The sequence below is a fragment of the Malikia sp. genome, from assembly GCF_028687635.1.
Taxonomy (GTDB): domain Bacteria; phylum Pseudomonadota; class Gammaproteobacteria; order Burkholderiales; family Burkholderiaceae_C; genus Malikia.
In genome coordinates, this window is the sequence record NZ_JAQTZS010000002.1 from 1 (window position 1) to 115,017 (window position 115,017).

Sequence of the window (115,017 nt, forward strand, 5' to 3'; positions counted from 1 at the left end):
CTGACCCCGAGTGCCGGCACCACGGCGGCCAGCAATGTCCTCACGCTGGACTACAGCGGCCTGGCGGACCTGGCCGGCAACGCGGGCACGGGCACGGCCACCAGCGGCAACTATGCGGTGGACACGGTTGTGCCTTCTGCTCCATCCATACCAGATTTGTCTACCGCCAGCGACACCGGCAGCTCCAGCAGCGACAACCTCACCCGCAACGCCACGCCCACCTTCACTGGCACGGCAGAGGCGAACAGCACGGTCACCCTCTACGACACCGACGGCGGCACGGTGCTGGGCACGGCCACGGCCGATGGTTCGGGCAACTGGAACATCATCGCCTCGCCTGCCCTCAGCGAGGGTGCGCACACGCTGACCGTCAAGGCGACGGACGCTGCGGGCAACGTGTCTGCGGCGTCGTCCAGCCTGTCGGTCACCATCGACACCACGGCTCCGAGCACCTCGGCCGCGCCCGATCTGGCCGCCGTCAGCGACACCGGCAGCTCCAGCAGCGACAACCTCACCCGCCACGCCACGCCCACCTTCACCGGCACGGCCGAAGTGGGTAGCACGGTCCAGCTCTACGACACCGATGGCGGCACGGTGCTGGGCACGGCCACGGCCGATGGTTCGGGCAACTGGAACATCATCGCCTCGCCTGCCCTCAGCGAGGGTGCGCACACGCTGACCGTCAAAGCCACCGATGCTGCGGGCGGTGTCTCTTCTGCTTCGCCTGGCCTGGCAGTCACCATCGACACCTTGGCGCCGACGCTGGCGATCAGCAGCAGCGTGGCGGCGCTCAAGGCGGGCGAGACGGCGAGCATCACCTTCACGTTCAGCGAAGACCCGGGCGGCAGCTTCGGCTGGGACGGCAGCAGCGGCGACCTGGTGGTGAGCGGCGGCACGCTGGGCGCGATTTCGGGCACGGGCCTGACGCGCACGGCGATCTTCACGCCGATGCCCAACCATGAAGGCGTGGCCAGCATCACGGTGGCCTCGGGCAGCTACACCGATGCGGCCGGCAACGGCGGCGGCGCCGGCGGCACGCCGTCGATCACCCTCGACACCTTGGCGCCGACGCTGGCGATTAGCAGCAGCGTGGCGGCGGTCAAGGCGGGCGAGACGGCGACCGTCACCTTCACCTTCAGCGAAGACCCGGGCGGCAGCTTCGGCTGGGACGGCAGCAGCGGCGACCTGGTGGTGAGCGGCGGCACGCTGGGCGCGATTTCGGGCACGGGCCTGACGCGCACGGCGACCTTCACGCCGATGCCCAACCATGAAGGCGCGGCAAGCATCACGGTGGCCTCGGGCGCCTACACCGATGCGGCCGGCAACGGCGGCGGCGCCGGCGGCACGCCGTCGATCAGCATCGACACCTTGGCACCGACGCTGGCGATCTGCGGCAGCGTGGCGGCGGTCAAGGCGGGCGAGACGGCGAGCATCACCTTCACGTTCAGCGAAGACCCGGGCAGCAGCTTCAGCTGGGACGGCAGTGCGGGCGACCTGGTCGTCAGCGGCGGCACGCTGGGCGCGATCAGCGGCAGCGGCCTGACGCGCACGGCGACCTTCACGCCGATGCCCAACCATGAAGGCGTGGCCAGCATCACGGTGGCCTCGGGCGCCTACACCGATGCGGCCGGCAACGGCGGCGGCGCCGGCGGCACGCCGTCGATCACCCTCGACACCTTGGCGCCGACGCTGGCGATCAGCAGCAGCGTGGCGGCGCTCAAGGCGGGCGAGATGGCGACCGTCACCTTCACCTTCAGCGAAGACCCGGGCGGCAGCTTCAGCTGGGACGGCAGTGCGGGCGACCTGGTGGTGAGCGGCGGCACGCTGGGCGCGATTTCGGGCACGGGCCTGACGCGCACGGCGACCTTCACGCCGACGGCCGGCCTGGCCTCGGGCGCGGCCAGCATCACGGTGGCCTCGGGCAGCTACACCGATGCGGCCGGCAACGGCGGCGGTGCCGGCGGCACGCCCAGCCTCAGCATCGACACCCTGGCGCCGACGCTGGCGATCAGCAGCAGCGTGGCGGTGGTCAAGGCGGGCGAGACGGCGACCGTCACCTTCACCTTCAGCGAAGACCCGGGCGGCAGCTTCGGCAGGGACGGCAGTGCAGGCGACCTGGTCGTCAGCGGCGGCACGCTGGGCGCGATTTCGGGCACGGGCCTGACGCGCACGGCGACCTTCACCCCGATGCCCAACCATGAAGGCGCGGCCAGCATCACGGTGGCCTCGGGCAGCTACACCGATGCGGCCGGCAACGGCGGCGGCGCCGGCGGCACGCCGTCGATCACCCTCGACACCTTGGCGCCGACGCTGGCGATTAGCAGCAGCGTGGCGGCGGTCAAGGCGGGCGAGACGGCGACCGTCACCTTCACCTTCAGCGAAGACCCGGGCGGCAGCTTCGGCTGGGACGGCAGCAGCGGCGACCTGGTGGTGAGCGGCGGCACGCTGGGCGCGATTTCGGGCACGGGCCTGACGCGCACGGCGACCTTCACGCCGACGGCCGGCCTGGCCTCGGGCGCGGCCAGCATCACGGTGGCCTCGGGCAGCTACACCGATGCGGCCGGCAACGGCGGCGGTGCCGGCGGCACGCCCAGCCTCAGCATCGACACCCTGGCGCCGACGCTGGCGATCAGCAGCAGCGTGGCGGTGGTCAAGGCGGGCGAGACGGCGACCGTCACCTTCACCTTCAGCGAAGACCCGGGCGGCAGCTTCGGCAGGGACGGCAGTGCAGGCGACCTGGTCGTCAGCGGCGGCACGCTGGGCGCGATTTCGGGCACGGGCCTGACGCGCACGGCGATCTTCACGCCGATGCCCAACCATGAAGGCGTGGCCAGCATCACGGTGGCCTCGGGCGCCTACACCGATGCGGCCGGCAACGGCGGCGGCGCGGGCGGCACGCCGTCGATCACCCTCGACACCTTGGCGCCGACGCTGGCGATTAGCAGCAGCGTGGCGGCGGTCAAGGCGGGCGAGACGGCGACCTTCACCTTCACCTTCAGCGAAGACCCGGGCGGCAGCTTCGCGATCGGTGATGTGACGGTCACGGGTGGCACAGCGGACACGCTGACCAAGGTCGATGCCAAGACCTACACGCTGGCGGTCACGCCGACGGCTGGCCTGGACGCGGGCACGCTCAGCGTGAGCACCAACGCCAAGCAGGTCAGCGACCTCGCGGGCAATGCGGGCATCGATGCCGCGCAAAGCCAGACCCAGGGCTACGATACCCAGGCGCCGACGATCACCTTCAGTGCGCTGACCTTGTCGGTTGACAGCGGTAGCAGCGCGAGCGACTTCGTGACGCAGACGATCAGCGCGACGCTGAGTGCGGCGCCGACGGTGGGCGACCAGATCTACGGCTCGCTCGACGGCGGCGCGAGCTGGACCGATGTGACGGCGCGGGTCAGCGGCACCGCCCTGAGCTGGACGGGCGTCACCCTCACCGGCTCCGGCACGCTCAAGCTCAAGGTCACCGATGTCGCAGGCAATGATGGCGCCGTGGCATCGCAGGCTTACACGCTGGACGCCACGGCGCCAGCGCAGCCCACGATCAGCTCCAGTGCGCTGACCCAGAGCGCCACCCCCACCATTGCGGGCACGGCAGAAGCCAACGCCCGCGTGACGGTGGCGATCGCGGGTGCCACCTACACGGTGCCGGCCGATTCCAGCGGCAACTGGAGTGTGAACACCGCCACGGCCACGCCCAGCAGCGGCACCCTGGCGCTCAACACCAGTGGCAGCAACGCGGTGAGCGTCACCGCCACCGATGCGGCGGGCAACACCAGCGCAGCGGCCAGCCAGTCGCTGGTGATCAGCACCGTTACGGGAGGGTCGGATACGGTGTCATTGCTAGCGAGCTCGGATACCGGTAGCTCCTCTACAGACGGCATCACGTCAGACGCCGCACCAATCGTTCGTGCGAGCTTGTCCGCGGGCAACGTACAAGGGGATGTGCTCCATCTCACTGAAGGTACCGTCGTTCTGGCGAGCCATACCTTGACTCAGCTAGACATTGAGCGTGGTTATGTTGACCTCAAGTCCAGTCTCTTGACGGGCGAAGGGCAGCACATCTTGTTTGCTACTTTGACATCTGGTGGTGCGGTTAATCCGAAGAGTGCCCAGTTGTCACTGAAGCTTGACACCACTGCTCCTGCCCCAGGAGGCGTTGGTTCAGCCATGTTGCCGCCAACAGCGTTGGTGCTCAGCGGGTTTGCCAGTGTTTCCGCTGGTGATGTGGTCAACGTATCCGTCAATGGCGCCACTTACGAAGTAAAAGTTGTCGGCGGAGCTTGGTCGCTGAATCTCAATACGGCTCAACCCGTGAGTGGGGTTCTGGCTCCATGGATCGCTGACCGTTCGTACGATGTCACCATCACAACGACCGATCTGGCTGGAAATAGCAACGCGTATACCAAAACACAGGCACTCACCATACTGGATGATCAGGCCAAGAGCGTAGCCATTACCAGCATGACGCGCGACAGTGGTGATGGCAGCACCGACTTTGTGACCAATGACGGTGGGGCAGGGCGTATTGTTCAAGGGACTGTCAGCGGTTCACTGACCTTGATGGAGAGCTTGCAGGTCACCTTCGATGGCGGTCTTGGCTGGCAATCGGCCAGCGTCAGTGGAACGAACTGGCAGGCTGTGGACAACAGCAGTCATTCCCAAAGTTGGGAAATCCAGGCGCGTTTGGTCAGCTTGACTACAGGGAGTGTCAAGGCACTCGATACCCAGACCGTTTCGCTGGATACCTCGGCACCCCCTTCGCCCATCGCAATTGCACTGGATGCGAATTCCGATACCCTGACCCAGGGAGGAACTCCAAACGATCGTGTCACCGCACAAACCCATCCCGTATTTGTCGTCACCTTGCCCGAAGGATTGCAACTGGGCGACAAGCTGCAAATGATCGCTGAAATTCCAAGATTGGGCACCACCAATCTGGAAGTCGTGTTGAAGGAGGTGGTGGTCGATCAAGCGTTGCTCGACAGCAAGCTCTGGCAAGACACGGTCGGTGCAACCAACTTCCCCGATGGGCAGTGGGTGACCGTCAAAGCGATTGCAAGAGACACCGCAGGCAACATCTCAGGGGCAGCCACGACCACCATCAAGGTCATCACAGATCTCGATGGCATCGGTTCTGGGATTGAGAGCCTTGATGGCAGCGCGCCACTGGATCTGAACGGGGACGGTATCGCCGACTCCTCGCAAGGGGATGTGACAACACTGCCGCTGTCATCGAGTGAGTTGGCCAAAGCATTGGAGGGACAGCAAGTCAGTCAATCGGTCTACGGCTCGATTGTGGCAGGTGATGCCAATGGCGATGGCATACCAGACCAACCCAACAGCATCCAATTCTCTGACGTGTCGCTCCTGCCACTGGCGGATTTGATCAATGCACAAGACCAGGCCACTGTCCTGGGGCCGAATCTGGGCACCGTCATGGATGTGCTCAGCTTTACCGCCACCGCAGACAGTAATAAAGACAGCTTGCCTGACGAGAGCGGATTCGTCGATGCGGATCCAGTGCGTGCCGGTCAGCAGGTTCGGTTCACCATCTTCTTGGGTAATTCAATCGTTAGCCCCACTAAAGTCTTCAAGATGGACGGTCAAGGTGTGTTGCGTGATTTCACCGCCGCCAGCACCGATCAAGACGGGGGAGTACTGGAAGATACCAATGCCGATGGCAGAGTCGATCGCCTTATTCTGACGATTACGGACAATGGCGAGTGGGATCAGGATCCAACTGAAGGTGTCGTCAAAGACCCCGTGTTCTTGGCTGCGCCCAATCTTGCGCCGGTCTTTGCAGAGCCCGCCGTATCTGTCTCCATGCTCGAGGGACAAACCGCAACAGGTGTTACGGTCGCGGCAACCGATGCAGATGGCGATGCCCTGCGCTACAGACTGTCTACACAAGCTGGTGATGACAGTGGCTTGTTCGCGATTGATGCCAGCACCGGAGCATTGAGTTTTGCCGCTCCACCGGACTATCTGAACCCCAACGGCGTAACGGGCACCAACACCTATCAGGCGACAGTACTTGCCGACGACGGTCGGGGTGGACAGGCCAGTGTGGCCATCATGGTCAACGTGAACGCACGCAACGTCGCGCCCATCTTTGCGGTCATGGGTCAAGCCTTGTCAATTCAGGAGGGAACGAAAACGGTAGGGGTATTCACCGCTACGGATGCGAATCAGGATACTTTGACTTACAGCTTGCCGGTCAACCAAGGCGATGATGCGGCACTGTTCAATATCGACCCTCATTCAGGTCAAGTCACTTTCCTGAACGCACCCAGTACTGCGGTTCCACAAGACAGCAACCACGATAACACCTACACCTTCAGTGTGGTGGCGAGCGATGGTGCATTGCAAACCCTGCAGCCTGTCTCGGTACAGGTGCAGGCCACCGGTGGCGGTAGTGGTGGCGGGCTTGACTCCACGCCACCGAGTCTGCTTTCGGCAGCCACCAGCAGTGACGGAACCCAACTGCTGTTGACCTACAGCGAAGTATTGTCAGCCAATGCGGCTACAGCGTCCGCATTCAGTGTCAGCGTCAATGGCAACGGGGTAGGTGTTAAGGACGTCATAGTCAGTGGCACGATAGTGGAGCTGACATTGACCGCCGCGATAGCCTACGGTCAAGGTGTGCAGGTGGCCTATGCCGATCCCACTGATCGCAACGATGACAACGCCATACAAGATGCCGCGGGCAATGATGCCCTGAGTATGGCATCGGTAGCTGTTGTCAATACCGTTGCCAATCAGGCGGGAAGCGGTGGAGGTGGTGGTACTGCTGGCAGTGATGATGACAACGACAATATTCCTTCCCAGATGGAGTCGCTTGCCCCCTCCCTACACGGTGGACTGGGTGATGGCAATGGTGACGGCATCGCCGACTCCTTGCAGGCTGCGGTTTCTTCCGTAGAAGTGCGAAACACCCCTGTCATCAGCCAGCATCCGGACGCTCCAGCGGTCTTTGTGACATTGGTAGCCGACTCTCACGCCGGTCTTGTGAACGAAGGATCTTCTGCCCACATCACCTCCTTTGCTCAAACAGATGCGCCGGCCAATTTGCCCAGTGTGGTGAAGATGCCTCTTGGATTGTTTGAATTCAGTGTTCAAACACAAGCAGGAAGCACTGAATCATTCAGCCTTTTTGTGGATGAAAATTTGAATGTCAATGGCTATTGGAAACAAGATGCATCCGGTACTTGGGTGAACTTGGCCAGTGCCAAGTATGGTGGACAAATGGTTCAAGAAGGCGAAAGGGTTCGTTTGGATTTCAGCCTTACTGATGGTGGTGAATTCGATGGAGACGGTCAAGCCAATGGGGTGATTGCTGATCCTGGTGCTGCTGGCTATGTCGACGTTGGTGTCTTGGGGTGGTCGCCGGTAAACAGTGCAGGCATTTTGGGGTGGACGCCAGAAGCCGTGGGACTGGTTGGGTGGTCACCGGTCAATGATGCGAATTGGTTCTGAGAATATCAGTTTTTATTTAAATGAAGGAGTATGCAAAATGCTTAATCAATGGATGCGTTGGATAGGTCTGGGCGCAGTAGGTGCTGCAGCCAGCCTGGCTGGGTGTGGCAGCGGTGGAAGTTCTGACCCCACAGATAACACAGTGTCAACCAATACATTGACTGCTGAGCAAGTGCAAGGTATCTGGCGCGGCAGTCTGAGTGCAGATGAAGTCAATACAGTGATCCTGCCAGACGGTCAAGCATGGGCAGTTGTGACCCATACGGATGGGTCACGTGAACTGTGGCAGAGCGACAAGTTACAACCTGCAGGTTCTACCTTGCAAGGTGATGGCAAACGTTACACTTTTAGTCTGACCAGTAACAGCGTCGCAGTCAGTAATTTTGGATTGACAGTCACCGCTGCTACACCAAAAACCAGTGTGACGGCCAGTACCAACAGTGGCACACAGAATTGGCCACTGTCACTGACGATCTACGACACACGCTACGACACACCGGCTAATTTCAATGAGTGGATTGGCAACTGGCAAACACAGAACGGTACGGCTAAAGTGACTTGGACCGTTTCCGGTACAGAAGTGGGTCAACGTAGTTTGACGGGTGTAGGCAGTGGTACAGGGCAAGACGATTGCACCTACAACGGGACACTGCGCACTCGCAATGAGAACAAGGCCGTGCTTGATGTCAACCTGACTCAGACTTGCAGCAGTGTCAATATCGTGTTCAAAGGCATTGGCATCATGTCCAGCAGCACCCGTGCAAGTCTGACTTTAGTCACACAGGATGCTCAATCAGCAGCCCTGTTGGCATTGACCAGGTAATAGGGGGCGATGGCGACTTGCGCCGCCCTTTCAGCCGCCCACTTTCAGCGGGCTGCGCCCCTCCAGCTGCTCCAGGTAGGCCCCCATGTGTTCGCCCTCCTGTTCCAGATAGCGCTCGACCGCGTCGGAAAACGCCGGATGCGCCAGCCAGTGCGCGCTCCAGGTGGTCACCGGCAGCAGCGCGCGCGCCATCTTGTGTTCGCCTTGCGCGCCGCCCTCGAATCTTTGCACGCCCTGCGCGATGCACCAGGCCAGCGGCTGGTAGTAGCAGGCCTCGAAATGCAGGCAGTCGACCCGCTCCAGTGCGCCCCAGTAGCGGCCATAGGCGGCCTCGGGGCTGTCGCTGTCGTCGCTCAGCGCGACCAGGCTGGCCGCGATGCGCGCGCCCGCCGCATTGCGCGCGATGAACAGCAGCCATTGCCCGGGCTGCTCGTGCCGCAGGTGCTCGAAGAAGTCGCGGCTCAGGTAGGGCCGGTTGCCGTGTTCGAGGTAGGTGCGCTCGTAGCAGCGGTAGAAGAAGTCCCAGTCCTCGCTTGTGATGTCTTTGCCGCGCCGCCAGTCGAAGCGCACGCCCGCATCCATCACCTTGCGCCGCTCCTGCCGGATCTTCTTGCGCTTGTCCTGCTTGAGCGTGGCCAGGAAATCCTCGAAGTCGGCGTAGCCAGGACCGGGCTGGTTCTGCCAATGGAACTGCACCGTCTGGCGCAGCAGCAGACCGGCCTCGCGGCAGGCGGCGATGTCCTGCGGCGCGCCGAACAGCAGGTGCAGCGAGGACAGCCCGAGTTGCTCGCAGTGCGCGATCAGCGCTTGCAGCAGCGCAGCGCGCGCCGTGGCGTCGAGGGCCAGCAGGCGCGGCCCCGGCACCGGCGTGAACGGCACCGCCACCAGCCCCTTGGGGTAGTAGGGCAGGCCGTTGCGCTCGTAGGCCTCGGCCCAGGCCCAGTCGAAGACATATTCGCCCCTGGAATGGCTTTTCAGGTAGAGCGGGGCGGCCGCCTGCAGCTCGCTGCCGCGCCAGAGCGTGACCCACTGCACGCCCCAGCCGGTCGCGGGCGCCGCGCAGCCGCTCTCATCCAGCGCGGCGAGGTAGTCGTGGCGCATGAAGGGGCCGCCCGCGCCGCCAGGCTGGCGCGCCAGCAGCGCGTTCCAGGCCCCGGCATCGATTTCCGAGGGCTGATCCAGCACCCGGGTGACATAATCCTCGGCAACGTTTTCGCATCCCATATACGGTATCGTCATGACCCTCCAGCTCTGCGTTGCGCAGCTCAATTTCGTCGTCGGCGACCTGGCCGGCAACGCGCAAAAAATCGTCGATGCCGCCCGCCAGGCCCATGCCGCTGGCGCCAGCCTGCTGCTGACGCCCGAGCTCGCCCTGTGCGGCTACGCGGCCGAGGACCTCTACCTGCGCCCGGCCTTCATCGCCGCCTGCGATGATGCCCTGCAAACCGTGGCCCGCGAGACAGCGGGGCTTTGCGGCCTGCATATCGTGGTCGGCCACCCGGCGCCGGCACCGGGCGGCGAGCGTGGCCGCAGCGTCTCGCGCGCGCCCTGCCTGAACGCCGCCAGCGTGCTGTTCGAGGGCCAGGTCACGCAGCGCCACGCCAAGCGCGAGCTGCCCAACTACCAGGTGTTCGACGAGCGGCGCTACTTCGTGCCGGGCGACGCGCCCTGCGTGTTCGAGGTCGCCGGCGCCAACGGCCAGAAGGTCAAGGTCGGCCTGCTGATTTGCGAGGACGCCTGGTTCGAGGCCCCGGCTGCCGATGCCAAGGCCGCCGGCGCCGAGCTGCTGGCGGTGATCAACGCCTCGCCCTTCCACGCCGGCAAGGGCGACGAGCGCGAGCAGGCCATGCGCCTGCGCGTGCTGGCCACCGGCCTGCCGCTGGTCTATGCCCATCTGGTCGGCGGCCAGGACGAGATCGTGTTCGAGGGCCGCAGCTTCGCGCTTGACCGCGATGGCGCGCTGGCCGCGCGCGCGCCGAGTTTCGCCGAGGACCTGTTCGCCGTCACGCTGCAGTCGCCGGCCGAGGCCGCGCTCAGCCCGTCGCGCTTCGGCGTCGTCGGCCCGATCGCGCCCGAGCAATCGCTTGAGGCCGACCTGTGGCACGCGCTGGTGCTCGGCGTGCGCGACTATGTCGGCAAGAACGGCTTTCCCGGCGCGCTGCTGGGGCTGTCGGGCGGCATCGACTCGGCGCTGGTGCTGGCGATCGCGGTCGACGCGCTGGGCGCCGACAAGTTGCGCGCGGTCATGATGCCCTCGCCCTACACGGCCGACATCTCCTGGATCGACGCGCGCGACATGGCCGAACGGCTGGGCGTGCGCTACGACGAGATCGCGATCGCCCCGCAGTTCGATGCCTTCCTGGGCTCGCTCGATCCGCTGTTCGAAGGCCGCCCCTTCGACACCACCGAGGAGAACATCCAGGCCCGCATTCGCGGCACCCTGCTGATGGCGCTGTCCAACAAGTTCGGCTCCATCGTGCTGACCACCGGCAACAAGAGCGAGATGGCGACCGGCTACTGCACGCTCTACGGCGACATGGCCGGCGGCTTCGCGGTGATCAAGGACGTGGTCAAGACCATGGTCTTCAGGCTGGCCTGGTGGCGCAACGCCAACGACCCCTACGGCACCGGCGCCAACCCGATCCCCGAACGCATCATCACGCGCCCGCCCAGCGCCGAGCTGCGCCCGGACCAGAAGGACCAGGACAGCCTGCCGCCCTACGAGGTGCTCGATGCCATCGTCGAACGCTACATGGAGGAGGACCAGTCCCCGGCCGAGATCGTCGCCGCCGGCTATCCCGCCGCGGCGGTCGAGCAGGTGGTGCGCCTGATCCGCTTCAACGAGTACAAGCGCCGTCAGTCGCCGGTCGGCATCCGCGTCACCCACCGCAGCTTCGGCAAGGACTGGCGCTACCCCAACACCAACAAGTACCGCGCCTGAGCTTCAGCCCGGCCGGGAGGCCGACCGGGAGCGTGATACAGTTTTAATCTGAGAATTTTCAATCCCTATTCCGGAGTCTTATCCATGAAGCAAATCACCGCCGTCATCAAACCCTTCAAGCTCGAAGAAGTGCGCGAGGCGCTGGCCGAGCAGGGCGTGACGGGGCTGACCGTGACCGAGGTCAAGGGCTTCGGCCGCCAGAAGGGCCACACCGAGCTCTACCGTGGCGCCGAGTACGTGGTCGACTTCCTGCCCAAGGTGCGCATCGAGCTGGTGGTCAAGAGCGATGATGTCGACCGCTGCGTCGACGCCATCATCCGCGCCGCGCGCACCGGCAAGATCGGCGACGGCAAGATCTTCGTCACCCCGGTCGAGCGCGTGATCCGCATCCGCACCGGCGAGCAGGACGAATCGGCGGTCTGATCAGACCTGTTCGAGACAGGCCGGCGACCCGATCCGGGCCGCCAGTGCCAGCGCGGGCAGCAACTCGCTGGCGCGGTCGCTCACGCGCAGCAGGTCCATCTGCCAGTCGCCCATGAAACCGGCCTGCACGCTCGACCGCAGGAAGGCCAGCAGGCCGTCGTAGTAGCCGCCCGCGTTGAGCAGCCCGATCGGCTTGTCGTGGTAGCCGAGCTGGCGCCAGGTCCAGACCTCGAACAGTTCCTCGAAAGTGCCGATGCCGCCGGGCAGGGCCAGGAAGGCGTCGGCGCGCTCGGCCATCAGGTGCTTGCGCTGGTGCATGTTGGCCACCACATGCAGTTCGGTGCAGCCGCCGTGCGCCGCCTCCAGCTCGACCAGCGCCTGCGGGATCACGCCGGTCACATGCGCGCCGGCTTGCAGCGCCGCGTCCGCGACCACGCCCATCAGGCCGTGGTGGCCGCCGCCGTAGACCAGCCGCGCGCCGCTCTCGCCGATCCAGCGGCCGACCTCGCGCGCCAGCGCCGCGTGCGCCGGGTCCCGGCCGGGGCGCGAGCCGCAGTAGACGCAGAGGGTGAAGGGGACTTTATCCTGGTTCGATCTGGTTTCCATGCCTGACATCATGCCAGCAGTTGGTGACACAGCGCCGCGATCCAGACCCCGGCGCACAGCAGCAGGCTCAGCAGCACGGCGGCGCTGCCCATGTCCTTGGCGCGCTTGGACAGCGCGTGCCACTCCGGGCCGATGCGGTCGATCGCGGTCTCGATGCCGCTGTTGAGCAGCTCGACCACCATGACCAGCACCACGGCGCCGATCAGCAGGCTGGTTTCGACCCAGCCGCGGCCCAGCCAGACCGCCGCCGGCAGCATGAGGAGCGCCGCGATCGCTTCCTGGCGGAAGGCCGTTTCCTGCCAGCCCGCGCGCAGGCCCGCGAGCGAATAGCCCAGCGCATGGCGTAACCGAGCCAGACCGTGGCGCCGCTTTTGCGCCTGCGGTGATTCGCGTCGCTCGGGGGTCGCCTGGGTGTTCATGAGGCGTTAACCTCCCAAGCCTCGGCCTTTAGGCCGGGGTGGTTGACCGTTGCCTTGTCTTGGCTTGCTTGAGCGCCGCGGCCGGATCGACCGGCGCGCAAACCAGCTCGGTGCCAGCCCAGGCATCGTGCCAGAACTGGCGGCGCGGGTGCAGGAAGGACAATGCCGCCCAGAGCGCCACCCAGGCCAGCGCCAGCCCCAGCAGCTCGGCGCCCTGCAGCCGCAGCAGCGCGCCGGCGGCCAGCGGCGGCAGCACCCAGATCCAGCTCAGCAGGTAGCGCAGCAGCGCCCGCCCTGTCGTCGGTGGCCGACCGTCCGGACCCAGCATGCGGATATGCCAGGTCCGCATCGGCAGCGTCTGGCCGTGGCGCCAGCACCACGAGAAGTAGATGCCCAGCACCAGGAAGATGAACCCCTGCTGCTCGGGGCGATTGTGCAGGGCGTGCCGGGTCTGCGTGACGAGGCCGAACAGCAGGCCGGCGACGAAGACGACGCCAAACAGCAGCACGCCCTCGTAGAGCCAGCAGGCCATGCGCCGGCGCAGCGTGGGGGTGGTGGGCAGGGGAGATCCGGGGGAGTGGGGGAGGGCTTGCTTGATCATGGCACGGAGGCGCCTGCTGTGGTCGGCGGTGAGGCTGGCAGGATCTGGATCTCGACGCGGCGGTTGCGCAGCCGGCCCTCGGGATCGGCGTTGCTCGCGACCGGCTGGGTCGCGCCACGGCCGATCGCGACCAGGCGCCGGTCCGCTATGCCCGACTCGACGAACAGCCGCACCACGCTGCTGGCCCGGGCGGCCGACAGCTCCCAGTTCGACGGGTATTGCGCGGAACGGATATCGAGGGTGTCGGTGTGGCCGACGACCTGGATGGTGTGCTGCGGGTAGGCTTGCAGCACGTCGGCGACGGAGCGCAAGGCTTGCAGGACCGATGGACTCAGATTGGCCTCGGCCGGTGGGAACAGGATGCCGGCATCGAAATCGATATGGATGGCCTGGGGCAGGTGCCGCACCTGGGCCGCCCCTTGCTGCAGCGTGATCGCCAGCCGCTTGGCCAGTTGCTCGGCGATCTGCTGCATCTCGTCCGGCGGGGGCGGGGCGTCGGTTGGCGCGACGGCGGCGCTCGACGCCTGGCTGTCCGGCTTGGCTGGGGCCTTTCCCTTGCTGGTGGCCTGGTCGAACGATTCCGACAGGTCCTGGTACTGGCCGCCCTGCAGCGAGAGCGCGTACATCACGACGAAAAAGGCAAACAGCAGCGTGATGAAGTCGGCATAGGACACCAGCCAGCGCTCGGCCGAATCGGTGTCATCGTCCTGGCGTCGATTCCTGCGGCGTCTCGTCATTTCAACGGCCCTGTTGCCAGTGGCTGTTCATGCGCTCCTCGATCACGCTGGAGTTCTCGCCCAGCGCGATGCTGACGAGCGCCTCGGCCAGCATCGTGCGCTTGATCAGCTCCAGCGCCAGTTGTTTCTTGAGCTTGTTGGCGATCGGCAGACAGACCAGGTTGGCCAGCCCCACGCCATAGATCGTGGCGACGAAGGCCACCGCGATCCCGCTGCCGAGCATGGCCGGCTCCCCGAGGTTGTCCATCACCCGCATCAATCCCAGCACGGCGCCCAGGATGCCGATGGTCGGCGCGTAGCCACCGGCGGCCTCCCAGACCCGGATCGACTGCCGCTCCCACTGCTCATAGCTGTCGATGTCGGTCTCCAGGATGGAGCGCAGGGTCTCGGGCGTGACGTTATCGACAATCATGCGCATCCCCTTGGCGATGAAGGGGTCGCGTTGGCCGGTCAGGTAGTTTTCGAGCTGCAGGAAGCCGTCGGCCCGGGCCGTCTTGCTCCAGCCCCGGATGGAGGCGATCAAGGCCTCGTGGAAGGGCGGTTGCGGCGCGAACGCCTTGCCCGCCAGACGCAGGCCGCGCCACATCGTGCCGGTGCCGCTTTGCAGCAGCACGGCGCCCAGCGTGCCGCCCAGCACGATCACCATCGCGGCCGGCTGGACCAGCGCGCTCAACTTGCCACCCTCGACCCATTGGCCGCCCGCGATCGCCACCAACGCCAGCACCAAGCCGGCTAAACTGCCCCAGTCCATTCTTGTTTCCTCAGGTGGTTGCGCAGACGTGCCACCGCCTGGCTGTGTAGTTGCGAGACGCGCGACTCGGTCACACCGAGCACGGCGCCGATTTCCTTCAGATTGAGCTCCTGCTCATAGTACAGCCCCATGAGCAGTTTCTCGCGCTCGGGCAGGGCCGCGATGGCCTCGATCAGCGCCGCGCGAAAGCCGTCCTGCAGCAAGGCCTGCAGCGGGTCTTGCGAGCTGTCCTGGCAATGCCGGTCGAGGAAATGGTCGCTGCTGTCGTCGCCGCCCGACTTGAAGTCGTCGAAATAGACCAGCTGGTGGCCGGCGCCGTCGCTGAGTTTTTGCTGGTAGTCGGCCAGCGTGAGCTGGAGCTTGGCGGCGATCTCGGCTTCGCTGGGCGCCCGCAGCAGCTCCTGTTGCAGCTCGCTCAGCGCCGACTCGATCTGACGCATGTTCTGGCGCGCGCTGCGCGGCAGCCAGTCCTGGCTGCGCAGCTCGTCGAGCATGGCACCACGGATGCGCTGCACCGCATAGGTTTCGAACTGTGCGGTCTGGGTCGCCTCGTAGCGGCTCATGGCATCGAGCAGACCGATCGTGCCGGCCTGGATCAGGTCGTCGACCTCGACGTTGGCGGGTAGCCTGGCCTTGAGCTGGTAGGCCAGCTTCTTGACCAGCGGGATATGCTCCTGCAGCCAGCTGTTGCTGCCTGTCCTGCCTTTGGCGTTGTACACGGCGTCAAGCCCTCCGTGCAGCCGCCATGCCAGCAGACGAAAAATCAGGCATGCCCTGGATGCTGCTCATCAGCTGCGTGGCCATCCTGCGGAAGGCGACCGAGGCCTCCGCCTGCGGCTGGCTGCTCACGAGCGCGCGCCCCATCGACTCGGCCTGCAGCAGCTGCTCGTCGGCCGGGATGCTGCCCAGCGAGGTCAGGGTGATCTCCAGATAGCGGCTGGCGGCCTGCGCCATGTTTTGCTGCACCAGCTCGGCCTGCTGCGTCGTGGCGCCGACCACCAGCAGGTAGCACGGGCGCTTGTCCAGCCTGGCTTGCAGGGCCTTGATCTGGCTGTAGGCCCGCTTGATCGAGGACGCCGCCGTCGAGGTCAGCACGATCACTTCGCTTTGCGCGATCTCAGGCAGCACGAAGGGGTCGTCCTGTTCGAGTTCGATGTCGATCAGCCAGTAATTGGAGTCGGGCTTGAGCGTGCGCAGCAGCAGCGACAGCATGTCGAGCTCATCCGCCTGCAGGCTATCCCTCAATGGCATGCGGCTGAGCTGCGCCAGACGAACGCCTGGCGCCTGCTCGCGCAGCGCCAGCTCATGGTTCAGCCCCTGTTGCGCCACGCTCAGCAAGCAGCTGCCCAGAGCGGGGAAGGCATGGGTGGCGATGCCCGTGCTGGTCTGGCTGGCATCGAGCAGCTGTACCGCGCTGCCGGCATTGACCAGGGCGGCGGCCAGGTTCAGCAGCACGGCATTCTTGTGCGACGCACTGACGGCCGACAGCACCGCCAGGCGGCGTGGTTGCTGCGCGCCCAGTATGCGCCGCAGTCCCTCGGCTTGGTCCAGGCCCCGGTTATCCAGCATGGTGACCTCGGTTCGATGCTTCGGTGCGGACCGCTTCCGCGGCCATCACGGCCGGCAGTTCGCTGTCCTTGTAGCGCGTGGCGCTGGCCGATTTGCGATGCTGGAACGCGCGCGCGACCAGCAGGCTGGCATCGGCCAGTTGCAGGTCTTCGGGCACGCGCTGGCCGGTCGCCATGTAGCACAGCCGCAGCTTGTGGCGCAGCACGACATCGAGCACATTGCTCAGCGTGGCCGCCTCGTCCATCTTGGTGATGATGCAGCCGTCCAGGCCCGAGCCGCGATAGGCTTGCACCACCTCGTTGAGCGTCTCGATCGTGCTGGTGCTGCTCAGGCACAGCAGTCGCTTGACTGGAACCTTCGTGCCCGAGAGCATGGCGATATGCTCGGCCACCATCTGGTCGCGTTGGCTCATGCCCACGGTATCGATCAGGATCATGTGCTTGCTCTTGAGGTCTTCCAGCGCGACTTGCAACGCCTGCTCGTTCTTGACCGAGTGCACCATGACACCCAGGATCTGGCCATAGATGCGCAGCTGCTCGTGCGCGCCGATCCGGTAGCTGTCCGTGGTGATCAGGGCCAGCTTGCCGGGCCCATGCCGCATCACGCAGCGAGCCGCCAGCTTCGCGGTGGTGGTGGTCTTGCCGACCCCGGTGGGGCCAATCAGTGCATAGATGCCACCGTCCTTGAGCAGCTCGTCCTCGTTGCCCAGCACGGACAGCTCGCCTATCAGCATCTCCTTGGCCTTGGCCAGTCCCTGCTCGACGTCCAGCTCGGCCGGGATGTCGTCGGTCAGCTGACGCGCCAGCGTGGCGCTGAAGCCCATGCTGAGCAGTTCCTTGAGGATGCCGGCCTTGTTCGGGCTGCGCTGTCGCTGGCCACTCCACGCCAGCTGCGTTTCCAGCGCGCCGCGCATGGCGCGGATCTCGTCCATCACCACATTGAGGTCTTCGCTGGACTGGGGTTCCGCCAGTTTGGTGTCCGCCAGTCTGGGGTCCGCCGCTGTCTCCGGCGCGCCGTCGATGACCGAGAACAGCTCCTGCTCGCTGCAGGCCAGGATTTCGACGCCATCGTCCACATTGCGGTTGGACATGATCATGGCATCCGGCCCGAGCGCTTCACGCACCAGGCCCAAGGCCTCGCGCGCGGTGGCGCCGTTAAAACGATGGATCTTCAACTTGAGGCTCCAACAAGATTGGTCACTTTAATGGTTCGGGAGTCCGGCAGTTCGGCATGCGACAGCACCTTCAGCTGTGGCAGGTTGCGGCGCAGGAAGCGCGCCAGCATGGTCCGCAGCGGTGCTGGCACCAGCAGCACGGGCGTATAGCCCAGTTGCTCCTGCTGCTGCGCTGCCTGCGCGGTTTGTGTTGCGATGGTATCCGCCAGACCCGGCTCGATGCCGCCGCCGTCCATGCCCTGGGTTTGCAGGGCTTGCAGCAGCATCCGTTCGAGACGGTTGTCCAGCGCCATCACGGGCAGCTCCTGGTTGCCGGGAGCAATCTGCTGCACGATGGCGCGTCCCAGCGCGACGCGCACCACGGTGGTCAGGGCGCCTGCATCCTGGCTTTGTGGAGCATATTCGATCATGGTTTCAATAATGGTTTGCATGTCGCGGATATGCACGCCCTCGACTAGCAGGTTTTGCAACACCTTTTGCAAGGTGGCCAGGGGCAGCAGCTTGGGCACCAGGTCCTCGATCAGTTTCGGCGTGGTTTTTCCCATGTGCTCGATCAGCGCCTGCAGTTCCTGGCGACCCAGCAGCTCGGCTGCATGGAGCGACATCAGGTGGTTCAGGTGGGTCGCCACGACCGTTCCGGCGTCGACCACGGTATAGCCCATGGATTGGGCCTGCTCGCGCAAATGGGCATCGATCCAGACCGCGGGCAAGCCGAACGCCGGATCGGCCACCGGTTCACCGGGCAGCTGGCCTGACACCATCCCCGGATCGATTGCCATGAACTGACCGGGGTGCGACTCGCCCGCGCCGATTTCCACGCCCTTGAGCGTGATTCTATAGTCTGAAGGCCGCAGCTCCAGGTTGTCCCGGATATGGATGGCCGGCGGCAGGAAGCCGACTTCCTGGGCAAATTTCTTGCGTATGCCCTTGATGCGTCGCAGCAGTTCGCCATCCTGGTCCTTGTCGACCAGGCTGACGAGTCGGTAGCCGACCTCCAGCCCCAGGGCCTGGATCGGCGCCACGTCCTGCCAGCTGGCTTCTTCCTGTTCGGAGGCAGGCATCGGCATCGGCTCCGCCTGGGCTTCCTGCTTGCCGAGCGCCGCCCCTCGGGAGAAGTGGTAGCCCACCCCGCCGATCAAGGCCGCCAGCAACCAGAAGGCCAGATGCGGCATGCCGGGGATCAGGCCCAGGCCACCGATGATGGCTGCCGTGATGTAGAGCACCTCGGGCTTCATCACCATCTGGTTCATCAACTGGCTGCCGATGTCCTGATCGTTGGCCACGCGCGACACCACGGCACCGGCGGCGACGGAAATGATCAGCGAGGGCAATTGGGCGACCAGGCCGTCGCCGATCGCCAGCAGGGTATAGGTCTCGATGGCGCGGCCGAATGCCATGTCGTGCTGGAGCATGCCGACCAGCAGTCCTCCCACCATGTTGACGACCGTGATCACGATGCCAGCGACCGCGTCCCCGCGCACGTATTTGCTGGCGCCGTCCATGGCGCCGTAGAACTCCGCTTCCTGCGCGACCTCGGTGCGGCGCTTGCGTGCCTCCGCCTCGCCGATCAGGCCGGCATTGAGGTCGGCATCGATCGCCATTTGCTTGCCCGGCATCGCGTCCAGCGTGAAGCGCGCGCCGACCTCGGCGATCCGCCCCGCGCCCTTGGTCACCACCACGAAGTTGATGATCGTGAGAATGATGAAAACCACCAGACCGACCAGATAGTTGCCGCCGATCAGGAAATGCCCGAACGCCTCGACGACCTTGCCGGCGGCATCGGCGCCCGTGTGGCCGTTGGTCAGCACCACGCGAGTCGATGCGACGTTGAGCGACAGCCGCAGCATCGTGGTCAGCAGCAGCACGGCCGGGAACACCAGGAAATCCAGCGGCCGCACCGTGTAGAGCGCCGTCAGCAGCACGACGATCGAGACCGCGATGTTGAAGCTGAAGAAGATGTCCAGCACGAAGGAGGGCACCGGCAGCATCATCAGCCCGAGCATGATGATCACCAGGCCTGGCGCGGCCAGGGCCCTGCCGTTCAGCTGTGCCAACCAGCTTGGCAGCGGTCTCATGCACCGGCTCCCTGGTCGGCACGGGCTTGTTGCGGATCCAGGCTGGCCGGCACGCTCACCTGCTCGGGTTGCACCGGCTCAATCCCGCCATGAGTCTGGTAGGCGCGCAGCTGGAACACATAGGCCAGCACCTGGGCCACGGCCGTGTAGAGGGGCGCGGGGATTTCCTGATCGATTTCCGCGTGCTGGTAGAGCGCGCGCGCCAGCGGGGGCGCTTCCATCACGACGATCCCATGCTCCTGGGCGATCGCGCGTATCTTGTCGGCGACCTCGTTCAGGCCCTTGGCCACCACCAAGGGGGCGTGGGTGGCGTTTTCCGGGTATTTCAAGGCGACGGCATAGTGGGTCGGGTTGGTCACCACCACGTCGGCGGTCGGTACCTGAGCCATCATGCGTTTGCGTGCCATTTCTCTCTGCTGAGCACGAATCTTGGCCTTGATCTCGGGATTTCCTTCCGATTCCTTGGCTTCGTCGCGAATTTCCTGGCGAGTCATCATCAACTTCTTGGCGTGACTCCACATCTGGTAGGGGGCGTCGATCAGGGCGATCACGGCCAGCGCGCCTACCATCAAGGTCAGGCATCGCAGCAGCAGTCGGGCATGCTGGGCGCTACCGGCCTCGGGGGCTTGTGCGCTCAGTGCCAGCATGTCTTCCAGCTGGGTCGATATGACCATCCAGGCCGTGCAGCCGACCAGCACGGTCTTGGCCAGCGCCTTGAGCAGTTCCATCAGCGAGCGCATGGACAGCATGTTGCCCAGCCCTTGCATCGGATTGAGTTTGCCGAAATCCGGGGCCTGAAAGTTGAACAGCCAGCCACCGATCAACAGTGGCGACGCCAGGGCGGCCAGCAACAACAGACCGGCCAGCGGCCCGAACGCGAAGAGCAGACCCTGGAGTTGAACGCCCCAGTCCATGGCCTGTTGCGCCCAATCCCAGCTGCGCGGGCTTTGTACCTGCAGGCCGTGCCTGAGCAACTGCTTGAGCTGCCGGATCATGGCATCCCCGCTGAGCCAGAAACCTGCAACGGCAGCCATCAGAACCGCAAAAGTGGCAAGCTCGCGCGACCTCGGGATGTTGCCTTCCTCGCGCGCCTTTTCTAGGCGCCGGGGTGATGCTGGTTCTGTTTTTTCGAGATCGCTATCTTCTGCCAAGTGAGAGTTCCTGGGCTGTTTGCGCGCAAGGCAGCAGTTCGCCAACGAACCAGGATTATCGCTGGCTCGCTGGCTAGATCAAGCACGGAGCAATGGCGGAAAACGTCGGTTGCTTGCTGGTTTGTCTGGAATGGGTGAATTCGTCGTCACCGTGGATTGTATCGGACTACAGCTTGAATGCCGATATCCGCTGCACCAGTTCCTGGGCCTGCTCCTGGAGGCCGGCGGCGGCGGCGGCCATTTCCTCGACCAGCGCGCCGTTTTGCTGGGTGGCGCGATCCATCTGCCCCACGGCTTCTCCGATCTGGTTGACGCCCGAGCTCTGCTCGGCGCTCGCCGCGCTGATCTCGCCCACGATGTCCGTCACGCGGCGGATGCTGTTGACCACCTCGTTTATCGTCGCGCCGGCCTGATCGACCTGCTGCGTGCCTTGCTCCACCCGTTCGACGCTGGCGGTGATCAGTCCCTTGATCTCCTTGGCCGCCTCGGCGCTGCGCACGGCCAGGCTCCTGACCTCGGCGGCCACCACCGCGAAACCACGGCCTTGCTCGCCGGCCCGCGCGGCCTCGACCGCGGCATTGAGCGCCAGGATGTTGGTCTGGAAGGCGATGCCGTCGATCACGCCGATGATGTCGCCGATGCGGCGCGAGCTCTCCTGGATGCCCTTCATGGTATCGACCACATGGCTCACGGCCTGGCCGCCCTGGACGGCCACCGCGCTGGCGCTTTGCGCGAGCTGGTTGGCTTGGCGCGCGTTGTCCGAGTTCTGGCGCACGGTCGAACCCAGCTCCTCCATCGAGGCCGAGGTCTGTTCGAGCGCGCTGGCCTGGTTCTCGGTCCGGGACGACAGGTCCATGTTGCCCTGGGCAATCTGTGTGCTGGCCGATGCCAGGCTTTCGGCACCGTTGCGCACCTGCAGCACCAGGGTGGCGAGCTGATCGCGCATGCTCTGCAGTCCGGCTAGCAGGTTTTCCTGTCCGGGGTAGCTGATCTGGATCGGCGTGCTCAGATCACCGGCGGCGATGCGCTTGGTGATCTCGGTGGCATAGCCAGGTTCTCCGCCCAGTTGCCGCAGGATGCTGCGGGCAATCAGCCAGGCCAGCAGCAGCATGGCGGCCATCAGCCCGATGACGCCCGCGGCGAAGATGCTGGCGCGCTTGGCTATCGTGGCATCCACGCTGTCCACATACACGCCCGAGCCTATGCTCCACTCCCAGTTTGGAATGCCCTTGAGAAACGACACCTTGGGTTGCGGGGTGTCGCGGCCGGGCTTGGGCCACTGATAACTGACGAAGCCTTCGCCGTGGCGCTGGACCACGTTGGCCATTTCCTGGAAGAACAGCTTGCCGTCCGGGTCCTTGCTGGCGCTCATGTCCTGGCCGTTGAGCTTGGGCTGGATCGGGTGCATCAGCATCTGGGTCCGCTGCTGGACCCAGAAGTAGTCGTCCTTGTTGTAGCGCAGGCTCTTGATGGCGGCCAGCGCCAGTGCTTGAGCCTGCTCGCGTGGCAGACTGCCCTGGCGCTCAAGCGCCTCGAAATGCGTCGCGATACCGTGGGCGGTTTCGACCGCCTGCCGGACGCTGTTCTTGCGCTCCTCGAGTATCAGCCCATGCTCCGTGAACAGGAAGGCTGCCGTCAGCAGCGCAATGCCGAGCAAGGCGCCGACCGCCAGGAAGGTCAGTCGCGCGGCGACGGATAAGTTTTTTTTCTTGAGCATGATTCAGACCTTCCGATGGAGCCGTGGCTTGAAGACTGCGCCCCACGGGGATGTGGCACGGGTTAACCGACCACCGTGTTGAAGGTGGAGTGAGTGGAGCTTGCGCCTCTGGGGCCGTACAGGTTGACTGAATTGCGCGACTGCAGGGCCTGGAGCGCGGACTGATTGCGCGAGGCGAGCTGGTGTATCAACAGACCGTTGGTGCGGTTGAGCTCCTTGGCAACCGTCAACTGGCTCAGCAACCGCTCCCATGCGGCTTGAGCACTGGTTTCGCCCTGCTGCTGCAGCCACAGCGCCATGCTGCGGTCATCGGCCGGCAGACCCTGCTGCGCCAGGCAGGCCAGCCTGCGTTGGCGCACCTCAAAGAACTGCGTGACCAGCTCGCCCTTGCGCTGGCTGCTCGATTGTAGCGATGCGAGATCACGGTCCAGCAAGGCGGCTTCTTCCTGCCCCAGGGTTGCGAGCAGTTGTCCGGTCAGCCGCAGCTCCTGCTCCAGGCATTGCGTGAGTGTCGCGCTGGCGCTGTTCATGTCAGGCCGTGCGCGTACGGGAGCGGATCAGGTTGGCGGCCGTATCGATCAGGCCGTCGGCCACCTTGCCGACATTGACCTCGAAGCGACCCTCGGCGATCGCGGTCTTGATGGACTGCACTTTCTGGGCGTCGAAACTGCTGCTGGACCTTTGCGCTTCGAGCGCCTGCAGCTGATTGGATACCTGGATCTGGGTGCCCGCGCTGACCGGTTTGCCGCTTTCGGTCTTGCTGATCTTGGCGCTGGCAAAGCTAGGCAGGACTTGGGCGGGCTGACCCACGGGATGGTTGATTTTCACGGTTTTTCCTGGCTAGAAAAGAGCGGGCTTCTGACTTATTGCTGTCGTTAACGGCAGCCCGGGTGCCAACTTTAGGCTGTCGGAGTGGGCAGGACCTCAGGGGGTGACGCTGACCATGCCGCTGGGCAGCGCCACGCCCTGGATGATCTGGCCGGAGCCGTTGCGTACCTGCACGCGCTGTCCGCTCATCGCATTGCCCATGGCGCGCCCCTCCGTGTGGATGCTGAAGCCTGGTCCGCTGGCGATCAGCTTGACCGTCTGCCCCGCTGAAATCACCAGCGTGTCACGTATCAGGACCGCGCGTAGAATGGTTCCTGCTTCCAGGGGCTGTCGCAGCGTGCGCCCGAGCAGTTGTTGCGGGTCGGAGATCGCGCCTGCTGGCAGATCCTCGGAATGGGCCCGGCGTGCTTCGAGATCCTCAAGCTGCAACTGGTGCCCGGCCTGCAGCGGGTCCTTGGTGACATAGTGGGCCTTGGCCTCGCTGACGCTGGCATTGGCGTAAACGGTCCAGGGCTTGGGCGACAGGCAGCGCATGCCCACCCGCATGGAGCCGCTCAGGGCGGGCGCGGGCGCGGGCAGGAAGAATTGGGGTGCCGGGCAGGCGGGCAGGCGTAGCTGAGGATCCAGCGGCTGAACCCGGATGCGGGCGTCGCTTGCCGGACTGAACTGGTTGGCGAGGAACTGACCGGCCTGGGTCATGAGTTGCGCGTGGTCATGCAGCTTGTCCGCGATCTGAGTCCAGCCCAGGGGCGTCATCAGGCAGGCGGCCAGCAGTAGCAACAAGGATTTCATGATGGTGCAGTCTACGTCGATTCGCAGGTCCTGGCGCCTGACTAAACAGGCAAGCTGGCGGCCCTTTTTTGCTGTGCTTGCTTGATCGAATGGCGGGGCTTTCTTTATCATTGGGGATTACCGCACGGTAGTCGATGGTCTGCCGTATGAGTGTATGAGCTCCGTTACTGAAAGAGTGAAGCAATGGCTGGAAGACTCGATGAGGCCCTGGGTTTCTATGAGAACGCGCTGCGTCTGCGCGCGCAGCGCCAGCAGGTGCTGGCCTCCAATATCGCCAACGCCGACACGCCCCACTTCAAGGCGCGCGACTTCGATTTCGCGCAGGCCATGCAGGCGGCCATGGGGGCCAGCAGTCCGGCTTCGCCCGAGCTGGCGCGTACCCATGCCGGACATCTGGCCGCCGAGCCTGCCGCCCTGTCCGCGATCGAACTCAAGCCTCGCCAAAGCCAGCAGAACAGCTTCGATGGCAACACGGTGGAGATGGACCGCGAACGCAGCGCCTTCACCGAGAATGCCCTGCGCTACGAGGCCGGCGCGACCCTGGTCCAGTCCAAGATCAAGGGCATTCTGAGTGTGATTCAAGGGTAAGCATGTCATTGTTGAATATTTTCCAGATCGCCGGTTCGGCCATGACGGCGCAGAGCCAGCGGCTGAACGTGGTGGCCAGCAACCTCGCGAACGCCGAGAGCAGCAGCGGGCCCGACGGCCAGGCTTACCGTGCCAAGCAGGTCCAGTTCATGGTCGCGCCCCTGCCGGATAAAATGACGGCGGGTGTCAAGGTGGAGAAGGTCATCGAGGACCAGGCACCGCCCAAGCTGGTCTACAACCCCAGCCATCCACAGGCCAACGAGCAGGGCTATGTCGCCATGCCCAACGTCAACGTGGTCGATGAAATGGTCAACATGTTGTCGGCTACCCGGTCCTACCAGACCAATGTCGAGACCCTGAACGCCGCCAAGTCCATGTTGCTCAAAACGCTGGCCCTGGGCCAGTAATACCAGGAGTTCACCGATGGCCATCAACAGCTTGACCAGCAACAGCAGCGCGGGCACGGCGACCGCGGCCGCCGCCACATCGCCGGCGCAGACTTCCGTCGATGAGGCGCAATCCCGCTTCATGAAGTTGCTGGTGACCCAGTTGCAGAACCAGGATCCGATGAACCCGATGGACAATGCCCAGTTGACGACTCAGATCGCCCAGCTCAACACCGTCACCGGGATCAACAAGCTCAACGACAGCATGCAGTCGCTGCTGACTGGTCTGCAGACCAGCCAGACGGTGCAGGCCACCAGCCTGATCGGGCGCTCGGTGCTGGTGCCGGGCGCTTCGGTCCAGCTGCCCGAGGGGCAACCGGCGACGATGATGGTCGATCTGGCGCAGGCGGCTGACACCCTGCAGCTGACGATACGCGACAGCGCCGGCAAGCTCGTGCGCGCGCAGACGCTCGGTGCCCAGTCCGCTGGACAGCAAAGCCTGGACTGGGACGGCAAGACCGATGCCGGCACCAGCGCGCCGGCGGGTACTTACCAGTTCGAAGTCAAGGCTTCGAGTGGCGGGCAGTCCGTCACGGCCACCGCGCTGACGTTCGCCCAGGTCGCCAGCGTGTCGCTGTCGGGGGGCAGCGTCAAGCTCGACATCCCCTCGCTGGGCCAGGTGGCCCTGGCCGATGTACGTCAGGTCCGTTGATCGGTTTTTATTACCTTAACCTAGTAAATATATGGCTTTCAATATCGACTCCACCAGTCTGCTCTCCGCCAGCGCACGTCTGGACGTGATAGGCAACAACATCTCCAACTCAAGCACCGTCGGCTTCAAGGGATCCGAGTTCGATAGCGTGCTGGCTTCCTCGATGTCCAATGACCTCGGCTCCAAGAAAGCCGGTTCGCGCCAGTTGTTCACGACGGGCAGCTTCGTCTCGTCGGCCAGCCCGCTGGACATGGCGATCGATGGCAAGGGCTTCTTTCGCGTGATCAGCGACGGCGCCACGGTCTACACCCGCGATGGCCAGTTCAAGACCGATCGCTATGGCAGCGTGGTGAACTCGGCCGGCGACAAGCTGATGGGCTACGCCGCCAATGCCGCCGGCAATCTGGATGCGGGCAAGGTGGTGCCGCTCTCGATCAACCTGGATGCCTTGCCGGCCACGGCCACCAGTGAGCTCAAGATCGACCTGATGCTCGATACGCGCAAGGAAGTCATCGATCAGTCCACGACGCCCTTCGATCCCAAGGACCCGACGACTTACACCGACTCCACGACCGCGGCGGTCTATGACGGGCAGGGCAACTCACACGATGTCCGCACCTTCTACGTCAAGACCGCGGTTGACCAGTGGAAGACCTACGCCACCGTCGATGGTGAGTTCGTCGACACCAGCAAGAGCAGCCTGGGGACCTTGAGTTTTGGCTCCGATGGCCTGTTGAAGCCAGCCAATTATTTCACCCATCAAGCCAGCCCGGGTCAATACATCAACATTGAAGCCAGCCTGGACATGGCCAAGTCGGCCTGGGATGTGAAGCCCGATACCCCCTCTACGGTGACTTTTGATCCGCTAAATCCGCAAAAACCCTATCAGCTCGACAAGCGGGAAGTCTATGACGCGACGGGTGTGGCGCATGCGGTCAACAGCTACTACGTCAACAGCAAGGATGTCAATGACAACCCGATCGTGGATGTCTACGTTGCTGTCGATGGTGGCAAGCTGGGCACCAGCGGCCAGGTCGGTTCTTTCAACCTGAACGCGTCCAACGGCGTGCTGGAGTTCACCTCCAATGGCACGCTCACTGCCGAGGCCAATCCCTTATTCAATGTGCCGGTGGGCATCAAGAATATCAATTACGATGTCAATTCGACGGTGAACCTGGAAGATCTCCGTGGCGTCCTTGATGGCGGGCCGACGGCATTCATCGATTCGACGGCCAATCCGTTCGATCCGGCAACGGCTGCGTCCTACACGAAGCTGTATTCCCACACCTTCACCGACGACGGCCCATCCAAGGCCACTCACCAGGTGGATACCTACTATGTGAGGAAATCCCCGGGCGGCGAGTCCGATGTCTACATGGCCATCGACGGCAAGCTGGTCGGCACCGACGGCAAGGTCGGCACCTACGTGGGTAACGGCCTGGATACTGCAACTAAAAAGTATTCGACTTTTGCCTTCGCCTCGAATGGGGCATTGGCGAACGGACAGAACGGCATCTTCACCGTGCCGGTGGGCGGCGCGACCCAGAGCGTGGCGCTGGACCTGAACAAGGCGATGCAATACGCCAGCAGTTTCGTCGCCCCTGCGGAGCAGAACGGCGGCGCGGGCGCCAACATGGAAAGCTACAAGGTCGATGCGCAAGGCATGATCGTCGCGCGCTACAGCGACGGCCGTTCCAAGTTGATGGGTCAGGTCGTGCTGGCCACGTTCGCCAGCACGGACGGTCTGGCTCAGGTGGGTTCGAACCAGTGGCGCGAGACCTCCGCCTCGGGGGTGGCGCAGAATGCCACGCCCGGTCTGTTGGCAACCGGCTTGATCCAGGGCTCCTCGAAGGAGCAGGCCAACGTGGATATTTCCGCTGAGATGATCAACATGATCACGGCACAGCGCATCTTCCAGGCGGCGGCCGAGATGGTCAAGAAGCAGGACGAGAACATGCAGACCGTGGTCGGTCTGGCGCGTTGAGCGCCCGCTGAGTTCCAGCCATGGATCGCCTGATCTACACCGCGATGACCGGGGCCAACCAGGTCGTCGCGCAGCAAACCACGGTGGCGCACAATCTGGCCAACGTGTCGACCACGGGTTTCCGGGCCCAGATCGATGCGTTTCGCGCCGCTCCGGTCGAGGGCAGTGGCCTGGCCACGCGCACCCAGGTGCAGGACGACACCGTGGCGGCCGACTTCACTCCCGGCGCCATTCAGCAAACCGGACGCGAGCTGGACATGGCCATCCAGGGGCCGGGCTGGTTCGCGGTGCAGGGGGCCGATGGCAGCGAGGCCTACACCCGCAACGGTGCCTTGCGCGTTTCGGAAAACGGACTGTTGCAGACCCAGACCGGTCGGCTGGTGCTGGGGGATGGTGGCCCGATCACGATTCCACCCGACGCCCGCTTGATGGTGGGCGGTGACGGGACCTTGTCCTTTCTGGTTCCCGGTGTCGTGCCGGCGGCTTCCGAGATCATCGGTCGCGTCAAGCTGGTCAACCCCCCGACCGACCAGATGGTGCGTGGCGACGATGGCCTGTTTCGCCTGCGCAATGACGCTCCCGTCGAGGTCGACAATCAGGTGGTGCTGCTCGGCGGGGCGCTCGAAGCCAGCAACGTCAGCGTCGTGGATTCGATGGTGCGCATGATCAGTCTGGGTCGCCAGTTCGACACCCAGATGAGCCTGCTCAAGAACGCGGACAGCAATTCGTCCAAGGCCGATCAAATTCTCGGCCTGAACTGACAGGCGCGCTGAGCGCGCCGCAATGAACACAAGGATACAGACATGATGCGCTCGCTGTGGGTCGCCAAGACCGGGCTGGAAGCCCAGCAGACCCAGATGGACGTGATCAGCAACAACCTGGCCAACGTCGGAACGAATGGTTTCAAGCGCTCGCGCGCCGTCTTCGAGGATCTGCTGTATCAGACCATGCGCCAGCCCGGTGCCCAGTCGTCCCAGCAGACCCAGCTGCCCACCGGCATGCAACTCGGCACCGGCGTGCGCCCGGTCGCGGCCGAGCGCATGCATACCCAGGGCAATCTGCAGGCGACCGGCAACAGCAAGGACGTGGCGATCGATGGCCAGGGCTTCTTCCAGGTGCTGATGCCCGATGGCAACATGGCCTATACGCGCGCCGGCTACTTCAACATCGACAACCAGGGGCAGCTCGTGACGCCGAGCGGCTATCTGGTGCAGCCCGCCATCACGGTGCCCGCGGAAGCCCAGGTGCTGACCATCACCCGTGACGGCCTGGTCAGCGTGACATTGCCCAACGCGGCCGAGAGCACGCCCATCGGCAACTTGCAGCTGGCCAGTTTCATGAATCCGGCAGGTCTGGAATCCAAGGGCGAGAACCTTTATGTCGAAACCGCCGCCTCGGGGGCTCCCGTGGTCAATACACCGGGCACCAATGGCCTGGGCCTGCTGTCCCAGGGCTATGTGGAGACCTCGAACGTGAACGTGGTCGAGGAGATGGTCAACATGATCCAGACCCAGCGCGCCTACGAGATCAACAGCAAGGCGATCACGGCATCGGATCAGATGCTGCAGAAGGTGGCACAGCTTTGATGAAACCCCACAGTCTTGCGCGGCGCGCAGCGTGGCCCCTGCTGGGGGCGCTGCTGGCTGGCTGCAGTGCCGTCGAGCCGACGACCATCCTGTCGTCGCCGACCAGTACGCGCCCGACCGCTGCGCCGGTATCGATCGCTCCCAGCAATGGCGCCATTTTCCAGGTCAGCAGCTTTCGGCCGATGTTCGAGGACCGCCGCGCGCGTGCCGTGGGCGACATCCTGAGCGTGGTCATCAGCGAACGATCCTCTGCCAACCAGGGCAGCAAGGCGGACGCGACCCGCGAAGGCAAGGCCAAGAACACCGTGAATTCCCTTCCCATCATCACCACGGGCCTCAACACGCTGTTGGGCATGGATGTCGAGGGCAAGAGCAAGTTCAGCCTCAACAACAATGGCGGGGCCAAGAACGATTTCAACAGCCGGGTCGCCGTCACGGTGATCGAGGTCTTGTCAAACGGGAACCTGCTGATCAGCGGCGAAAAGCAGATCGGCCTGGATCAGGGCACCGAATTCGTGCGTATCTCGGGCGTGGTCGCGCCCTCGGTCATCGGTCCTGGCAATCTGGTCGAGTCGCAGAACGTGGCGGATGCTCGCATCGAATACCGGACCAACAGCCAGATCGACAAAGCCCAGCTCAACGCCATGATGAACCGCTTCTTCTACAGCGTGCTGCCGCTGTGACCAGGACCAGGGATCGTGTGATGTGGGTTTCCAGATCCAGGCGACTGGCGCTCTGCGGCCTGTGCTGGCTGGCCTGGCTGGTCCCGACGGGAGCCCAGGCCGAGCGACTCAAGGACTTGAGTTCCCTGCAGGGCGTGCGACAGAACCAGCTGCTGGGCTATGGACTGGTGGTGGGCCTCGATGGCACCGGCGACCAGACTCCGTTCACGGTGCAAAGTGCCAGGAGCATGTTGCAGCAGATGGGGGTCAACCTGAGCGAGAAGGACAAGCTTCAGGCCAAGAACGTGGCTGGCGTGGTGATCACCGCGGTGATGCCGGCCTTCGCGCAGCCCGGACAGACGCTGGATGTCACCGTCTCGTCGCTGGGCAGTGCCAAGAGCTTGCGTGGCGGCACCTTGCTGATGACGCCGCTCAAGGGCGCCGACGGTCAGATCTACGCCATCGCGCAGGGCAATTTGCTGGTGGGGGGGGCCGGGGCCTCCGCGGGGGGCAGCTCGGCTCAGGTCAATCACCTGAGCGCGGGGCGCATCGCGGCAGGGGCCACTGTCGAGCGGGGGGTGGCCACGCCACTGGGTCAGGGCGAGTATGTGTCGCTGGAGCTCAAGGACGGTGATTTCAGCACCGCCAGCCGCGTGGTCGAGGCCGTCAATCAGCGCTTTGGCGCTGGCACGGCCATGGCGCAGAACTCCCGTGTCGTGCAGGTGCGCGCGCCGCTGTCCTATGACGAGCGGGTGGCCTTCCTGGGAGCGCTGGAGCAGGTTGATGTCAAGCCGGCTCCGGTACAAGCCAAGGTGGTGCTGAACGCGCGCACCGGCTCCATCGTGATGAACCAGGCGGTCACGGTGGATGCCTGTGCGATCGCGCATGGCAACCTGTCCGTCGTGATCAGCACCACCACCAACGTGAGTCAGCCCGCGCCGCTGTCCGGTGGCCAGACCGTCGTGACCCAGAACAGCCAGGTCGCCATGCAGCAGGATGCCGGCAAGCTCATGCTGGTCGGCCCGGCCGTTCAGCTGTCGGAGGTGGTCAAGGGCCTGAATGCCATTGGCGTCACGCCGCAGGATCTGCTCGCCATCCTGCAGGCCATGAAGGCGGCCGGGGCCTTGCGGGCCGAGCTGGAAATCATTTAAGGAGTGTGTCGATGAGCCTTTCACCGACGGATGCCCGCCAGCAGCTGGCCTTGGATGTGCAGGGACTGGGGGCGCTGCGGGCGTCCGCCAAGCAGAACTCGCCCCAGGCGCTCAAGGAGTCGGCCAAGCAGTTCGAGGCCATGTTCCTCAACATGATGCTCAAGAGCATGAGGCAGGCTACGGTCAGCGACGGCCTGACGGACAGTCAGGACAGCCAGCTTTATACGTCGATGTTCGACCAGCAGATCAGTCAGAGCATGGCCCAGCGCGGCATGGGCCTGGCCGACATGCTGCTGCGCCAGCTCAGCACCCAGCAGCTCGCGCCTCAGGCTCAGGCTCAGGCTCAGGCTCAGGCTCAGGCTCAGGCGGTCACCCCGGCGCTGGTATCGCAGCAGCAGTCGCAGGCACCGTCTCCCGCCGTCGCCGAGCGCTCATTGGCGCCGCGGGCGTCACAGCCCGGCGCGGGCGTGAATCCGGTCAACCCTGACGCGGCTCCCAAGCGGCTGGCCTCCGATCCGGTGCAGCAGTTTCGGGCCACCATGGGCGCTCATGCCGATGAGGCGGCGCGCCTGACGGGGCTGCCCGCGTCCTTCATCCTGGGCCAGGCGGCGCTCGAAAGCGGTTGGGGTCGGCGCCAGATCAGCGCCGCCGACGGCACGCCCAGCTACAACTTGTTCGGCATCAAGGCCAGCGCGGGCTGGAAGGGCCGGGTAGTCGAGGTCGCCACCACCGAATATGTGCAGGGCGTGCCGCAAAAGACGGTGGCCCGTTTTCGCGCCTACGATTCCCATGCCGATGCTTTCCGGGACTACGCGGCCCTGTTGCTCAACAGTCCACGCTATGAGCGCGTGTTGAGCCAGGGACAGACCGTGGCCGGCTTCGCACAGGGCCTGCAAAAAGCCGGCTATGCCACCGACCCCGCCTATGCGGTCAAGCTCGCGCGCGTGATCCAGCGCGCCTCATCGGCCTGACCCAAAGATCGGTGGCTGCCGCCCTCATGTTTTGCGGCGTTTGACCGATATAGATAGAAAGAAAGTCTTCGATCATCATGTCCACCATTTTTTCTATCGGGCAGAGCGCGCTGAGCGCCGCGCAAGTCGGCGTCAACACGGCGGGCAACAATATCGCCAATGTTTCGACGCCCGGCTACAGCCGCCAGCAGGTGGTGCAAACCGTGGCCCCCTCGGGGCAGGGCACCCAGGTGGCCGAGGTCCAGCGCGTCTACAGCGACTATCTGGGCAAGCAGCTGGTTTCCTCCCAGTCGGCCAACAGCCAGCTGCAGACGCAGTACAGCCAGATCCAGCCGATCGACCAGCTGCTGTCGGACTCGACCACGGCGGGCCTGGGCCCGGCGCTGCAGAACTTTTTCGACGGCCTGCAAGATCTCGCGGCGGCTCCCGCCGATCCCGTCGCGCGCCAGGCCGTGCTCGCCAACGCGGAGGCCTTGAGCGCCGGCTTCAACGACCTGAGCGGCCGTCTGGAGGAGGTCGGTCAGAGCCTGAATCAGCAAATCTCCAGCAGCGTGGAGCAGGTCAACAATGCCGCCCAGCGCCTGGCCGAGCTGAACCAGGCGATCCTGTCATCGACCAACCTCAACGACGGCAAGCCCGCCAATGAGCTGGTCGACCAGCGCAACCAGCTGGTCAGCGATCTCAGCCAGCAGATCAAGGTCACCGCGAGCGAGCGGGGAGGGCAGTTCAACCTGTTCATCGGCAACGGCCAGCCCCTGGTGCTGGGCAGCAAGCCTTATTCCCTGCAGGCCGTCGCGTCGAAGACCGATCCGAGACGGACCGAAGCGGCCTATGGCGACGGCACGCCGATGAAGGCCGACGACTTCGCTGGCGGGGCGCTGGGTGGCTTGCTGGAATTCCGCGAGCAGACCCTGGTTCCGACGCAAAACGCCCTCGGGCGCATCGCCATGGGGCTGGCCAGTGGCATGAACGCCCAGCATCGCGAGGGCATCACGCTCGGCAACCAGGCGGGCGGTGATTTCTTCAGCCTGCCCGACACGAGCACCGAGGCCACGGCGGCCGGTGCGATCAGGCTGGCCATCACGGACGTCAAGGACATCGCGGCCGCGGCCAAGGGCTCGGCCGTCGGCGACAACAGCAACCTGCTCAAGATGATCGATCTGCAGTCGGCCAAGGTGCTCGATGGCAACACGCGCAGCTACCAGTCGGCCTATGTGCAGCTGGTCGGCCAGGTCGGCAGCAAGACCCGCGAGCTCGAAGTCACGAGCACGGCCTCGAAGCAGATCCAGGCCCAGGCCGAGCGCTCGCTGCAGGGTGTCGCGGGCGTGAACCTCGATGAGGAGGCGGCCAACCTGATTCGTTACCAGCAGTCCTACCAGGCTGCCGGCAAGGTCATCCAGCTGGCCAAGCAGCTGTTCGACACCGTGCTGTCGATCAGCAACTAAAGGAGAAGCCTGATGCGCATCAGCACCAACACCCTATTCGACAGCAGCAGTGCCCGCCTGAGCGGTCTGCAGTCCAGGCTCGACCGCACGATGCAGCAGCTCGGCTCGGACAGCAAGCTCCTCACGGCCGCCGACGATCCGGTGGCGGCCTCGCGCGCGCTCGAGGTCGGGCTTTCGTCCGCCAACAACGACCAGCATGCCCGCAACCGCACCCAGCTCAGGAATTCGCTGGGTCTGATCGATGGCGCCATGTCCGGCATGAGCGATGCCCTCATGGGCATCAATGATCAAGTCCTGACCGCCGGCAATGCCGCGCTCTCGGATGGAGAGTTCAGCGCGGTGGCGCAGGCGCTGCAAGGGCAGCTCGACCAGCTGATGTCGCTGGCCAACACCCGCGATGGCTCTGGCAACTACCTGTTCGGGGGGCATCAGACGGCCAATCCCCCTTATGTCAAGGATGACGTCAGCGGCGCGGTGGCTTATCAGGGCGACCAGGGACAGCAGCTGCTGCCGCTGGACGGCTCGCGCAAGATGGCCATGAGCGAGGCCGGCAGCGTGCTGTTCGCGAAAGACCAGAGCGGCGCCGATATCTTCAGTCGCCTGAAGGACGCCATCGGGGCGCTGCAGCCCGGCCAGTCGGCCGCCACCCGCAGCGAAAAGCTGGCCGCCCTCGGCGCCAGCTACACCGAGACCTTCAGCAGTGTCACGCGCAGCCAGGCCTCGGTCGGCATCCGGCTCAACGAGCTCGATCAGGCCGATACCCAGGGCAGCGACCGCAAGCTGCAGTACGCCGAGATCACTTCCAGCCTGAAGGATCTCGACTACAACCAGTCCCTCTCCGATCTGGCGCGCCAGCAGCTGACCTTGGAGGCGGCCCAGAAGTCGTTCCAGCAGGTCAGCAACCTGAGCCTGTTCAACTACCTCAACTGAGTCCTGCGTCGCCGCGCCGCCTTTTCGGCGGCGGGAAATTGCCCCTTGGTTCAGTCGGCTTGCGTCAGGGCGGCATCCGTGTCCCGCAGTCGGAACATGCGCATCGAATTGTTCACGACCCGCGACTGGACCCGCAGGGCGTCGGCCGTGGCGGACAGCTCCTCGACCATGCTGGCGTTTTGCTGGGTCACCTGGTCCAGGTGGACGATGACTTCGCCGACTTGCAAGATGCCTTGCCGCTGCTCATGCGAGGCGTGACTGATCTCGTCGAGCACGGTCGCCACGCCGTTGACCGCCGTCAGGGCCTCCCGCATGCGCTCTTGCGCCTCGTTCGTGCGAGCGCTGCCCGTCCTGACCTGGTCGGATGATTCGGCGATCAGCTGCTTGATCTCGCGTGCCGCTTCGGCCGTGCGGTGCGCCAGTGCCCGCACCTCGGCGGCCACGACCGCGAAGCCGCGTCCCGATTCGCCCGCGCGTGCGGCCTCGACGGCCGCGTTGAGCGCGAGGATGTTGGTCTGGAAGGCGACCCCTTCGATCACCAGGGTGATTTCGCTGATCCTGCGCGAGGATTCGGTGATCTCGCTCATGGTGGTGGCCACGGCCTGCACCGCCGAGTGGCTGCGCTCGGCCAGGCTGGCCGTGTGCCGCGACTGGGTGGCGCCGTTCTGTGCGATTTCCGTACTGTGCTGCACGGTGCCGCTGAGCTGTTCCATTGACGCCGCCGTTTCTTCCAGGCTGCTGGCGGCGCTGGTGGTGCGTGTTGCCAGATCATGGTTGCCCGCGACGATCTCCTCGATGCTGTCGTGCAGGTTCAGGCTTTCCTGGCGCACATCCTGGATCACGGTTCGGGTGTTGACGTAGAGCTGGGCCAGGGCCTGCTGCAACTGGCCGATCATGCCCGGGCGGTCGGTCGTGACCTGGCACGACAGGTCGCCCGAGGCCATCCGGGTGATCTCGACCTGCATCAAGCGCAGCGGCGACAGGATCAGCGCTACGTTCTGGCGGTGCATCAGCCAGGCGGCGAGGGGAATCGCCAGCAGCAGCGCCGGCCAGGGCAGCAGCCTGGCCGTGAGCGCGACGAGCAGGAGCAGACCCAGGTCCGCCACGGTGAACTGGATCCGGGTATCCGGGTGTTTCAGGCGCCGCAGCCATTCGCGCAGGCCGGTGCGGCGTATCTGGCCTTGCCGCAGCCGGGTGGAGAGCCGTCCACCCGCCGCCTCGGCGCGCATGCCCGCATAGCGTTGCTCGGCCTGCGCCACCTCGGCGCGCGATGGCAGGGTGCGCACCGACATGAAGCCCAGGATGCGACCCGCGCTGTCGCTGATCGGCGTCACATGGGCCTTGACCCAGTAGTGATCGCCATTCTTGCGCCGGTTCTTGACCAGCGCACTCCAGAGCTTGCCGCTGGCGGTGGTCTCCCACAGGTCGCGAAAGGCTTCCTGCGGCATGTCGGGATGACGCACGATGTTGTGCGGCTGGCCCAGCAGTTCATCGGCGCTGTAGCCGCTGACCGCGATGAACGCGGGGTTGCAATAGGTGATGTGGCCTTTTCGATCGGTGACGGACACCAGATTGAGTTGGCCCGAGAACTGGTACTCCTGCTGGGTGACAGGCTGGTTGTTGCGCATGCTGAGACTGGGAATGATTCAGGTAAGAAGGCATGCACCAGCGGGGCAGGTCTGGCGCTGCCATAGCAGTCGAGCCGAATTATCAATCAAAGATTGATATAAGTCAAAAATATGGGATAAAAATGCGATAAATGGAGAGAAAAGGCCGCATTTTTTACTTCTTGCGATCCACTTCAGTCGGGTACCAGCAACAGAGTGAACTGGCGCACCAATTGCAGGCAATCCTGCAGCAAGCCCAGCAGCGGGGTGCTCCAGTACGGCAACGTCAGGCCCAGCATCAGCAGGCCCACCAGCAGCGTGACCGGAAAGCCGATGCTGAACAGGTTGAGCTGAGGCGCGGCGCGCGTCAGCACGGCCAAGGCCAGGTTGGTGATCAACAGTGCCGTGACGATCGGCAGCGACAGTTGCAGCCCGATGCTGAAGATCCGGCTGCCCCAGTAGACCAGTTGCGACCAGCCGTTGCGGTTGGTCTGGAGCGTGCTGATGGGCAGGCTCTGGAAGCTGTCCACCAGGCTGTCGATCAGCAGCAGGTGCAGGTCGCTCCAGAGAAAGAGCATCAGCGTCAGCTGCATCATGAACTGGCTGACGACCGAGGTGCGCCCCTGCGAATGCGGGTCGAAGAAGGTCGCGAAACCCAGGCCCATGCTCATGCCTATCATCTCGCCGGCCAGCTCCACCCCGGTGAACAACAGCCGCACCACGAAGCCGATGGCCGTGCCGATCAGGAATTGCTGGACCAGGATCAGCAATGCCGTCCAAGACATCGGATCCTGGACCGGGACGGTGGGCAGACCGGGGGCGACCAGGGCCGCGATGGCGATGCCGAGTCCGAGCCGCACGCGCACGGGCAGGCTGCGGTCACTCAGGACGGGGGCGGTGGTGAACAGGCCCAGGATGCGCACCAGTGGCCACATGAAGGCGCTGACCCAGCTCAGCAGCTGGCCGGTGGTGATCTCGACCATGCCGCCGTCAGCTGGCGAAGTTGGGGATGCTCGTGAGCATCAGGCGGAAATAGTCCGTCAGCGTGGCAAGCATCCAGGGGCCGGCAATCACCAGTGTCGCGAAGATGGCGAGCAGCTTGGGGATGAAGGACAGCGTGGCTTCGTTGATCTGCGTGGCGGCCTGGAAGATGCTGATCAGCAAGCCCACCACCAGCGTCACCAGCAGCAGCGGCGCGGCCACCAGCACCATGACCTCGATCGCCTGTCGCGCCAGCGACATGATCATTTCAGGTGTCATGCCGTGTCCTCAGTAAAAGCTTTGCGCCAGCGAGCCCAGCAGCAACTGCCAGCCATCGACCAGGACGAACAGCATCAGCTTCAGGGGCAGCGAGACGATGGAGGGCGAGACCATCATCATGCCCATCGCCATCAGCACGCTGGCGACCACCATGTCGATGATGATGAAGGGGATGAAGATCGCAAAGCCGATCTGGAATGCCGTCTTGAGTTCGCTGGTGACGAAGGCGGGGACCAGCACGCGCAGCGGAATGTCCTTGGCTTCGGCCGGTGCCGGCATGTTCGACAGCTTCACGAACAGCGCGAGGTCGGTCTGGCGTGTCTGCTTGAGCATGAATTCGGTCAGTGGCAGGCTGGCGCGCTTCAAGGCTCGCTCGACCGAGATCCGGTTTTCCGACAGCGGCTTGTAGGCGGTGGCGTAGATCTGGTCGAGCACCGGGCTCATGACGAACAGGCTCAGGAACAGCGACAGTCCGATCAGGACCTGGTTGGGCGGCGACGACTGGGTGCCGATCGCCATGCGCAGCAGGGACAGCACGATGATGATGCGGGTGAAGCTCGTCATCATGAGCAAGACGGCTGGCAGGAAGGTCAGCGAGGTCAGCAGCAGCAGGATCTGCAGGTTCAGGCTGTAGGTGCGGCTGCCGTTGGCGGCGGCCCGCGACACGCTGATGCCGGGCAGGTTCTGGGCTTCTGCCACCAGGGGCAGCAGGCACGAGGCCAGCAGCAGGCCGGCGAACAGGGCCGGCAGACGCAGCCGTGGCGGTAGCAATTTATTGAACATGACGAGAGACGAGGTATTTTTCGAGCCAGGATGCCGCACCGGACTGGCTGGCCGGGTTTTCTTCGAGCAGTGGCGGCTCCGGGAATTCGAGCAGGGTGTTGACCTGCCCGGCGGCCACGCCCACCAGCAACCAGCGGCCACCGACTTCCAGCAGCACCGCGCGTTCGCGCGCACCGAGCGGAACCATGGCTTGCACCTTGATGGCGGCGCGCATGCCACCACGAGGCTTGTACCAGCGCCCGATCAGCCAGGCCAGGGCGGCCAGCAAGCCCAGCACCAGTGCCAGTGCCAGCGTGGTCTGTAGCAGGTTGGTGATCATCGATTCAACTTGCGTATGCGTTCGGCCGGCGTCGTGATGTCGGTCAGCCGGATACCGAACTTGTCGTTGACCACCACGACCTCGCCCTGGGCGATCAGGCAGCCGTTGACCAGCACGTCCATCGGCTCGCCGGCCAGGCCGTTGAGCTCGACGACCGAACCCTGTGCTAGTTGCAGCAGCTGCTTGATCGAGATCTTGGTGCGGCCGAGTTCAACCGTCAGATGGACGGGGATATCCAGGATGAAGTCGATGTCCGGGCCGGTGCTGGAATGGGCCGCCGGTGCCGACAGGTCCTTGAACACGCCGGCTCCTGCTTGCGCACCCGAAGGGGCGGCAGGTGCCGCCGGCGTGGCTTCGGACTGGGCTTGTTCGGACAGTGCCGCCCCCCAGATGTCGTCCGTGACGGTTTGGTCGTCATCATTCGTCATGCGTTGCTCCTTAGGCATTGGCGCCAGAATTGTGGATTAGCTTTTCGACGCGCAGGGCATACTGGTCATTGAGCTTGCCGTAGCTGCACTCCAGAATCGGTACCTCGTCGACCTTCAGTTCCACGGTCTCCGGCATGGTGATCGGGATGATGTCGCCCACCTTGAACTTCAATACCTCGCGCAGGGTGCTCGGGATCGAGCACAGGTTCGCGTAGGCCTCCACCTCGGCGTCCTGGATTTGCTTCTGCATTCGCTTGATCCAGCGCTGATCCAGCGTCTGCAATTCGCTTTTCATCGGGTCGGACAGCACATCCTTGATCGGTTCCAGCATGGCGTATGGCATGCAGATGTACAGGTTGGCTGAGATGGGCCCGACTTCAATGGTGAAGGTGGTCGACACCACCACCTCGTTGGGCGTGGCAATGTTGGCGAACTGGGTGTTCATCTCCGATCGGATGAACTCGTATTCGATCGGATAGACCGATTGCCAGGACTTGTGCTGCGATTCGAAGACGATCTGCAGCACGCGATGGATCGTGCGCTGTTCGGTCTGCGTGAATTCGCGCCCTTCGATCCGGGTCTGGAAGCGCCCGTCGCCACCGAAGAAATTGTCCACCAGCATGAACACCAGATCCGGCGCCAGAATCACCATGGCCGTTCCGCGCAGGGGCTTGATGTGCACCAGGTTCAGGTTGGTCGGCACGACCAGGTTGCGCAGGAACTCGCTGTACTTGGTCACGCGCACCGGACCGCAGGCGATTTCCGCCGTGCGTCGCAGGAAGTTGTACAAGCCAATCCGCAACAGGCCGGCAAAGCGTTCGTTGATCAGTTCCAGTGCCGGCAGGCGGCCGCGCACGATGCGCTCTTCCGTGGCCAGGTTGTAGGGGCGAACCGACGCCTCCACCTGGGGCAAGACCTCCTCTTCGACTTCGCCGTTCATGCCCTGAAGCAGGGCATCGACCTCGTCCTGAGAAAGGAACTTTTCGCTTGACATGACTACTGAATGACGAATGAAGTGATGAAGACATTGGCCACATCCAGCGAGGGCATGCCGGAAGCCAGCGGCTCGTTAACGAGATCCAGGATTTCCTTCGTCAGTTGATTCTTGCCTTCGATCGTCGAGATTTCCTCGGCGGTCTTGCCCGACAGCATCAGCAGCAGGCGGCTGCGGATTTGTGGCAGATAGTTCTTCAGGGTCGCGGCCTCTTCCGCCGTGGCAACCTGCAGATTGAACGTCGCTTGCAGGAATTGCCGGTTGGGTTGCAGGTTGACCGTGAAGGGATCCAGGGCCACGAACACTGGCGGCAGAGCGGGTTCGCCTTTCTTTGGTTTCTTCTTGGCCTTGGAGGCCTCGGCGGCTTCTTCCGTGTCTTGTTCGGCGTGGGCTGATTTCTGCATGAAGAACCAGGCAGCACCACCGCCAACCAGCAGCAAAGCCACCAATGCCACGATCAGCATCAGTTTCTTTTTTGATTTCTTGCCGCCTCCGGCTTCGTCGGTCGGGGTGGAGTTGTCTTTTTTTTCAGCCTGGGAGGACATTGGAAACAGTAAAGGTGGTTGATTGATTCTTGGCGGTTCAGGCGAACAGGTTGATCAGCCCTTGACCTCTCGCCCGCGGCAACGGCAGGGAGGCTTCCTCCGGCGCGACGCCATGGTTGCCCGCGTCGGTGGTCTGGGCGGCTTGCCTGGGCTGGCGCGATCCCTGGTCAGGGGTGTGCGAGCTGACGTCTGTCTGTCCGAGTCCGACGCCGGCCTGGCCGAACATTTCGCGCAGGACCGGAATCGAGTCCTGCAGTGCCTGACGCACCTCGGGCTGGGCCGAAACGAATTGGACCATGGCTTGCTGGTTTTCGATCTGGACGGTCACCTGGATCGGACCCAGGTGTGGCGGATTGAGTGTCAGGCTGGCCTGCTGCAGCTGGTCTTGCGCGAGCCAGAGCACGCGCTGACTGACGGCCTGATCCCAGCCCCGGTTGCCGAATCCCGTCAGGATCTCATGCCTCACGGTCGGAACATTCGCGGCGGTCGATTCGAGCGCTGGATTCCTGGGCGCCATCGGTGCCGCTGGCGCGATGCCCTGTGCCTCGCTGACGTCGTGGCGCGTGCCCGATGTGGTCACTGGCAGTTCCGGGGCGGCGCCCCCTTGCTGGGCGCGAGCGTCGCTGGCCGCATTGGCACTGGCGCTGTCGCCGCGGTTCTCGCCCGTGCTGTCGCCGGTGGCGCGCCGGTCGACCATCGCAGCCGAATCGGCTGCCGTTGCGGGCGTCGCGACTGGCGTTGGCATGGGCGTCGGGGTCGCGACGGGCGTCCCGCGCTCGCTCGCGCCAGGCGGCACACCGTCCGGTCCGGACTCTGCTGCGTTCTGCACCTGCATGGCCATGGCCTGTGCCTGTTCGCCCGCCAGTGCCAGGGTGGCGGCATCCGGTGTCAGGGTCGCTGCGTCTGCTGCCTCGCGTTCAGTCGGCCGCTCCTGCTGGGACTCCTGGCTCGTGCCACCGGCAGACCCGGCTATTTGAGTGGCTGCCAGGGCAGCGCTGGCGGCCGAGTCTGGCGCCAACGCCGCAGCCTCGGCCACCGATTCATCTTCCTGCCGAGCAGCGGATGCCGCCTGCTGGCTGGGCGCGCGGCTGTCGAGACGGGTCAGCGTGACAGGACTGGCCGCCGCCGTTGCCGTTGCCGTTGCCGTTGCCGGATTTTGCGCCTGCGCGGCGACGAAGGCAGTCTGGTCGGATTGGCCAGTCTGCCCCGGGGTCCAAGTCGCAGCTTCCTGATTCGGCACCTGAGCGGGAGCGGGCGCCGCGAGGCTATCGGCCCGAAGTTGCAGCATCAGCGCGAGCATGTCGACGGCGTCCACGGAGGCGCGATCCGGCGCTGCGGGGGTATCCGTCATCCTCGCCTGGGCGGCAGGCATCCCTGCTTCGCCCGGAGCGCCCGGTGGCAGTGCTGGGGCGACCGCGGCTGCGCCTGAAGGCGTGGGCTCGGGCTGGGGATTGCCGCCCGCCATCTGCCCGTTCAGCACCTCGCTGAACGCGCCTGCGGGTTCGCTGCCTGCATAGGTGCCAGCGGCACTGCTGGAGGTCAGCATTGACAGACTGCCCGTGGGCAAGGAGAAAGAGGTCATGCTCATGTGGGCGGGGCTCGGTTCATGGTCTCGGCCGGCGGCGCGCGGCTTGTTCGTCGGTCTGCTTCTGATCCCGCTGGTTTTCCTTGTGCAGCGCCCCTTGCAGGGCCCGACGCGACAGGGTGTCGAAGGACAGCCGCTTGCGCTCGCAAAGCTGCCAGTGGCTGCGCTGGCTTTCCACCCCCAGCCGACTCGCGGCCAGGGCTCGTGTCTGCTGTTCCACTGCCAGGTCAAGGTTCTTGATGAACCCCAGAAAGTTCAGGTGATCGGCGGCTGTCAGCCCCTGGCGCAGCTTGTGCTGCAACTGGGCGACATACTCCTCTCGATAGGATTCCAGCAAGTTTAGCTTCTGCTGGGCCTGTTCGCTGAGCCGAATCGCTTCTCCGAGGCGTTTGGCTGCTTCTTCCGATTGCTTGGTCGACAAGTCGACCAGCGTCTCGATCACGCTGGGGTGTGCCATATGGGATTATGGTTTTCGCGTGGGCGTTCCGTTCATTGGAACAACGTGGAAAGTTCCCGCAAGCTCTGCGCAATGCCGGCCTGCTCGTGTATGCCTTGCTGCAGGAAGCGCTCGATCTGCGGGTGCCTGGCGATCGCCTCGTCGATCAGTGGGTCGCTGCCGGGGCTGTAGGCGCCCACGTTGATCAGGTCGCGGTTGCGCTGGTAGCGCGACATCAGTTGCTTGAGCCGGCGCGTGAGCTTCTGGTGCGACTCGTCGGTGATGTTGTGCATGGCGCGGCTGATCGACTGCTCGACGTCGATCGCCGGGTAGTGGCCGGCTTCGGCCAATGTGCGGTTGAGCACGATATGGCCGTCCAGGATCGCCCGCGCCGAGTCGGCGATTGGGTCCTGCTGGTCGTCGCCCTCGGTCAGCACCGTGTAGAAGGCCGTGATCGAGCCACCGCCGGCCTCGCCGTTGCCGGCGCGCTCCACCAGCGCGGGCAGCTTGGCGAACACCGAGGGCGGATAGCCCTTGGTCGCGGGTGGCTCGCCAATCGCCAGCGCGATCTCGCGCTGCGCCATCGCGTAGCGCGTGAGCGAATCCATGATCAGCAGCACGTTCTTGCCCTGGTCGCGGAAATGTTCGGCGATCAAGGTCGTGTAGGCCGCGCCCTGCAAGCGCAGCAGCGGCGGGTTGTCGGCGGGGGCCGCCACCACCACCGAGCGCGCCAGGCCTTCCTCGCCCAGGATCTGCTCGATGAACTCCTTGACCTCGCGGCCGCGCTCGCCGATCAGTCCGACCACGATCACGTCGGCCGCCGTGTAGCGCGCCATCATGCCCAGCAGCATGCTCTTGCCCACGCCCGAGCCCGCGAACAGACCCATGCGCTGGCCCCGTCCCACCGTGAGCATGCTGTTGATCGCGCGCACGCCGACGTCCAGCGTCTGCGAGATCGGCTCGCGCCGCAGCGGGTTCATCGCCCGCACATAGAGCGGCGCGGTCGCGTGGCTCTTGAGCGGGCCGAGCAGGTCGAGCGGGCGCCCGGTGGCGTCGAGCACACGACCGAGCAGCGCGTCGCCGACCGGCAGATGGCGGCCATCGGCCGTCGGGCGCTGCCGGGTGCGGCGCTCATGCAGCCGTGGCGCGGTCCGGGCGCCCAGGGTCGGGATCACCGGGGCGCCAGGCTGCACCCCTTCGACGTCGCCGAGCGGCATCAGGAACAGGCGCTCGCGCTCGAAGCCCACCACTTCGGCATCGAGCCGGAAGCCGCTCGGCAGCGGGACGTGACAGGGGCTGCCGACGGGCAACTGCAAGCCCACGGCCTCCATCACCAGGCCGGCGACGCGCGTCACGCGGCCGAACGGCCGCAGCGTCTCGCAATGTTCGATCTGCTGTTGGCAGTGTTGCAGGAAGCCGGTCCAGCTGGGCGTCTTGTCCATGGCTCAGTCGGTCTCCGGCAGCAGCCAGTCATCGTCACGGCCCAGCGTTTCCTGCAGCCGGCGCCAGCGCGTCGCGAGCGTGGCATCGATCACATTGGTTCCGGTCTCGATGCGGCAGTCGCCGCGCTCCAGGTGGCTGTCGGCGCGCAAGCGCCAGCCGGCGGCCTGGAGTCCCGAGCCGCGCATGTTTTCCAGCAGTTCCAGATCCTGCGGATGCAGCAGCAAGGTGGCGGGCAATTGCAGCAGCGGCAGGCTGTGCAGCGCCTCGTCGATGGCGGGCAGCAGCAAGGTGGGTTGCACCTTCAGGGCCGCTTTCAGCATCGCCTTGGCGATCTGCAGCGCCAGCGTCAGCAGCTGCTGGGCGACTTCCTCCCGCGCCTGCTGGATCTGCTGCTCGAACACCTGGCACAGCTGGTCCAGCGCCTCGCAGCGTGCCGTCACTTCGCGCTGACCCTCGGTCAATCCCCGGGCGTGACCTTCCTTGAGGCCGGTGGCGCGGCCTTCCTGCCGCCCTTCCTGGTAGCCCGTTTGATAGCCCGCCTGGCGGCCGGCTTCGCGTGCCGCCAGCATCTCCTGCGCCAGCTTGGCCGCCGCGGCCGCATCGGGGTCTTGCCTGGCGTGGGCTTTGGCGTGCGGGGACTTGCGCTCGGCGCGCTCCTCCAGCAGCGAGGCCAGCTCCCAGCGCTGGTAGGCGGTCTGCATGGACGGGGGGGGGCGCTCGCGGTCAGACAAACGCATCTCCTCCGCCCGCCAGCGTGATCTGGCCTTCGTCCGCCAGACGACGCACGATCTGCAGGATTTCCTTTTGCTGCTTTTCCACGTCCGACAGCCGCACCGGCCCCTTGGCCTGCAGGTCCTCGCGCATCATGTCGGCGGCACGCTGCGACATGTTCTTGAAGATCTTGGTCTTGAGCTCGTCGGTCGCACCCTTGAGCGCGACGATCAGCGCCTCGGACGGCACCTCGCGCAGGATGACCTGGATGTCGCGGTCCTGGATGTCGAGGATGTTGTCGAACACGAACATCTTGTCGAGCACCTCCTGCGCCAGGTTCGGGTCGTAATTCTTGAGGTTCTCGATGATCGAGGTTTCGGCATCCCCGTTCATGAAGTTCATGATTTCGGCCATGGTCTGGACGCCGCCCATGGCTTTCTTGCGCAGGTTGTCGTTGCCCGTCAGCAGCTTGTTGAGCACATCGTTGAGCTCGCTGAGCGCGGCTGGCTGCACGCCGTCGAGCGTGGCGATGCGCAGCGTCACCTCGTGGCGGGTGCGCTCGGACAGTTCGTTCAGTACCTCGCTGGCGTGGTAGGGTTCCAGGTGCACGAGGATGGTGGCGATGATCTGCGGGTGTTCGTTGCGGATCAGGTCCGCCACCGCCTTGCCCTCCATCCACTTGAGGCTCTCGAAGCCGCTGGCATCGCGCGTGATCAGGATGCGGTTGATCAGCCAGGAAGCCTTGTCCTCGTCGAGCGCCTTGTTCAGGACGTCGCGGATGTAATCCTCGGGCGGCAGGCCGAACGAGGTCGTCTTGGAGGTTTCTTCGACGAAATCCTGCAGCACCTGATCGACCATCTTGCGGGTCACCCCCTTGATTTCGGCCATCGCCTTGCCAAGCTTCTGGACCTCGCGCGGATCCAGATGCTTGATGATCTCGGCCGCCGCTTCCTGGCCGAGTGACAGCATCAGGACGGCTGCTTTTTGAATGCCATTTTCACTCATCGTTCATCCAGCCCCGCACAATATCGGCCACCATCTTGGGGTCCTTCATGGTCATCGCCTTGGCGGCTTGCAGATTGCTGCGGTAGACCTGTTCCTTTTCCTCTTCTTCCGCTTCGATTTCCTGCCGCGTCTTGCGCGGTATCGCGGGTTCGGCTCTGTTGGCGCTTTCGGTGCTGGCCTCATAGACAGTCGGCTGTTCGGTCGGCGCGGCTGCGATGGGTTCGGGAGGGGGCTCCGGTGGCTTGGGCGGCTCGGGGTTGAGCTGCTTGACCATCGGGCGCAGCAGCTTGAAGTACAGGTAGCCCAGCACCAGCAGCGACAGCAGGTACTGCACGGCTGACTTGGCAAACTCCAGGGTGGCGAATGGCTTCCAGAACGGCTCCTCGGGAACGGCTTCCTGCAGCGTCTCGGCAAAGGCGCTGTTCATCACGTTGAGCGAGTCGCCGCGCTGCTGGTTGTAGCCCATGGCCTCCTTGATCAGATCGGTGATCTGGGTCTTTTCCTGATCCGTCAGCGGTCGGGTGGTGACCTTGCCGTCCGCACCCACCTCGCGCTTGTGGTTGACCACCACCGCCACGTTCAGACGCTTGATGCCGCCCATGGCCTGCTGGGTGTAGCTGATGGTCTTGTCGAGCTCGTAGTTGACCGTGCTTTCCTTTTGTGCGCTGTTGGCGCTGGCCGACGGGGTGGCGGTGCCCCCTGGCTGGTTCGCGGCGGCTCCCGGCACGCCACCCGGCTTGGGTTCGGAGCTGCTCGACTCGTTCGACCGCTGACTGCGGATGGCCGATACCTCGGGCGGGCTGTTGGGCTTGTAGCTCTCCGCGGCTTGCTCGACCCGGGAGAAATCCACCTCGGCCGTGGCCTCGGCCCGCACGTTGCCGTTGCCCACGACCGGCGTCAGGATGGATTCGATGCGCTTGACGATGGCGTCTTGCAGGTCCTGCACATACTTGAGCTGGGACGGGTCGAGCTGGGTGTTGGCGCGGCGGTTCTCGGGCGAGGACAGCAACAAGCCGTTCTGGTCCACCACCGTCACGTTCTTGGCGGTGAGCTCGGGCACGCTGCTAGACACCAGGTGGATGATGGAGCTGACCTGCTGCGCATCCAGCGTGCGACCGGGGTACAGGTTGACCATCACGGCAGCCGTGGGCTGCTGCTTGTCGCGCACGAACACGGAGGGCTTGGGGATGGCCAGGTGGACCCGCGCCGATTGCACCATGGCGATCGAGTTGATCGAGCGCGCCAGTTCCCCCTCCAGGGCACGCTGGAAGTTGACCTGTTCCAGAAACTGCGACACGCCGAGCTTCTGGTTCTCCATCAGCTCGAAGCCCACGTTGCCGCCCTTGGGCAGGCCCTGTGAAGCCAGCTTCAGGCGCGTGTCATGGACCCGCTCGGCTGGCACCAGGATCGCGCCGCCACCCTCCGCGAACTGGTAGGGGATGTTCATCTGCTGCAGCGCGGCAATGATGGCGCCGCCATCGCGGTCAGAGAAGTTGGTCAGCAGCACCTTGTAGGCGGGTTTCTGGTTCCACATCCAGATCGCCGCCATCAGGGCCAGCACCATGGCGATGCCCGCGCCGGCAGCCAGGTTACGGCCGAGGGCGCTCTTGAAAAACTCCATGAAGCCGTTCGTTCGTGCTTCAGATTCAGTGGCCATGTTGGCTTTCTGCTCCAGGGCTCAAGGCTTGTCGGAAAGGAGGGTGGGGCAAGGGGTGGCTGGCGTGAGCCGGGACGCTGCATTGTCCCTGTTCGGCCTTCGGTCAATGGCTCAAACAGAGCCCGAAATCCCATGCTGATCCATCGGTCGGTTGCAATCAAATGTGATAATATTGTACCAATTTATCATCCGCGAATTGCGGTCGAGAACCTGAATGACGATTGCCATCGATACCTCACAGATCGCCGCGATGGCGACACAGATGCGAGAAGCCGTCAGTCGCGTGCAAGCGGCTGTCCCCAAGCCCGTGGCCGCTCCGGAAGCGGACGAGCATGCCGACTTCATGAAAATCTTCCAAGCCCAACTCGAGCAAGTCAGCGGGCTTGACCAGAAGGCCAAGGACCTCGGCGAACGCTTTGCGCTGGGCGACGACAGTGTCCACCTGTCGGACGTCATGATCGCCAGCCAGAAGGCCGGCATCGCCTTGCAGACCACGGTCCAGGTGCGCAACAAGCTGGTGTCCGCCTACCACGAGATCATGAACATGCAGGTCTGATTGCGCTCCAATAGATCTCATTTTAGCCTATATCAGGCTGTAACAAAAACTTCATATTTGACTGGCATGATTTGATCATAAACAGCTGGCAATCTGGCATTTGCTAAGTTGTTGACTGGATGTTTTGATCAAATTACTGGCTCATTTATGAATTTCATCCGGGAAATGAAGATCGGCACCCGTTTGGCGGCGAGTTTCAACTTGCTGCTGGTGCTCATGGCGGGCATCGCCTCGATCGGCATGTACTTCAACGAGCGCATGAGCGAGCGCATCCGGGTCGTATACGAGGACCGGGTGCTGCCGGTGCAGCAGTTGTCCTCGATCGACGACCGCATCCAGCGCAACCGCGTGCTGGTCATGAGCATGCTGATCAGCCCCGACCGCTCGACCGTCGAACGGCAGAGCGCGGAATTTGCCCGCAATCGCGAGTTCATCGACAAGACCTGGAAGGCCTTCCTGGCATTGCCGCAAACGGCGGTCGAGTCCAGCTTGATCCGCACGGTGCAACAACGGCTCGATACCTATTTCGGCGAGGGCCTGAACCCGGTGAACCAGGCCATGGTCGATGACCAGTACGATGAGGCGGCCGATCTCTACTTGCGCAAGCTCGTCCCGCTGGAGCCCCCGGTACGCGAAGTCATGGACCGACTGATCCAGCTCAAGATCGAGCAGTCCCAGCAGGAGTTCAAGGACTCGATGCAGGCCAAGCAGGTCGTGAACGGCATCATGGTCGTGGTGGCCTTGCTGGCGCTGGCCACGGGCGCCCTGCTGTCGTGGGTCATCACCCGCTCCATCACCGCGCCGATCGCTGACGCGGTGCGTGTCGCCAACATGGTCGCTAGCGGCGATCTGAGCGCCGACATCGAGGTGAAGGGGAAGGATGAAACGGCGAACATGCTGGCCGCGCTCAAGACGATGCATGACAACCTGCACGAGATCGTGCTGCAGGTGCGTCATGGCAGCGAGACCATCGCGCTCGGGTCCAAGGAAATCGCCACCGGCAGCGCCGCCCTCGCGCAACGAACCGAGGAGCAGGCGGCCAATCTCGAACAAACCTCGGCTGCCATGGCCGAAATCACCGAGATGGTCAGCCACAACGCGAATACCGCGCTGCAGGCGAGCAAACTGGCCCATGCCGCCAGCGGATCGGCCGTTCAGGGCGGCCAGGTGGTGGCTCAGGTGGTGGAAACCATGGAGCAGATCAGCCAGAGCAGCCGGCAGATTTCCGATATCACCTCGATCATCGACAGCATCGCGTTCCAGACCAATATCCTCGCGCTCAATGCCGCCGTCGAGGCCGCCCGTGCCGGCGAGCAGGGTCGTGGCTTCGCCGTCGTGGCCACCGAGGTGCGCAACCTGGCGCAGCGCAGCGCGGCAGCGGCGCGCGACATCAAGGTGCTGATCGCCGGCAGCGTGCAGCGCGTGGAGGCCGGCTCCCAGCTGGTGGCGCAAGCCGGCGAGAGCGTCACGGGCATCGTGCGCCAGGTCAGTAGCGTCGCCGAGCTGATCGAGCAGATGTCCCGCGCCGGCAGCGAGCAGTCCAGCGGCATTGATCAGGTCAGCCGGTCGGTGGCCGTGCTCGACGGCATGACCCAACACAACGCCGCGCTGGTCGAGGAAAGCGCGGCCGCCGCGGAAAGCCTCAAGCACCAGGCGGCGCACCTCGACGCCATGGTTCAGGTGTTCAAGGTCTCCGCCTAAGCGGTTTTCTGCGCCGGGGGCAGGGCGGCCTCGATCTGGTAGAGCCAGGCCAGCAGCTCGGCCACCACGCGATACAGCTCGGGCGGGATTTGCTGGTCCAGATCCACGTCCATCAGCAGCGCGACCAGTTCGCGCGACTCATGCACGTAGACGCCGTTCTGCCTGGCCAGCTCGATGATGCGTTCGGCCACGGCGCCCTTGCCGGACGCCACCACCTTGGGCGCGGCGCTGCCCGCCGTGTAGGCCAGCGCCACGGCGTTGCGCATGGCCTCAGGCGTGGGCATCGCGTTGCACCATGAAGCCATCCAGTGCCGTGCCAGTGGCCGCCAGCGCATCGTCCAGCCGCTGACGCTCGGCATGCAGCGTGGTGATCGCCACCTCGCGCTCGGCGCGGACCTGGAGTTGCACGCGCTGGCCCTGCAGTCGGATGCGGACATCGACCGGTCCGAGCTCGGGCAGTTCGAGCTTGAGTACCGTGTTCCAGGCCGCCGCCGCGACGCCCGGCTCTGCTGACCCGTTGCCGTTGCCGCGTCCGTCCTTGCTGACTTCCCATTGCAAGGGTTGGCCAGGCCAGAGCTCGCCTTGCCAGGCGAAATGACGTTGCTCCAGCGTGTCCAGTTGCAGCGGCACCTGGGCGCTGGCCTGCAGTCCGCTGGCTTGGGGCGAGTCGGTCTGGTTTTGCGGCTCCTGTCGGATCTGTGCCAGGCTGCGTTCTCCGTTGGCCCACTGGCGCAAATGCGATTCGTAGAACAGCCCGCTGCGCTCCAGCGCCTGTTGCAGCTGATTGGCCAGCTGGGGGGCTACCGGCTCTTGTGTGGCGGCCTGGTCGGGCAGCAGCGCGGCCTGTCCCACCACATGGTGGGGTTGCTGCGCCTGCTCGGCCTGGTGCAGCAACTGGTCGATCAGGCGTGCCGTGGGGCTCAGCGTGGTCGTCGTGGCCGGGTTGGGGTAGCCGATGCCGAAGGTCAGGCGCGGTTCGCGTGCCAGCAGCGTCAATTCGAGCTTGTCGCCCAGCTGGATGCCGGCGGGGAGTTGCATATGCACCTCCACGCCAGTCTGTACCGCCTGGGCGAACGGTGTCGTGGCTGGCTGGGTCACTCGAACCAGCCAGCTGCCGCTGCTCAAGCGGTCCATTACCTGGGCATTCAAGAACTTGCCCACGGCCATCTGTTCCAGCCGCGCCGAGCTGTCCTGGCGCGGATCGGCCACGGCCGCCATGCTGCGCACGGCTTGTGGCGCGGAGATGGGCGGGGCGCTGCTCGGGTTCAGTTGTACCGGCATTCAGCAGCCATGTCGGTTCAGAAGCTGCGGTTGTCGCCGTAAGCCTGCCGCAGCTTGCGCTGGGTCCCGACGTTGTGCATCAGCGCCTGCAGTTCGAGCATCCACGGCTGCGTGATGTTGCGGATGGCGCGGTCGTTGTTCAATATGGCCTGGATCAGCTGGCATCGCTGCTGCCGCTGGGGCTGGCTCAGGGACTGGCCGGCTGGCGTGGTCTTGAGCTGCTCGACTTCGCTCAGGAAGCGCGCGCCCAGAGCATCCAGTCGCTCCCAGTCATGCTCCCGGGCGGCTTCCAGCATCTCGTCGCTGATGTGCGAGACGGCCATGTATTGCGACAGCATTTGATCGGCGGTGTCCATCGGTCAGGTCAGGGCAGGGGTGTCCATCTGGGTTTTCGGGTCGATCGCATCCCAGGCCGACTTCAGGTCGGCCAACAGCCGGTAGACTTCCTGCAGCAGCGCGGGATCGTTTTTCAGGTGCGCCTCGGCCAGACGCTCGCCCATGTAGAGGTAGAGCGCATTGAGATTATCCGCCAGTTCGCCGCCTTCCTTGAGCTTGAGGCTGGCGCGCAGGCCCTGGTTGATGATGTTCATGGCATGGCTGATGGCCTTGCCTTTTTCGGCAATTTCTCCGGCCTTCATGTGCTTTTCGGCCTTCACGATGGCCAGCAGCGCACCATCGAACAGCATGGCAATCAGCTTGTGTGGGCTGGCCGAGATGACGCCCGTTTCGAGGCCCACCTTGGCGTAGGCTTGTGCGGCATTGCGATTTCCAAACATCAGCGGTTCTCTTGTTTTATCAGCCCAGAGCGGCCAGCTGCTGGGTCAGGTAGTTGGCGGTGGAGTTCATCTTCGACATGAGGGAATCGAGCGCGTTGAACTGCTTCTGGTATTGCGCCTGCAGCGTGTCCAAGTGCATCTGCTCGCGCAACTGGGCACTGCTGAGCCTTTTCAGGCTGCTGTTGATGCCCTCGGTGCGCGCGGTCAAGCTACCATTGTTACCGAGGAAGTCTGCCGCCAATTGGTCGAGTTGAGCCGCAAAACCCCGGCTGAAATTGATATTGCCCCTCGGACCCGTGGTGCCGCCCGATACCGTGATCTTGAGTCCGGCCGCGGCATCGCCCGTGGCTGCGGTCAATGTCTGGCCGCTGCCGATCGCCGCCACGCCGTTGATGGTGCCCATCAGCGCCGTTCCCTGGGTGGCCGTGCCGCTGCCGCCCAGCACCGTGCTGGCGGCGTTGCCCGCCAGGTTGACGCTGGAGCTGGCGCTGTAGCGGCTGGAGGTCAGACTGAGCACGCCGTTGCTGTCCGCGCTCACGCTGACGGCCGATCCCACGCTCGTGAAGGCCGTGGTGCCGTTGATGCGGGTTTGGATTTCGGCCGCCAGGGCCGCAGCCGAGGCATAGCTGCCTGGCGTCAGGGTGATGCTGGCGTTGATGTTGTCCAGCGTCACGTTCAGCGTGTCGTTGCTGCCCGCGGCAATGGTCAGCCCGGCCGCGCCTTGGCCGACCAGGCTGCCTTGCGTCGCCAGCTGGCTCACGTCCACGGCGTAATTGCCCGCCAGCGTGCCGCTGGTGCTGCCGGTGTAGCGGATCTGGCTGTCCGAGCTGCTGCCGTTGGCGGCAAACAGGCTGGACAGCTGGCTGAAATTGGTCTCGATCGCCGTTTGCAGCTTGGTTTTTCCCGTGCTGCTGTTGACCTTGGTGTTCAGGGCCAGCGTGCCGTCGGTCTGTGTTTCCACGCCAATCTGATTGAGCAGGGTGAAGCTGCTGGCGCCGCCCGTCAATTGCGCGCTGATGATGCCGCGCAATTGACTGCGCATCACGCGGATGGTCGAGTCACCATGCAGCGCGCCGGCTTTCTTGGTCGCCGGATCGTATTTCGACAGGTCCTGCAGCGACTTGTCGATCTTGTTGTAGGCATCGACAAAACCCGTCACCGCCTTGGTCACCGCCTCCGTGTCATAGGCCACCGCCAGACTGGTCGGGCTGCCGAGATTGGTCTTCTTCAGGTTGAGGGTGACGCCCGGCACCACGTCGCTCACGCTGTTGCTGGCCTTTTTCACAAGGACGCCGTTGACTGTCAGCTCGGCGCTTTGGGCCTCGGAGGTCTGCTCCATGCTTTTGGTGCCGGCCGGGTCGTAGGCCAGCAGGCTGGACAGGGTCGCGTCACCGCTGACACCGATGCGCATGCTGTTGGCTTCGCCCGTGCTGCTGCTGCTGAGCGTCAGGCGATAAGGCTGGTTGCTGCCGTCGTTGACGATGGTGGCGGTCACGCCCATGCCGGCGGCATTGATGGCATCACGAATGCCCGTCAGCGTGTTGTTGCTGGAGTCAATGGTGAGCGTCTTGCCGCCCAGCCCGTTGGGTGTGAAGCTGGTGGTGCCGTTGCTGGTACTTGTGGTGCCAAAGTCGAACGTCAGCGTGCCCGAGCCCACCACGGCACTGGCATTGGTCTGTCCGGCGCCGACCAGGGTCTGCGCTTGCGCCAGTTTTCTTACCTCCACCGAATAGTTGCCCGGCACCGCGCCAACGCCCCCGGTGGCGCTCAGCACGGTGTCATCGACCGGCTTGGCGGTGACGGTCGCCAGCTTGGCCGGATCGGTCAGCGCGGACAGGGCCGTGCGAAACTGCGACAGCCCGCTCGAAATCGTGCCGTAGGCCGATAATTGCGCCTGGTAGGCGGTTTGCTTGGTGGTCAGCGCGTTCATCGGCCCTTGCGAGGCCTTCATCAACTGCGTGACGATGGCGCTCACATCCAGGCCAGAGCCGATACCTGCAGAAACCAGTGTTGCCATGGTGTTGCCTCCTTGGCCCAGATGTCAGGCCCGTTCCAGGCCTTCAAGCCTTGGTGTTGAGAATGATGCCCTGATTCTTGCTCATGGCCTGGCTCCAGGCCAGCGCCTCCTCATTGGGAATCTGCCGGATGACTTGGTCATTCTTGGTGTCCATCACCTTGATCACGACCTGGCCACTGCCGTCATCGACGCTGAAGCGCACCGAGGTGTTCGCGGGGTCCAGCTGCTGGTTGAGTTTTTCAGCGACTTTTTGCGCATCCTGGGCCGTGAGGCTGCCGCTCTCGGGCTTGCCCGCCGCGCTGGCGGGGTGGTCGGACTGGGGCTTGTCTGTCGCGGCGGTAGCGGCCGTGGCGGTAGCGGCCGTGGCCGGCTTGGGTGTGCTCACCGGCGCCAGCTGCTGGGCCGCCGGCGCCGCTGCGGGCAATGAGCTGACGGGGGTAATCGACATGGTTCGACCTTCGGGTCAAAGGGATGAAGAAAAAACCCGCGCCGCGAGCGGTGCCCAGGGCGCGGGAGAGGCCAGTACGGATCAGACGGCCAGGCCGTCTGAAGTCCGGATTTAGCGCAGCAGAGCCATCACGCCGTTGGGCAGCTGGTTGGCCTGCGACAGCATGGCCATGCCCGCCTGTTGCAGAATCTGGCCGCGCGACATGTTGGCGGTTTCAGCCGCGAAGTCGGCATCCATGATGCGGCTCTTGGCGGCCGACTGGTTTTCGACCGAGACTTGCAGGGTCGAAATCACCGAGGTCAGGCGGTTTTGCACGGCGCCGTCCTTGATGGCTGCCTCGTTGACGGACTTCAGTGCGGCGTCAATCGCGTCAATGGCCGCGGTGGCGCTGGCTGCGGTGGCACTGGCTGCATCGGTTCCGAGGGTGATTGCCGACGAGGTGGCGGCAGCCACGGCGCCAGTCGCCATGTTGTTGATATTGATGGTGATGGTGTCGTTGGCCCCCGTGCTGTCTCCGATTTGGAAGGAGAATGCAACACTGGTGTCTGCAGCGGCGCCTGACAGCAGGCTCTGACCGTTGAACTTGGTGTTTTGCGTGACACGGGTGATCTCTTCTTGCAGCTGAGAGAACTCGGTGTTCAGCGACACACGGTCTTCACTCGTGTTGGTGTCGTTGGCGGCTTGCACGGCCAGTTCACGCATGCGCTGCAGGCTGCTCTGGATCTGGCTCATCGCGCCGTCGGCGGTCTGCGTCAGCGAGATCGCATCGTTGGCGTTGCGGATCGCGACGTTCTGGCCGCGGATCTTGCTGTCCATGTTGCTGGCGATGGCGAAGCCGGCCGCGTCGTCCTTGGCGCTCTGCACACGCAGACCCGAGGACAGGCGGCTCATGGCCGTTTGCTGTGCGGTTTGCGAAGTAGACAGATTGCGCTGGGTTTGCAGCGCTGCCAAGTTGGTGTTGATATAGGAAGACATGAAGGTTCTCCTTGAGCTAGGGACTTAGAACATCGGGCTGGTAGGCCCTTCAACTTTGGTCTGCCTGAGCGATCTGACCGCTGTTATGTGGGTTAACGAGTGCGCGCCGGAAAACTTGAGGCGGTTTTTGAAGTTTTTTCAAAAAGTGGCGGCTTCCGGTGCCCATGAAACCAGCCCGGCGCGAATGACGGCCAGGTTGTGCGCGGCCAGGTGACTCCCGCGTCCTGCCACGCTGCCTGCCAGTTCGGGGCGTTCACCAATTTCCAGGCAGCGCTGCCAGGCGGCCTCGGCCAAGGGCAACCAGTGCGCCTGGGCCTGTTCGGGGTGGCGCAAGGCGCATGCCAGCAACAGGTTGCCCAGGGTGAAGAAGAAGTCGGGCGAATCGACCCAGTCTGGCATCAGCGCTTCAGCGTTCGACAAGGCTTCGTCCAGTTGGCCCGCCTGCGTCAGGCAGTGCAGTGTCCTGACCACGAGGTCATGGCGGTAGCCAGCGCCCACCGGCAGTCGGATACAGGCTTGCCGGTAATGCGTGTAAGCGGCGTCATGTTCACCATAAATCTCGCAGTCCTTGCCCAACTGGTAATGCAGGTAAGCATCGTCGGGAGCCTCCTGCAAGGCTTGCTGCAGCAGCGCGCGGTTGCGCCCCTGCTTGCTGGCCAGCCGGGCGCGGGTATAGCCGTCATGTCCCAGCACCAGGGGCAACCGGGTGCGCGGCAGGGGCGACACCGGCTGTTCGTGGATGCGGCCCGCGTAACGCACACCACGCGGCAGCAGGCGGGGAATCCAGGCGTGGCTCTGTGCGGTGCTGCCGTTGAGGTCGAAGTCGTTGCGCACGCACACCACTCCCAACATGGGCGTGCACAGGGTGTCGCGCAGGCCCTCGGCGCCGCTGACTATCCATTCGTCGGCATCCATGATCAGGTGCCAGTCGGCATCCGCCAGTTCCAGTGCGGCATTGCGCGCGCGGGCAAAGTCGTCTGGCCAGGGCAGATGATGCACCTCGGCGCCGCAGGCCTGGGCAATGGCTGTGGTGTCATCCGTGGAGCCGGTGTCCAGCACCACCATGCGATCGACCCAGGCGCGGGCGCTGTCCAGGCAGCGCGCGATGCAGCGCGCTTCGTCGCGGGCCAGCACCACCAGCGCCAGTTGGGAGGAGGGGGCTGTAGGCATGGTTTTATCGCGCAGTGGTTTGGGAAGGCGGGTTTCAGACATCGAGACGGATATCCAGGTGCGTGGGCGGCAGGCCCGCCTGCCGTCTGGCGTGCATGGCACGGTAGGCGGTTTCCAGTGCGCGGGTGGTCTTTTCGGTGTTGAACAAGTCGCAAGTCAGGCGGTTGGCCTGCAAACGCGCCTTCAGTTCGGCCAGTCGCCCGGGTTCGGTCGCCAGTTGCAACGCCAGTCGTTCGTATTCAGCCCAGTCGGAGGCAATGAGCTCGGGCAGTCCGGCCGACGTGAGCAGGCTGGCCGCTACCCGTGCCGCGAAGGCTTCGCCTGGGCAGGTCAGCAGGGGCAAGCCCGCCCACAGGGCATCGCTGGCGGTGGTGTGCGCGTTGATGGGCAGGGTGTCCAGGAACAGATCGGCATGGCAATGCCGCGCCAGGTGCAATTCCGGCAATTGTCGCGGGGCGAAAACCAGTCGTGTCGGGTCGACGCCGCGTTGCGTCGCTTCCTTGCGCAGATTCCTCACGGCATCGTCGTTGTCGTGCAGCAACCACAACACGCTGTGCGCTACCTGTTGCAGCAAACGCATCCAGATGGAAAAAACCTGGGGAGTTATCTTGTAGCTGTTGTTGAAGCAGCAGAAAACAAAACCTGCTGGAGGCAAGCCATGTGCTTCACGCGTACCTGATTTCTCGGCAATCTGCCGTTCATTGTTGTTGATCTGGTAGCTTGTTGGCAGTCGTACTATCTTTTCACTGTAAAAATCTTCATGGCCTTTGGGCGTCACTACATCATCTGAAATGATGTAATCCATGAAGTCCACGCCCATTGTTCCAGGGAATCCCAGATAGCTCACCTGCACTGGAGACGGTCGATAGGCGAATATTTCGGTCCGGGAGTTCTTGGTGTAGCCTTTGAGGTCTATCAGGATGTCTATTTCCAAACCCTTGATTTTTTCTGCAATTTCATGGTTGGACAGATCTGCGACTTCATGGTAGGAGTCAAAATTCCGACGAATGCGCTCGGTGATCTCGTCATTCCTGTTTTTCAGCAGGGATATTCCAATTATTTCGAAACCTGATCTATCGTGTGTCTTGAAAAGCTTTTCTATCAATATGGCGGTTGCATGGTTGTGATAGTCTGATGAAACATAGCCTATGCGTATTTTTGATCTTGTGATTGGCTCGAATGCGTGGTCCTTCCTGGTTTTTTCTCGATATTGCTCTCCCCAGAAATTCGCACACTTGATTTGATCGCTGCCTGAATCCGTGATGTTCAGGAAAAAGAATGGATTCTCTACTGATTTCTTGTTCGCGATCAGGTCAATCAGGTATTGGTTGTCTTCTTCAAAATGAGTCCAGTCGCATCCTTTATGGCGGTTGCCGACGATGGTGCTCATCAGCGCAGTCCGGTTGGGATCCAATGCCAAGGCTCGGCAATAAGCATTCCCGGCGCTGCTGAATAGCGTGAGTTCCGATAGGATTTCCCCCAGGCTGATATATGAAATGGCGTTTCTGGGTTCTATTTTTATGGCGCTCATGATGTCCTGGGCTGCCAGCTCCCAATTATATATCTTGGCGAATGAAAGGCCGCGTTTTTGGTATAGATTGGCTGACTCCGGCTTCAAGGCGATGAGGAGGCTCAGTTTTTCGATGGCATCCTGATATTGCTGCAATGCAAAGAACGAATCAATTTGAAACTCCAATGCCTTGACGTAATTCTTGTCTGCCTCTGGAATTCTTGAGAATGCTTCTATGGCTTCCCTGTGTTTTTTCTGTGCGGTCAGGGATAGGCCCAGCAAATAGTTACCCAGTTCACTTTTCTTGTTTTTCGTGATTGTTTCCAGGATGTCTTGGGCTGCGTTGTTTTCCTTGAGGCTCAAGAGTGCATGAGCGTATTTTAGTTGTTTTTCTTCGCTTGTTTTTTTGTCATGGATCAACTTGTTGATGTATTTTATGGCTTGTGTTGTATTTCTTGTTTCGAGATATATTTCGATCAGGAATTCTTGTGCAATTTCATTGCCTGGTGATTTTCTCAAGACTTTCAGATATCCGACTTCAGCTTCCTTTAACCTGCCTGCCCGATGGTTTTCCAGTGCGGATTTGAGTTCGATATTTAATTTGTTGGAATTCATTTCATTCGATGGATGGTTTGACTTGCGGGGCTCGGCACCGTGGCAGGATCAGCTTGAGAATATGGATTTAATATTTATTTGAAAATCATTGACCCGGGCGTGTTAGCCATGTTGGCCATGGGTGAGGTCGATGTGCGACAGCTTTTCCCGGATGTGCCCAAGGTACTGCAGGAGCTTGGACAAGTGCATGCGACCACGGTGTAGGCCTGGGGGGCATGCTGCACCGCTCCGGACGGGATGGGGTACGCGGCTACAGATCCGCGTGAGGGGCGCCGGTGCTGGCCGCGTCGAGCCAGCCCTTGGCTTGAGCTGGCCGATGGTCTCGGCCATCAGATCGCCACAGGTCATCCAGCGGATCACTGGAAAATGCCGCAGCCTTCATCAGAAAACTCAGGTCAACAGCCCGGAACGGGATGTATCCTGTCTTCAACGCGATTCGGTGACTTATGCCGCATGATCGGGTTGGTGGCTTTTTTCTTGAAATTGATTCGATGTGTTTATTATCGCCAGAAGAGAGATCCTGTTAAAGAACCATATTCCTTCCATTTTCCATTTCGTGTATTTCTTGATGGTATTTTCCAACGTGTAGGGGGTGTACCAGCAGTTGTGGTCCGGATGTACTACTTCCACGAAGGTTTGAGTGCTTTTTATGTAATCGAAATGATTCTTCTGGCACTGGTAGGCGTCCGGTACCGTGATTACAATGCAGGGCGATTTTAATGTTTTCAGCTGGTCCAGGAACCCACTGACATCGGATACATGTTCCATGACTTCTGGCACCAGTACGAGATCATATTCGTCCTTGATGTCGTCGAATCGAGAGTAAAGATTTCCTTTTGTGTAGGGTGCGAGGGCGGATATGGCTTCTGCATGAATGTCATACCCATCCAGTTTTTCGCAGCAGGATTCCAGTGCGACATGAAGGGATGTCGCAGGGTTCGTGATGGGCCAGTCAGCACATCCAATATGCAGCACTCGGCGTCCTTCGCACAGTTTCTTGAATACATCAAAGCGGCTTACGTCAACAAGTTCATTGCTGACGCTGACGCGCTGCACGAAGTATGGATCGTGCCTTGATTCCAGTGGTGAGGTATCGATTCCTCTTGTTTTTTCTGGTATCGAAGAATTGTTTTCTTTTGTAGGTGCTTCGGATTCCGCCTGGTTCTTGGCTGTATTCTTATCCTGCTCCGGCATGTTGAATTCCTGGAGGTGTATTTCACCATAGGATTTCCTGGTGCTGCCCCACATTTGATGGGCATATACTGGTCCGGATCCCTGGTATTTTAATCCGCTGTAATGCTCTGGAATGAAATAGTGGCTGGGGTAGATGCGTAATGCATGGTATTGGTGGCGACGATAGGAATCTGTCAGGCGCTGGGGACCGACTGTCTTCCATGCCATGTCGTTGACAACCGAGGGTGCGTCGTGAATATCCAATATTATCTTGCCAATGAACGGATTTTCAGGTATGCTGCCAACATACCCGGCTGCTATCAGGCCTGGTCGCGCCATTTCGCTTTCCCAGCACGCAAAGGCCTCGCAGTCAAGTAGTTCATCTTCCAGTGCGCGAATGCAAATGCTGTCTGCATCCAAGACGATTCCGCCTTCTGCATAAAGAATCTCCCATCGCATCATGTCGGCAACGCCATTCAATTCGCGTTGGTACATCTGCCGCATATGGTCTGAATTGACCCATAGGTTTTCATTGAGTTGGGTGTTTCCCCAGATTTTCACCTGATACTCTGGATTAAGAATGGCCCAAGTGTTGATGCAGTTGTCAGGGCGTTTGGTTTCGTCCCCAACCCATATGAAGTGAAGAATTTTTGGAATCATTTCTGAGAATTTATTGGGATAACTGATCTTGCTGGCAGCTGCATTGATCTGGTATGGTTGGTATCGAACTTCAGTTTTGAATCTGCCGTTATCCGTTGCCTGCCGCGAACCCCCGCATGAACCCGCACAGCGCCTCCACCGACGCCAGCGGCATGGCGTTGTAGATCGAGGCCCGGATGCCGCCGAGCGAGCGGTGGCCGGCCAGTCCGCTGAAGCCTTCGAGTTCCGACCGCCGCAGGAATTCCCGCTCCAGCTCCGGTGTCGGCAGCTTGAACGCCACGTTCATCAGGGAGCGGTCCTCGCGCGCGGCCCAGCCTCGGTAGAGCTCGGGGTATTCGTCGAGCACGGCGTACAGCGCGTCGGCCTTGCGCTGGTTGATGGCGGCCATGGCTTCCAGCCCGCCGACCTCGCGCAGCAGCCAGCGCGTCACCAGCAGCACCACATAGATCGCGAACACGGGGGGTGTGTTGTAGATCGAGCCGGCCTTGAGGTGGGTGCGGTAGTCCAGCAGCGCCGGGATGCCCGCCGGCGCATGGTCGAGCAGTGATTTGCGGATGATCACCACCGTCACGCCGGCGGGTCCGAGGTTCTTTTGCGCGTGCGCGTAGAGGATGTCGTAGCGATCCATGTCGACCGGGCGCGACAGGAAGTCCGACGACATGTCGCACACGCGCGGCACGCTGTCGTGGCCGGGCAGCTCATGGAACTGGGTGCCCTCCACCGTCTCGTTGGAGACATAGTGCAGGTAGGCGGCATCGGGCGAGCAGGCCAGCTCGGTCGCGCGGGGCAGCCGGTGGTAGCCCTGTGCCTGGCCGTCCCAGACCACGCGCACCGGGCCTTCCAGTGTCGCCTCGGCGATGGCCTTGGCGCTCCAGTAGCCGGTGCTCAGGTAGTCGGCGCTCTTGCCGCTGCCGCGCAACAGCAGCATCGGGATCATGGTCCATTGCAGCGTGGCGCCGCCCTGCAGGAACAGCACCGCGTGGCTGTCGGGCAGCCGCAGCAGGGTGCGGATATTGGCCTCGGCCTCGGCCACGACCTGGGCGAACCAGTCGGAGCGGTGGCTGATGCCGAGGATGGACAGGCCGACTTGGGGCACCTCGCCGATGGCCTGTTGGGCCTGGGTCAGCACCTCGGCGGGCAGGATGCCCGGTCCGCCGGAAAAGTTCAGTTCGTTCTTCACGGATGTTCAGGCCAGTTTGGGGGTGGGGCGGCCCGCGGCCTGGAACAGCAGGTCGCGGAAGGCGGCAAACAGCCGCTGCATGGCGGGCTGCTTGTAGGGATAGAGGTCGATCGGGTCCATGGCATGCACGACCATGGCCGTGTCCACTTCGAACACCAGCAGCCGGCCGTCGGCCGTCTCGGCGCAGTCCATGCCCCAGTAGTCCAGCCCCAGGGCCTGGTCCATGGCCCGCAGCGCCGCGCCGTGGCGCTGGGCGAAGCCGGTGTCGAAGTCGGCCATGAAGCGGGCCTCCTCGGCGCGCTTGGCCTCGCTTTCTGCCATGTGCGCGTTGACGTAGTGAATCATCCAGTGGCTGGAGATGGCGCCGTGGGCCGGGTAGGGGCGCCCGCCGATCAGCATGACGCGGTACTTGCGGAACTGCCCGTCGGCGTCGCGGTAGTCGATGAAGGGCGCCACGAAGCCTTCATCGCCCGGCATCTGTTCGAGCGCCCGGGCCAGCTCGGCCGGGCTGTCGACCTTGTACAGGTGGTGGCCGGCATGCGAGTCCATCGGGCGCACGATCAGCGGAAAGGCCAGCCCCAGCGTGGCCGCGGCCTGTGCGCCGTCGGCCTGCGCCAGGGCCTGCAACCGCGCGCGCGGCAGGCGCAGGTTGGGCGGCATCAGCACGCCGGGCAGGGCCGACAACAGGCGCGAGGCGCTGTCGCGTGCCACCCGGGGAATGTGCCGCGGGACGTTGAGGACCGGCCTGGGCCAGCCCGTCAGCCGGCGGGCGAGTGACCGCAGCAGGGGGCGGTTGGCCTCGGTCTCGCACAGCGCCACGAACAGCAGGTCGTGATCCGGCAATCGGCTCAGGTCATCGTCCGCGTCGGTGAGGTAATAATGATGCAGCTCGATGTCGGAGTCTTCCAGCAGGCATTCGAGCGGCACGTTGTCCGCGATGCCGCCAGGCGCCATCAGCATCAGCAGCCGCAGCCGGGCGGGCCGCGCGGCGGGCTGGCAGTAATGCGGCTGCACTTTCAGCGCTTCGGCCTGCAGCAGCCGCGCCAGCTCGGACTCGCCATAGAACTGCAGGATCACGCTGGCGTCCATCAGCGCGCCGGCTTCATGGGGGTCGTCGCTGGCGCGCGCGATCAGCGCTTGCGCCAGTGGCGCCATCAAGGTGCCCGCCGTGTTTTGACGCATCAGGTGCGCAAGGCCAAGGAGGGGGGATGGGGCGGCAGGGCGGGTGGGGAGCATGGAGGGCCAGGATGCGAGTTCTCCTCGCACTCTAGCCGACTCTGCGGCCCTGGCGTTGCGCGAACAGATCACTTTTTGGTGGCTTGTTCCGCCGCTTGGGGTCGCTTTGGCTTGATTTTCTGCTTTGGATACGCGAAAATATGCAACATATGTTAATAAGCGAAGTGCAAGTGCCTGTTTTCATAGCGATGAAACCTAAATTTTGTAACATAGATAGTGCACGGGGCCGTTAAGCTAAGGAAAAGTTATGGATACGCAACAGCTGGTGGCTGAAATTAAGGATATGAACATGAGTTACCTGCTGCTCGCGCAGCAGATGATTCGTGCCGACAAGTCGATGGCGGTCTACCGCCTCGGTCTAAGCCAGGAGATCGCGCAGTTGATCGAGGGGCTCAGTGCCGCCCAGATCATCAAGCTGGCGGGCAGTCCGGTGATGTTGACGCGCTTTCGCTTCGACGACGCCGTGATCCTGGGCATGCTCACCCATGACCGCAAGGAGCGCGGCCAGTCCCATGCGCATGCCGCGATTCTGCTGGCGGGTCAGGCGCTGGAGGAGATCCGCTGATGGCGTCGAAACCGCGCGCCGCTGCGGTCGAGCCTGGCCGCGAGCCTGTGGTTCAGGTCAAGAGTGTCCTGAACGAGGTCAGGGAGACCCAGCTGGCGGTCGACCTGTTCAGGCTCGGTGCGCGCTTGCAGCTGCTGGAGGCCGAGACCTCGCTGTCGCGCAATCGCCTGATCAAGTTGTACAAGGAAGTGCTCGGTGGCTCGCCGCCCAAGGGCATGCTGCCGTTCTCGGTCGACTGGTTCCTGACTTGGCAACCCAATATTCACGCCTCGCTGTTCGTGGCCATCCATCGGCAGTTGCAGGCGGGGACGAGCGAGCAGGGCATCGAGATCATCGTCAAGGCCTACCGCCTCTATCTGGAACAGATGCCGCCGGAGCCGGGCCATGATCCGGTGCTGTCGCTGACGCGGGCCTGGACCTTGATGCGTTTCCTGGGCAGCAACATGTTGACGACGGCGCGCTGCCGCTGCTGTCGTGGTGAGTACCTGATCCTGCCGCAGGGGCACTACCAGTTCGTTTGCGGCTTATGCAAGGTGCCTTCTCGTGCCGGCAAGACACGAAAGGTGCTCGATGAGGTCGCTGCACTCGCACGGGCCTGAGGCGTCATGGTCATGGATCGACCGGCTGCGCCGCTGGGCCGGTCCGCGTCCGCAATGGGTGGCGCTGGCGCTGCTGTTGCTGAGCTGGATTTCGCTGCGGCTGTTGTCACCTTGGTGGCCGGCGGCGATGGGCGGCGGATCGGACGAGCTGCAGGCCTGGTGCCATGGCGTCCTGGCCGCTGCGCTGGCTTGGTGTTGCGCGCTGCCGCTTTGGTGGCTGATGATCAATGCCGTGTTTCCCGTGGCGACACATTACACCCTGGCCCAGTCCTGGTCGCCTGACTGGTTCCTGCTGCCCTTGCTGCTGCTGGTGGCCCTGTATTGGTCCAATTGTCTGACGCGAGTCCCTTATTTTCCGTCGCAGCCCGCGGTCTGGATCCTGCTCGGGCGTCTGTTGTCGCCGCGATCCGGCCAGCGGGTGCTCGACCTCGGCAGCGGCATGGGTGGCCTGGGGCTGGCGCTCGCGGCACGGCGGCCCGACTGCTCGGTGGTGGGGATCGAGGTCGCGCCTCTGCCCTGGCTGGTGAGCTGGCTGCGCGCGCGCTGGCAACGAAGCGGCTGTGCGTTCGTGCGCGGTGATTACCGCCGCCATGATTGGGCGGACTATGATCTGGTGTTCGCCTATCTGTCGCCGGCCGCGATGCCGGCCCTGTGGGCGCAGGCGTCGCGTCAGCTCAGGCCGGGTGCCTGTCTGGTGAGCTGTGAGTTTGGCGTGCCGGGGCAATCGGTCAGGCCGCTGCCGGGCTCGGGTGTGCGAGGTATTCCCCCGTTGTATGCCTGGCGGATGGAAGTGGATCGGGTGCTCAGGCCCGTCGGGCGAGGTGAATATGCTGGTCAGTGATCTGATGACGTCGCCGGTCGTGATGGTCGGCCTCGATGATGCCCTGGGCGATGTGCGCGAGATTTTCGAGCAAGCGCACCTGCGCCATGTGCTGGTGGTGGACGAGGGGCGCCTGGTCGGTGTGATCAGCGAGCGCGATGTGTTGATCCGGCTCAGTCCCTATGTCAATTCGAACATGTACACCACGCGCGATCTGGCGACCTTGAACATGCGCGTGCATCAGGCGGTGACGCGCCACCCCCACAGCCTGCACCGCAATGCGCAGGCCATCGATGCGGTCAGACTGTTCCAGTTCCACCGGATCGGTTGCATCCCGGTGCTCGATGACGAGGGGGTGCCGGTCGGCATCGTCACGCGCGGCGACCTGATCCGCCATTTCGAGGCCATTTGCGCCACCCTGTGCGCCTGCGTCCCGCCCGGGCGTGGGGCGCGGTGACGGGCCTGCTGAGCCCTGTTTTTCTGAGGTGATCTTGTGTTCGTGATTCTTGGTTATGTGATCGTTCTGGGGTCGATATTCGGCGGTTACGCCTTGGCTGGCGGCCATCTGGGTGGGCTGTGGCAGCCGCTTGAGGTGCTGATGATCTTCGGTGGCGGGTTGGGGGCCTTCGTGGTGGGCAACGACATCAAGGCGCTCAAGGCCACGGCGAAGGCCTTGCCCGGCTTGTTCAAGGGCTCCAAGTACCAGCGGGCGCTTTATCTGGAGCTGCTGCTGCTGCTTTTTTCCTTGCTGTCCAAGGCGCGCAGCGAGGGCCTGATGGCGATCGAAGGCGACATCGAGAAGCCCGAGGACAGCCCGATCTTCAGCAAGTATCCGATGATCCAGGCCGACCACCATCTGGTGGAGTTCATTGCCGATTATTTGCGCCTGATGGTGTCGGGCAACATGGACCCGCTCCAGATGGAGAACCTGATGGACAACGAGATCGAGACCCATCACCACGAGGGCGAGGTGCCGGTGCACGCCATGGCCAGGCTTGGCGATGGCTTGCCGGCCTTCGGTATCGTGGCGGCGGTGATGGGCGTGGTGCATACGATGGAGTCCTTGCACCTGCCCCCGGGCGACCTCGGCATACTGATCGGCCACGCGCTGGTCGGTACCTTCCTGGGCATCTTGCTCGCTTACGGTTTCATCGCTCCGCTCTCCGGTCTGCTTGAGCATAAGCTGCACGAGTCGTCCAAGCCCTTCCAGTGCATCAAGATCACGCTGCTCGCCAGCATGAACGGGATGCCGCCCTCGGTCGCCGTCGAGTTCGGTCGCAAGGTGCTGTACTCGACCGAGCGTCCGAGCTTCTCCGACATGGAAGAAGAAATCAAGCAATCCAAGTCCAAGTAAGCATGGCGGAAAAAGACAGACCTCTCATCGTTGTCAAGCGCATCAAGAAGGTGGCCGGCGGCCACCATGGTGGCGCCTGGAAAGTCGCCTATGCGGACTTCATGACGGCCATGATGGCCTTCTTCCTGCTGATGTGGCTGCTGGGTTCGGTGGACAAGAACAAGCTCAAGGGGATCTCGGAGTATTTCTCGACCCCGCTGCTCGTGGCCATGATGGGCGGCAGCAGCGTGGGGCAGAGCGCGATCATCCTGGAGGGGGGCGGCAAGGACCCCAACGCCAAGCAGCCCGGCGGCGGAGATGAACAGCTCGATCCCAAGCAGGCGCTTGAGCGCGCCGAGGCGTCGCAGATGCAGTCCATGAAGGGCACGCTCGAAAAGCTCGTCGAAAGCAATGAAAAGCTCCGTCCGTTCAAGCATCAGCTGCTGATCGACGTCACGACCGAGGGCTTGCGGGTCCAGATTGTCGATGAGAAGAACCGGCCGATGTTCCAGCTGGCGCGCGCCGAGATGGAGCCCTATACCCGCGAAATCCTGCGCGAGCTGGCCCCTGCGCTCAACGGCATGCCCAACCGCATCAGCCTGTCCGGGCATACCGATGCCACGCCTTATGCCAGCGGTGACAAGAGCTACAGCAACTGGGAGCTGTCAGCCGAGCGGGCCAACGCCGCCCGCCGGGTGCTGGTCGCCGGGGGGCTGGACGAGGGTCGGCTGATGCGGGTGATCGGCCTGGCCTCGGCGGTGCTGCTCGACCCGGACAACGACCACAACCCGATCAATCGCCGCATCAGCATCATCGTGCTGAACAAGCGGGCCGAAGATGCTGCGCGCAACGAAGGAAGCATGCAGACTACCACGCTGAAGGTCGACTGATGCCCGGAGTTTGAGTCTTCTTTGATCGCTGCTTCGGCGATCGAGGTATGACCCAGGTACTAGTATCAAGAGGCTGCTTGCAGCCTCAGTAGTTTTTATCATTGTCATGCGCATTAACCACCCCGTCAACAATCACGAATACCAGTTGAGTGATACCCAGGCCATCGTGTCGATGACCGATCCGAAGGGGCGTATCACCTATGTCAACCCGTATTTCATCGAAGTCAGTGGTTTTGACGAGGACGAGTTACTGGGCAAGGCGCACAACCTGGTGCGCCACCCCGACATGCCACCAGAGGCCTTCGAGGACCTCTGGAATACCCTCCATGAGGGCATTCCTTGGACGGGCTTGGTGAAGAACCGGCGCAAGGACGGGGGGTTCTACTGGGTACAGGCCAATGTGACCCCGATCTACGAGGGGGGGCGGGTCACGGGCTATATGTCCGTGCGCAACAAGCCCGCCCGCGAGTCCATCGCGGCCGTCGAGCCGATTTATCGCCAGTTCCGCGAGGGCCGCGCGCAGGGCCTGGCCATACGCCATGGCCAGGTGGTGCATACCGGCCTGCGCGGTTGGTTGTCGGATTTGGCCCATCTGGGACTGTTCACCCAGCTGGGGCTGGGGCTGGCTGTCCAGGCCGCAGGATTGGCGGGTCTGGGTTTGGTCGCCTGGTTCGGCCATGTTCCCTCCAGCGGGGCCTTGGGGGCACTGGCGGGCGGGGGACTGCTGTTGGTCGGCTGGTTCTGGGTGACGCTGTTCAGGCGGCTGCTGCGGCCGCTGCGGCAGGCGACGCAGGTCGCGCGCACCCTCGCCGGTGGCGACATGAGCCAGCAGATCGAGTTCCGGCAAACCGGCGAGGTCGGGCAGTTGCTGCGCGCGCTCATGCAGGTGTCGGTGAACCTCAATGCCATCGTGCGCGACGTGCGTGGCAGCGTGGACTCGATCAAGGGTGACGCCTCGGAGATCGCCGCCAGCAACACGAGTCTGTCACAGCGCACCGAAGCCCAGGGGGCCAGTCTGGAGCAAACGGCCGCGAGCATCGAACAGTTCGTCGCCAACCTGCGCCAGGGCGCGGACAGCACCGACCAGGCCAACCAGCTGGCGTCGGAGGCATCGACCATCGCGGAGCGGGGTGGTCAGGTAATTGCAAACTTTGGTGCCACGATGAATGAAATCAGCGATTCGGCCAGTAAAATCATCGATATCATTGCCTTGATCGATGGCATCGCGTTTCAGACCAACATCCTGGCGCTCAATGCCTCGGTCGAGGCAGCGCGCGCCGGCGAGCAAGGGCGTGGTTTTGCCGTCGTGGCCGGCGAGGTGCGTGGTCTGGCCGGGCGTTCGGCGGCGGCGGCCAAGGAGATCAAGCTGCTGATCGGTGACTCGATCGACAAGGTACAAGCCGGTAGTCGCCAGGTGGGTGAGGCGACCTCGACCATGGGCGAAGTGGTCAAGGCCGTCAATAACGTCGCGTTGATCATGCGTGACCTGTCCCTTCTGTCCAATGAACAGAGCCAGGGTATGTCCCAGATCAACACGGCGGTGCTGCATCTGGATTCGGTGACCCAGCAGAATGCCGCCATGGTCGAGGAAACGGCGGTGGCTTCCGAGAACATGGTCCAGCGGGCGATCCACTTGCAACGTGCGGTGGAAGTTTTCAAGCTCGCGCGCTCCGCGGTGTGAGTATTTAAGAGGAATGAAGAGATGAGCGACGATTTGGTGGATGATCTCGATGCCTTGTTCGACTCCATAGTGGCGCAGCGTCCTGACGCTGCCGAGCCCGTGGCGCAGGCGGCTGACTCCATGCCCGAGCCTGCTGCGCCCGAGCCGGCGCAAGAGTCAGCGCCCGCGCAAGAGCTCAAGCCCGCAGAGGAGACGCCGCCGGCCTCGAACTGCCTGCCACCAGCGGAAGGAGAGCAGGTGCCCATGTTTCAACGCCTGGGAGTCATCGTGCGCGAGCTTCACGATGCCCTGCACGAATTGGGCCAAGACCGTTCGCTGTTCGATGCCGTGCACGAGGTGTTCGATTCGCAGGAGCGGCTCAAGTACATTGCCTCCCTGACCGAGCAGGCCGCCAACAAGGTGCTCAACGCGGTCGACGAGAGCCTGCCGACCCAGGATTCGCAGGTCCAGCAGGCCCAGGCGCTGTCGCAGCGCTGGGAGGCCATGTTCGAGGGCCGTCTCAGCGTCGACGAATTCAAGCAACTGGCCGCCGACTCGCGCGACTTCAGCGCCGCGGTGGTGCATAACTCAGAGGCCGAGAAGGCTCACCTGATGGATATCATGATGGCGCAGGATTTCCAGGACATCACCGGCCAGATCATCAAGAAGGTGGTGAGCTTGACGAGTAATCTGGAGCTCCAGCTGACCCAGATGTTGCGCGATTACGCGCCTACCATCCAGCGCGGCTTTGCTACCGTCAACCTGTTGTCGGGGCCTGACGTGCCGACGGCATCCATGATGCAGGATGACGTGGACAGCCTGCTCGGAGACCTGGGGTTCTGATGGACAACGACATGCTCTACGAGTTTGTCGTCGAGGCCCTGGAGCTCGCGACAGAGGTCGACGAAAACCTGATGGCGCTCGAACAGCGTCCCGATAATCTCGATATTCTGAACGCGGTCTTCCGTGCCTTCCACACCATCAAGGGCGGTGCCGGGTTCATGAACCTGCCCGCTGTGGTGGCGGCCTGCCACCTGACCGAAAACCTGTTCGATGCCTTGCGCAACGGCAAGGCGGCCGTGACCCCGCAGGCGATCGACGTGGCGCTGCGTGCCAGCGGCTTCGTGGCCGATCAGCTCAATGCGCTGGCCGAGGACACCCCGATCGATCAGCTGCCAGCCATGCCGACCGAGCTCAAGGACGATCTGACGCAGGTGATTGCCGGCATCGGACAACCGGCGCCCGCTGTGGCGGCCGTTGCGGCGCCCATGCCCGCTGCAGATGCCACTCCGGTGGCCGCATCGACACCCGCGCCTGGCGAGATCGACTGGCTCGCCTACTATCAGGCCCTGCTGCCGGCGACCCAGGCCACGCCGGAGCCGGCTAGCGCGCCGTCGGAGCCGGCTCCGCCCGAGTCGCAGGCTCCGCCCGAGCCGGCTCCCGAGGCGACCACCAGTCCGGACCGCCGCAAGGGATCCGAGGATCGCCGTGGCGATGCCGCGCCCGCCCATGAAGGGCAGCAGCAGGTTTCCTCCAAGGAGGAGAGTCTGCGCGTGCGCGCCGACAAGCTCGACGCCCTGCTCGAGGTGGCGGGCGAGTCGGTGCAGGCGGCCAACCAGGCCAGCGCGCTGCTGGAAAAGCTGCTGCCGTTCAAGCAGGAAGACCAGGCGATGCCCTTGATGGCCGCGCTGGCTGAAACGCTGCAGCGCGCCGCGCGCTATACCGCGGAACTGCAGCGCGCCACGCTGGCGACCCGCATGCAGCCCGTCGGCCGGCTGTTCCAGCGCTTTCCGCGCCTGGTGCGCGAGCTGGCGCGCGATCTCGGCAAGCAAGTCGAGCTGGTGATCGAGGGCGCCGAGACCGAGGTCGATCGGGTCGTCGTCGACAGCCTCTACGACCCGCTGGTGCACATGCTGCGCAACTCGCTCGATCACGGCATCGAGTCCTCGGAGCGGCGACTGGCGGCTGGCAAGTCGGCCAAGGCGCAGATTTCACTGCGTGCCTGGCAGGAGGCCAGCAGCGTCGTGATCGAGGTGGCCGATGACGGCGCGGGCATGGACCCGGATCGTCTGCGTCGCAAGGCGCTCGACAAGGGGGTGATTGGCGAGCACGAGGCCAGCACGACCGAGGAGGCCCTGCAACTGGTTTTCCTGCCGGGTTTCTCGACCAAGGACCAGGCCTCCAGCGTCTCTGGCCGCGGCGTCGGCATGGACGTGGTCAAGACCGCGGTCGAGAAGCACCGTGGCACGATCCGCATCGAGTCGACCCTGGGCGAGGGCACCTGTTTCTCGATCCGTCTGCCGATCGAGCTGTCGATCGTGCCGACCATGCTGGTCAGCGCGGGCGAGGTGCTGGTGGGCATGCCGATGTCGGCGGTCGAGCGCGTGATCGAGCTGCCCGAGGAGCTGCTGAGCGTGGGCGGTCTGCCGGTGGTGCGCGACCAAGGACGGCCGATGCCGCTGCGCTCCCTGGCCAACGTGCTGGGCTACGAGCCTCGGGAGGAGCAGATTGGCGTCGTGGTCGCCAGCCCCAAGCCCTATATCCTCGGGGTGTGCGCGATCGAGGGGACGGCGGATCTGGTCATCAAGCCGCTGACGGCCATGCCGGCGCTCGGCATCGCGGGCACGGCGCGCTCGGCCGAGGGCACGCTCGTGCTCATCCTGGACGTGGCCTTCTTGCTCGCGGGCGGGCGTTGACCCCTCTCGCATCGAGGCGGGTCTGAACTGATTTTGAACGGTTGGAGAATCAAACATGCTGCAAAGCTCGACAAACAACAAGGCCGCATCGGCCCTGGGCCAAGATGGCGCCAGTCGCGAGTTCCTGGCGTTCACGCTGGGACAGGAGGAGTACGGCATCGACATCCTGAAAGTGCAGGAGATCCGTGGCTACGAGCCTGTCACGCGCATCGCCAACGCGCCCGAGTTCATCAAGGGCGTGGTGAACCTGCGCGGCATCATCGTGCCGATTGTCGACATGCGCATCAAGTTCAACCTGGGCACGCCGGTCTATGACCAGCTCACCGTGGTGATCATCCTGAACATCGCGGGCCGGGTGGTCGGCATGGTGGTCGACACCGTTTCGGACGTGATCACGCTCAGGGACGAGCAGATCAAGCCGCCGCCGGAAATGGGCGCCGCCTTCAGCACCGACTACCTGGTGGGGCTGGGCACGCATGACGACCGCATGCTGATCCTGATCGACATCGACAAGCTGATGTCGAGCTCGGAGATGGGCCTGATCGACTCGGTCGCGGCCTGACGGGGCCGCAGCCCCGCGCACCTTTTCCCGGAAACCTTGATGAATTTCCTCAACCAGATCAAGGTCAGCTACCGTTTCCTGCTCGTGGGCTGCATGTCCCTGTTGCTGGCGGCGCTGCCGACCTATTCCTTTCTCAGGCATGAGCTGCCGGCGCTCATGGACACCGAGACCGAGCAGCGCGGGGTGCAGCCGCTGCGCGACATGATCGACGTGATCAAGTACCTGCAGCAGCACCGTGGCCTGTCCTCGATGCGTCTGGCGGGCAATGCGCAGGCGGCGGACAAGCTCAAGACGGTCGCGCGTTCGCTCGAGGACAGCCAGGGCAAGGTCGAGGGCCACGTCAAGGCGCAGGCCAGCGCGGCGACCCAGGCGCAATGGGACAAGCTGACCCAGCGCTGGGCCGCATTGCGCGCCCGGCTCGACGCCAGCGGCACGACCCGCGCCGAGAGCTTTGCCGAGCACACGGCCGTGATCGCCGAGGCTTTCAAGGTGTTCGGTGGCATCCTCAACGATGCGCAACTCATTCTCGATCCGCGAGCCGAGAACCATTACCTGATCGTGGCCGCGAGCGAGGTGCTCAATCTGTCCGAAGCACAAGGTCAGCTGCGCGCGATCGGTTCGGGCCTGCTGACGGCCAAGGCGATGGCGGCCCAGGACGAGCTTCAGGTCGGCGTGCTGCTCGCGCTGGGTCTGCAGTCGCAGACGCGGGCGCACAGCAGTTTCGAGTACAGCTTCGCCAACGCCAAGGTTTCCGCCCGCCTCAAGGAGCAGGTGCTGTCGGCATCGGCGGCCTCGCAGAAGGTCATGACGCTGGTGCGCGACAAGCTCTCGCCCGGCAGCCCGCTGGACTACCCGGCCGATGCCTATTTCCAGGCCACGACCGAATCGATCAACCAGCAACTCGCGCTCGCCGATGCCAGCCTGGCCCTGCTCGACGAGCTGCTGGCCCAGCGTCTGAAGTCCGACTGGAGCACCTTGATGCTGGTGCTCGCGGGCATGGCCGTGACCATGGTCGTCGGCACCTTGATCTCGCTGCTCGGTGGCCGTTCGGTGACGCGCCAGCTCGGCGGCGAGCCGCTGGACGTGATGCGCTGGGTCGGCACCATCACCCATGGCGATCTGACCACGTCCCTCACCACCCGCGACGCGGTCGAAGGCAGCCTGGTCCATGCCATGACCGGGATGCAAGCCAGCCTGCAGCAGATGGTGCGGCAGGTGCGCGGCAGCGCCGACCAGGTGGTCGATGCCTCCAGCCAGATCGCTGCCGGCAACGCCGACCTGTCGGCCCGCACCGAGCGCCAGGCCAGCGCGATCGAGGAAATCAGCTCATCGATGGAGGAGCTGCTCGCGACCGTGCGCCAGAACGCCGACAACGCGCGCCAGGCCAACGGCATGGCGAGCTCGGCGTCGGACGTGGCGCTGCGCGGTGGAGCGCAGATGACCGAGGTCGTCGAGACCATGCGCGCGATCAGCACCTCGGCGCAAAAGATCGGCGACATCATCGGCGTGATCGACGGCATCGCCTTCCAGACCAATATCCTGGCGCTCAACGCGGCCGTCGAGGCCGCCCGGGCGGGCGAGCAGGGCAGGGGCTTCGCGGTCGTGGCGACCGAGGTGCGCAACCTCGCGCAGCGCAGCGCGGTCGCCGCCAAGGAGATCAAGACCCTGATCGCCGAGTCGATCGGCAAGGTCGAGCAGGGCAGCACGCTGGTCGGGCAGACCGGCGACACCATGCACGAGATGGTCGCCAGCGTCAAGCGAGTGACCGACATCATGGGTGAGGTGTCGGCCTCCAGCATCGAACAGACCGCCGGCATCGAGCAGGTCAATGCGGCCATCGTGCAGATGGATCAGGTCACGCAACAGAACGCCGCGCTGGTCGAGCAGGCCGCCGCCGCCGCCGAGGCCCTGACCGAGCAGTCGAGCCATTTGCGCGAGCTCGTCAGCAGCTTCAGGGTGACGCAGGATGAGACGCCCCGCGTCACCGAACCGCGCCGGCCAGCGACCGAGCCGGTTCAGGCGCGCAAGCCTGTGACCCCCGCCAGCAAGCCTGTCGTCGCGCCGGTGCTCAAGCGGCCGGTGCTCGCCAAGCCCAGCCCTGGCGTGGAGGTCGCTCGCGCGCCCCTGGCCAGTGGCTCCAGCGCCAAGCCGGCGCCGGTCGCGGCCAGCGATGACGACTGGGAAGAGTTCTGATCGTGGCGACCACATTACCAGCCATGGCCGCCCCGGCGGGATCGGCGTCCGAGCGCAAGGAGTTCCTGTTCACGCCGGCCGACTTCGAGCGCGTGCGGCGCCTGATCTACGCGCGCGCCGGCATCGCCCTCGGAAGCGGCAAGCACGAGATGGTCTACAGCCGGCTGTCGCGCCGCTTGCGCGATCTCGGCCTGAGCTCTTTCGAGGTCTACCTGGCCGCGCTCGAGGCCGATCCCAACGGGCGCGAGTGGGAGCAGTTCACCAACGCGCTCACGACCAACCTGACCTCGTTCTTTCGCGAGTCGCACCACTTCCCGATCCTGGCCGAGCACGCGAAGGCGCAGAGCGAGCCGATCGAGGTCTGGTGTTGCGCCAGCTCCACCGGCGAGGAGCCGTATTCGATTGCCATCACGCTGTGCGAAGCCTTCGGCACGCTGACGCCGCCGGTGCGCATCCTGGCGACCGACATCGACACCCAGGTACTGGCCCGGGCCGAGGCCGCGATCTATCCGCTCGATCGCGTCAGCTCGCTGCCGAGCGAGCAACTCAAGCGCTATTTCCTGCGCGGCAAGGGGCCGCAGTCGGGCCAGGTACGGGTGCGTCCCGAGCTGCGCCGCCTCATCACCTTCAAGCAGCTCAACCTGCTCGACGACAACTGGTCCATCAAGGGGCCGTTCCAGTCGATCTTTTGTCGCAATGTGATGATCTACTTCGACAAGCCGACCCAGGGCAAGATCCTGAGCCGGTTTGCCCCGCTGCTCAATCCCCAGGGCTTGCTGTTCGCCGGGCATTCGGAAAATCTTTCCTTCGTCACGACGGAGTTTTCCCTGATCGGAAAAACCGTCTATCAACCAACCCGTGGTCTGCGTCGCTGATCGGCCACCTGAATGAAAGCTGAGCATGGTTGATATGGACGTCAAGTCGGTCGCACAGAGCAAGTATTTCGACCGCACGTTCGGCTTTGACGCCGTCAAGGTGCTGCCGGGCGAATACTTCTACACCGGCCAGAAGCTGATGATCACGACGCTGCTGGGTTCTTGCGTGGCCGCCTGCATCCGCGACCGGGTGCGGGGCATTGGTGGCATGAACCATTTCCTGCTGCCCGGCAACTCGGCCGACAGCGACAGCCCCGTCTCCGAGTCCATGCGCTACGGCTCCTACGCGATGGAGGTGCTGATCAACGATCTGCTCAAGGCCGGGGCCAGGCGCGAGAACCTCGAAGCCAAGGTCTTTGGCGGCGGCAATGTGCTGCCCGGCATGACCTCGATCAATGTCGGCGCGCGCAACGCCCGTTTCGTGCTGAACTACCTCAAGACCGACAATATCCCGGTGCTGGTCGAGGACCTGCTCGACATCTATCCGCGCAAGGTCTGCTTCTTTCCGCATGATGGCAAGGTGATGGTGCGCAAGCTCAAGCAGAGCGTCGACAGCACCATCATCACGCGCGAGAGCGAATACCAGCGCAGCCTCAAGACGCGCATCGAGAAGCAGCCGGTCAGCGGCGATATCGACCTTTTCTGATTGACCCTGTCGACCCGCCACAGACATGACTATAAAAGTACTGATCATTGACGATTCCGCGCTGGTGCGCAGCATATTGACCGAGATCATCCGCAGCCAGCCCGACATGCAGGTTGTCGGAGCCGCGCCCGATCCGCTGGTCGCCCGCGACCTGATCAAGCAGACCAATCCCGATGTGCTGACCCTGGATGTCGAGATGCCGCGCATGGATGGCCTCGACTTCCTGGAGCGGCTGATGCGCCTGCGCCCGATGCCGGTGCTGATGGTGTCCTCGCTGACCGAGCGCGGCTCCGAGATCACCCTGCGCGCGCTCGAACTCGGGGCGGTCGATTTCGTCGCCAAGCCCAAGCTCTCGATCAAGAGCGGCCTGACCGAATACGCCGACCTGATCATCGAGAAGCTGCGCGCTGCCTACCAGGCCAAATCGCGCATCGCCCAGCGGCCCCGACCCCTGCCGGGCCAGAAGGCACCGGCCGTGGCTGAGCGACCGAACATTGGCAACCGGCTGATCAGCAGCGAGAAGCTGATCATGATCGGCGCCTCCACCGGCGGCACCGAGGCCATCAAGGATTTCCTGATCCAGATGCCGCCCGACTGTCCGGGCATCCTGATCACCCAGCACATGCCGGAAGGCTTCACGGCCTCGTTTGCGCGCCGGCTCGACAGCCTGTGCCGCATCAGTGTGGTCGAATCGAAAGGTGGCGAGCGGATCCTGCCGGGTCATGCCTATCTGGCGCCGGGTCACTCCCATCTGCTGCTGGCGCGCAGTGGCGCCAACTACATGACCCAGCTTGAGCAGAGCGAGCCGGTCAACCGGCACCGCCCCTCGGTGGATGTGCTGTTCCGCTCCGCCGCCCACCAGGCGGGCAAGAATGCGGTTGGCGTTATCATGACGGGCATGGGCAAGGATGGCGCGCAAGGCATGCTCGAAATGCGAAAGGCGGGCGCCTACAATTTCGCCCAGGACGAGGCCTCATGCGTGGTGTTCGGCATGCCCAAGGAGGCGATCGCCGTTGGCGCCACCCACGAAGTCGGTCCGATCGACCGGTTGGCGGGCATGGTACTCGACCACCTGGGCCGTCAAGGGGGACGTTCCCTGCGGGTCTGATCTCCCGTGACGGCACGGCCCGGCCAGTCCGTCCCATTTTCCCCAACATTCTCATTTCACTACAACATGGCTGACAGCAATCTGAAATTCCTGGTCGTCGATGACTTTTCGACCATGCGCCGTATCGTTCGCAATCTGCTCAAGGAATTGGGCTATTCCAGCGTCGATGAGGCCGAGGATGGCTCCGCCGCCTTGGCCAAGCTCAAGCGCGAGAGTTACGATTTCCTGATTTCCGACTGGAACATGCCGGTCATGGACGGCCTGCAGTTGTTGCAGGCGGTGCGCGCCGATCCCGCGCTGTCCGCCATGCCGGTGCTGATGGTGACGGCCGAGGCCAAGAAGGAAAACATCATCGCTGCCGCCCAGGCGGGCGCCAGCGGCTACATCGTCAAGCCGTTCACGGCCTCGACGCTCGACGAAAAGATCAAGAAGATCCTCGAAAAGCTCAAGTCCTGAGCCGTCGAGCCAGGCGGCGCCCACCGCGGGTGCGCCACGAAAGATGGGCGCCCCGCCGCTGCGCGCCGTGGCCGATCTGACATTCCTGGCGGCACGGTTAACCATGACTGCGCCAGGCCTGATTGGCTTGCCTGAAGAATTATAAAAATGACAGTTGTAGGCGGCGCCAACACTGATATATCAAAGAGCCGCCAAATAAGCACGATGTTCTGTGCTTTGCTGTCCGGGTCCAGTCATACCATGGCCTAGATGGCTGTATGTAATCTAGGCCATTCCTACCCCTTTCTTGCTTGGAGATATTGATGGCCCTGATGAAGAAAACCAATGCCACCCTGGTCGCTGCAAGCAGCGAAATCAAAACCAGTGCCGCCGCTGCCCGCGAGGCCGACGCGCAGCGCAAGCGCGCGCGCACGCTGGCCAAGCAGCAGCAGGTCGCCGAGCGCATCGCCGCGGCCTCGGCCCAGCTGTCCTCGGGCATCAACGAAGCCTCGGCCGCCTCCGAGGAGCTCAAGAGCGCGAGCGACCAGATCGCCGCCGGTGCCGAGGAGGCCGCGGGGGCCGCCCAGGAATCGCTGGCCGCCTTCAAGCAGATCGAAGTGGCGGTGACGCGCCAGCAGCAGAACGCCGAGCTCAGCCAGGCCAAGGCCCAGGCGACCCAGGTGCTGGTGGTCAAGACCGGGGCCGATGTGGCCAACCTGGTCACCAACGTCGGGGCTTCCGCCCAGCGCCAGGCCGCTTCCGTGGCCATGGTGGCCGAGCTTGAAAAGCAGGCCGCCAACATCGGCGACATCGTCAAGGCCGTGGTCCGCATCGCCGACCAGACCAACCTGCTCGCGCTCAACGCGGCGATCGAAGCCGCTCGCGCCGGCCAGCATGGCAAGGGCTTTGCCGTGGTCGCCGACGAGGTGCGTACCCTGGCCGAGACCTCGGAAAAGAGCGCCCAGCAGATCCAGGACCTGGTGGCCCAGATCCAGGGCGAGGTGAAATCGATCGCCCAGGGCATCAACAATTCGGCCAAGACCATCGAGAGCGAAGCCGCCAACGGTCACGTCATCACCGAGCAGCTGGAGCTGATCCGCCTCGATGCGATCGAGATCGTCAAGGCCGTGACCGAAGTCGCCTCGGGCGCCCAGCAGTCGGCGGTCGCCACCGCGCAGGCGCTCAAGGGTTCCGAGAACATCGCCGCCGCCGCCGAGGAGCAGTCCGCCGCCGCCGAGGAAAGCACCAAGACCGTCGCCGAGCAGACCCAGGCGCTGGCGCAAAGCGAGCAGGCCGCCAAGGCGCTGGCCGACATCGCCGACGATCTGCGCAATTCCACCGATGTCGCCAAGAGCGCCGAGGAGGTCGCCTCGGCGGCCGAGGAACTGAGCTCGGCGGTGCAGGAAATCAACCGCGCCAGCGTCCAGATCTCGACCGCGATCGAGCAGATCCGCCGCGCCGCCCAGGTGCAAGCCGCCGGCTCGGAGGAGTCGGCCGCCGCCGTGACCCAGCTCGAGAAGGGCCTGCAGATGGGCTTGTCGCGCGCCACCGCCTCGGGCGAGCGCGTCGATGCGATCAAACGGCTGCTCGACGTCAACAAGGCCGCGGTCGATGGCCTGATTGCCGGCATCGCGGCCTCGGCCGAGTCCACCAAGTCCTCGCTGCGCCAGGTCAAGGACCTGGAGCTGGTGTCGCGCCGCATCGACAAGATCGTCGATGCGATCACCACCGTGTCGATCCAGACCAACATGCTGGCCGTCAACGGCTCGATCGAAGCCGCGCGCGCCGGCGAGTTCGGCAAGGGCTTCGTGGTCGTCGCCACCGACATCCGCAACCTGGCCCAGGACTCGGCCGAGAACGCCGACCGCATCAAGGACCTGGTCAAGAACGTGCAGGACCAGATCGGCGTCGTCAGCCGTGACCTCGACGAGATCGTCGCCTCCGCCGTGGCCGAGGTCGAGAAGGCCAAGGGCACGACCCTCAACCTGCTGGCGATCGAGGGCGACATCGCCGTGGTCGAGAAGAGCAGCAACGAAATCCTGGCCGCCTCCAACGAGCTGGCCGCCGCCGTGGTCCAGGTCAAGACCGGTGTCGAGCAGATCGCCACCGCCGCGCAGCAAGCCGAGAAGGCCGCCCTCCAGTCGGCCGCCGCCGCGCGCCAGCAGTCGCAGGGCGCCGAGGAACTGGCCGCCGCGATCGAGGAAATCGCTTCCCTGGCCGACGAGCTGCAAGCCTAACCGATGTCCCCCATCGTCGCAGGAGACCTGAATGACTGAAGTCCAACAGCGGACGGATGCGGATGGCGTGGCGGATGGCGGCTCGACCGTCGAGTCGTTGACGCGCCAGTTCGTGACGTTCATTTGCAACAACGAGGTCTTTGCCGTCGACATGGCGCCGGTGCAGGAGATCATCCGGGTGCCCGAGACCGTGCGCGTGCCGATGGCCCCCAGCGCCCTCGATGGCCTGGCCAACCTGCGCGGCAAGGTCTTGCCGATCGTCTCGCTCGCGCGCACCTTCGGCTTCGAGGAGCGCGCCCATGACGACGCCACCCGCGCCGTCGTGATCGACCTGGGGCAGCCGCTGGGCTTCGTGGTCGACCGCGTCGCCAGCGTGGTCAACGTCGAGTCGCACCAGATGTCCGATGTCGACGCCATTTCCGCCACCGTCAACAGCCGGCTGCTCAAGGGCCTGCTCAAGGACGTCGGCGGCCATCCGATGACCATGGTGCTCGACTTCGAGAAGGTGATCGCGAGCGAGTTCGCCGAAATCGCCGCGCTGGCCGGTGGCGGCTCCAACCGCCTCGGCGCCCATCAGGCCGACACCTTGCCGCGCCAGCGCGGCGACCTGGAGGACAGCAGCGACGAGCTGCAGCTGGTGAGCTTTGCCGTCGCGGGCCAGGAATACGCGATCGCGATCGAGAACGTGCAGGAAATCGTGCAGATGCCCGACAACATCGTGCGTGTGCCGGGCTCGCAGGCCCATGTGGTGGGCGTCATGACCCTGCGTCAGCGCCTGCTGCCGCTGGTCTCGCTGCGCCGCATGTTCGGGCTGCCCGAGCAGGTCAACCAGGAAAGCGGCCGCATCGTCGTCGTGTCCCTGGGCGGGGTCTCGGTCGGCGTCGTCATGGATACCGTCAACGAGGTCTTGCGCGTCAACAAGAGCGTGGTCGACCCGATGCCGGCCCTGCTCGCGCGCGAGGACGACATGTCCGACATCAGCCAGATCTGCCGCATCGACGGCGGCAAGCGGCTGGTCTCGATCATCTCGGCCGACAACATGTTCCGCCGCCGCGCGGTCAAGGAAGCCATCAAAGCGGTCGAGGACCAGACGAGCGAGGAAAACGGTTTGGACAAGCAGCAAGACACCGACGACGAAGAGCAGATGGTCGTCTTCCGTCTGGACCAGGGGGAGTTTGGCGTGCCGATCGACAGCGTGCAGGAAATCGTGCGCGTGCCCGAGGTGCTCACGCATGTGCCGCGCGCGCCGGCCTTTGTCGAGGGCGTGATCAATCTGCGGGGCTCGGTGCTGCCGGTGATCGACCAGCGCGTGCGCCTGGGCTTGCCGGCCCAGGAGCGCAATGACCGCCAGCGCATCATGGTGTTCCTGTTCGACGGCGTGCGCACGGGCTTCATCGTCGATTCGGTGACCGAGGTGCTCAAGATCCACCGCTCGGCCATCAGCGCCGCGCCGCGCCTGTCGGGCGAGCAGGCCCGCCTGATCGGTCGCGTGGCCAACCTGGAAAAGCAGAAACGCCTGATCCAGCTGCTCGATCCCTCCCGTCTGCTCGACGGGCAGGATGTCGAGGGACTGAGCGACTTGCTCGGCTGAATCCGATGGAGGTGTGCGCGACATGATCAAGCTGCTGATCGTCGATGATTCGGCGCTGATGCGCCGGCTGTTGGTGAGCCTGTTCAGCGCCGAGAAGGACTTCGAGATCCGGCTCGCGCGCAACGGCAAGGAGGCGGTGGCGGAAAACCACGACTTCCAGCCCGATGTCGTCACGCTTGACATCAACATGCCCGAGATGGATGGCCTGACCGCGCTGTCGCTGCTGATGGTGGAGCGGCCGGTGCCGGTCGTCATGGTGTCGTCGCTGACCAACGAGGGCGCGCTGGTGACCTTCGAGGCGCTCAATCTGGGCGCGGTCGATTATGTCTGCAAGCCGGGTGGCTCGATCTCGCTCTCGGTCGAGGAGGTCAAGGAGGAGCTGGTGCGCAAGGTCCGCGCCGCGGCCAGGGCCAGGCTGCGCGATCCGTCGCGCCAGTCCAAGGTGGTCGGGCTGGCGCAAAAGCTGCGCACCGACCGCGCCCTGCTGCTGGCCAAGTCCAAGGCGACCAGCGCGCCGCGTCGGCGCGGCATGCCAGCCGAGGAGGGCCTGGTCATCATCGGCGTCTCGACCGGCGGCCCCAGCACGCTGGAGGAAATCCTGCCCTTGTTGCCGGCCGACTATCCCTGGCCGGTGCTGGTGGCCCAGCATATGCCGGGCAGCTTCACCAAGCCGTTCGCCGAGCGCATGAACAAGCTCTGCCAGCTCGAAGTGATCGAGGTGACGGCGCCCACGCCGATGACGCCAGGCCGGGTCTACATCGCCAAGGGCGCGGCCGACATGGTCGTCGCGCCTCGCGCCGGCCAGCTGACGCTCGTGCCCAAGCCCGAGAGTCCGGATCACCTCTGGCATCCCTCGGTCGAGCTGCTGGCGCGCTCCGTGCTGGAGCATTGCGACCCGCGCCAGGTCGTTGGCGTCATGCTGACCGGCATGGGCTATGACGGCGCCGAGACCTACGCCGAGCTCAAGAAGCAGGGTGCGCGCACGATTGCCGAGTCGGAGGATTCGGCCATCGTGTTCGGCATGCCGGCCGAGCTGATACGCCGCGGTGGTGCCTCCCTGGTGTTGCCGGCGGACCAAATTGCCACTCAGCTCATCGCATGGGCCGAGTCCTGATATTCAACCCGAGTCATCCATGGCACTGATCAAGAAAACCGACCTGGCGCCGCCTGCGCAGGAGCAGGAAGTAGGCGCCGCCCAGCGTGACTTCGAGGGCCTGCTGGAACTGCTCCAGCAGGCAGACCCGGCCCAGCGTCGCTGGGCGGTGCAGGATCTGGCGGCCTATTCGCAAGCCAGCCCGGTGCTGGTGGCGCAGGTCGAGCGCGAGGCCGACCTGAGCGTGCGCGAGGTGATCTTCTCCAGCCTGATCCGTCTTGGCGACGAGACGGCCGTCGCCGGCCTGGTGTCCTGCCTCAAGAGCGAGGACGCCGGTCTGCGCAACGAGGCCATCGATGCGCTCAAGCAGTTGCCGCGCGAGATCGAGCCGCTGCTGTCGACCCTGCTGCACGACCCCGATCCCGATGTGCGGATCTTCACCGTCAACGTGCTGGAGTCGCTGCGCCATCCGCTGGTCGAGCAGTGGCTGATCGAGGTGATCCGGGCCGATCCCCATGTCAACGTCTGCGCCACAGCGGTCGACTTGCTGGGCGAGGTGGGCGTCAAGGAGGCCATTCCCGCGCTGCAGGAACTCAAGCAGCGTTTTTCCAGCGAACCGTATATCCAGTTTGCTGCCGATGTCGCGCTCAAACGAATCAACGAAGCCTGAAATGGCTTATCCCAATGGCCGACATCAGTATCAGCGGTGAAGAGTTCCTGAAGTTCCGGGAATTCTTCTACCGCAAGACCGGGATTCATTTCGATGAATCCAAGCGTTATTTCGTCGACAAGCGCCTGGTCGAGCGTTGTCAGGCAACCAGCTCGACCAGTTTTCGCAGCTACTTCAGTCTGCTGCGCTTCGAGGTGTCGGGCCAGGAGTTGCAGACCCTGACCAACTCGATGACGGTCAACGAGACCTATTTCTTTCGCGAGGAATACCAGCTCCAGTGCCTGGTCAACTCCATCCTGCCCGAAATCGTCGCCAGGAAACGGGCGATGGGGGACAATTCGACGATCCGGATCTGGTCGATTCCGTCCTCCTCGGGGGAGGAGCCGTATTCGATCGCGATGTACCTGCTCGAATACTGGCTCGGCATCTCGCAGTGGGATGTCGAGATCATCTCGTCCGACATCGACACCAATATCCTGAACAAGGCCCGCATCGGCCGCTACGGCAGCCGTTCGGTCCAGCACCTGCCCAAGGCCTTGCTGCAGAAATACTTCCAGGCGGTTGGCGACGAGTACCAGATGGAGGATGACTTGCGCTCGACCGTCGAGTTCACGCGCGTGAACCTCAGCGACATGGCGGACACGCGCTTCTACCGCAATTTCGATGTGGTGTTCTGCCGCAACCTGCTGATCTATTTCGATGACATCTCGCGCCGCAAGGCCGCCGAGGTGTTTTTCGACGCGCTCAAGCCGGAGGGCTTCATCTGCCTGGGTCATTCCGAGTCGATGAGCCGTATCTCTTCCCTGTTTCGGGTGCGCAAGTTTGCCGAAGCGCTGGTCTACCAAAAACCCTAGGATACCCGATGAAGCATATCCTCATTGTCGACGATGCAGCCACCGTTCGCATGTTCCACCGGCAGATCCTGGAGTCGGCGGGCTACCAGGTCAGCGAAGCCATCAACGGCATCGAAGCGCTCGAGAAGGCCCTGACCCAGCACTACGACCTGTTCGTGGTCGACGTCAACATGCCCAAGATGGATGGCTACAGCTTCCTGCGCGAACTGCGCCTGCAGGACATCGAGCAGGCACCGGCGCTGATGGTGTCGACCGAGGCGGCCAATGGCGACATGTTGCTGGCGTTCGAGGCCGGCGCCAACATGTACATGACCAAGCCGATCAAGCCGGTCGAATTCCTTGAGCATATTCGCCTGTGCCTGGGGGAAGACGTCTCGTGAACGCGTTGCTCGAACAATTCATCGCCGAGGCCCGCGAGTTCCTGCAGGCCATCAGCGTCAGCCTGATGGCTCTGGAGGAGGCACCGGACGATGTGGACCGGATGACGGAGCTGTTCCGTCAGGTGCATACGCTCAAGGGCAACAGTGGCTTGTTCGAGTTCCCGGCCATGACCCGGGTGCTGCATGCGGCCGAGGACCTGATGGATGTGGTCCGTCATGGCCAGTTGCCGTTCAGCCTCCAGCTCACCGATGTCCTGCTCGATTCGATGGATTTCGTCGCGCAGCTGCTCGATGAGGTCGAACGCAACGAGCGCATCGATGCCAGCCGCGATCACGAAGCCGTCACCCTGGCGGCCTCGCTGCGCGCCATGCTGCCCGCCGAGGCGCAGGCGGTGGCCGAGAGCGCGGTCGCCGCGACTGTCGCGGTCGAGGCCGCCGAGGCGTCGCCGCTGGCCTTCCTGAGGGCCATCGTGCCGGCGCTGCAGGCGCAGCTGTTGACGGTGTCCGAAAGCCTGCGCATGGAGCTGTTCGCGGCCGCACAGGCTGGCGGCGAGCTGACCTGGGTGCAGTACGAGCCCGAGCCGGAATGCTTCTTCAAGGGCGAGGACCCGTTCTTCCTGGCGCTGCAGACCCCCGGTTTCTCGGTGGCTGGCGTCCATGTCCGCTCGCCCTGGCCGGCGCTGGCCGAGCTCGACGCCTACCGCTGCGAGCTGCGGTTTGGCGGTATCAGCCAGGCCAGCCGGGCCGAGCTCGACGAGCATTTCCGCTACGTCCCCGAGCAGGTCAGGCTGCTGCCGCTGCCGGCCCTGCTGATGGTGCTGCCCTCGGGTGACGAGAACGGCGGCCCCGTCTACGAGGATTTCGTGGTCGAGGCGCTGGCCTTGCTCGATCGTGGCGATCTGGCCGGCCTGCGGCGTGCCGCCAGGAGCCTGCTCGAATTCTCCTCGCCGACGCTGTGGCTGTCGTCGGCGCTGCGCTGGCTGCTGCGCCTGCTGGAGGTCGTGCCGCAGCAGTCGCAGGCCTTGCGCGCGCTGATCCAGTGCGTGCAGACGCTGAACGCGCCCGATTGGCTGCAATACCTTGACGCGGCCCCGCCGGCCGCCGTGGCGGTCTTGCCGGTCGAGCCTGCTGTTGAGCCCGCCGAGCCTGCAGTTGAGCTGGTCCAGGCCGCTGCCCCATCCGCCTGCGAGCCGGTCCCGGCCCTGGCCGAACCCGCCCAGGCTGAGCCAGTCGCGCCGGTAGCACCGGTCGCGCCCGCAGCCGTGCCGGTGCTCGGCGAGGTGCGCCTCAAGGCGCTGGGCTCCCTGCTGCAAGCCCAGGGCCAGGTCCTGACGCTGCCGGTCGATGTCCGCTTCATCGGACGCATGCGCGCCGTCATGTCGACCCTGTCGGGTTGTGCCAGGACCCTGGGCCTGCCCGAGCGGCTGTCCACGCTCCAGGCCGCGCTCGAGCAGGCTTGTGCACAGCAGAGTCCGGCGCCGATGCAGGCCTGGCTGGCGGACTTCAGCGAGCGCTTCCTGTTGCCGGCACAGGCTGCCGCCGAAGCCGCCACACAAGCGGCCATGCAAGTTCCAGCACCGGTGCCGAACGTGCCTGCGCCAGCCGAGTCCGAGTCCACGGGTCCGTCGGCCGCATCCGCTGCGGCGCTCTTCGAGCCTGCGCCTGTCGTGACAGCGGCGGTCGATGTCACGCCCGCAGCCACAGAGCCTACCGAGGCGGTCAAGCTGGCCGAGCCGGTCGCCCTCGACACGGCGCCGCGTGGCGCGCGTCGCAGCGAGGAGCACAGCGCGGCCAAGACGCTGCGGGTCGATCAGGTCAAGATCGATCGCCTGATGAACCTGATCGGCGAGATGGTGGTGGCCAAGAACGCGCTGCCCTACCTGGCCACGCGCGCCGAGAACCAGTACGGCGTGCGCGAGCTCGCGCGCGAGATCAAGGGACAGTACGGCGTGATCAACCGCATCGCCGAGGAAATGCAGGACGCCATCATGCAGGTGCGCATGATGCCGGTGTCCTTCGTGTTCCAGCGCTTCCCGCGCCTGGTGCGCGACCTCTCGAACAAGCTTGGCAAGGAAGTCGCGCTCGTGCTCGAGGGCGAGGAGACCGAGGCCGACAAGAACGTGATCGAGGCGCTGGCCGATCCGCTGATCCACATCGTGCGCAACAGTCTGGACCATGGGCTGGAACTGCCAGCGGTGCGTCGCGCCAGCGGCAAGCCCGAGAAAGGCCGCCTGCAGATCACGGCGCGCCAGGCGGCCGACCATGTCACGATCGAGATCGTCGATGACGGCAAGGGCATCGATCCGCTGACGGTCAAGACCAAGGCCTACGAGAAGGGCCTGATCGACGAGGAGCGCATGGAGCAGCTCACCGATCAGGAGGCGGTCAACCTCGTCTTCCTGCCGGGCTTCTCGACCGTGGACGCCGTCACCGACCTCTCGGGCCGGGGGGTCGGCATGGATGTGGTGCGCAGCGCCATCGACAAGGTGGGCGGCACGGTCCGGCTCAGCAGCGTGCTCGGGCAGGGCACCAGTCTGCGGCTGTCGCTGCCGCTCTCGATGGCCATCACGAACGTGATGATCATCGAGTCGGCCCGCCAGATCTTTGGCTTCCCCATGGATGCCGTGGTCGAAACGGTGCGCTTGCCGCGCTCGCGCATCAGGTATTTCAAGCAGCACGCCACCACGGTGCTGCGCGAGAAGGTGATTCCGCTGTTCTCGCTCAACACCTTGCTGGCGCTCGACACCGAGCAGCTGGCCAACGACCAGGACGAGCTGGCCCTGCTGGTGCTGCGCCTGGGGCAGGAGCAGGTCGGCCTGCTGGTCGATGCCTTCCGTGAAACCACGGATATCATCCTCAAGCCCCTGCCGGGCGTGCTCGGTGATCTGCGCGGTTATGCCGGCTCGGCCTTGCTGGGCGACGGCTCGGTGTTGATGGTGCTCGACCACAAGGAGCTGTTCTGATGAGCATGCGCTACCAAAACAAGACCATAGAACTGACCGACACCGTCGCCGTCGAAGAGGCGGAGGAACTGCTGGCGCTGCTGCAGAAACACCCGACGGCCAAGCTGGATCTGAAAGCCTGCACCCACCTGCATGCAGCCTGTCTGCAGGTGCTGATGGCGACCCGGATGGTCGTCAAGACCTGGCCCCAGGAGCCGCGACTGGCGACCTGGCTGCGTTCGGCACTCCATTGACAGAGAGAATTGAAATTGGCTAAGACTATCTTCATCGTTGACGACTCCGCCACCATGCTCATGAGCGTGAGATCCAACCTGCAGCTCCACGGCTTCGTGGTGGAGACCGCCTCCGATGGCTTGCAGGCGCTCAACAAGCTCAAGACCGGCTTCAAGCCCGACTTGATCATCACCGACATCAACATGCCCAACATGGGCGGTCTGGAGTTGATCCGGAACGCCCGTGCGCTGCCGTCGCTGCGCTTCACGCCGATCCTGGCGCTGACGACCGAAAGCCAGAAGGCGATGCGCGAGGAGGCCAAGCAACTGGGCGCCTCGGGCTGGCTGGTCAAGCCGGTGACAGGTGTCGATCTGGTCAAGGTCATCAAGCAGGTGGTGCCGGGTGCCTGATGCGCCGATCGTGACCGGGATCGTGCGCGAGGCCGAAATCCTGGTCATCACCAACCGCAAGGGCGGCACCGGCAAGACGACCACCTCGGTCAACCTGGCGGCGGAATTCGCCGCGACCGGCCAGCGCGTGTTGCTGATCGATCTGGATACGCAAAGCCACTGCGCGGTCGGCCTCGACGTCAGCGTCAGGCGCGGCGAGGCCACGGTGCATGACCTGCTGCTCGACGATACGCTGCGCCTGCGGCCGGTGATACGCCAGACCCAGTGGCCCGGACTCGACCTGGTGCCAGCCGATCCGCTGTTCGATCACGGCGCGGGCCATGCCGAGCAGACCCGCCTGGCGCGCGCGCTCAGGGAGGAGGGTCTGCTGCAAGCCTATGACCTGATCCTGATCGACACGCCGCCCTCGCTCGACATGTTGCTGATGAACGCGCTGGTGGCGGCGCGGCGCGTGCTGGTGCCCTTCGTGCCCCATGCGCTCTCGAACGAGGGCATCAAGAGCCTGGCGCGCGTGCTGTTCAAGGTGTCGGCCGGCGCCAATCCCGATTTGCGCCTGCTGGGCTTTCTGCCCCTGATGGTCGACCGCCGCATCGGCCACCACCGTGGCGTGGCCGAGGGCGTGTCCCATCAGTTCGGCGCCCAACGCATGCTGTCGGGCGTGCGCGGCGACATCAAGCTGGTCGAGGCCTTTGCCCACCGCATGCCGGTGCGCTACCACGCACCCAAGAGCCGCGGTGCCGAGGACTACGCCCAGGCGGCGCGCGAGGTTGCCGCTCTGCTGGCCTCTTGAAAACCCTCTCCTAGCTGGGTCCTTACCGGGAAAAAATCCGATTACGATGCTGAAGTCACTGATTCCGTATGCCAAGTCCGCCCTGCGGGCACCGTGGGCGCAAGCCAGCCTGCTGGGCCTGTCAGTCAGTCTGATCGTCTGGCTGCTGGCTGTTCTGGACTGGGGCATGCCGGTCGGTATCTGGGCCTTGCTGGCGGGCGCGGGCTCGGGCTGGCTGTTCTGGCGCGCCGCCCCGCCAGCCCAGCCCGCCAGCGCGGGCGCTGCCAGTCCCGCGTCGTCCGAGGTCGAGCGTCAGGTGCTGGCCGATTTCGATGCGATGGATGCGCAGATCGCCCTCAGCCTGGGCAAGATCTCGTCCATGTCGGCCGAGTCCATCACGGGCATGGTCAGTCGCGTCGACGGGCTGCGCAAGCAGTCGGCCCGACTGATCCAGTACCTGGAGCAGTCCGGCCTGCAAAGTGACCAGATGCAGGTGGTGATCCACAAGAACACCGAGATCATCGACTACATCTACAAGTTCATCCGTCAGCTCGAGCAACGCGTCAACGAGGAGCGCCGGCATTCGCAGCGCCTGCTCACCGAAGTGGAGCAGTTCGCCGAGATGACGCATGTGATCCGCTCGATTGCCCGCCAGACCGAGATCCTGGCGATCAACTCGACGATCGAGGCCGTGCGTGCCGGCGAGGCGGGGCGGGGGTTCGCCGTGCTGGCCGGCGAGGTGCGTCGTCTGTCCCTGCAATCCAACGAATCGGCGGCCCGCATCGAGCAGAACATCGGCCGCCTGATCCAGACCGTGCAGGAGGGCGTGGGCAGGGACCACGACCAGCGCATGCAGGCGGAGCGGGCGGAATCGCAGAATCTGCTGGCACTGACGCAGCAATTGAGCGACGGCTACATAGACATGCGCGATTTTTATCAGATATTGATGAAATCTATTACGGAAAATAATATCAAGCTGAATGATAATATCCAGCTGCTGCTGGATCTGGGCCAGCACCAGGATGTCTACAAGCAGATCATCGAGCGCGCGCAAATGGGCCTGCTCAAGCGCGGCGAATGTCTGGCGGACTGGCTCGGCAGTCTGGGGCGGGCGGACATGGCGAATCGCGCCCAGGCCGCCGAGCGCGTGCAGGCGCTGGTGCGCGAGTATGTGGACGGCGAAGCCAATCACGGCGGTTCCGGCGATCTGGTGGACAAGGAGACGGGCGATTCCTTGGCGCGCATAGAGTTGTTTTGATTGATAAGGGGAAATTCATATGGCCAAGATCTTGTTGGTAGAGGATGACGCGATTCAGCGCATGACGTACCGGCGCTTCCTGGAGCTGGAGGGGCACAAGGTCATCGACGTGGACGATGGCATCGCGGCGCTCAAGGTCTTTTCCGCCAATCCCGGTTTCGACGTCGTCGTGACCGATGTGCTGATGCCGGGCCTGGACGGCTCCGGCCTGATCCACGGCATGCTCAAGATCCGCCCGGACCTGCCGGTGATCGCCATCTCGGCCGGGCGCCGCGTGCTGACGCCGGAGTTCGCGCTCGAATCGGCCAACTTCGCGGGCTCGACCTTCGAGTTGACCAAGCCCTTCTCCCGCTCCGATCTCAAGATCGCCGTCGACAAGGCGATCAAACGCTGAATGGTGTTCGCGCCGTCGAGGTCATGGGCGCCTGTGCATGCATGACTGGTGTGTAATCGAATCGGTTCGATAGCGATTCGGCTTGGGCGCGGAGACCGCCCGTGAAGTCAGAATAAAAATTGGAACACCACCGATGAATCATTCGCAGGCGGCTATGCCAAGAGAACTGGTACTGCCCGATGGCGTTACCATCATGTCGATCACGGACCTCCAGGGCCGGATCACCTACGTCAACGAATCTCTGATTCGCTACAGCGGTTACACACGCGAGGAGCTGCTGGGCCAGCCGATCAGCTTCCTGCGTACTCCCGACATGCCGGAGCAGCTCTTTGCCGACCTGTGGGCGACCGTGCGCCAGGGTGAAGTCTGGAGCGGCGTGATCAAGAACCGCTGCAAGAATGGCGACCACTACTGGGCGCGCGTCAACATGACGCCCATCTACCGCAATGGCCAGTTGTACGGCTATGTGTCGGTACGCAACAAGACGGGAATCGGTTTCATCGACGCTGCCAAGCGCACCTATCCGTCCTTTGTCGCTGGACAGACCCATGGCCTGGCTTTCCACAAGGGGCGCATCCAGCAACGTGGCTGGCTGCTGGGCTGGCCGGACAGGCTGCGCAACCTGACGGTGCGTTCGCGCATCCGCCTGGCCAGCCTGTCGGCCTGGGCAGGGTTGCAGCTGAGCTGCCTGGCGGCTGGTGTTGCGCAGCCGTCCTGGCTGGTGGCGGCGGCGGCGTCCGCCCTGCTGTCGCTGCTGAGCGCGGCCTGGCTTGAGCGCCAGATCGCGCATCCGCTGCAAGTCGTGCTGCGCCAGGCGCTCAAGGTGGCGGCGGGCCATCCCGAGAGCGATGCGAACATCGGCCGCATCGACGAGATCGGCATGATCCTGCGCGCGATCAACCAGGCCGGACACAATGTGCGCTCGCTGGTGGATGATGTCGAGTATCAACTCGCCGGGCTGCGCCAGGCCGCGGGCGAGGTCGTGCAAGGCAGCCTTGAGTTGAATCAGCGCACCGAGGAGCAGGCCGCCAACGTGGAGCAGACGGCCGCCTCCATGGAGCAGTTGCAGGCCACCGTCCAGAAGAATGCCGACAGCGCGCAGGTATCGTCCAAGCTCGCGGCGGATGCCAGCACCGTGGCCAGCCAGGGCGGGATGGTGGTGGGCCAGGTGGCGACGACGATGGAGCAGCTCAGCGCGAGCAGTCGCCAGATCAGCGACATCGTCGGCGTGATCGACGGCATCGCCTTTCAGACCAACATCCTGGCGCTCAACGCCGCCGTCGAGGCCGCGCGTGCCGGCGAGCAGGGCCGTGGCTTCGCCGTCGTGGCGGCGGAGGTCAGGGCGCTGGCACAGCGCTCGGCGTCGGCGGCGCGCGAAATCAAGCAGCTGATTGGCGCCAGCGTCGCGGGCATGAACTCCGGCGCCGGCATGGCCCGGGGCGCCCAGTCCACCATGGACGACATGGTGCGTCAGGTCCACGGCGTGGCCCAGCTGGTCAGCGAGATCGGCATGGCCAGCGTGGAGCAATCCTCGGGCATCAGCCAGGTCGCCGACGCCATCGCGCAGCTCGATCGCGTGACGCAGCAGAACGCCGCCATGGTCGAGCAATCGGCGGCGATCGCCGAAAATCTGCGGCAGCGCGCCGATCGGCTCGGCGACGCGATCAATGTCTTCGCGCAAGGCGATCTGTCGGTCGCGCGGGCCTGAAACGGCTGGAATTGTTGCCACTGCGGGCATTATTTCCGTCGATGCGAAATCCGGGTTTCGCCGGGATGCCATAATGTCAGACTGAATTACACCCAAGGCAAACGGGTCAAGGTCGCGCGTCAGATCGACGCCATGTCCTTGGCCTCAAGTCCCGAGGCCGCCTCACGAGGGTCGGTCCGAGGGGCACCCCAGGTTTTTCGTTAGAGAAATACCCGAAAGGTTCATCATGGAAATCAACAAGGCAGAACTCGCCTCCGCAGCGGCCGCATCCGGCCAACACCCCGAAGAATTGATGGGCGCCGAGATCATGGTGCGCGCCCTGCAGGCCGAAGGTGTCAAGCATATCTGGGGCTACCCCGGCGGCGCCGTGCTCTACATCTACGACGCGCTCTACAAGCAAGACAGCATCCAGCATGTGCTGGTGCGTCACGAACAGGCGGCCGTTCACGCCGCCGACGGCTTCGCGCGCGCCACCGGAGAAGTAGGCGTTGCGCTCGTGACCTCGGGTCCGGGCCTGACCAACGCCGTGACCGGCATCGCCACCGCCTACTCCGACAGCATCCCGATGGTGATCATCTCGGGCCAGGTCGGCACGGCCGCAATCGGCTCCGACGCCTTCCAGGAATGCGACACCGTCGGCATCACCCGGCCCATCGTCAAGCACAACTTCCTGGTCAAGGATGCGCGCGACATGGCCGAGACCATGAAGAAGGCCTTCCACATCGCCCGCACCGGCCGTCCCGGTCCGGTGGTGGTCGACATTCCGAAGGATGTCTCCTTCATCAAGGCGCCTTACCACGGCTACCCCGAGACGGTGGCGATGCGCAGCTACAACCCGGTGCGCAAGGGCCATGGCGGCCAGATCCGCAAGGCGCTGCAGCTGCTGATGTCGGCCAAGCGGCCCTACATCTACACCGGCGGCGGCGTGCTGCTGGGCAACGCGGTGCAGGAGCTGCGCCAGCTGGTCGACCTGACCGGCTTCCCGGTCACGCACACCCTGATGGGCCTGGGCGCCTATCCGCAGACCGACCGCAAGTTCCTGGGCATGCTGGGCATGCACGGCACGGTCGAGGCCAACTACGCGATGCAGAACTGCGACGTGCTGCTGGCGGTCGGCGCGCGCTTCGATGACCGCGTGATCGGCAACCCCAAGCATTTCGCCTCGGTCGAGCGCAAGATCATCCACATCGACATCGATCCGTCGAGCATCGCCAAGCGCGTCAAGGTCGACGTGCCGATCGTGGGCGACGTCAAGGACGTGCTGGCCGAGCTGATCCACATGATCCAGGAGTCGCCGACCCAGCCCGATGCGTCGGCCATGTCGGCCTGGTGGAACCAGATCGAAGGCTGGCGCGCCAAGGACTGCCTGGCCTATGACCGTGGCAACACCGAGGTCATCAAGCCGCAGGCCGTGGTCGAGACGCTCTGGAACATGACCAAGGATGATGACTGCTACATCACGTCCGACGTCGGCCAGCACCAGATGTTCGCGGCCCAGTTCTACAAGTTCAACGAACCGCGGCGCTGGATCAACTCGGGCGGCCTGGGCACCATGGGCGTGGGCCTGCCGTACGCGATGGGCATCAAGCTGGCCAAGCCGCAGGCCGACTGCTGGTGCATCACCGGCGAGGGCTCGATCCAGATGAACATCCAGGAGCTGTCGACCTGCAAGCAGTACGACACCCCGGTCAAGATCGTGGCGCTCAACAACCGCTACCTCGGCATGGTGCGCCAGTGGCAGGAGCTGGTCTACCAGGGCCGCTACAGCCACAGCTACATGGACGCGCTGCCCGACTTCGTCAAGCTGGCCGAGGCCTATGGCCATGTCGGCCTGCTGATCGAGCGCCCCGAGGATGTCGAGCCCGCGCTGCGCGAGGCCCGCGCCATCAAGAACCGCACCGTCTTCCTGGACTTCCGCACCGACCCGACCGAGAACGTCTGGCCGATGGTCGAAGCCGGCAAGGGCATCACCGAGATGCTGCTGGGTTCGGAAGATCTGTAAGCCTCATCAACCCCTAGCCTCCAGAAGAATCTATTGCCCGCCGAGCCCGCCGCTTACCGGCGTCGGGGGAGGGCGGCGAGAAGAGGAATCGCTGAAATGAAACACATCATCGCCGTTCTGATCGAGAACGAGGCCGGCGCGCTGTCGCGCGTGGTCGGTCTGTTCTCCGCCCGCGCCTACAACATCGAGTCGCTGACCGTGGCGCCGACCGAGGACCCCTCGCTGTCGCGCATGACGATCCAGACCACCGGCTCGCCCGAGGTGATCGAGCAGATCACCAAGCACCTGAATCGCCTGATCGAGGTGGTCAAGGTGGTCGACCTGACCGAAGGCGGCTACACCGAGCGCGAGCTGATGCTGGTCAAGGTGCGCGCGGTCGGCAAGGAGCGCGAGGAGATGAAGCGCATGGCCGACATCTTCCGCGGCCGCATCATCGACGTGACCGAGAAGAGCTACACCATCGAGCTGACCGGCGACCAGTCCAAGAACGATGCCTTCCTGCAGGCGATCGACCGCAGCGCCATCCTGGAGACCGTGCGCACCGGCCCGAGCGGGATCGGCCGCGGCGAGCGCATCCTGCGCGTCTGAGCGCGCCTCGCGTTTAAACTACCCCACTTTTTTACGGAGCAACAAGCATGAACGTTTTCTACGACAAAGACTGTGACCTGTCCCTGATCAAGGGCAAGACCGTGGCCATCATCGGCTACGGCTCGCAAGGCCACGCCCACGCCCAGAACCTGAACGACAGCGGCGTCCAGGTCGTCGTCGGTCTGCGCAAGGGTGGCGCGTCCTGGGACAAGGTCGCCAAGGCCGGCCTGACCGTGATGGAAGTCAACGACGCCGTCAAGGCCGCTGACCTGGTCATGATCCTGCTGCCCGACGAGAACATCCCCGAGGTGTACAACAACAACGTCGCCCCGAACATGAAGCAGGGCGCCACCCTGGCCTTCGCCCACGGCTTCAACGTGCATTACAACCAGGTCGTGCCGCGCGCCGACCTCGACGTGATCATGGTCGCCCCCAAGGGCCCGGGCCATACCGTGCGCTCCGAGTACCTCAAGGGCGGCGGCGTGCCGTCGCTGATCGCCGTCTACCAGGACAAGTCCGGCAAGGCGCGTGACCTGGCCCTGTCCTACGCCATGGCCAACGGCGGCGGCAAGGGTGGCATCATCGAGACCAACTTCCGCGAAGAGACCGAGACCGACCTGTTCGGCGAGCAGGCCGTGCTGTGCGGCGGCGCCGTCGAGCTGGTCAAGATGGGCTTCGAGACCCTGACCGAAGCCGGCTACGCGCCGGAAATGGCCTACTTCGAGTGCCTGCACGAGCTCAAGCTGATCGTCGACCTCATGTACGAAGGCGGCATCGCCAACATGAACTACTCGATCTCGAACAACGCCGAGTACGGCGAGTACGTGACCGGCACCGAGGTCATCAACGAGCAGTCGCGCGCCGCCATGCGCAATGCCCTGAAGCGCATCCAGACCGGCGAATACGCCAAGATGTTCATCCTCGAAGGCAAGACCAACTACCCGTCGATGACCGCCCGCCGTCGCCTGAACGCCGAGCACTCGATCGAGATCGTCGGCGAGAAGCTGCGCGGCATGATGCCCTGGATCGCCAAGAACAAGCTGGTCGACCAGACCCGCAACTGATCCCGCCGGCCCGCGGGCCGGTCGCCAGGAAAACCGCCCCCGGTGCGCCGGCGGGCGGTTTTTTTCTGGCCGCCGCCCGTGCCATGGCGGCTGGCTTACACTCGACCCCCATGAATGTCAGTCACATCGAAGATTGAGGCCCACCATGCACGACGGAGCCGACCCCCTCAATACCCCTGAAGCGGTGCTGCCACAGCGCCACAAGGGCATCTACATGCTGCCCAACATGATCACGCTGGCCGCGCTGTTTGGCGGCTTCTACGCGATCGTGATGTCGATGAACGGGCGTTACGACCTGGCGACCGCGGCGATCTTCGTCGCCATGGTGCTCGACAGCCTGGACGGGCGGGTGGCGCGCCTGACGCACACCCAGAGCGCGTTTGGCGAGCAGATGGATTCGTTGTCCGACATGGTGTCCTTTGGTGCCGCGCCGGCGCTGATCGCCTACGAGTGGGGCCTGCGCGACCTGGGTCGCTGGGGCTGGATCGCGGCCTTCGTCTACTGCGCCTGCGCGGCCTTGCGGCTGGCGCGCTTCAACGTCAACACCAGCGTGGTGGACAAGCGCTTTTTCCAGGGCCTGCCGTCGCCGGCGGCCGCCGCGCTGGTGGCCGGCTTCATCTGGCTGGCGACCGAGGGCGGCTATCAGGGCGAAGATCTGGCCTGGCCGATGTTCGCCATCACGCTCTACGCCGGCCTGACCATGGTGACCAACGCGCCGTTCTACAGCTTCAAGGACCTGTCGATGAAGCGAAGCGTGCCGTTCGCCGCCATCGTGCTGGTGGCGCTGGTGATCGCGGTGATCAACATCCATCCGCCGACCGTGCTGTTCGGCCTGTTCGTCGGCTATGCGCTGTCGGGCTATGTGATCTACGCGGTGCGCAAGGCCAAGGGCCAGCCGACCAGCGTGATCAGCACCACGACCGACGAGCCCGATGAGCGCGGCCTGCACGATTGATCCGGCTTTGTGATACATTGCTCGACATGAAATCCGCACGCCAACTGCTACTAGCGCCGATGCCACAAGGGCAGGCTGGATAGCGCGCGCGTTTTCCACACCAACGGCCCGCATGCACCCGCAGCGGGCCGTTTGTCTTGGATGCTGCGGGGGTCTTGTCTGTGTCGGCCACGAGCCGGCTTCAAGGAGTACCAAATGAGCGACCAACTGATCATTTTCGACACCACCTTGCGTGACGGGGAGCAATCTCCCGGCGCCTCCATGACTCGCGACGAGAAGCTGCGCATCGCGCGCCAGCTCGAGCGCCTGAAGGTCGACGTGATCGAGGCCGGTTTTGCCGCCAGCTCCAATGGTGACTTCGAGTCGGTCAAGACCATCGCCGATCACATCAAGGACTCGACGATCTGCTCGCTCGCGCGCGCCAACGAGCGCGACATCGCGCGCTCGGCCGAGGCGCTCAAGGGAGCCAACCGCGCCCGCATCCACACCTTCATCGCCACCTCGCCGCTGCACATGGAGAAGAAGCTGGGCATGACGCCCGAGCAGGTGCTGGAGCAGGCCAAGCGTTCGGTGCGCTTCGCGCGCAACCTGATCGGCGACATCGAGTTCAGCGCCGAGGACGGTTACCGCTCCGAGCTCGATTTCCTCGCCCGCGTGGTCGAGGCCGTGATCAAGGAAGGCGCCACCACGATCAACATTCCCGACACGGTGGGCTACGCCATCCCCGAGCTGTACGGCAACTTCATCAAGACCCTGCGCGAGATGGTGCCCAACTCGGATCAGGCGATCTGGTCGGTGCATTGCCACAACGATCTCGGCATGGCGGTGGCCAACTCGCTCGCCGGCGTCAAGATCGGCGGCGCGCGCCAGGTCGAATGCACCATCAACGGTCTGGGCGAGCGCGCCGGCAACTGCTCGCTCGAAGAGGTCGTGATGGCGCTCAAGACCCGGCGCGACTATTTCGGCCTCGATGTCAACATCGACACCAGCCAGATCGTGCCGGCCAGCCGCATGGTCAGCCAGACCACCGGCTTCGTGGTGCAGCCCAACAAGGCCGTGGTCGGCGCCAACGCCTTCGCGCATGCCTCGGGCATCCACCAGGACGGCGTGCTGAAGGCGCGCGACACCTACGAGATCATGCGCGCCGAGGACGTGGGCTGGAGCGCCAACAAGATCGTGCTGGGCAAGCTCAGCGGCCGCAACGCCTTCAAGCAGCGCCTGAAGGAGCTCGGCATCGAGATGGAGTCCGAGGGCGAGGTCAACACCGCCTTCGCCAAGTTCAAGGAACTGGCCGACCGCAAGAGCGAGATCTTCGACGAGGACATCCTGGCCCTGGTCAGCGACGAGAGCGTGACCGCCGCCAAGGAACAGTACGGCCTCGTTTCGCTGGCGCAGCACAGCGAGACCGGCGAGCGTCCGCGCGCCAAGGTCGTGTTCACGGTCGACGGCAAGGAGTTCACCGGCGAAGCCGATGGCAACGGCCCGGTCGACGCCTCGCTCAAGGCGATCGAGCAGCATGTCAACAGCGGCGCCGAGCTGCTGCTGTATTCGGTCAACGCGATCACGACCGGCTCGACCGAGAGCCAGGGCGAGGTCACGGTGCGACTGCAGCACAGCGGTCGCGTGGTCAACGGCGTCGGTGCCGACCCGGACATCGTGGTCGCATCGGCCAAGGCCTACCTGAGCGCGCTCAACAAGCTGCACAGCAAGGTCGAGCGGGTCGCGGCCCAGCTCTGATTCCTTATGGGAGTCGACCTCCTAGACTCCCGGTAATTAATTTGATATTGCTAGTCATTTGCCATCGTTTTATACTTCTAGGTGTTAGTTCTTTATGAGTTTGGAGTGTAAGCAAATGACCCATAGCAAGCTTCAGTGGCTGCGCCGTGCGACCGCTGCCTTGAGTTTGGGGGTGACGCTTTCCCTGATGGCGCCGCCTTCTCTCATGGCTGCGGGCGCGCCCGTCAAGAAGAAACCCGTCGCCGCACAGAAGGTGAAAGCCAAGGCCAACGCCAAGGTGAAGGTGGCCGCCAAGGCGCCCGTGGTTTCGGCGCGCGCCAGGCGTGCCGCCGCCAAGGCGGCCGTGCAGGCCGACGCCAGCGTGGCCCGTCCCCAGTCCGGCAAGGCACGCCGCGCCGCCGTGGTCGCGGCCAAGTCCGCGGCGGTGGCCGGTGGCGCACTGGCGGCGGTTTCCGCTGTCAACGCCGCAGATCATCACAAACCCGATGCCGCCGCCGCCGACGAGCTGCCCAAGCTCAGCGCCAACGCGGTGTTCGTGATGGACCAGAACAGCCGCGAGGTGCTGGTCAGCAAGAACGACAAGGTCGTGATGCCGATCGCCTCGCTGACCAAGCTGATGACCGGCTTGCTGGTGGCCGATGCCAAGCTGCCGCTGGACGAGGAAATCATGATCACCGAGGATGACCTCGATATCTACAAGGGCACGGGTTCGCGGCTGTCGGTCGGCACCCGGCTGACGCGCGGCGAGGCCATGCACCTGGCGCTGATGTCGAGCGAGAATCGCGCCGCCCATGCGCTGGGCCGGACCTATCCCGGTGGCATGGTCAATTTCGTGCGGCTGATGAACGCCAAGGCCGCCGAGCTCGGCATGCGCGATACCCATTACATCGAGCCGACCGGCCTGTCGGTCGAGAACCGCTCCAGCGCGCGCGACCTCGCGCTGCTGGTCGCGGCCGCCTACCAGCGCCCGCTGTTGCGTGAATTCTCGACCTCGCAGGGGTACGCGGTCGAATCGGGCCGGCGCGTCCTGCAGTACCACAACAGCAACCGCCTGACGGCCGACCCGAAATGGGAGATCGGCCTGCAAAAGACCGGCTACATCTCGGAGGCTGGTCGCTGCATGGTGATGTCGGCCAAGCTGGCGGGTCGCCAGATCATCATGGTCTTCCTCGACGCGGCCGACAAGTCGGCGCGCATCGGTGACGCGCAGCGGGTGCGGCGCTATGTCGAGTCGGTCGCCTCGACCGATTCGATCGAGCGCCTGGTCTTGCGCAAGGGCTGAGCCGCTTATTTGCCGGGGCAGCCCAGCGCGCGGCTGATCGCATCGGCCGTGGCCTGCAGCTTGGGCAGCCAGCCCTCGTCGAGGCGATCGGCCGGTGCCGAGATCGACAGGCCGGCCACCAGCCGTCCTTGGTCGTTGTAGATGCCGGCGGCCATGCAGCGCACGCCGAGTTCGAGTTCCTCGTTGTCGCGCGCGCTGCCGAGCTGGCGGCATTGCTGCAGCTCCCGCTCCAGGGTCAGCAGCTGGGTGATGCTGTTGGTCGTGTTGCCCATCAGGCCGGTGCGCGTCGCGTAGGCGCGCACGCGCTGGGGGTCGTCCGCGGCCAGGAACAGCTTGCCGACCGAGGTCAGGTGCAGCGGGGCGTGTCCGCCAATCGCGCGCACCACCTGCATGCCCGAGCGCTCGCTGTAGGCGCGCTCGACGTAGACGATCTCGTCGCCCTGGCGCACGCTCAGGTTGACCGGCTGCTGGATCAGCTTGTGCAGCTCGCGCATGGGGCCGAGCGCGGTGTCGCGCACGCTCAGGCGCGCCTTGACCAGGTTGCCGAGTTCGAGCAGGCGCATGCCCAGCCGGTAGCTGCCGGGCTCGGGCCGATCGACGTAGCGTCCGATCGCGAGGTCATTGAGGATGCGGTGCGCGGTCGAGGGATGCAGTCCGGTCTTCTCGCTGATTTCCTTGAGCGAGACCGCTTCCTCGCGCGAGGCAAGCACATCCATCAGCGTGAAAATGCGTGCGATCACCTGAACGCTGGGGTGGGTGGGAATGAGGTCTGGACGTCTGGTCATGGCATGAAAATCATCACTGCCATTTTACAAGATGAAATGACATGCGGCCCGGAGTGTTGTTTCAGGCCACCGGATCCTCGCTCCAGACACCTTCGCGCAGCAGTTGGTGCGGGACGAAATGCCGCTTGTAGGCCATCTTGGGACTCAGGCCGATCCAGTAGCCCAGGTAGACCCAGGGCAGGCCCAGCTGCCTGGCCTGCGCGATCTGCCACAGCACGTTGTAGGTGCCATAGGCGGCGCCGGCCTCGGGCTCGTAGAAGGTGTAGACGGCCGACAGACCGTCGGCCAGCACGTCGACCAGCGAGACCATCTTGAGCCGCTCTGGCTCGCTGTCGGTGGCGGGCAGCAGGAACTCGACCAGGCGCGAGTTGACCCGGCTCTGCAGCAGGAACTGGCCGTACTGGTCCACGCTGTCCTGGTCCATGCCGCCACCGGCGTGGCGCGCGCGCTGGTAGCGCAGGTAGAGCTCGTAGTGGACGGGGTCGAAGGCCAGGCTCAGCACACGGGCCTGCAACTCGCCGTGGCGGGCTTGCGCCCGGCGCTGGCTGCGGCTGGGCGCGAAGCGCGCCGCATCGACCCGCAGCGGGATGCAGGCCTGGCAGCCCTCGCAGTGCGGCCGGTAGGTGAACAGGCCACTGCGGCGAAAGCCCCGCGTGACCAGTTCGGAGTAGGCGTCGTTGTGGATCAGGTGGCCGGGCGTCGCGACCTGCGAGCGCGCTTGTCTGCCCTCCAGGTAGCTGCAGGGGTAGGGCGCCGTGGCGTAGAACTGCAGCGCCTGCAGCGGGAGTTCCTGGCCCGGGTTCATGCGGCGCTCATGGGGTCTTGGGTGACGGACGGTCCAGCCATGCGGACCAGTATAGGGGGTCGAGCCGCCATTCGGGGGCAGGCTGCGCCGCATGGCGCCGCACGATCCGCAGGAACTCGCCGCGCGGCAGCTCGCGCGCGCCGAGCGAGGCCAGATGGGTGGTGTTCTGCTGGCAGTCGATGGCCTCGACGCCCCAGGACTCGCAGGCCGCGACCAGCGCCGCGAGCGCGATCTTGGAGCCATTGCTGCGCCGGCTGAACATCGATTCGCCAAACACCATGCGGCCGATGGCGACGCAGTAGAGCCCGCCCACCCGTTCGCCATCCCACCAGGTCTCGACGCTGTGCGCGTGGCCGGCGCGGTGCAGCGCGCAGTAGGCCGCGACCATTTCGGGCAGGATCCAGGTGCCGTCCTGGCCCGGGCGCGGGCTGCTGGAGCAGGCACGGATCACGGCCTCGAAGTCATGGTCGAAGCGGACCTCCAGCCGGCCGCCGCGCAGTCCGGCACGGATGGTCTTGCGCAGCGAGGGCTGCAGCTTGAAGTCGGCCACGCGCAGCACCATGCGCGGGTCGGTGCTCCACCAGAGTATCGGCTGACCCTGCGAGAACCAGGGGAAGATGCCCCGACGGTAGGCCGCCAGCAGCGTGGCCACGTCGAGCGCGCCACCGGCCGCGAGCAGGCCCGGCGCCGGGTCGCCGGCGCCCCAGGCCCGATCGACCGACGGGAAGGGCTGGCCGGGTTCGAGCCAGGGTACGGGGCGGGGTCTTGTCATGTTGCAGCGGGAGTCTTGTTCGGGTAGTCGCAGCAGTCGGTCACGGCGCAGCGGTCGCAATGCGGCTTGCGCGCGGTGCAGACATAGCGCCCATGCAGGATCAGCCAGTGGTGCGCATGCTCCAGGTATTTTGCGGGGATGCGCTGGAGCAGCTTTTGCTCGACCTCCAGCGGGGTCTTGCCGGGGGCCAGCCCGGTGCGGTTGCCGAGCCGGAAGACATGGGTGTCGACCGCCATGGTCGGCTCGCCGAAGGCGACGTTGAGCACCACGTTGGCGGTCTTGCGGCCGACCCCGGGCAATTTTTCGAGTTCCTCGCGCGTGCGCGGCACCTGGCCGCCATGCTGGTCGAGCAGGATCTGGCAGGTCTGCAGCAGGTGCCTGGCCTTGCCGCGGTACAGGCCGATGGTCCTGATCTGCTCTTCCAGGCCCTCCTGGCCCAGCTCCAGCATCTGCTGCGGCGTATTGGCTATTCCGAACAGCCGGCGCGTGGCCTTGTTGACGCTGACGTCGGTGGCCTGCGCGCTCAGCAGCACGGCGCAGAGCAGCTCGAACGGACTCGTATACTCAAGCTCGGTCACGGGCCGCGGATTGGCCGCCTGCAAGGTGGCGAAGAAGCGCTCGATCTGTTCCTTTTTCATTCCACCGATTTTCCCATGAGCGCCTCCGCCGTCCGCTTCGCCGACCGACTCGACAAGGTCGAAACCTCCGCCATCCGCGAGCTGTTCAAGCTGTTGGGCAAGCCCGGCATCATCAGCTTTGCCGGGGGCTTCCCGGATGTGGCGCTGGTCGATGTCGACGGCATCCGCGCAGCTACCTTGGCCGCGCTGGAGCAGGAACCGGCCGGTGCCATGCAGTATGGCGCGACCGAGGGCTACGCGCCGCTGCGCGAGCAGCTCGCGAGCTTCATGCAGGCCAAGGGCGCGCAGGTGGCGCCCGAGCAGCTGATCGTGACCACCGGCAGCCAGCAGGCGCTCGACCTGCTGGGCAAGACGCTGATCTCGCCCGGCGACAAGGTCATCGTCGAGGGTCCGACCTTCCTGGCCACCATCCAGTGCTTCCGCCTCTACGGCGCCGAGCTGGTCAGCGCGCCGGTGGATGGCCAAGGCGTCGATGTCGAGCGGCTGGAACAGCTGATCGTCGAGCATCGCCCCAAGTTCGTCTACCTGATCCCGACCTTCGGCAACCCGAGCGGCGCCACGCTGACGCTGGAACGCCGCAAGCGCGTGCTCGAACTCGCCGTCAAGCGCCAGACGCTGATCGTCGAGGATGATCCCTACGGCGACCTGTATTTCGACGCGCCGCCGCCGCCCAGTCTGCTGGCGCTGAGCGCCGAGGTGCCGGGCAGCCGCGACTGCCTGGTGCATTGCGGCAGCTTGAGCAAGACGCTGTCGGCCGGCCTGCGCCTGGGCTGGATGGTCGCGCCGCCCGAGCTGCTGGCCAAGGCCGTGATGTGCAAGCAGTTCAGCGACGCCAACTCCAGTACCTTCGCGCAGGCCACCGCCGCCCAGTACCTCAAGTCCGGTCGCATGGCGGCCAACCTCGAAAAGGCGCGCGCCGTCTATGCCGAGCGGGCGCAGGCCCTGTGCGAGGGCCTGCGCGCCGAGCTGGGCGACGCGATCGAATTCGTCGCGCCGCAGGGCGGCCTGTTCGTCTGGGCGCGCCTGACCGGCGCGAATGGCAAGGTCACCGACGGCAACGAATTCTCGCGCCGCGCGATCGAGCAGGGCGTGGCCTTCGTGCCAGGCGCGCCCTTCTATTGCGAGCAGCCCGACCCGGCGACGCTGCGCCTGAGCTTCGCGACTTCGGACCTGGACAAGATCCGCGAGGGCGTCAGCCGCCTGGCGCGCGCGCTGTAAGCTGCGGCGCCAGCGCGTGGTAGCAGCGCAGCGCTGCCCAGGCGTCGTTGGCCGCGTAGAGCAGCTGCGATTCACTCAGGTCCAGCCGCGACCAGTTCGAGGTGGCGGCCTTCTTGGACTTGGCGAAGCGGCGCTCGAACAGCAGCGCGACCGCCGACTTGACGCCGATCTGCTGGCGATAGCCGCGCTGGCGGAAGTCGTGGCCGAGCTCGTGCACCCGAGCCGGCTCGATGCCGAGCTTGGACTGGATGCGCTTCTTGTCGTCGCCCAGGCCGAAACCGGCCTTGACCGCGCCCGGCCAGGCCAGCAGGGTGGCGACCTCGTCCCGGCAGTCCGGGTCGTGCAGCTGGAACACCCAGGCTTGCTCCAGCGTCGCGAGCTGCACCACATGGGGGCCGTCGGATGCCTCGCCGACCGTGAAGGTCGGCTTGGATTCGGTATCGAAGCCCCAGGCGCTGCTGGCGCGCAGGGCCAGGGCGGCGCGCTGCGCCTGCACCGGGGTGGAAATCAGTTCGATCCGTTCGAGTTCGAGTCGGTCGAAGGGGGCGAGCAGGTCGATCTGCTCCTTGCTGGGGGGGAGGGGGCGGCTTTTCATAGGGGTTGGCGCGCAGCATAACGCAACGCCGCTGGTCCGGGCGGGCGCCGGCCGACGCATAATCACGCTCCCGCAGCGCGTCCATTCGGCCCCGCTGCTAGCCATCAGGATAACCATGAAGAAAACATTCCCGCTCCAGATCGAAGGCAGGCACCCGGACCGCGTGCTCGACGCGCTCAAGCACGAACTGCGCAAGTACCTCAAGCGCGAACGCCGCCGCGACCTGCCCGCCGGCGTCGATTACTGGGACTTCGACTGCCGCTTCGGCCTGAGCCAGGACAGCGCCGAGACGGTGCACCTGTCCCAGCTGATCGGCAAGGTCGATGAAGCAGCCCAGGGCGGCGCGACCCAGGTCTATGTCGAGATCCTGGCCAAGCATGGCGTGCGCGGTGCCCGCGTCGCGTCCCAGGACGGCGATCTGGCCTGAGGCCTAGCTTGGATGCCGGCCGGCGCTGAGTCGGGCTGGCATCGGGCTCGATGCCTACTGAGTGGCTGACTGGCCGTTGGCCGATCCGCCTTCAGGCGCGTCCTGCCCAGTGCCGGCATCGCCCGCAGCAGCTGCCGCTGCGCGCAGCTTGTCCTTCTTGCTCGGGCGCTTGCCCTTGATGCCGCCGGTGCCCGGTGGCAGCTTGCCCGGTCGCGCTGGTTCGGCCGGGACGGCGGCGGCTTCCTCGAACCCCGAGGGCTCGAAGCTGGCGACCGTTGCCAGTTCGAGCTGCAGCGACTGGCGCTTCTGGATCAGGCGCCAGTGCGCGAACTGGTCCGCGCTCACGAAGCTGACGGCCAGTCCGCTGGCGCCGGCCCGTCCGGTGCGGCCGATCCGGTGCAGGTAGTCCACCGCCGAGCGCGGCAGGTCGTAGTTGACCACCACCGGCAGGCCTTCGATGTCGATGCCGCGCGCGGCCAGGTCGGTCGTGACCAGGATGTCCCAGCGGCCGGACTTGAATTCGTCCAGCACCTGGCGCCGACCGCCCTGGCTCAGGCCCCCGTGGAAGGCGGTCGCGTAGACCCCGTTCTTGTAGAGCTTGTTGGCGACATGCTCGGCCGCGTACTGGCTGGCGACGAAGACCAGCGCCTGCTTCCAGCCCTGCTCCTTGGCCAGATGGCGCAGCAGCGTGGTGCGCTTGTCGGCATCGACCGCGATCGCCTGCTGTTCGATGGTCAGCGGCGCCTGCACCTCGGCCTCGATCCGGATCCGTACCGGCTCGCGCAGCAGCGCGTCGGCCAGTCCCTGCACCCCAGCCGGGAAGGTGGCCGAGAACAGCAGGTTCTGCCGCCGGGCTGGCAGTTGCTTGAGCACACGGTCGAGCTCATCGGCAAAGCCGAGATCGAGCAGGCGGTCGGCCTCGTCGAGCACCAGCTGGCGCACCTGGTCGAGCTGCAGGCCGTTGTGTTCGATGACGTCGAGCAGCCGGCCAGGCGTGGCGACCACCAGGTCGGCACCGCCGCGCAGGGCCAGCAGCTGCGGGTTGATCGAGACGCCGCCATAGAGCGCCTGCACCTTGAGCACTTGCCGCGCGCTGCCGGCCTGGCGCGCGGCCAGGTCCCGCAGCAGTTCGCCGACTTGCAGCGCGAGTTCGCGCGTGGGCACCAGCACCAGCGCGCGCAGCTGGCGCCGGTAGCCGCCGATGGGCTGGCTGGCCAGCCCGTGCAGCACGGGCAGGGCGTAGGCGGCGGTCTTGCCGGAGCCGGTCTGGGCCTGGGCCTGGACATCGGCGCCGCGCAGGATGGCGGGAATCGCCTCGGCCTGGACCGGGGTGGGCGTGGAGAAACCGAGCTCGCGGGTGGCGTTAATCAGCGCGGAGGACAGACCGAGGGAGGCAAATGACATGGGGTGGGAGTGTAGGGCCTGCGGTGCCAAGGCGGCTCAGGCCAGGACTTCCAGCAGGCGGTCGAGGCCGCCCTCGTTGATCGCGACCATGGCCTGCTCGCGCACCTTGGGCTTGGCGTGGTAAGCCACCGACAGGCCGGCCGCGCCCATCATCGGCAGGTCGTTGGCGCCGTCGCCCATGGCGATGCATTGCCCGGGCGTGATGCCCAGCAGCGAGGCCACTTCCAGCATCGTGCGGCGCTTCTCGGCGCCGTCGCAGATGTCGCCCCAGCATTGCTCGATCATGCGCCCGGTCAACACATCGTGCTCGATTTCGAGCCGGTTGGAACGCGCGAAGTCGATGTTGAGCCGCGCCTTGACGCGGTCGGCGAAATAGGTGAAGCCGCCCGAGACCAGCAGCACCTTCAGGCCGGCGGCCTGGCAGGCGGCGATCAGCTCTTGCGCGCCAGGGTTGATCTGGAGTCGCTCGGCATGGACGCGCTCCATGTCGGCCACGGTCACGCCCTTGAGCAGCGCGACGCGCCGGCGCAGGCTGTCCTTGAAGTCGGTGATCTCGCCGCGCATGGCGGCCTCGGTAATGGCGGCGACCTCGGCCTTGCGGCCGACCGCGTCGGCGATCTCGTCGACGCATTCGATGCTGATCAGCGTCGAGTCCATGTCGAAGGCGATCAGCTTGAAGTCGGACAGCTTGAGCGGGGCGCTGAAGTGCTGGATCACGAGGCCGGGGGCGAATTCGGTGGCGGTGGTCATGGGGTGGTCTTGATAATGGTAGGGTTGATTTCGCCGATCAGCTGGCTGAGCTTGTCGCCGTTGATCTTGGTCTTGTAGCTGACGGGTATGCCTTGGGCCTGCAGTGCTTGAAAGAAGCGCTCGGCGCTGCGGATTTTCCAGTGTTCCTTTTCGGGGATGTCAGTTGGGCTGTCGTAGCCCTTGGTTTCCACCACCAGGTACAGCGCTTGCGTCATGCCCTTGGTCTGGACGGCATAGGCGAAATCCGGGTTGTAGTGGCCGGCCGGCGTCGGGATATTGATCTTGGGCAGCTTGGCAAAAACCGTCACCTGCTGCTGGTTCGACTCATCGACCGTGTCGCGTTCGATCTGGCTGTCCACCGGCATGAAGTCGTCCTGATAGAGCGATCGGGCGCGCACCTGTTGGTTCAGCATGGCGTGCGTTTCCGTGCCACACAGCGAGACCGGGATGGTCTTGAGCAGCTGGCCGCTGTTGTCGGTCAGCGAGGTCTTGACGCGAATCTCGCGCAACTCGTAGCTGACCCGGTGGATCAGCAGCTCATGAACGCAGCGCAGCATCAGGTCGCGCAGCGTGACGAGGGCGCGATTCTCGTTGTGCCGGATCTGGTCGAATTTGGACTTGGGCATGCGGCGCAGAATCTCGCCCACCGTATGCAGTGACAGCCGAGTCTGGTTGGCCAACTCCCGCACGAAACTCGACAGCGTGTAGACCGAGTGCGGTTTGATCTGGTACTGCTGCGTGGTGTCTTGCACCTGGTGCAGCGTCTCGACCTGCGTGGTGCGCGTGACGCTCAGGCTCAAGGGCCGCATCTCGAAGCCGTGCTCGATGCGCTGCAGGATGTTCTGGATCAGTGGCTCTGTTTCCAGCTCGTAGTGCAGCACTGCGTCGCGGTTCAGGTTGTCCCACAGTTGCTTGAATTGCTGGAACTGACCCGCATGCAGTGTCAGCGTGGGCTTGAGCTTGTCCTGCTTGGACTTGATCTGGCCCGAGCCTTCGTAATAGGCGTCCAGATAAGCCAGCATGGCTTGTGCATGGCTGGAGTCCAGTCCGGCAATGCCCTGCAAGGCCGCGCTGATGCCGGGGCGCAGGCCCTGATAGGCTGGCCGCTCCAGCAGCAGCGTGGCCTGACCGCTGATGTCGTCCAGTGCGATGACCTGCAGGGTGGCCAGTGCGTCCAGCACCCGCTGGGCCACCCGCGTGCTCGGTGCGATGCCGTTGTTGACCAGCACGCTGTCGTCGAATGTCCGGCTCACTTGTTGCACGCTGTGCGCGCTGATCTCGCTCTGGATCGCGGCGACGAAATCGCCCTCGCTGGCGGGCACCACCACCACCAGGTCGTTGATCTCGTCGAACGCCGCGTCATCGGGTTGCACCCGTTCGAGCTGCTGGTTGACCGCCAGCCGCAGGCCGCACCCGATCTGCTGCAGCTTGGTGATCCTGGACTGGCTGGGCGCCAGCTTGCACAACGTGAAGACGTTGGGGTTGTCCCAGCCCTCCTGCAAGGCCCACATCGAGAAGATGAAGCGCAGATCGGTGTCGAAGGACAGCAGCTTTTCCTTTTCCTGCAGGATCAGCTTGATGGCTTCCTCCTCGCCCTTTTCGCTGTGCGAGCGCGCGAAATAGCCCTTGTGCACGCGGCCGATGTCGTCCTGCGTGCGCTCCAGGTAGGCGCGGTAGCCGGGGTCGAGATCGTCGTGGGCCAGGGTCTCGGTCAGCTGCTGGCGGTAGTGGCGCTCGAAGGCCTCGCGCACTGTGGCGGGCTTGCCGCCCTCGGGCAGGTACTTGGCCACCGAATCGATGAAGAACAGGCTCAGCGACTTGATGCCGCGCTTGAACAGGGCTTGCTCGCGCTCGAAGTGGTTGCCGATGCTGCGCTGGATGATCAAGGACTGCAGGTCATCGGCCAGCATGCTGTAGGAGCTGGGCTCGCCGAGCAGGATCGAGAAACCGTTGCTGAACAGCAGTTCCTTGGTGGTGACGTTTTCCACCACATGGCCGTCGAAAAAGCCGATGCCGGTCTTTTCGCCCAGGTTGTCCTTCTTGCGCAGTTCGACCGTGGCGGCCTTGCCGGCCAGGGTCTGGTAGCTGACATGGGCGGTGCGTTCCTTGGCGCTACCTGTGACCTGCTGCAGGCACAGCAGCTGGTCGCTGTCGGCGGCGCTGCCCACCTGATCGACGGTGATGCCCTTGACCAGACGCTGGCGGAAGGCTTCCAGGCTGTCGAGGGTGTGGATCAGGTTCCTGAACTCGTCGTTCTTGAAGGTGGCGCCAAAGCGGAGCGTGAACAGCGGGTCGAACTTGGCCAGGTATTCCTGCGTCTGCCTGCCCTCGAAGCGGTGCGGCTCGTCGATGATCAGCACCGGCCGGATCGCGGCCAGCGCTTCCATGTAGCTCCTGGCGTGGCCGAACAGGTTGGCCTCGACCCCGCGCTTGTTGATGAGCCTGCTGTCGCCAGCGAACGACTGGTAGGTCGCCACCATGACCGAAATGCCGTGGTTGGCCGCGTGGATGAAGCCCTTGACCGTCTTGTCGGAGTAGTTGAAGACGTTGATCTTCTGGTTGTCGTACTCCTTGGCGAAGAAGGCGGCCGTGCTTTGCAGGCTTTTCAGCGTGCCCTGGCGGATCGCGTTGCTGGGCACCAGCACGATGAACTTGGACAGCCGGTGCTGCTGGTGCAGCTTGTGGAGGGTCTCGATGAAGGTGAAGGTCTTGCCGGTGCCGGTTTCCATCAGCACGTCGAGCGACAGCGTCGGCGTGGCGCTTGATGCCACCTGCACCGCGCCGGCGCTGATGCGCTTGGCCGCGCGCACCCGCTCGATGTTGGCCTTGAGCGTCTTGTGCGCCTGGGCCGGCATGAAGACGGGGTTGGCCTGCACCCCGACCGGCGAGACGAAGTTCACGTCGGTGAAGACTTCGGCGATGGCTTCGACCGCCTGCGCCTGGTGCGCCAGGCGCACATACTGGAATTGAGCCGCCATGCCGTTCAGCCCCGCAGGTGCAGCGCGTTGTCGGCCAGGCCGAGCGATTCGGCCAGGGTCTTGAGGCCCAGCAGGAAGTTGTCGTCGCTGATCCAGGGCGCATAGACCGTCAGATGCTGCACTGGCTGGACAGCGGCCCGCAGCCCGCGCAGCAGGTCGGTCAGCTCGGTCAGCGGCATGGACCTTACCAGGATGGCGACATCGGCGGCGAGGTAGAGCGCCTCATCGACGATGGTTTGCAGCCGGGTGGTCAGCGGCAGGCCCTCGGCCAGCAGCAGGTTATGGAGCACGCGGTCGAGTTGCGCGGGCTGGGGCGTCGCGATGCGGGTTTGATAGGCGAGCAGATCGTCCTGTGTCGCCTCGTGCAGGGGTTTTTGCAGGATCAGCGCGTCGGGGTCATCGACCAGCTCGAAAACGCGAAAGCCGGTGTCCAGTGCGGGGATTTCGGTGGCCAGCAATTCGCCTTGCGCCTGGACCTGGGCCGCGCGCTCGGCTTGCAGCTTGGCGCCGGCGCGGCGGATGCGCTCGGCGGTGATCTCGAAGATCGTCGCCTCGGGCTTGCCCAGCGTTTCGGTGACGAAGGCATGGGCTTCCTTCTGCTTCTTCGGGTCGATAGCCTGCGGGATCTGCACCAGGATGAACTGGCGGTTGCCGCCGTCCTCGGCGTTCAGGCGCATGACGGCCTCGGCCGTGGTGCCGCTGCCGGCGAAGAAGTCCAGCACCAGGTCAGCGCGGCCCGTCGTCAGCTGGATCAGCTCCGACAGCACGTCGGCGTTCTTCGGGAACGGAAAGCAGCCCTTGCCGATCAGGGCTTCGAGCGCCAGTGTCGCCGAGCGGCCGTCGCGGTAGAACACCGAGGAATAGGGCTCGCTGTCGATCTCGGCCAGATAGCTCTTGCGGGTCGGGATCGTGGTTTCGTCGGCGCCGAAATGGATGCGCGGCGGTTGCTGCGACAGCGCCCAGCGGGTCTTTTCCTCGTCCCAGCGCCAGCCCGTCGAGGGCTTCTTGCACGGCAGGCCCGTGACCGGGTGCGGGATGTCATGCCGGGGGCGCGAGGCGCGGCCGTCGTCCGGCCCGGCGAAATTGTCAGCGAAGTACAGGCCGCGATCGTCCGACCAGGTGTAATGCTTGTGCGCCTTGCGCGGGTCGGTGGCCGGCAGCGAGCGGAACCAGGCCATCATCGCGGCGCGAATGGCATCATGGTCGTTGGCATGCGCGGCTTTCAGCGTTTCGTATTGGGCCAGCACCGCGTCGGCGCCTTCCTTGGGGCGTCGCCATTGGCCGTTGTCCAGCGCAGCCGCCTTGTCGTTCACGTAGCACAGGATGTATTCGTGCACGGTCGAGATCAGCTTGGTGTCGCCTTTCTTCGAGCGCTGCCAGACCACGTTGGCGACGAAGTTCTCCTCGCCGAACACCTCGTCGCACAGCAGCTTCAATGGCGCCTGCTCGTTGTCGTCGATCGAGATGAAGATCACCCCGTCGTCGCGCAGCAGGTCCTTGGCCAGCAGCAGGCGCGGGTACATGAAGCTGAGCCAGCCGCTGTGGGTGCGCGCGCCGTAGATGTTCTTGATGTAGTCCACGCTGTCGGCGCCGTAGCCCAGTTGCGCCAGCACCTCGCCCTGCCTGGCTGAAAAGTCGTCGCGGTAGATGAAGGCGTCGCTTTGCGTGTTGTAGGGCGGGTCGATGTAGATCAGCTTGACCTGGCCGAAATAGCTTTGGCGCAGCAGCCGCAGCGCGTCGAGGTTGTCGCCCTTGAGCAGCAGGTTGCCGGTGTCGGCCCAGTGGACGCTGTCGCCGGCCAGCGGCTTGACGATCTTCTGCGCCGGCACGAAGGCGCTGTGGTAGGCCTCGCGCTTGCCGACCCAGCGCAGCTCGTAGCCGTCTTCCTCGACCCGGATGCCGGCCGGGTTGGCTGGATCGAGCGCGAGCTGCAGCAGCGCGGCATTGACGCGCACCCGGCCGTCGGCATCGACCTCGACCGCCTGGGGAAAAAGCTGGCGCAGCGCTTCGAGCTTGTGCGCGGCGGGGCTGGGGGTATTGAGCAAGGTATTGGCTGGCATGGGGGCGTCATTCTGCATCAAACGAAAACGATGGTGTCGCTGTAGCGGGCCACATTGGTGTCATGGGTCAGCAGGCGCATGGGCTCGGTCAAGGCCTGTGCCACCAGCAGGCGGTCGAAGGGGTCCTGGTGGTGGGCGGGGAGGTCTTCTACCGCCAAGGTGTGTTCGGGTTCGATCGACAGGATGCGGTAGCCGGCACGCTGGAAGTAGTCCAGCGCCTCGCGGGCCGACACGGGCATGTCGCCACGTCCCAGGCTGTGTTTGATGGCGATTTCCCACAGACTGACGGCGCTGACCCAGACGGTGCTGCGCGGGTTGCTGATCCAGTCGCGCGCCGGGCGGGTCAGGCTGGGATGATCCGCTATGGCCCAAAGCGCGATGTGGGAGGTCCAGAATCGTTGCGAAAACACGGGTGGCATGCTGAAAAACCCGGACAATGGCTGCCCAATCGTCGTGAGCGCCACCCTGGAATGTCCAAATGGAAATTAAAGTAGATTTTCTCGATAAATTTCGTCTTCAAGCCAAGTTCGATGACTTCACCGTAGTGGCGGATCAACCCATCCGCTACAAGGGCGATGGCTCGGCGCCTGGGCCGTTCGATTACTTTCTGGCTTCATCGGCCTTGTGTGCGGCATACTTTGTGAAGTTGTACTGCGTCAATCGCAATATTTCTACCGACAATATCCGTCTGTCACAGAACAATATTGTTGATCCGGAAGATCGCTACAAGCAGATTTTCAAGATTCAGGTCGAGTTGCCGGCGGACCTGTCCGACAAGGACCGACAAGGCATCTTGCGCTCCATCGAACGTTGCACGGTCAAGAAAGTGGTGCAAACCGGACCGGAATTCGTGATCGAAGAGGTGGAGAGTCTGGATGCCGATGCGCAGGCCTTGCTGATGCTGAATCCGGCCGCTGAATCAAGCACCTACATCACCGGAAAGGACTTGCCGCTGGAGCAGACCATTGCCAATATGTCGGGCGTCTTGGCGGGATTGGGCATCAAGATTGAGATCGCTTCGTGGCGCAATATTGTTCCTCATGTGTGGTCGCTGCATGTCCGTGATGCGTACTCGCCCATGTGCTTCACCAATGGCAAGGGGTCAAGCAAGGAAAGCGCGTTGGCGTCGGCGTTGGGTGAATATATCGAGCGCCTGAGCTGCAATCATTTCTATAATGATCAGTTCTGGGGCGAAGACATTGCCAATGCGGAATTTGTGCATTACCCGAATGAACGCTGGTTCAAGCCTGGCCGCAAAGATGCCCTGCCGGCTGGAATCCTCGATGAGTACTGCCTGAAAATTTACAACCCCGACGGCGATTTGCGTGGCTCGCACCTCTATGACACCAATTCTGGCAATGTGGAGCGTGGCATTTGTTCCCTGCCTTATGTGCGCCAGTCGGACGGCCAGGTGGTCTATTTTCCGTCCAATCTGATCGATAACCTGTTTCTCAGCAACGGCATGAGTGCCGGCAATACGCTGGTCGAAGCGCAGGTGCAATGCCTGTCGGAAATTTTTGAGCGGGCGGTGAAACGCGAAATCATCGAGGGTGAAATCGCTCTGCCGGATGTGCCGCACGGGGTGCTGGAGAAATTCCCCGGCATTCTAGCCGGCATTCAAGGCTTGGAGGCGCAAGGCTTTCCGGTGCTGGTGAAGGATGCCTCGCTGGGCGGAATTTACCCAGTGATGTGCGTTACCTTGATGAATCCGCGCACGGGTGGCGTGTTTGCCTCGTTCGGGGCGCACCCCAGCCTGGAGGTGGCGCTGGAGCGCAGCCTGACGGAGTTGCTGCAGGGGCGCAGTTTTGAAGGATTGAACGACTTGCCTCGGCCCACCTTTGAAAGTCATGCCGTCACGGAGCCGAACAACTTTGTCGAGCACTTCATCGATTCCAGCGGCGTGGTGTCGTGGCGCTTCTTCAGTGCCAAGTCCGACTTCGATTTTGTCGAGTGGGATTTTTCCGGCCAGGGTGAGAACTCCAATGCTGAGGAAGCCGAGACCTTGTTCGGAATCCTCAAGGGCATGGGGAAGGAATCCTACATGGCGGTGTACGACCAATTGGGCGCCATCGCATGCCGAATTCTGGTTCCGGGTTATTCGGAAATTTACCCGGTGGAGGATTTGATCTGGGACAACACCAACAAGGCGCTGTTGTTCCGTGCCGATATCCTGAACCTGCATGGCCTGGATGATGCCAGCCTGGAGGCGCTGCTTGAGCGCCTGGAAGACAGCGAGCTGGACAATTACACCGACATCATCACCTTGATCGGCATCGAGTTTGACGAGAACACGGCCTGGGGGCAGCTCACCATACTTGAGCTGAAGCTGTTGATTCACCTCGCCTTGCAGCAGTTCGAGGCGGCACAAGAGCTGACGGAAACCTTCCTGCAGTACAACGACAACACCGTCGAGCGTGGCCTGTTTTATCAGGCCTTGAATGTGGTGCTGGAGGTGGTGCTGGACGATGACTTGGAGCTGGCCGATTACGAAGCCAATTTCCGTCGCATGTTTGGCAACCCGTGCATGGACGCGGTGCTGGGGTCGGTGGACGGCAGCGTGCGCTTCCACGGCTTGACGCCCACCAGCATGAAGCTGGAGGGGCTCGACAGGCACCAGCGCCTCATCGACAGTTACAAGAAACTGCATGTGGCGCGGGCCACGTTGCTGTCATGGGTCAGCAGGCGCATCGGCTCGGTCAAGGCCTGCGCCACCAGCAGGCGGTCAAACGGGTCCTGGTGGTGGGGCGGGAGGTCGGCTAGCGCCAGGGTGTGTTCGGGTTCTATGGACAAGATGCGGTAGCCGGCACGCTGGAAGTAGTCCAGCGCCTCGCGGGCCGATACCGGCATGTCGCCACGTCCCAGGCTGTGCTTGATGGCGATTTCCCACAGGCTGACGACACTGACCCAGACCGTGCTGCGCGGATTGCTGATCCAGTCGCGCGCCGGGTGGGTCAGGCTGGGATGGTCCGTGATGGCCCAAAGCGCGATGTGGGTGTCGAGCAGCAGGTTCATGCCTGGCCCAGGAACAGGCGAGCCACTTCGTCGTTGTGGTCGTCGATGCTGTCTGGCATCTGGAATGCGCCCTTGGCGACGCCCAGGCGCTGGCTGGCTGCCGTGGTTTCGATCGGCACCAGCTTGGCGGCGGGTCTGCCATTGCGGGCAATGATGATTTCGCGCTCAGCCCCTTGCTCGATCGCCTCGACCAGACGTGACAGATTGGACTTGGCTTGCAGCATGTTGACGGCGTGCATGGGTGTTCCTTAGTTTGGCTAAGTCTAGCTAATTCGGTTCAACTTGTCTAGTTGGATATTTATATCTAAAATGACGATACTTTAGCGGTCATGCTTCCGCTGGAAGACTACCAGGCCGTGCAGGACACGACCGGTCTTTGCCGATGTCGCCAGGACCGCGAGATGGTCGAGCGCATCAACAAGTTGGGAGGTTCAGCCGTCGCTCGGTC

105 protein-coding genes and 2 pseudogenes are annotated in these 115,017 nt (G+C 64.3%); 55 read left to right on the top strand and 52 right to left on the bottom strand.

Features of this window, described 5'->3' with window-relative positions; all coding sequences use genetic code 11:
• Positions 1-7,482 (top strand): Ig-like domain-containing protein, encoded by a 7,482-nt coding sequence (locus tag PHR85_RS01495; RefSeq protein WP_367278690.1) that lies wholly within the window; start codon positions 1-3, stop codon positions 7,480-7,482.
• Positions 7,463-8,305 (top strand): hypothetical protein, encoded by an 843-nt coding sequence (locus PHR85_RS01500; RefSeq protein ID WP_300049591.1) that lies wholly within the window; start codon positions 7,463-7,465, stop codon positions 8,303-8,305. Before PHR85_RS01495 ends, PHR85_RS01500 begins: the two co-directional genes overlap by 20 nt.
• A gap of 30 nt (positions 8,306-8,335) precedes the next feature.
• Here PHR85_RS01500 and PHR85_RS01505 read toward each other — a convergent pair whose 3' ends face one another.
• On the bottom strand, positions 8,336-9,529 hold the full coding sequence (locus PHR85_RS01505) for a GNAT family N-acetyltransferase (RefSeq protein ID WP_300049593.1): 1,194 nt from the start codon (positions 9,527-9,529) through the stop codon (positions 8,336-8,338).
• Positions 9,530-9,542: 13 nt separating this feature from the next.
• Here PHR85_RS01505 and PHR85_RS01510 point away from each other — a divergent pair, with 13 nt between their 5' ends.
• Together PHR85_RS01510 and PHR85_RS01515 are read left to right on the top strand one after the other, a co-directional pair.
• A complete protein-coding gene (locus tag PHR85_RS01510) occupies positions 9,543-11,246 on the top strand; it encodes an NAD+ synthase (protein ID WP_300049595.1) in 1,704 nt (567 codons plus the stop codon).
• A gap of 84 nt (positions 11,247-11,330) precedes the next feature.
• Positions 11,331-11,669, top strand: coding sequence for a P-II family nitrogen regulator (locus PHR85_RS01515; RefSeq protein ID WP_300049597.1), 339 nt, complete (start codon positions 11,331-11,333; stop codon positions 11,667-11,669).
• Here PHR85_RS01515 and PHR85_RS01520 read toward each other — a convergent pair whose 3' ends face one another.
• The 6 genes from PHR85_RS01520 to PHR85_RS01545 are packed head-to-tail and all read right to left on the bottom strand — an operon-like array spanning position 11,670 to position 15,502.
• On the bottom strand, positions 11,670-12,275 hold the full coding sequence (locus tag PHR85_RS01520) for a TIGR00730 family Rossman fold protein (RefSeq protein ID WP_300049599.1): 606 nt from the start codon (positions 12,273-12,275) through the stop codon (positions 11,670-11,672).
• An 8-nt stretch (positions 12,276-12,283) separates the two neighbouring features.
• Entirely contained in the window at positions 12,284-12,694 is a 411-nt protein-coding gene (locus PHR85_RS01525) for a diacylglycerol kinase (RefSeq protein ID WP_300049601.1), read from the bottom strand.
• 28 nt (positions 12,695-12,722) lie between these two features.
• Positions 12,723-13,295: an RDD family protein gene (locus tag PHR85_RS01530; RefSeq protein ID WP_300049604.1), complete on the bottom strand. Its 573-nt coding sequence runs from the start codon at positions 13,293-13,295 to the stop codon at positions 12,723-12,725.
• Positions 13,292-14,032 (bottom strand): OmpA family protein, encoded by a 741-nt coding sequence (locus PHR85_RS01535; RefSeq protein WP_300049606.1) that lies wholly within the window; start codon positions 14,030-14,032, stop codon positions 13,292-13,294. The genes PHR85_RS01530 and PHR85_RS01535 overlap by 4 nt, the downstream gene beginning before the upstream one ends.
• 1 nt (position 14,033) lies before the next feature.
• Entirely contained in the window at positions 14,034-14,783 is a 750-nt protein-coding gene (locus tag PHR85_RS01540) for a flagellar motor protein (protein ID WP_300049608.1), read from the bottom strand.
• The gene (locus PHR85_RS01545) at positions 14,765-15,502 is read right to left on the bottom strand and encodes an RNA polymerase sigma factor FliA (protein ID WP_300049610.1); all 738 of its coding nucleotides are present in this window, start codon (positions 15,500-15,502) and stop codon (positions 14,765-14,767) included. The genes PHR85_RS01540 and PHR85_RS01545 overlap by 19 nt, the downstream gene beginning before the upstream one ends.
• A gap of 411 nt (positions 15,503-15,913) precedes the next feature.
• On the opposite strand from PHR85_RS01545, the pseudogene PHR85_RS15210 reads away from it, so the two are divergent.
• Positions 15,914-15,970 (top strand): annotated as a pseudogene (locus PHR85_RS15210) (hypothetical protein); the annotation flags it as partial.
• 371 nt (positions 15,971-16,341) lie between these two features.
• On the opposite strand, the gene flhF reads toward PHR85_RS15210, so the two are convergent.
• From flhF to flgA, 7 genes are all read right to left on the bottom strand, one after another.
• On the bottom strand, positions 16,342-17,526 hold the full coding sequence (gene flhF, locus PHR85_RS01555; RefSeq protein WP_300049614.1) for a flagellar biosynthesis protein FlhF: 1,185 nt from the start codon (positions 17,524-17,526) through the stop codon (positions 16,342-16,344).
• Positions 17,523-19,601, bottom strand: a complete 2,079-nt coding sequence (gene flhA, locus PHR85_RS01560; protein WP_300049616.1) for a flagellar biosynthesis protein FlhA — start codon at positions 19,599-19,601, stop codon at positions 17,523-17,525. Before flhA ends, flhF begins: the two co-directional genes overlap by 4 nt.
• Complete coding sequence (gene flhB / locus PHR85_RS01565) at positions 19,598-20,797, bottom strand: flagellar biosynthesis protein FlhB (RefSeq protein WP_367278692.1); 1,200 nt, start codon at positions 20,795-20,797, stop codon at positions 19,598-19,600. Before flhB ends, flhA begins: the two co-directional genes overlap by 4 nt.
• A gap of 121 nt (positions 20,798-20,918) precedes the next feature.
• Positions 20,919-22,469: a methyl-accepting chemotaxis protein gene (locus PHR85_RS01570; protein WP_300049620.1), complete on the bottom strand. Its 1,551-nt coding sequence runs from the start codon at positions 22,467-22,469 to the stop codon at positions 20,919-20,921.
• A gap of 62 nt (positions 22,470-22,531) precedes the next feature.
• Positions 22,532-22,999, bottom strand: coding sequence for a flagella synthesis protein FlgN (locus PHR85_RS01575; RefSeq protein WP_300049622.1), 468 nt, complete (start codon positions 22,997-22,999; stop codon positions 22,532-22,534).
• A gap of 1 nt (position 23,000) precedes the next feature.
• Positions 23,001-23,297, bottom strand: a complete 297-nt coding sequence (gene flgM / locus PHR85_RS01580; RefSeq protein WP_300049624.1) for a flagellar biosynthesis anti-sigma factor FlgM — start codon at positions 23,295-23,297, stop codon at positions 23,001-23,003.
• 96 nt (positions 23,298-23,393) lie between these two features.
• Positions 23,394-24,080 carry a flagellar basal body P-ring formation chaperone FlgA gene (flgA, locus tag PHR85_RS01585; protein WP_300049626.1) on the bottom strand — a complete coding sequence of 229 codons (687 nt, stop codon included), beginning with the start codon at positions 24,078-24,080 and terminating at the stop codon, positions 23,394-23,396.
• Positions 24,081-24,272: 192 nt separating this feature from the next.
• Between flgA and flgB the strand changes: the two genes are divergently transcribed.
• From flgB to flgL, 11 genes are all read left to right on the top strand, one after another.
• Entirely contained in the window at positions 24,273-24,677 is a 405-nt protein-coding gene (gene flgB, locus PHR85_RS01590; RefSeq protein ID WP_300049628.1) for a flagellar basal body rod protein FlgB, read from the top strand.
• Positions 24,678-24,679: 2 nt separating this feature from the next.
• Positions 24,680-25,084: a flagellar basal body rod protein FlgC gene (gene flgC, locus PHR85_RS01595; RefSeq protein ID WP_300049630.1), complete on the top strand. Its 405-nt coding sequence runs from the start codon at positions 24,680-24,682 to the stop codon at positions 25,082-25,084.
• A 16-nt stretch (positions 25,085-25,100) separates the two neighbouring features.
• Entirely contained in the window at positions 25,101-25,775 is a 675-nt protein-coding gene (locus tag PHR85_RS01600; protein WP_300049632.1) for a flagellar hook assembly protein FlgD, read from the top strand.
• A gap of 31 nt (positions 25,776-25,806) precedes the next feature.
• Positions 25,807-27,759, top strand: a complete 1,953-nt coding sequence (locus PHR85_RS01605) for a flagellar hook-basal body complex protein (protein WP_300049634.1) — start codon at positions 25,807-25,809, stop codon at positions 27,757-27,759.
• 20 nt (positions 27,760-27,779) lie between these two features.
• Positions 27,780-28,520, top strand: a complete 741-nt coding sequence (gene flgF / locus PHR85_RS01610) for a flagellar basal-body rod protein FlgF (RefSeq protein WP_300049636.1) — start codon at positions 27,780-27,782, stop codon at positions 28,518-28,520.
• A gap of 42 nt (positions 28,521-28,562) precedes the next feature.
• Positions 28,563-29,345 carry a flagellar basal-body rod protein FlgG gene (gene flgG / locus PHR85_RS01615; RefSeq protein ID WP_300049638.1) on the top strand — a complete coding sequence of 261 codons (783 nt, stop codon included), beginning with the start codon at positions 28,563-28,565 and terminating at the stop codon, positions 29,343-29,345.
• The gene (locus tag PHR85_RS01620; protein WP_300049640.1) at positions 29,345-30,028 is read left to right on the top strand and encodes a flagellar basal body L-ring protein FlgH; all 684 of its coding nucleotides are present in this window, start codon (positions 29,345-29,347) and stop codon (positions 30,026-30,028) included. Before flgG ends, PHR85_RS01620 begins: the two co-directional genes overlap by 1 nt.
• Before the next feature lie 20 nt (positions 30,029-30,048).
• On the top strand, positions 30,049-31,158 hold the full coding sequence (locus tag PHR85_RS01625; protein WP_300049642.1) for a flagellar basal body P-ring protein FlgI: 1,110 nt from the start codon (positions 30,049-30,051) through the stop codon (positions 31,156-31,158).
• A gap of 11 nt (positions 31,159-31,169) precedes the next feature.
• Positions 31,170-32,129 (top strand): flagellar assembly peptidoglycan hydrolase FlgJ, encoded by a 960-nt coding sequence (flgJ, locus tag PHR85_RS01630; protein WP_300049644.1) that lies wholly within the window; start codon positions 31,170-31,172, stop codon positions 32,127-32,129.
• Between the two features lie 77 nt (positions 32,130-32,206).
• On the top strand, positions 32,207-33,574 hold the full coding sequence (gene flgK / locus PHR85_RS01635; protein ID WP_300049646.1) for a flagellar hook-associated protein FlgK: 1,368 nt from the start codon (positions 32,207-32,209) through the stop codon (positions 33,572-33,574).
• 12 nt (positions 33,575-33,586) lie between these two features.
• Positions 33,587-34,504, top strand: a complete 918-nt coding sequence (flgL, locus tag PHR85_RS01640; RefSeq protein ID WP_300049648.1) for a flagellar hook-associated protein FlgL — start codon at positions 33,587-33,589, stop codon at positions 34,502-34,504.
• 50 nt (positions 34,505-34,554) lie between these two features.
• On the opposite strand, the gene PHR85_RS01645 is transcribed toward flgL, so the two are convergent.
• From PHR85_RS01645 to fliF, 14 genes are all read right to left on the bottom strand, one after another.
• A complete protein-coding gene (locus tag PHR85_RS01645) occupies positions 34,555-36,132 on the bottom strand; it encodes a methyl-accepting chemotaxis protein (protein ID WP_300049650.1) in 1,578 nt (525 codons plus the stop codon).
• Positions 36,133-36,305: 173 nt separating this feature from the next.
• Positions 36,306-37,094 carry a flagellar biosynthetic protein FliR gene (gene fliR / locus PHR85_RS01650; protein WP_300049652.1) on the bottom strand — a complete coding sequence of 263 codons (789 nt, stop codon included), beginning with the start codon at positions 37,092-37,094 and terminating at the stop codon, positions 36,306-36,308.
• A gap of 7 nt (positions 37,095-37,101) precedes the next feature.
• Positions 37,102-37,371 (bottom strand): flagellar biosynthesis protein FliQ, encoded by a 270-nt coding sequence (fliQ, locus tag PHR85_RS01655; RefSeq protein ID WP_300049654.1) that lies wholly within the window; start codon positions 37,369-37,371, stop codon positions 37,102-37,104.
• Positions 37,372-37,380: 9 nt separating this feature from the next.
• A complete protein-coding gene (fliP, locus tag PHR85_RS01660) occupies positions 37,381-38,154 on the bottom strand; it encodes a flagellar type III secretion system pore protein FliP (protein ID WP_300049656.1) in 774 nt (257 codons plus the stop codon).
• Positions 38,144-38,473, bottom strand: a complete 330-nt coding sequence (gene fliO, locus PHR85_RS01665) for a flagellar biosynthetic protein FliO (protein ID WP_300049657.1) — start codon at positions 38,471-38,473, stop codon at positions 38,144-38,146. Before fliO ends, fliP begins: the two co-directional genes overlap by 11 nt.
• Positions 38,470-38,901 carry a flagellar motor switch protein FliN gene (gene fliN / locus PHR85_RS01670; protein ID WP_300049659.1) on the bottom strand — a complete coding sequence of 144 codons (432 nt, stop codon included), beginning with the start codon at positions 38,899-38,901 and terminating at the stop codon, positions 38,470-38,472. Before fliN ends, fliO begins: the two co-directional genes overlap by 4 nt.
• A 10-nt stretch (positions 38,902-38,911) precedes the next feature.
• The gene (fliM, locus tag PHR85_RS01675) at positions 38,912-39,895 is read right to left on the bottom strand and encodes a flagellar motor switch protein FliM (protein WP_300049661.1); all 984 of its coding nucleotides are present in this window, start codon (positions 39,893-39,895) and stop codon (positions 38,912-38,914) included.
• A 2-nt stretch (positions 39,896-39,897) separates the two neighbouring features.
• Entirely contained in the window at positions 39,898-40,440 is a 543-nt protein-coding gene (fliL, locus tag PHR85_RS01680) for a flagellar basal body-associated protein FliL (protein ID WP_300049663.1), read from the bottom strand.
• A gap of 37 nt (positions 40,441-40,477) precedes the next feature.
• Positions 40,478-42,022, bottom strand: coding sequence for a flagellar hook-length control protein FliK (locus PHR85_RS01685; protein ID WP_300049665.1), 1,545 nt, complete (start codon positions 42,020-42,022; stop codon positions 40,478-40,480).
• A 22-nt stretch (positions 42,023-42,044) separates the two neighbouring features.
• Entirely contained in the window at positions 42,045-42,467 is a 423-nt protein-coding gene (gene fliJ / locus PHR85_RS01690) for a flagellar export protein FliJ (protein WP_300049667.1), read from the bottom strand.
• 47 nt (positions 42,468-42,514) lie between these two features.
• Positions 42,515-43,903: a flagellar protein export ATPase FliI gene (gene fliI, locus PHR85_RS01695; protein WP_300049669.1), complete on the bottom strand. Its 1,389-nt coding sequence runs from the start codon at positions 43,901-43,903 to the stop codon at positions 42,515-42,517.
• Positions 43,904-43,906: 3 nt separating this feature from the next.
• Positions 43,907-44,605: a flagellar assembly protein FliH gene (gene fliH, locus PHR85_RS01700; RefSeq protein WP_300049671.1), complete on the bottom strand. Its 699-nt coding sequence runs from the start codon at positions 44,603-44,605 to the stop codon at positions 43,907-43,909.
• A gap of 22 nt (positions 44,606-44,627) precedes the next feature.
• The gene (gene fliG / locus PHR85_RS01705; protein ID WP_300049673.1) at positions 44,628-45,620 is read right to left on the bottom strand and encodes a flagellar motor switch protein FliG; all 993 of its coding nucleotides are present in this window, start codon (positions 45,618-45,620) and stop codon (positions 44,628-44,630) included.
• Positions 45,613-47,277: a flagellar basal-body MS-ring/collar protein FliF gene (gene fliF, locus PHR85_RS01710; RefSeq protein WP_300049675.1), complete on the bottom strand. Its 1,665-nt coding sequence runs from the start codon at positions 47,275-47,277 to the stop codon at positions 45,613-45,615. The genes fliG and fliF overlap by 8 nt, the downstream gene beginning before the upstream one ends.
• Positions 47,278-47,491: 214 nt before the next feature.
• On the opposite strand from fliF, the gene fliE reads away from it, so the two are divergent.
• Together fliE and PHR85_RS01720 are read left to right on the top strand one after the other, a co-directional pair.
• Positions 47,492-47,833 (top strand): flagellar hook-basal body complex protein FliE, encoded by a 342-nt coding sequence (gene fliE, locus PHR85_RS01715; protein ID WP_300049677.1) that lies wholly within the window; start codon positions 47,492-47,494, stop codon positions 47,831-47,833.
• Positions 47,834-47,998: 165 nt separating this feature from the next.
• Entirely contained in the window at positions 47,999-49,534 is a 1,536-nt protein-coding gene (locus PHR85_RS01720) for a methyl-accepting chemotaxis protein (protein ID WP_300049679.1), read from the top strand.
• On the opposite strand, the gene PHR85_RS01725 is transcribed toward PHR85_RS01720, so the two are convergent.
• The 12 genes from PHR85_RS01725 to PHR85_RS01780 all read right to left on the bottom strand — a co-directional run bounded on the left by PHR85_RS01725 (position 49,531) and on the right by PHR85_RS01780 (position 62,521).
• On the bottom strand, positions 49,531-49,818 hold the full coding sequence (locus tag PHR85_RS01725) for an EscU/YscU/HrcU family type III secretion system export apparatus switch protein (RefSeq protein ID WP_300049681.1): 288 nt from the start codon (positions 49,816-49,818) through the stop codon (positions 49,531-49,533). The genes PHR85_RS01720 and PHR85_RS01725 overlap by 4 nt on opposite strands.
• Entirely contained in the window at positions 49,805-50,815 is a 1,011-nt protein-coding gene (locus tag PHR85_RS01730) for a flagellar hook-length control protein FliK (protein ID WP_300049683.1), read from the bottom strand. The genes PHR85_RS01725 and PHR85_RS01730 overlap by 14 nt, the downstream gene beginning before the upstream one ends.
• Positions 50,816-50,832: 17 nt before the next feature.
• Positions 50,833-51,171 (bottom strand): flagellar protein FliT, encoded by a 339-nt coding sequence (locus PHR85_RS01735; protein ID WP_300049685.1) that lies wholly within the window; start codon positions 51,169-51,171, stop codon positions 50,833-50,835.
• A 3-nt stretch (positions 51,172-51,174) separates the two neighbouring features.
• Positions 51,175-51,591, bottom strand: coding sequence for a flagellar export chaperone FliS (gene fliS / locus PHR85_RS01740; protein WP_300049687.1), 417 nt, complete (start codon positions 51,589-51,591; stop codon positions 51,175-51,177).
• Between the two features lie 19 nt (positions 51,592-51,610).
• Positions 51,611-53,608, bottom strand: coding sequence for a flagellar filament capping protein FliD (fliD, locus tag PHR85_RS01745; RefSeq protein ID WP_300049689.1), 1,998 nt, complete (start codon positions 53,606-53,608; stop codon positions 51,611-51,613).
• 43 nt (positions 53,609-53,651) lie between these two features.
• Positions 53,652-54,056: a flagellar protein FlaG gene (locus PHR85_RS01750; protein WP_300049690.1), complete on the bottom strand. Its 405-nt coding sequence runs from the start codon at positions 54,054-54,056 to the stop codon at positions 53,652-53,654.
• A 111-nt stretch (positions 54,057-54,167) separates the two neighbouring features.
• A complete protein-coding gene (locus PHR85_RS01755; protein ID WP_300049692.1) occupies positions 54,168-55,031 on the bottom strand; it encodes a flagellin in 864 nt (287 codons plus the stop codon).
• A 138-nt stretch (positions 55,032-55,169) separates the two neighbouring features.
• Positions 55,170-56,201: a glycosyltransferase family 2 protein gene (locus PHR85_RS01760; RefSeq protein ID WP_300049694.1), complete on the bottom strand. Its 1,032-nt coding sequence runs from the start codon at positions 56,199-56,201 to the stop codon at positions 55,170-55,172.
• 34 nt (positions 56,202-56,235) lie between these two features.
• On the bottom strand, positions 56,236-58,326 hold the full coding sequence (locus tag PHR85_RS01765) for a tetratricopeptide repeat protein (RefSeq protein ID WP_300049696.1): 2,091 nt from the start codon (positions 58,324-58,326) through the stop codon (positions 56,236-56,238).
• 444 nt (positions 58,327-58,770) lie between these two features.
• Positions 58,771-60,159 (bottom strand): glycosyltransferase, encoded by a 1,389-nt coding sequence (locus PHR85_RS01770; protein ID WP_300049698.1) that lies wholly within the window; start codon positions 60,157-60,159, stop codon positions 58,771-58,773.
• Positions 60,160-60,247: 88 nt separating this feature from the next.
• Positions 60,248-61,339 (bottom strand): phosphoserine transaminase, encoded by a 1,092-nt coding sequence (locus PHR85_RS01775; RefSeq protein WP_300049700.1) that lies wholly within the window; start codon positions 61,337-61,339, stop codon positions 60,248-60,250.
• Positions 61,340-61,345: 6 nt separating this feature from the next.
• Entirely contained in the window at positions 61,346-62,521 is a 1,176-nt protein-coding gene (locus PHR85_RS01780; protein ID WP_300049702.1) for a RimK family alpha-L-glutamate ligase, read from the bottom strand.
• 301 nt (positions 62,522-62,822) lie between these two features.
• Here PHR85_RS01780 and flhD point away from each other — a divergent pair, with 301 nt between their 5' ends.
• The 34 genes from flhD (at position 62,823) to PHR85_RS01950 (ending at position 99,125) form a co-directional block, all read left to right on the top strand.
• Positions 62,823-63,140 (top strand): flagellar transcriptional regulator FlhD, encoded by a 318-nt coding sequence (gene flhD, locus PHR85_RS01785; RefSeq protein ID WP_300049704.1) that lies wholly within the window; start codon positions 62,823-62,825, stop codon positions 63,138-63,140.
• On the top strand, positions 63,140-63,739 hold the full coding sequence (gene flhC, locus PHR85_RS01790) for a flagellar transcriptional regulator FlhC (protein ID WP_300049706.1): 600 nt from the start codon (positions 63,140-63,142) through the stop codon (positions 63,737-63,739). The genes flhD and flhC overlap by 1 nt, the downstream gene beginning before the upstream one ends.
• Positions 63,711-64,580, top strand: a complete 870-nt coding sequence (locus PHR85_RS01795) for a methyltransferase domain-containing protein (RefSeq protein WP_300049707.1) — start codon at positions 63,711-63,713, stop codon at positions 64,578-64,580. Before flhC ends, PHR85_RS01795 begins: the two co-directional genes overlap by 29 nt.
• Before the next feature lie 4 nt (positions 64,581-64,584).
• The gene (locus PHR85_RS01800; protein ID WP_300049709.1) at positions 64,585-65,016 is read left to right on the top strand and encodes a CBS domain-containing protein; all 432 of its coding nucleotides are present in this window, start codon (positions 64,585-64,587) and stop codon (positions 65,014-65,016) included.
• Between the two features lie 36 nt (positions 65,017-65,052).
• Positions 65,053-65,913, top strand: a complete 861-nt coding sequence (gene motA, locus PHR85_RS01805; protein ID WP_300049711.1) for a flagellar motor stator protein MotA — start codon at positions 65,053-65,055, stop codon at positions 65,911-65,913.
• 2 nt (positions 65,914-65,915) lie between these two features.
• Positions 65,916-66,782 (top strand): flagellar motor protein MotB, encoded by an 867-nt coding sequence (motB, locus tag PHR85_RS01810; protein ID WP_300049713.1) that lies wholly within the window; start codon positions 65,916-65,918, stop codon positions 66,780-66,782.
• Positions 66,783-66,927: 145 nt separating this feature from the next.
• Entirely contained in the window at positions 66,928-68,463 is a 1,536-nt protein-coding gene (locus PHR85_RS01815) for a methyl-accepting chemotaxis protein (RefSeq protein ID WP_300049715.1), read from the top strand.
• Positions 68,464-68,484: 21 nt separating this feature from the next.
• The gene (locus PHR85_RS01820) at positions 68,485-69,285 is read left to right on the top strand and encodes a protein phosphatase CheZ (RefSeq protein WP_300049717.1); all 801 of its coding nucleotides are present in this window, start codon (positions 68,485-68,487) and stop codon (positions 69,283-69,285) included.
• A complete protein-coding gene (locus PHR85_RS01825; RefSeq protein WP_300049719.1) occupies positions 69,285-71,138 on the top strand; it encodes a chemotaxis protein CheA in 1,854 nt (617 codons plus the stop codon). The genes PHR85_RS01820 and PHR85_RS01825 overlap by 1 nt, the downstream gene beginning before the upstream one ends.
• A 55-nt stretch (positions 71,139-71,193) precedes the next feature.
• The gene (locus tag PHR85_RS01830; protein WP_300049721.1) at positions 71,194-71,700 is read left to right on the top strand and encodes a chemotaxis protein CheW; all 507 of its coding nucleotides are present in this window, start codon (positions 71,194-71,196) and stop codon (positions 71,698-71,700) included.
• Positions 71,701-71,739: 39 nt separating this feature from the next.
• Positions 71,740-73,893 (top strand): methyl-accepting chemotaxis protein, encoded by a 2,154-nt coding sequence (locus tag PHR85_RS01835; protein ID WP_300049723.1) that lies wholly within the window; start codon positions 71,740-71,742, stop codon positions 73,891-73,893.
• Positions 73,894-73,916: 23 nt separating this feature from the next.
• The gene (locus PHR85_RS01840) at positions 73,917-74,768 is read left to right on the top strand and encodes a CheR family methyltransferase (RefSeq protein ID WP_300050060.1); all 852 of its coding nucleotides are present in this window, start codon (positions 73,917-73,919) and stop codon (positions 74,766-74,768) included.
• A 25-nt stretch (positions 74,769-74,793) separates the two neighbouring features.
• Positions 74,794-75,414, top strand: a complete 621-nt coding sequence (cheD, locus tag PHR85_RS01845; RefSeq protein ID WP_300049725.1) for a chemoreceptor glutamine deamidase CheD — start codon at positions 74,794-74,796, stop codon at positions 75,412-75,414.
• 25 nt (positions 75,415-75,439) lie between these two features.
• Positions 75,440-76,522, top strand: coding sequence for a chemotaxis response regulator protein-glutamate methylesterase (locus tag PHR85_RS01850; RefSeq protein ID WP_300049727.1), 1,083 nt, complete (start codon positions 75,440-75,442; stop codon positions 76,520-76,522).
• A gap of 66 nt (positions 76,523-76,588) precedes the next feature.
• A complete protein-coding gene (gene cheY, locus PHR85_RS01855) occupies positions 76,589-76,978 on the top strand; it encodes a chemotaxis response regulator CheY (protein ID WP_300049729.1) in 390 nt (129 codons plus the stop codon).
• A gap of 311 nt (positions 76,979-77,289) precedes the next feature.
• Positions 77,290-79,194 carry a methyl-accepting chemotaxis protein gene (locus PHR85_RS01860; protein ID WP_300049731.1) on the top strand — a complete coding sequence of 635 codons (1,905 nt, stop codon included), beginning with the start codon at positions 77,290-77,292 and terminating at the stop codon, positions 79,192-79,194.
• Positions 79,195-79,225: 31 nt separating this feature from the next.
• A complete protein-coding gene (locus PHR85_RS01865) occupies positions 79,226-80,785 on the top strand; it encodes a chemotaxis protein CheW (RefSeq protein WP_300049733.1) in 1,560 nt (519 codons plus the stop codon).
• Between the two features lie 22 nt (positions 80,786-80,807).
• The gene (gene cheB / locus PHR85_RS01870; protein WP_300049735.1) at positions 80,808-81,899 is read left to right on the top strand and encodes a chemotaxis-specific protein-glutamate methyltransferase CheB; all 1,092 of its coding nucleotides are present in this window, start codon (positions 80,808-80,810) and stop codon (positions 81,897-81,899) included.
• Positions 81,900-81,918: 19 nt separating this feature from the next.
• Entirely contained in the window at positions 81,919-82,548 is a 630-nt protein-coding gene (locus PHR85_RS01875) for a HEAT repeat domain-containing protein (protein ID WP_300049737.1), read from the top strand.
• A 14-nt stretch (positions 82,549-82,562) separates the two neighbouring features.
• On the top strand, positions 82,563-83,402 hold the full coding sequence (locus PHR85_RS01880; RefSeq protein WP_300049739.1) for a protein-glutamate O-methyltransferase CheR: 840 nt from the start codon (positions 82,563-82,565) through the stop codon (positions 83,400-83,402).
• Positions 83,403-83,410: 8 nt separating this feature from the next.
• Positions 83,411-83,782, top strand: coding sequence for a response regulator (locus PHR85_RS01885; protein ID WP_300049741.1), 372 nt, complete (start codon positions 83,411-83,413; stop codon positions 83,780-83,782).
• A complete protein-coding gene (locus tag PHR85_RS01890) occupies positions 83,779-86,745 on the top strand; it encodes a chemotaxis protein CheA (protein ID WP_300049743.1) in 2,967 nt (988 codons plus the stop codon). The genes PHR85_RS01885 and PHR85_RS01890 overlap by 4 nt, the downstream gene beginning before the upstream one ends.
• Positions 86,745-86,978 (top strand): hypothetical protein, encoded by a 234-nt coding sequence (locus PHR85_RS01895; protein ID WP_300049745.1) that lies wholly within the window; start codon positions 86,745-86,747, stop codon positions 86,976-86,978. Before PHR85_RS01890 ends, PHR85_RS01895 begins: the two co-directional genes overlap by 1 nt.
• Before the next feature lie 15 nt (positions 86,979-86,993).
• The gene (locus tag PHR85_RS01900; RefSeq protein ID WP_300049747.1) at positions 86,994-87,368 is read left to right on the top strand and encodes a response regulator; all 375 of its coding nucleotides are present in this window, start codon (positions 86,994-86,996) and stop codon (positions 87,366-87,368) included.
• A complete protein-coding gene (locus PHR85_RS01905) occupies positions 87,361-88,158 on the top strand; it encodes a ParA family protein (protein ID WP_300049750.1) in 798 nt (265 codons plus the stop codon). The genes PHR85_RS01900 and PHR85_RS01905 overlap by 8 nt, the downstream gene beginning before the upstream one ends.
• Positions 88,159-88,204: 46 nt before the next feature.
• Positions 88,205-89,395: a methyl-accepting chemotaxis protein gene (locus PHR85_RS01910; RefSeq protein ID WP_300049753.1), complete on the top strand. Its 1,191-nt coding sequence runs from the start codon at positions 88,205-88,207 to the stop codon at positions 89,393-89,395.
• 19 nt (positions 89,396-89,414) lie between these two features.
• Complete coding sequence (locus PHR85_RS01915; protein WP_300049755.1) at positions 89,415-89,789, top strand: response regulator; 375 nt, start codon at positions 89,415-89,417, stop codon at positions 89,787-89,789.
• A 154-nt stretch (positions 89,790-89,943) separates the two neighbouring features.
• Positions 89,944-91,497, top strand: a complete 1,554-nt coding sequence (locus tag PHR85_RS01920) for a PAS domain-containing methyl-accepting chemotaxis protein (RefSeq protein ID WP_300050062.1) — start codon at positions 89,944-89,946, stop codon at positions 91,495-91,497.
• Between the two features lie 226 nt (positions 91,498-91,723).
• Positions 91,724-93,499, top strand: coding sequence for an acetolactate synthase 3 catalytic subunit (locus PHR85_RS01925; RefSeq protein WP_300049757.1), 1,776 nt, complete (start codon positions 91,724-91,726; stop codon positions 93,497-93,499).
• A gap of 96 nt (positions 93,500-93,595) precedes the next feature.
• Entirely contained in the window at positions 93,596-94,087 is a 492-nt protein-coding gene (gene ilvN, locus PHR85_RS01930; RefSeq protein ID WP_300049759.1) for an acetolactate synthase small subunit, read from the top strand.
• A 47-nt stretch (positions 94,088-94,134) separates the two neighbouring features.
• A complete protein-coding gene (gene ilvC, locus PHR85_RS01935) occupies positions 94,135-95,151 on the top strand; it encodes a ketol-acid reductoisomerase (RefSeq protein ID WP_300049762.1) in 1,017 nt (338 codons plus the stop codon).
• A 145-nt stretch (positions 95,152-95,296) separates the two neighbouring features.
• Positions 95,297-96,106, top strand: a complete 810-nt coding sequence (gene pssA, locus PHR85_RS01940; RefSeq protein ID WP_300049763.1) for a CDP-diacylglycerol--serine O-phosphatidyltransferase — start codon at positions 95,297-95,299, stop codon at positions 96,104-96,106.
• 195 nt (positions 96,107-96,301) lie between these two features.
• Positions 96,302-97,843 carry a 2-isopropylmalate synthase gene (locus tag PHR85_RS01945; RefSeq protein ID WP_300049765.1) on the top strand — a complete coding sequence of 514 codons (1,542 nt, stop codon included), beginning with the start codon at positions 96,302-96,304 and terminating at the stop codon, positions 97,841-97,843.
• Positions 97,844-97,958: 115 nt separating this feature from the next.
• Positions 97,959-99,125 carry a D-alanyl-D-alanine carboxypeptidase family protein gene (locus PHR85_RS01950; protein ID WP_300049767.1) on the top strand — a complete coding sequence of 389 codons (1,167 nt, stop codon included), beginning with the start codon at positions 97,959-97,961 and terminating at the stop codon, positions 99,123-99,125.
• 5 nt (positions 99,126-99,130) lie between these two features.
• On the opposite strand, the gene PHR85_RS01955 is transcribed toward PHR85_RS01950, so the two are convergent.
• The 4 genes from PHR85_RS01955 to nth all read right to left on the bottom strand — a co-directional run bounded on the left by PHR85_RS01955 (position 99,131) and on the right by nth (position 102,125).
• Positions 99,131-99,910: an IclR family transcriptional regulator gene (locus PHR85_RS01955; protein ID WP_300049768.1), complete on the bottom strand. Its 780-nt coding sequence runs from the start codon at positions 99,908-99,910 to the stop codon at positions 99,131-99,133.
• 61 nt (positions 99,911-99,971) lie between these two features.
• The gene (locus tag PHR85_RS01960) at positions 99,972-100,715 is read right to left on the bottom strand and encodes an arginyltransferase (RefSeq protein WP_300049769.1); all 744 of its coding nucleotides are present in this window, start codon (positions 100,713-100,715) and stop codon (positions 99,972-99,974) included.
• Between the two features lie 7 nt (positions 100,716-100,722).
• Positions 100,723-101,487: a leucyl/phenylalanyl-tRNA--protein transferase gene (gene aat, locus PHR85_RS01965; protein ID WP_300049771.1), complete on the bottom strand. Its 765-nt coding sequence runs from the start codon at positions 101,485-101,487 to the stop codon at positions 100,723-100,725.
• The gene (gene nth / locus PHR85_RS01970) at positions 101,484-102,125 is read right to left on the bottom strand and encodes an endonuclease III (RefSeq protein WP_300049774.1); all 642 of its coding nucleotides are present in this window, start codon (positions 102,123-102,125) and stop codon (positions 101,484-101,486) included. The genes aat and nth overlap by 4 nt, the downstream gene beginning before the upstream one ends.
• Before the next feature lie 15 nt (positions 102,126-102,140).
• Between nth and PHR85_RS01975 the strand changes: the two genes are divergently transcribed.
• Positions 102,141-103,343 carry a PLP-dependent aminotransferase family protein gene (locus tag PHR85_RS01975; RefSeq protein WP_300049776.1) on the top strand — a complete coding sequence of 401 codons (1,203 nt, stop codon included), beginning with the start codon at positions 102,141-102,143 and terminating at the stop codon, positions 103,341-103,343.
• Here PHR85_RS01975 and PHR85_RS01980 read toward each other — a convergent pair.
• A complete protein-coding gene (locus PHR85_RS01980) occupies positions 103,318-103,938 on the bottom strand; it encodes a 3'-5' exonuclease (protein ID WP_300049779.1) in 621 nt (206 codons plus the stop codon). The genes PHR85_RS01975 and PHR85_RS01980 overlap by 26 nt on opposite strands.
• Positions 103,939-104,053: 115 nt before the next feature.
• On the opposite strand from PHR85_RS01980, the gene PHR85_RS01985 reads away from it, so the two are divergent.
• On the top strand, positions 104,054-104,365 hold the full coding sequence (locus tag PHR85_RS01985) for a DUF6172 family protein (RefSeq protein WP_300049782.1): 312 nt from the start codon (positions 104,054-104,056) through the stop codon (positions 104,363-104,365).
• 54 nt (positions 104,366-104,419) lie between these two features.
• On the opposite strand, the gene PHR85_RS01990 is transcribed toward PHR85_RS01985, so the two are convergent.
• From PHR85_RS01990 to PHR85_RS02010, 5 genes are read right to left on the bottom strand one after another with little or no spacing between them, the layout of a single operon-like run.
• Entirely contained in the window at positions 104,420-105,769 is a 1,350-nt protein-coding gene (locus PHR85_RS01990) for a DEAD/DEAH box helicase (protein WP_300049785.1), read from the bottom strand.
• A 36-nt stretch (positions 105,770-105,805) separates the two neighbouring features.
• Positions 105,806-106,519, bottom strand: a complete 714-nt coding sequence (gene serB, locus PHR85_RS01995; protein WP_300049788.1) for a phosphoserine phosphatase SerB — start codon at positions 106,517-106,519, stop codon at positions 105,806-105,808.
• Entirely contained in the window at positions 106,516-109,497 is a 2,982-nt protein-coding gene (locus PHR85_RS02000) for a DEAD/DEAH box helicase family protein (RefSeq protein ID WP_300049790.1), read from the bottom strand. Before PHR85_RS02000 ends, serB begins: the two co-directional genes overlap by 4 nt.
• A 5-nt stretch (positions 109,498-109,502) precedes the next feature.
• Entirely contained in the window at positions 109,503-111,557 is a 2,055-nt protein-coding gene (locus PHR85_RS02005) for a site-specific DNA-methyltransferase (protein ID WP_300049793.1), read from the bottom strand.
• 17 nt (positions 111,558-111,574) lie between these two features.
• Positions 111,575-111,967 carry a type II toxin-antitoxin system VapC family toxin gene (locus PHR85_RS02010; protein WP_300049795.1) on the bottom strand — a complete coding sequence of 131 codons (393 nt, stop codon included), beginning with the start codon at positions 111,965-111,967 and terminating at the stop codon, positions 111,575-111,577.
• 68 nt (positions 111,968-112,035) lie between these two features.
• Between PHR85_RS02010 and PHR85_RS02015 the strand changes: the two genes are divergently transcribed.
• Positions 112,036-114,357, top strand: a complete 2,322-nt coding sequence (locus tag PHR85_RS02015) for an OsmC domain/YcaO domain-containing protein (protein ID WP_300049797.1) — start codon at positions 112,036-112,038, stop codon at positions 114,355-114,357.
• On the opposite strand, the pseudogene PHR85_RS02020 reads toward PHR85_RS02015, so the two are convergent.
• A pseudogene (locus tag PHR85_RS02020) lies at positions 114,267-114,569 on the bottom strand (type II toxin-antitoxin system VapC family toxin); the annotation flags it as partial. The gene PHR85_RS02015 and the pseudogene PHR85_RS02020 overlap by 91 nt on opposite strands.
• Positions 114,566-114,808, bottom strand: coding sequence for a type II toxin-antitoxin system Phd/YefM family antitoxin (locus PHR85_RS02025; protein WP_300049800.1), 243 nt, complete (start codon positions 114,806-114,808; stop codon positions 114,566-114,568). The gene PHR85_RS02025 and the pseudogene PHR85_RS02020, both read right to left, overlap by 4 nt.
• Positions 114,809-115,017: the final 209 nt, after the last annotated feature.

Coding starts and splice junctions, on each gene's coding strand:
- PHR85_RS01500 (WP_300049591.1), top strand. CDS start 7,463: ATGATGCGAATTGGTTCTGAGAATATCAGTTTTTATTTAAATGAAGGA.
- PHR85_RS01505 (WP_300049593.1), bottom strand. CDS start 9,529: ATGGGATGCGAAAACGTTGCCGAGGATTATGTCACCCGGGTGCTGGAT.
- PHR85_RS01510 (WP_300049595.1), top strand. CDS start 9,543: ATGACCCTCCAGCTCTGCGTTGCGCAGCTCAATTTCGTCGTCGGCGAC.
- PHR85_RS01515 (WP_300049597.1), top strand. CDS start 11,331: ATGAAGCAAATCACCGCCGTCATCAAACCCTTCAAGCTCGAAGAAGTG.
- PHR85_RS01520 (WP_300049599.1), bottom strand. CDS start 12,275: ATGGAAACCAGATCGAACCAGGATAAAGTCCCCTTCACCCTCTGCGTC.
- PHR85_RS01525 (WP_300049601.1), bottom strand. CDS start 12,694: ATGAACACCCAGGCGACCCCCGAGCGACGCGAATCACCGCAGGCGCAA.
- PHR85_RS01530 (WP_300049604.1), bottom strand. CDS start 13,295: ATGATCAAGCAAGCCCTCCCCCACTCCCCCGGATCTCCCCTGCCCACC.
- PHR85_RS01535 (WP_300049606.1), bottom strand. CDS start 14,032: ATGACGAGACGCCGCAGGAATCGACGCCAGGACGATGACACCGATTCG.
- PHR85_RS01540 (WP_300049608.1), bottom strand. CDS start 14,783: ATGGACTGGGGCAGTTTAGCCGGCTTGGTGCTGGCGTTGGTGGCGATC.
- flhA (WP_300049616.1), bottom strand. CDS start 19,601: ATGAGACCGCTGCCAAGCTGGTTGGCACAGCTGAACGGCAGGGCCCTG.
- PHR85_RS01570 (WP_300049620.1), bottom strand. CDS start 22,469: ATGCTCAAGAAAAAAAACTTATCCGTCGCCGCGCGACTGACCTTCCTG.
- PHR85_RS01575 (WP_300049622.1), bottom strand. CDS start 22,999: ATGAACAGCGCCAGCGCGACACTCACGCAATGCCTGGAGCAGGAGCTG.
- flgB (WP_300049628.1), top strand. CDS start 24,273: ATGGCTGGAAGACTCGATGAGGCCCTGGGTTTCTATGAGAACGCGCTG.
- flgC (WP_300049630.1), top strand. CDS start 24,680: ATGTCATTGTTGAATATTTTCCAGATCGCCGGTTCGGCCATGACGGCG.
- PHR85_RS01600 (WP_300049632.1), top strand. CDS start 25,101: ATGGCCATCAACAGCTTGACCAGCAACAGCAGCGCGGGCACGGCGACC.
- PHR85_RS01605 (WP_300049634.1), top strand. CDS start 25,807: ATGGCTTTCAATATCGACTCCACCAGTCTGCTCTCCGCCAGCGCACGT.
- flgF (WP_300049636.1), top strand. CDS start 27,780: ATGGATCGCCTGATCTACACCGCGATGACCGGGGCCAACCAGGTCGTC.
- flgG (WP_300049638.1), top strand. CDS start 28,563: ATGATGCGCTCGCTGTGGGTCGCCAAGACCGGGCTGGAAGCCCAGCAG.
- PHR85_RS01620 (WP_300049640.1), top strand. CDS start 29,345: ATGAAACCCCACAGTCTTGCGCGGCGCGCAGCGTGGCCCCTGCTGGGG.
- PHR85_RS01625 (WP_300049642.1), top strand. CDS start 30,049: ATGTGGGTTTCCAGATCCAGGCGACTGGCGCTCTGCGGCCTGTGCTGG.
- flgJ (WP_300049644.1), top strand. CDS start 31,170: ATGAGCCTTTCACCGACGGATGCCCGCCAGCAGCTGGCCTTGGATGTG.
- flgK (WP_300049646.1), top strand. CDS start 32,207: ATGTCCACCATTTTTTCTATCGGGCAGAGCGCGCTGAGCGCCGCGCAA.
- flgL (WP_300049648.1), top strand. CDS start 33,587: ATGCGCATCAGCACCAACACCCTATTCGACAGCAGCAGTGCCCGCCTG.
- PHR85_RS01645 (WP_300049650.1), bottom strand. CDS start 36,132: ATGCGCAACAACCAGCCTGTCACCCAGCAGGAGTACCAGTTCTCGGGC.
- fliR (WP_300049652.1), bottom strand. CDS start 37,094: ATGGTCGAGATCACCACCGGCCAGCTGCTGAGCTGGGTCAGCGCCTTC.
- fliQ (WP_300049654.1), bottom strand. CDS start 37,371: ATGACACCTGAAATGATCATGTCGCTGGCGCGACAGGCGATCGAGGTC.
- fliP (WP_300049656.1), bottom strand. CDS start 38,154: ATGTTCAATAAATTGCTACCGCCACGGCTGCGTCTGCCGGCCCTGTTC.
- fliO (WP_300049657.1), bottom strand. CDS start 38,473: ATGATCACCAACCTGCTACAGACCACGCTGGCACTGGCACTGGTGCTG.
- fliN (WP_300049659.1), bottom strand. CDS start 38,901: ATGACGAATGATGACGACCAAACCGTCACGGACGACATCTGGGGGGCG.
- fliM (WP_300049661.1), bottom strand. CDS start 39,895: ATGTCAAGCGAAAAGTTCCTTTCTCAGGACGAGGTCGATGCCCTGCTT.
- fliL (WP_300049663.1), bottom strand. CDS start 40,440: ATGTCCTCCCAGGCTGAAAAAAAAGACAACTCCACCCCGACCGACGAA.
- PHR85_RS01685 (WP_300049665.1), bottom strand. CDS start 42,022: ATGACCTCTTTCTCCTTGCCCACGGGCAGTCTGTCAATGCTGACCTCC.
- fliI (WP_300049669.1), bottom strand. CDS start 43,903: ATGGACAAGACGCCCAGCTGGACCGGCTTCCTGCAACACTGCCAACAG.
- fliH (WP_300049671.1), bottom strand. CDS start 44,605: ATGCAGACCGCCTACCAGCGCTGGGAGCTGGCCTCGCTGCTGGAGGAG.
- fliG (WP_300049673.1), bottom strand. CDS start 45,620: ATGAGTGAAAATGGCATTCAAAAAGCAGCCGTCCTGATGCTGTCACTC.
- fliF (WP_300049675.1), bottom strand. CDS start 47,277: ATGGCCACTGAATCTGAAGCACGAACGAACGGCTTCATGGAGTTTTTC.
- fliE (WP_300049677.1), top strand. CDS start 47,492: ATGACGATTGCCATCGATACCTCACAGATCGCCGCGATGGCGACACAG.
- PHR85_RS01720 (WP_300049679.1), top strand. CDS start 47,999: ATGAAGATCGGCACCCGTTTGGCGGCGAGTTTCAACTTGCTGCTGGTG.
- PHR85_RS01725 (WP_300049681.1), bottom strand. CDS start 49,818: ATGCCCACGCCTGAGGCCATGCGCAACGCCGTGGCGCTGGCCTACACG.
- PHR85_RS01730 (WP_300049683.1), bottom strand. CDS start 50,815: ATGCCGGTACAACTGAACCCGAGCAGCGCCCCGCCCATCTCCGCGCCA.
- PHR85_RS01735 (WP_300049685.1), bottom strand. CDS start 51,171: ATGGACACCGCCGATCAAATGCTGTCGCAATACATGGCCGTCTCGCAC.
- fliS (WP_300049687.1), bottom strand. CDS start 51,591: ATGTTTGGAAATCGCAATGCCGCACAAGCCTACGCCAAGGTGGGCCTC.
- fliD (WP_300049689.1), bottom strand. CDS start 53,608: ATGGCAACACTGGTTTCTGCAGGTATCGGCTCTGGCCTGGATGTGAGC.
- PHR85_RS01750 (WP_300049690.1), bottom strand. CDS start 54,056: ATGTCGATTACCCCCGTCAGCTCATTGCCCGCAGCGGCGCCGGCGGCC.
- PHR85_RS01755 (WP_300049692.1), bottom strand. CDS start 55,031: ATGTCTTCCTATATCAACACCAACTTGGCAGCGCTGCAAACCCAGCGC.
- PHR85_RS01760 (WP_300049694.1), bottom strand. CDS start 56,201: ATGCCTACAGCCCCCTCCTCCCAACTGGCGCTGGTGGTGCTGGCCCGC.
- PHR85_RS01765 (WP_300049696.1), bottom strand. CDS start 58,326: ATGAATTCCAACAAATTAAATATCGAACTCAAATCCGCACTGGAAAAC.
- PHR85_RS01770 (WP_300049698.1), bottom strand. CDS start 60,159: ATGATTCCAAAAATTCTTCACTTCATATGGGTTGGGGACGAAACCAAA.
- PHR85_RS01780 (WP_300049702.1), bottom strand. CDS start 62,521: ATGCGTCAAAACACGGCGGGCACCTTGATGGCGCCACTGGCGCAAGCG.
- flhD (WP_300049704.1), top strand. CDS start 62,823: ATGGATACGCAACAGCTGGTGGCTGAAATTAAGGATATGAACATGAGT.
- flhC (WP_300049706.1), top strand. CDS start 63,140: ATGGCGTCGAAACCGCGCGCCGCTGCGGTCGAGCCTGGCCGCGAGCCT.
- PHR85_RS01795 (WP_300049707.1), top strand. CDS start 63,711: ATGAGGTCGCTGCACTCGCACGGGCCTGAGGCGTCATGGTCATGGATC.
- PHR85_RS01800 (WP_300049709.1), top strand. CDS start 64,585: ATGACGTCGCCGGTCGTGATGGTCGGCCTCGATGATGCCCTGGGCGAT.
- motB (WP_300049713.1), top strand. CDS start 65,916: ATGGCGGAAAAAGACAGACCTCTCATCGTTGTCAAGCGCATCAAGAAG.
- PHR85_RS01820 (WP_300049717.1), top strand. CDS start 68,485: ATGAGCGACGATTTGGTGGATGATCTCGATGCCTTGTTCGACTCCATA.
- PHR85_RS01825 (WP_300049719.1), top strand. CDS start 69,285: ATGGACAACGACATGCTCTACGAGTTTGTCGTCGAGGCCCTGGAGCTC.
- PHR85_RS01830 (WP_300049721.1), top strand. CDS start 71,194: ATGCTGCAAAGCTCGACAAACAACAAGGCCGCATCGGCCCTGGGCCAA.
- PHR85_RS01835 (WP_300049723.1), top strand. CDS start 71,740: ATGAATTTCCTCAACCAGATCAAGGTCAGCTACCGTTTCCTGCTCGTG.
- PHR85_RS01840 (WP_300050060.1), top strand. CDS start 73,917: ATGGCCGCCCCGGCGGGATCGGCGTCCGAGCGCAAGGAGTTCCTGTTC.
- cheD (WP_300049725.1), top strand. CDS start 74,794: ATGGTTGATATGGACGTCAAGTCGGTCGCACAGAGCAAGTATTTCGAC.
- PHR85_RS01850 (WP_300049727.1), top strand. CDS start 75,440: ATGACTATAAAAGTACTGATCATTGACGATTCCGCGCTGGTGCGCAGC.
- cheY (WP_300049729.1), top strand. CDS start 76,589: ATGGCTGACAGCAATCTGAAATTCCTGGTCGTCGATGACTTTTCGACC.
- PHR85_RS01860 (WP_300049731.1), top strand. CDS start 77,290: ATGAAGAAAACCAATGCCACCCTGGTCGCTGCAAGCAGCGAAATCAAA.
- PHR85_RS01865 (WP_300049733.1), top strand. CDS start 79,226: ATGACTGAAGTCCAACAGCGGACGGATGCGGATGGCGTGGCGGATGGC.
- cheB (WP_300049735.1), top strand. CDS start 80,808: ATGATCAAGCTGCTGATCGTCGATGATTCGGCGCTGATGCGCCGGCTG.
- PHR85_RS01875 (WP_300049737.1), top strand. CDS start 81,919: ATGGCACTGATCAAGAAAACCGACCTGGCGCCGCCTGCGCAGGAGCAG.
- PHR85_RS01880 (WP_300049739.1), top strand. CDS start 82,563: ATGGCCGACATCAGTATCAGCGGTGAAGAGTTCCTGAAGTTCCGGGAA.
- PHR85_RS01885 (WP_300049741.1), top strand. CDS start 83,411: ATGAAGCATATCCTCATTGTCGACGATGCAGCCACCGTTCGCATGTTC.
- PHR85_RS01895 (WP_300049745.1), top strand. CDS start 86,745: ATGAGCATGCGCTACCAAAACAAGACCATAGAACTGACCGACACCGTC.
- PHR85_RS01910 (WP_300049753.1), top strand. CDS start 88,205: ATGCTGAAGTCACTGATTCCGTATGCCAAGTCCGCCCTGCGGGCACCG.
- PHR85_RS01915 (WP_300049755.1), top strand. CDS start 89,415: ATGGCCAAGATCTTGTTGGTAGAGGATGACGCGATTCAGCGCATGACG.
- PHR85_RS01920 (WP_300050062.1), top strand. CDS start 89,944: ATGCCAAGAGAACTGGTACTGCCCGATGGCGTTACCATCATGTCGATC.
- PHR85_RS01925 (WP_300049757.1), top strand. CDS start 91,724: ATGGAAATCAACAAGGCAGAACTCGCCTCCGCAGCGGCCGCATCCGGC.
- ilvN (WP_300049759.1), top strand. CDS start 93,596: ATGAAACACATCATCGCCGTTCTGATCGAGAACGAGGCCGGCGCGCTG.
- ilvC (WP_300049762.1), top strand. CDS start 94,135: ATGAACGTTTTCTACGACAAAGACTGTGACCTGTCCCTGATCAAGGGC.
- pssA (WP_300049763.1), top strand. CDS start 95,297: ATGCACGACGGAGCCGACCCCCTCAATACCCCTGAAGCGGTGCTGCCA.
- PHR85_RS01945 (WP_300049765.1), top strand. CDS start 96,302: ATGAGCGACCAACTGATCATTTTCGACACCACCTTGCGTGACGGGGAG.
- PHR85_RS01950 (WP_300049767.1), top strand. CDS start 97,959: ATGACCCATAGCAAGCTTCAGTGGCTGCGCCGTGCGACCGCTGCCTTG.
- PHR85_RS01955 (WP_300049768.1), bottom strand. CDS start 99,910: ATGACCAGACGTCCAGACCTCATTCCCACCCACCCCAGCGTTCAGGTG.
- PHR85_RS01960 (WP_300049769.1), bottom strand. CDS start 100,715: ATGAACCCGGGCCAGGAACTCCCGCTGCAGGCGCTGCAGTTCTACGCC.
- aat (WP_300049771.1), bottom strand. CDS start 101,487: ATGACAAGACCCCGCCCCGTACCCTGGCTCGAACCCGGCCAGCCCTTC.
- nth (WP_300049774.1), bottom strand. CDS start 102,125: ATGAAAAAGGAACAGATCGAGCGCTTCTTCGCCACCTTGCAGGCGGCC.
- PHR85_RS01975 (WP_300049776.1), top strand. CDS start 102,141: ATGAGCGCCTCCGCCGTCCGCTTCGCCGACCGACTCGACAAGGTCGAA.
- PHR85_RS01980 (WP_300049779.1), bottom strand. CDS start 103,938: ATGAAAAGCCGCCCCCTCCCCCCCAGCAAGGAGCAGATCGACCTGCTC.
- PHR85_RS01985 (WP_300049782.1), top strand. CDS start 104,054: ATGAAGAAAACATTCCCGCTCCAGATCGAAGGCAGGCACCCGGACCGC.
- PHR85_RS01990 (WP_300049785.1), bottom strand. CDS start 105,769: ATGTCATTTGCCTCCCTCGGTCTGTCCTCCGCGCTGATTAACGCCACC.
- serB (WP_300049788.1), bottom strand. CDS start 106,519: ATGACCACCGCCACCGAATTCGCCCCCGGCCTCGTGATCCAGCACTTC.
- PHR85_RS02000 (WP_300049790.1), bottom strand. CDS start 109,497: ATGGCGGCTCAATTCCAGTATGTGCGCCTGGCGCACCAGGCGCAGGCG.
- PHR85_RS02005 (WP_300049793.1), bottom strand. CDS start 111,557: ATGCCAGCCAATACCTTGCTCAATACCCCCAGCCCCGCCGCGCACAAG.
- PHR85_RS02015 (WP_300049797.1), top strand. CDS start 112,036: ATGGAAATTAAAGTAGATTTTCTCGATAAATTTCGTCTTCAAGCCAAG.
- PHR85_RS02025 (WP_300049800.1), bottom strand. CDS start 114,808: ATGCACGCCGTCAACATGCTGCAAGCCAAGTCCAATCTGTCACGTCTG.